This window comes from Mangrovicoccus algicola, assembly GCF_014903745.1.
Taxonomy (GTDB): Bacteria; Pseudomonadota; Alphaproteobacteria; order Rhodobacterales; family Rhodobacteraceae; genus Mangrovicoccus; species Mangrovicoccus algicola.
In genome coordinates, this window is sequence record NZ_JACVXA010000010.1 from 1 (window position 1) to 98,896 (window position 98,896).

96 protein-coding genes are annotated in these 98,896 nt (G+C 70.5%); 34 read left to right on the plus strand and 62 right to left on the minus strand.

What is annotated here, in order from left to right; all coding sequences use genetic code 11:
• The 6 genes from ICN82_RS04950 to ICN82_RS04975 form a co-directional block, all read left to right on the plus strand.
• Positions 1–754 (plus strand): hypothetical protein (locus ICN82_RS04950; protein WP_407943746.1); only part of this gene is annotated, 754 nt, incomplete at its 5' end.
• A gap of 208 nt (positions 755–962) precedes the next feature.
• Entirely contained in the window at positions 963–1,673 is a 711-nt protein-coding gene (locus tag ICN82_RS04955; protein ID WP_193180317.1) for a hypothetical protein, read from the plus strand.
• Positions 1,670–2,944 (plus strand): TolC family protein, encoded by a 1,275-nt coding sequence (locus ICN82_RS04960; protein ID WP_193180320.1) that lies wholly within the window; start codon positions 1,670–1,672, stop codon positions 2,942–2,944. Before ICN82_RS04955 ends, ICN82_RS04960 begins: the two co-directional genes overlap by 4 nt.
• Positions 2,945–2,975: 31 nt before the next feature.
• Positions 2,976–5,114 carry a type I secretion system permease/ATPase gene (locus ICN82_RS04965; protein ID WP_193180322.1) on the plus strand — a complete coding sequence of 713 codons (2,139 nt, stop codon included), beginning with the start codon at positions 2,976–2,978 and terminating at the stop codon, positions 5,112–5,114.
• Between the two features lies 1 nt (position 5,115).
• Positions 5,116–6,288, plus strand: coding sequence for an HlyD family efflux transporter periplasmic adaptor subunit (locus tag ICN82_RS04970; RefSeq protein ID WP_193180323.1), 1,173 nt, complete (start codon positions 5,116–5,118; stop codon positions 6,286–6,288).
• Between the two features lie 23 nt (positions 6,289–6,311).
• Positions 6,312–7,625 carry a BamA/TamA family outer membrane protein gene (locus tag ICN82_RS04975; protein ID WP_226898293.1) on the plus strand — a complete coding sequence of 438 codons (1,314 nt, stop codon included), beginning with the start codon at positions 6,312–6,314 and terminating at the stop codon, positions 7,623–7,625.
• Positions 7,626–7,634: 9 nt separating this feature from the next.
• On the opposite strand, the gene ICN82_RS04980 is transcribed toward ICN82_RS04975, so the two are convergent.
• The 4 genes from ICN82_RS04980 to ICN82_RS04995 are packed head-to-tail and all read right to left on the minus strand — an operon-like array spanning position 7,635 to position 11,614.
• A complete protein-coding gene (locus ICN82_RS04980; RefSeq protein WP_193180325.1) occupies positions 7,635–8,369 on the minus strand; it encodes an SDR family NAD(P)-dependent oxidoreductase in 735 nt (244 codons plus the stop codon).
• Entirely contained in the window at positions 8,362–9,519 is a 1,158-nt protein-coding gene (locus ICN82_RS04985) for an SAM-dependent methyltransferase (RefSeq protein ID WP_193180327.1), read from the minus strand. Before ICN82_RS04985 ends, ICN82_RS04980 begins: the two co-directional genes overlap by 8 nt.
• A gap of 11 nt (positions 9,520–9,530) precedes the next feature.
• The gene (locus tag ICN82_RS04990) at positions 9,531–10,307 is read right to left on the minus strand and encodes a DUF1365 domain-containing protein (RefSeq protein WP_193180329.1); all 777 of its coding nucleotides are present in this window, start codon (positions 10,305–10,307) and stop codon (positions 9,531–9,533) included.
• A complete protein-coding gene (locus tag ICN82_RS04995; protein ID WP_330998963.1) occupies positions 10,304–11,614 on the minus strand; it encodes an NAD(P)/FAD-dependent oxidoreductase in 1,311 nt (436 codons plus the stop codon). Before ICN82_RS04995 ends, ICN82_RS04990 begins: the two co-directional genes overlap by 4 nt.
• Positions 11,615–11,709: 95 nt before the next feature.
• On the opposite strand from ICN82_RS04995, the gene ICN82_RS05000 reads away from it, so the two are divergent.
• The 4 genes from ICN82_RS05000 to ICN82_RS05015 all read left to right on the plus strand — a co-directional run bounded on the left by ICN82_RS05000 (position 11,710) and on the right by ICN82_RS05015 (position 14,891).
• Positions 11,710–12,261, plus strand: a complete 552-nt coding sequence (locus tag ICN82_RS05000; RefSeq protein WP_193180331.1) for a sigma-70 family RNA polymerase sigma factor — start codon at positions 11,710–11,712, stop codon at positions 12,259–12,261.
• Positions 12,258–12,950, plus strand: a complete 693-nt coding sequence (locus tag ICN82_RS05005) for an anti-sigma factor (protein ID WP_193180333.1) — start codon at positions 12,258–12,260, stop codon at positions 12,948–12,950. Before ICN82_RS05000 ends, ICN82_RS05005 begins: the two co-directional genes overlap by 4 nt.
• A 91-nt stretch (positions 12,951–13,041) precedes the next feature.
• A complete protein-coding gene (locus ICN82_RS05010) occupies positions 13,042–14,268 on the plus strand; it encodes a glutathionylspermidine synthase family protein (protein ID WP_193180335.1) in 1,227 nt (408 codons plus the stop codon).
• An 11-nt stretch (positions 14,269–14,279) separates the two neighbouring features.
• On the plus strand, positions 14,280–14,891 hold the full coding sequence (locus tag ICN82_RS05015; RefSeq protein ID WP_226898294.1) for a DUF1190 domain-containing protein: 612 nt from the start codon (positions 14,280–14,282) through the stop codon (positions 14,889–14,891).
• Positions 14,892–14,910: 19 nt separating this feature from the next.
• Here the strand turns inward: ICN82_RS05015 and ICN82_RS05020 are convergent, their stop codons facing one another.
• On the minus strand, positions 14,911–15,915 hold the full coding sequence (locus tag ICN82_RS05020; protein WP_193180337.1) for an AraC family transcriptional regulator: 1,005 nt from the start codon (positions 15,913–15,915) through the stop codon (positions 14,911–14,913).
• Between the two features lie 564 nt (positions 15,916–16,479).
• Between ICN82_RS05020 and ICN82_RS05025 the strand changes: the two genes are divergently transcribed.
• The 3 genes from ICN82_RS05025 (at position 16,480) to ICN82_RS05035 (ending at position 20,642) form a co-directional block, all read left to right on the plus strand.
• Positions 16,480–17,385, plus strand: coding sequence for a Hint domain-containing protein (locus ICN82_RS05025; RefSeq protein WP_226898295.1), 906 nt, complete (start codon positions 16,480–16,482; stop codon positions 17,383–17,385).
• Positions 17,386–17,601: 216 nt separating this feature from the next.
• Positions 17,602–18,870, plus strand: a complete 1,269-nt coding sequence (locus tag ICN82_RS05030; RefSeq protein ID WP_193180341.1) for a tetratricopeptide repeat protein — start codon at positions 17,602–17,604, stop codon at positions 18,868–18,870.
• Positions 18,855–20,642: a glycosyltransferase family 32 protein gene (locus tag ICN82_RS05035; protein WP_193180343.1), complete on the plus strand. Its 1,788-nt coding sequence runs from the start codon at positions 18,855–18,857 to the stop codon at positions 20,640–20,642. Before ICN82_RS05030 ends, ICN82_RS05035 begins: the two co-directional genes overlap by 16 nt.
• A 49-nt stretch (positions 20,643–20,691) precedes the next feature.
• On the opposite strand, the gene ICN82_RS05040 is transcribed toward ICN82_RS05035, so the two are convergent.
• The 15 genes from ICN82_RS05040 to ICN82_RS05110 all read right to left on the minus strand — a co-directional run bounded on the left by ICN82_RS05040 (position 20,692) and on the right by ICN82_RS05110 (position 35,416).
• Positions 20,692–21,642 (minus strand): Hint domain-containing protein, encoded by a 951-nt coding sequence (locus tag ICN82_RS05040; RefSeq protein ID WP_226898296.1) that lies wholly within the window; start codon positions 21,640–21,642, stop codon positions 20,692–20,694.
• A 554-nt stretch (positions 21,643–22,196) separates the two neighbouring features.
• A complete protein-coding gene (locus tag ICN82_RS05045) occupies positions 22,197–22,847 on the minus strand; it encodes a hypothetical protein (protein ID WP_193180345.1) in 651 nt (216 codons plus the stop codon).
• Between the two features lie 9 nt (positions 22,848–22,856).
• Entirely contained in the window at positions 22,857–23,441 is a 585-nt protein-coding gene (locus ICN82_RS05050) for a hypothetical protein (RefSeq protein ID WP_193180347.1), read from the minus strand.
• A 52-nt stretch (positions 23,442–23,493) separates the two neighbouring features.
• Positions 23,494–24,834, minus strand: a complete 1,341-nt coding sequence (locus ICN82_RS05055) for an amidase (protein WP_193180349.1) — start codon at positions 24,832–24,834, stop codon at positions 23,494–23,496.
• Positions 24,834–26,147, minus strand: a complete 1,314-nt coding sequence (locus ICN82_RS05060) for a TRAP transporter large permease (RefSeq protein ID WP_193180350.1) — start codon at positions 26,145–26,147, stop codon at positions 24,834–24,836. Before ICN82_RS05060 ends, ICN82_RS05055 begins: the two co-directional genes overlap by 1 nt.
• Before the next feature lie 10 nt (positions 26,148–26,157).
• Complete coding sequence (locus ICN82_RS05065; RefSeq protein WP_193180352.1) at positions 26,158–26,712, minus strand: TRAP transporter small permease subunit; 555 nt, start codon at positions 26,710–26,712, stop codon at positions 26,158–26,160.
• Between the two features lie 51 nt (positions 26,713–26,763).
• The gene (locus ICN82_RS05070) at positions 26,764–27,786 is read right to left on the minus strand and encodes a TRAP transporter substrate-binding protein (RefSeq protein WP_193180354.1); all 1,023 of its coding nucleotides are present in this window, start codon (positions 27,784–27,786) and stop codon (positions 26,764–26,766) included.
• A gap of 50 nt (positions 27,787–27,836) precedes the next feature.
• On the minus strand, positions 27,837–28,553 hold the full coding sequence (locus tag ICN82_RS05075; RefSeq protein ID WP_226898300.1) for an aspartate racemase/maleate isomerase family protein: 717 nt from the start codon (positions 28,551–28,553) through the stop codon (positions 27,837–27,839).
• A 32-nt stretch (positions 28,554–28,585) separates the two neighbouring features.
• The gene (hydA, locus tag ICN82_RS05080) at positions 28,586–29,980 is read right to left on the minus strand and encodes a dihydropyrimidinase (protein ID WP_193180358.1); all 1,395 of its coding nucleotides are present in this window, start codon (positions 29,978–29,980) and stop codon (positions 28,586–28,588) included.
• Entirely contained in the window at positions 29,980–30,723 is a 744-nt protein-coding gene (locus tag ICN82_RS05085) for an aspartate/glutamate racemase family protein (RefSeq protein WP_193180360.1), read from the minus strand. Before ICN82_RS05085 ends, hydA begins: the two co-directional genes overlap by 1 nt.
• A 35-nt stretch (positions 30,724–30,758) precedes the next feature.
• Positions 30,759–31,646, minus strand: coding sequence for a polysaccharide deacetylase family protein (locus ICN82_RS05090; RefSeq protein ID WP_193180368.1), 888 nt, complete (start codon positions 31,644–31,646; stop codon positions 30,759–30,761).
• A 5-nt stretch (positions 31,647–31,651) separates the two neighbouring features.
• A complete protein-coding gene (locus ICN82_RS05095) occupies positions 31,652–32,452 on the minus strand; it encodes an ABC transporter permease (protein ID WP_193180370.1) in 801 nt (266 codons plus the stop codon).
• On the minus strand, positions 32,449–33,279 hold the full coding sequence (locus ICN82_RS05100) for an ABC transporter permease (RefSeq protein WP_193180372.1): 831 nt from the start codon (positions 33,277–33,279) through the stop codon (positions 32,449–32,451). The genes ICN82_RS05095 and ICN82_RS05100 overlap by 4 nt, the downstream gene beginning before the upstream one ends.
• The gene (locus ICN82_RS05105; RefSeq protein WP_193180374.1) at positions 33,276–34,349 is read right to left on the minus strand and encodes an ABC transporter ATP-binding protein; all 1,074 of its coding nucleotides are present in this window, start codon (positions 34,347–34,349) and stop codon (positions 33,276–33,278) included. Before ICN82_RS05105 ends, ICN82_RS05100 begins: the two co-directional genes overlap by 4 nt.
• Before the next feature lie 11 nt (positions 34,350–34,360).
• Complete coding sequence (locus tag ICN82_RS05110) at positions 34,361–35,416, minus strand: extracellular solute-binding protein (protein ID WP_193180375.1); 1,056 nt, start codon at positions 35,414–35,416, stop codon at positions 34,361–34,363.
• 193 nt (positions 35,417–35,609) lie between these two features.
• Between ICN82_RS05110 and ICN82_RS05115 the strand changes: the two genes are divergently transcribed.
• Complete coding sequence (locus tag ICN82_RS05115; RefSeq protein ID WP_193180382.1) at positions 35,610–36,923, plus strand: amidohydrolase family protein; 1,314 nt, start codon at positions 35,610–35,612, stop codon at positions 36,921–36,923.
• On the opposite strand, the gene ICN82_RS21600 is transcribed toward ICN82_RS05115, so the two are convergent.
• Positions 36,914–37,609 (minus strand): GntR family transcriptional regulator, encoded by a 696-nt coding sequence (locus ICN82_RS21600; protein ID WP_193180385.1) that lies wholly within the window; start codon positions 37,607–37,609, stop codon positions 36,914–36,916. The genes ICN82_RS05115 and ICN82_RS21600 overlap by 10 nt on opposite strands.
• Before the next feature lie 101 nt (positions 37,610–37,710).
• Between ICN82_RS21600 and ICN82_RS05125 the strand changes: the two genes are divergently transcribed.
• The 4 genes from ICN82_RS05125 to ICN82_RS05140 all read left to right on the plus strand — a co-directional run bounded on the left by ICN82_RS05125 (position 37,711) and on the right by ICN82_RS05140 (position 41,851).
• Complete coding sequence (locus ICN82_RS05125) at positions 37,711–38,445, plus strand: aspartate/glutamate racemase family protein (RefSeq protein ID WP_193180387.1); 735 nt, start codon at positions 37,711–37,713, stop codon at positions 38,443–38,445.
• A gap of 89 nt (positions 38,446–38,534) precedes the next feature.
• Complete coding sequence (locus tag ICN82_RS05130) at positions 38,535–39,599, plus strand: Gfo/Idh/MocA family protein (RefSeq protein WP_193180389.1); 1,065 nt, start codon at positions 38,535–38,537, stop codon at positions 39,597–39,599.
• Complete coding sequence (locus tag ICN82_RS05135) at positions 39,596–40,627, plus strand: Gfo/Idh/MocA family protein (RefSeq protein ID WP_193180391.1); 1,032 nt, start codon at positions 39,596–39,598, stop codon at positions 40,625–40,627. Before ICN82_RS05130 ends, ICN82_RS05135 begins: the two co-directional genes overlap by 4 nt.
• A gap of 66 nt (positions 40,628–40,693) precedes the next feature.
• Complete coding sequence (locus ICN82_RS05140) at positions 40,694–41,851, plus strand: HPP family protein (protein WP_193180393.1); 1,158 nt, start codon at positions 40,694–40,696, stop codon at positions 41,849–41,851.
• An 18-nt stretch (positions 41,852–41,869) separates the two neighbouring features.
• On the opposite strand, the gene ICN82_RS05145 is transcribed toward ICN82_RS05140, so the two are convergent.
• The 5 genes from ICN82_RS05145 to ICN82_RS05165 form a co-directional block, all read right to left on the minus strand.
• Positions 41,870–43,222: a PepSY-associated TM helix domain-containing protein gene (locus tag ICN82_RS05145; RefSeq protein ID WP_193180395.1), complete on the minus strand. Its 1,353-nt coding sequence runs from the start codon at positions 43,220–43,222 to the stop codon at positions 41,870–41,872.
• 77 nt (positions 43,223–43,299) lie between these two features.
• The gene (locus tag ICN82_RS05150; protein WP_193180397.1) at positions 43,300–43,887 is read right to left on the minus strand and encodes an SCO family protein; all 588 of its coding nucleotides are present in this window, start codon (positions 43,885–43,887) and stop codon (positions 43,300–43,302) included.
• An 8-nt stretch (positions 43,888–43,895) separates the two neighbouring features.
• A complete protein-coding gene (locus tag ICN82_RS05155) occupies positions 43,896–44,855 on the minus strand; it encodes a DUF1775 domain-containing protein (protein ID WP_193180399.1) in 960 nt (319 codons plus the stop codon).
• 73 nt (positions 44,856–44,928) lie between these two features.
• The gene (locus ICN82_RS05160; RefSeq protein ID WP_193180401.1) at positions 44,929–45,300 is read right to left on the minus strand and encodes a hypothetical protein; all 372 of its coding nucleotides are present in this window, start codon (positions 45,298–45,300) and stop codon (positions 44,929–44,931) included.
• Between the two features lie 73 nt (positions 45,301–45,373).
• Positions 45,374–45,970: a TetR/AcrR family transcriptional regulator gene (locus tag ICN82_RS05165; RefSeq protein ID WP_193180403.1), complete on the minus strand. Its 597-nt coding sequence runs from the start codon at positions 45,968–45,970 to the stop codon at positions 45,374–45,376.
• A gap of 138 nt (positions 45,971–46,108) precedes the next feature.
• Here ICN82_RS05165 and ICN82_RS05170 point away from each other — a divergent pair, with 138 nt between their 5' ends.
• Positions 46,109–46,672 carry a carboxymuconolactone decarboxylase family protein gene (locus ICN82_RS05170; protein ID WP_193180405.1) on the plus strand — a complete coding sequence of 188 codons (564 nt, stop codon included), beginning with the start codon at positions 46,109–46,111 and terminating at the stop codon, positions 46,670–46,672.
• 115 nt (positions 46,673–46,787) lie between these two features.
• Here the strand turns inward: ICN82_RS05170 and ICN82_RS05175 are convergent, their stop codons facing one another.
• The 9 genes from ICN82_RS05175 to ICN82_RS05215 all read right to left on the minus strand — a co-directional run bounded on the left by ICN82_RS05175 (position 46,788) and on the right by ICN82_RS05215 (position 54,934).
• Entirely contained in the window at positions 46,788–47,000 is a 213-nt protein-coding gene (locus ICN82_RS05175; protein WP_193180407.1) for a DUF1127 domain-containing protein, read from the minus strand.
• Positions 47,001–47,218: 218 nt separating this feature from the next.
• A complete protein-coding gene (locus tag ICN82_RS05180) occupies positions 47,219–47,992 on the minus strand; it encodes a cyclase family protein (protein ID WP_193180409.1) in 774 nt (257 codons plus the stop codon).
• Positions 47,989–48,960: a fumarylacetoacetate hydrolase family protein gene (locus ICN82_RS05185; protein WP_193180412.1), complete on the minus strand. Its 972-nt coding sequence runs from the start codon at positions 48,958–48,960 to the stop codon at positions 47,989–47,991. Before ICN82_RS05185 ends, ICN82_RS05180 begins: the two co-directional genes overlap by 4 nt.
• Before the next feature lie 2 nt (positions 48,961–48,962).
• The gene (locus ICN82_RS05190) at positions 48,963–50,159 is read right to left on the minus strand and encodes an alpha/beta hydrolase family protein (protein WP_193180414.1); all 1,197 of its coding nucleotides are present in this window, start codon (positions 50,157–50,159) and stop codon (positions 48,963–48,965) included.
• Positions 50,160–50,273: 114 nt separating this feature from the next.
• On the minus strand, positions 50,274–51,221 hold the full coding sequence (locus ICN82_RS05195; RefSeq protein ID WP_193180416.1) for an MBL fold metallo-hydrolase: 948 nt from the start codon (positions 51,219–51,221) through the stop codon (positions 50,274–50,276).
• Positions 51,222–51,282: 61 nt separating this feature from the next.
• Positions 51,283–52,443 (minus strand): MFS transporter, encoded by a 1,161-nt coding sequence (locus ICN82_RS05200; protein WP_193180418.1) that lies wholly within the window; start codon positions 52,441–52,443, stop codon positions 51,283–51,285.
• Between the two features lie 49 nt (positions 52,444–52,492).
• Entirely contained in the window at positions 52,493–53,623 is a 1,131-nt protein-coding gene (locus tag ICN82_RS05205) for an FAD-dependent oxidoreductase (protein ID WP_193180419.1), read from the minus strand.
• A gap of 1 nt (position 53,624) precedes the next feature.
• Complete coding sequence (locus ICN82_RS05210) at positions 53,625–53,999, minus strand: Rieske (2Fe-2S) protein (RefSeq protein ID WP_330998964.1); 375 nt, start codon at positions 53,997–53,999, stop codon at positions 53,625–53,627.
• Positions 53,996–54,934 (minus strand): VOC family protein, encoded by a 939-nt coding sequence (locus ICN82_RS05215; protein ID WP_193180420.1) that lies wholly within the window; start codon positions 54,932–54,934, stop codon positions 53,996–53,998. Before ICN82_RS05215 ends, ICN82_RS05210 begins: the two co-directional genes overlap by 4 nt.
• Positions 54,935–55,073: 139 nt before the next feature.
• Here ICN82_RS05215 and ICN82_RS05220 point away from each other — a divergent pair, with 139 nt between their 5' ends.
• The 3 genes from ICN82_RS05220 to ICN82_RS05230 all read left to right on the plus strand — a co-directional run bounded on the left by ICN82_RS05220 (position 55,074) and on the right by ICN82_RS05230 (position 58,528).
• Positions 55,074–56,000, plus strand: coding sequence for a LysR substrate-binding domain-containing protein (locus ICN82_RS05220; RefSeq protein ID WP_193180421.1), 927 nt, complete (start codon positions 55,074–55,076; stop codon positions 55,998–56,000).
• A 355-nt stretch (positions 56,001–56,355) separates the two neighbouring features.
• On the plus strand, positions 56,356–57,489 hold the full coding sequence (locus tag ICN82_RS05225) for a hypothetical protein (protein ID WP_193180422.1): 1,134 nt from the start codon (positions 56,356–56,358) through the stop codon (positions 57,487–57,489).
• Positions 57,490–57,580: 91 nt separating this feature from the next.
• On the plus strand, positions 57,581–58,528 hold the full coding sequence (locus ICN82_RS05230; RefSeq protein WP_193180423.1) for a D-2-hydroxyacid dehydrogenase family protein: 948 nt from the start codon (positions 57,581–57,583) through the stop codon (positions 58,526–58,528).
• 3 nt (positions 58,529–58,531) lie between these two features.
• Here the strand turns inward: ICN82_RS05230 and ICN82_RS05235 are convergent, their stop codons facing one another.
• From ICN82_RS05235 to ICN82_RS05280, 10 genes are all read right to left on the minus strand, one after another.
• A complete protein-coding gene (locus ICN82_RS05235) occupies positions 58,532–59,035 on the minus strand; it encodes a MarR family winged helix-turn-helix transcriptional regulator (protein WP_193180426.1) in 504 nt (167 codons plus the stop codon).
• A gap of 15 nt (positions 59,036–59,050) precedes the next feature.
• Positions 59,051–60,223, minus strand: coding sequence for an NAD(P)/FAD-dependent oxidoreductase (locus ICN82_RS05240; protein WP_193180428.1), 1,173 nt, complete (start codon positions 60,221–60,223; stop codon positions 59,051–59,053).
• A complete protein-coding gene (locus ICN82_RS05245; RefSeq protein ID WP_193180430.1) occupies positions 60,223–60,543 on the minus strand; it encodes a 2Fe-2S iron-sulfur cluster-binding protein in 321 nt (106 codons plus the stop codon). Before ICN82_RS05245 ends, ICN82_RS05240 begins: the two co-directional genes overlap by 1 nt.
• An 11-nt stretch (positions 60,544–60,554) precedes the next feature.
• The gene (locus tag ICN82_RS05250) at positions 60,555–61,790 is read right to left on the minus strand and encodes a cytochrome P450 (protein ID WP_193180432.1); all 1,236 of its coding nucleotides are present in this window, start codon (positions 61,788–61,790) and stop codon (positions 60,555–60,557) included.
• On the minus strand, positions 61,774–62,523 hold the full coding sequence (locus ICN82_RS05255) for an ABC transporter ATP-binding protein (protein ID WP_193180434.1): 750 nt from the start codon (positions 62,521–62,523) through the stop codon (positions 61,774–61,776). The genes ICN82_RS05250 and ICN82_RS05255 overlap by 17 nt, the downstream gene beginning before the upstream one ends.
• Positions 62,516–63,265, minus strand: coding sequence for an ABC transporter ATP-binding protein (locus ICN82_RS05260; RefSeq protein ID WP_193180436.1), 750 nt, complete (start codon positions 63,263–63,265; stop codon positions 62,516–62,518). Before ICN82_RS05260 ends, ICN82_RS05255 begins: the two co-directional genes overlap by 8 nt.
• Positions 63,258–64,190 (minus strand): branched-chain amino acid ABC transporter permease, encoded by a 933-nt coding sequence (locus ICN82_RS05265; RefSeq protein ID WP_193180438.1) that lies wholly within the window; start codon positions 64,188–64,190, stop codon positions 63,258–63,260. Before ICN82_RS05265 ends, ICN82_RS05260 begins: the two co-directional genes overlap by 8 nt.
• A complete protein-coding gene (locus tag ICN82_RS05270) occupies positions 64,187–65,050 on the minus strand; it encodes a branched-chain amino acid ABC transporter permease (protein ID WP_193180440.1) in 864 nt (287 codons plus the stop codon). The genes ICN82_RS05265 and ICN82_RS05270 overlap by 4 nt, the downstream gene beginning before the upstream one ends.
• Before the next feature lie 48 nt (positions 65,051–65,098).
• Positions 65,099–66,268 carry an ABC transporter substrate-binding protein gene (locus tag ICN82_RS05275; RefSeq protein ID WP_193180442.1) on the minus strand — a complete coding sequence of 390 codons (1,170 nt, stop codon included), beginning with the start codon at positions 66,266–66,268 and terminating at the stop codon, positions 65,099–65,101.
• Between the two features lie 175 nt (positions 66,269–66,443).
• Positions 66,444–67,031 carry an exopolysaccharide biosynthesis protein gene (locus ICN82_RS05280; RefSeq protein ID WP_193180445.1) on the minus strand — a complete coding sequence of 196 codons (588 nt, stop codon included), beginning with the start codon at positions 67,029–67,031 and terminating at the stop codon, positions 66,444–66,446.
• Between the two features lie 387 nt (positions 67,032–67,418).
• On the opposite strand from ICN82_RS05280, the gene ICN82_RS05285 reads away from it, so the two are divergent.
• A complete protein-coding gene (locus ICN82_RS05285) occupies positions 67,419–67,919 on the plus strand; it encodes an MgtC/SapB family protein (RefSeq protein WP_226898297.1) in 501 nt (166 codons plus the stop codon).
• 8 nt (positions 67,920–67,927) lie between these two features.
• Here the strand turns inward: ICN82_RS05285 and ICN82_RS05290 are convergent, their stop codons facing one another.
• The 9 genes from ICN82_RS05290 to ICN82_RS05330 form a co-directional block, all read right to left on the minus strand.
• On the minus strand, positions 67,928–69,580 hold the full coding sequence (locus ICN82_RS05290) for an alpha-glucosidase family protein (protein ID WP_193180447.1): 1,653 nt from the start codon (positions 69,578–69,580) through the stop codon (positions 67,928–67,930).
• Between the two features lie 32 nt (positions 69,581–69,612).
• Complete coding sequence (locus ICN82_RS05295) at positions 69,613–71,295, minus strand: alpha-amylase family glycosyl hydrolase (RefSeq protein WP_193180449.1); 1,683 nt, start codon at positions 71,293–71,295, stop codon at positions 69,613–69,615.
• 60 nt (positions 71,296–71,355) lie between these two features.
• Positions 71,356–72,213 (minus strand): SDR family oxidoreductase, encoded by an 858-nt coding sequence (locus ICN82_RS05300; protein ID WP_193180451.1) that lies wholly within the window; start codon positions 72,211–72,213, stop codon positions 71,356–71,358.
• Positions 72,214–72,268: 55 nt separating this feature from the next.
• A complete protein-coding gene (locus ICN82_RS05305; protein WP_193180453.1) occupies positions 72,269–73,294 on the minus strand; it encodes a c-type cytochrome in 1,026 nt (341 codons plus the stop codon).
• On the minus strand, positions 73,291–73,866 hold the full coding sequence (locus ICN82_RS05310) for a cytochrome c oxidase assembly protein (RefSeq protein WP_407943747.1): 576 nt from the start codon (positions 73,864–73,866) through the stop codon (positions 73,291–73,293). Before ICN82_RS05310 ends, ICN82_RS05305 begins: the two co-directional genes overlap by 4 nt.
• On the minus strand, positions 73,860–74,273 hold the full coding sequence (locus ICN82_RS05315; protein WP_193180455.1) for a hypothetical protein: 414 nt from the start codon (positions 74,271–74,273) through the stop codon (positions 73,860–73,862). Before ICN82_RS05315 ends, ICN82_RS05310 begins: the two co-directional genes overlap by 7 nt.
• Positions 74,273–76,852, minus strand: coding sequence for a cytochrome c oxidase subunit I (gene ctaD, locus ICN82_RS05320; RefSeq protein WP_193180457.1), 2,580 nt, complete (start codon positions 76,850–76,852; stop codon positions 74,273–74,275). The genes ICN82_RS05315 and ctaD overlap by 1 nt, the downstream gene beginning before the upstream one ends.
• Positions 76,849–77,829, minus strand: a complete 981-nt coding sequence (locus ICN82_RS05325) for a cytochrome c oxidase subunit II (RefSeq protein ID WP_193180459.1) — start codon at positions 77,827–77,829, stop codon at positions 76,849–76,851. Before ICN82_RS05325 ends, ctaD begins: the two co-directional genes overlap by 4 nt.
• A 166-nt stretch (positions 77,830–77,995) precedes the next feature.
• Positions 77,996–78,319 carry a hypothetical protein gene (locus ICN82_RS05330; protein WP_226898298.1) on the minus strand — a complete coding sequence of 108 codons (324 nt, stop codon included), beginning with the start codon at positions 78,317–78,319 and terminating at the stop codon, positions 77,996–77,998.
• 530 nt (positions 78,320–78,849) lie between these two features.
• Between ICN82_RS05330 and ICN82_RS05335 the strand changes: the two genes are divergently transcribed.
• Positions 78,850–79,104, plus strand: coding sequence for a hypothetical protein (locus ICN82_RS05335; RefSeq protein ID WP_193180461.1), 255 nt, complete (start codon positions 78,850–78,852; stop codon positions 79,102–79,104).
• A 9-nt stretch (positions 79,105–79,113) separates the two neighbouring features.
• On the opposite strand, the gene ICN82_RS05340 is transcribed toward ICN82_RS05335, so the two are convergent.
• Positions 79,114–79,686: a hypothetical protein gene (locus ICN82_RS05340; protein WP_193180463.1), complete on the minus strand. Its 573-nt coding sequence runs from the start codon at positions 79,684–79,686 to the stop codon at positions 79,114–79,116.
• A 298-nt stretch (positions 79,687–79,984) separates the two neighbouring features.
• Complete coding sequence (locus tag ICN82_RS05345; RefSeq protein ID WP_193180465.1) at positions 79,985–80,491, minus strand: Lrp/AsnC family transcriptional regulator; 507 nt, start codon at positions 80,489–80,491, stop codon at positions 79,985–79,987.
• Between the two features lie 261 nt (positions 80,492–80,752).
• Here ICN82_RS05345 and ICN82_RS05350 point away from each other — a divergent pair, with 261 nt between their 5' ends.
• From ICN82_RS05350 to ICN82_RS05390, 9 genes are all read left to right on the plus strand, one after another.
• Complete coding sequence (locus ICN82_RS05350; protein ID WP_193180467.1) at positions 80,753–81,787, plus strand: ABC transporter substrate-binding protein; 1,035 nt, start codon at positions 80,753–80,755, stop codon at positions 81,785–81,787.
• A 33-nt stretch (positions 81,788–81,820) separates the two neighbouring features.
• Complete coding sequence (locus ICN82_RS05355; RefSeq protein WP_193180469.1) at positions 81,821–82,879, plus strand: ABC transporter ATP-binding protein; 1,059 nt, start codon at positions 81,821–81,823, stop codon at positions 82,877–82,879.
• Entirely contained in the window at positions 82,876–83,745 is an 870-nt protein-coding gene (locus ICN82_RS05360; RefSeq protein ID WP_193180471.1) for an ABC transporter permease, read from the plus strand. Before ICN82_RS05355 ends, ICN82_RS05360 begins: the two co-directional genes overlap by 4 nt.
• Positions 83,742–84,557: an ABC transporter permease gene (locus tag ICN82_RS05365; RefSeq protein ID WP_193180473.1), complete on the plus strand. Its 816-nt coding sequence runs from the start codon at positions 83,742–83,744 to the stop codon at positions 84,555–84,557. The genes ICN82_RS05360 and ICN82_RS05365 overlap by 4 nt, the downstream gene beginning before the upstream one ends.
• A gap of 22 nt (positions 84,558–84,579) precedes the next feature.
• On the plus strand, positions 84,580–85,512 hold the full coding sequence (locus tag ICN82_RS05370) for a 2-hydroxyacid dehydrogenase (RefSeq protein ID WP_193180475.1): 933 nt from the start codon (positions 84,580–84,582) through the stop codon (positions 85,510–85,512).
• Positions 85,513–85,544: 32 nt separating this feature from the next.
• Positions 85,545–86,174: a cupin domain-containing protein gene (locus ICN82_RS05375; protein ID WP_193180477.1), complete on the plus strand. Its 630-nt coding sequence runs from the start codon at positions 85,545–85,547 to the stop codon at positions 86,172–86,174.
• An 89-nt stretch (positions 86,175–86,263) separates the two neighbouring features.
• On the plus strand, positions 86,264–86,983 hold the full coding sequence (locus ICN82_RS05380; RefSeq protein ID WP_193180479.1) for a FadR/GntR family transcriptional regulator: 720 nt from the start codon (positions 86,264–86,266) through the stop codon (positions 86,981–86,983).
• A gap of 123 nt (positions 86,984–87,106) precedes the next feature.
• Positions 87,107–88,504 carry a multicopper oxidase family protein gene (locus tag ICN82_RS05385; protein WP_193180481.1) on the plus strand — a complete coding sequence of 466 codons (1,398 nt, stop codon included), beginning with the start codon at positions 87,107–87,109 and terminating at the stop codon, positions 88,502–88,504.
• Between the two features lie 86 nt (positions 88,505–88,590).
• The gene (locus ICN82_RS05390) at positions 88,591–91,443 is read left to right on the plus strand and encodes a DUF3427 domain-containing protein (RefSeq protein WP_193180483.1); all 2,853 of its coding nucleotides are present in this window, start codon (positions 88,591–88,593) and stop codon (positions 91,441–91,443) included.
• A gap of 37 nt (positions 91,444–91,480) precedes the next feature.
• Here ICN82_RS05390 and ICN82_RS05395 read toward each other — a convergent pair whose 3' ends face one another.
• From ICN82_RS05395 to ICN82_RS05420, 6 genes are all read right to left on the minus strand, one after another.
• Positions 91,481–93,676 carry a xanthine dehydrogenase family protein molybdopterin-binding subunit gene (locus ICN82_RS05395; RefSeq protein ID WP_193180485.1) on the minus strand — a complete coding sequence of 732 codons (2,196 nt, stop codon included), beginning with the start codon at positions 93,674–93,676 and terminating at the stop codon, positions 91,481–91,483.
• Positions 93,673–94,695 (minus strand): FAD binding domain-containing protein, encoded by a 1,023-nt coding sequence (locus ICN82_RS05400; RefSeq protein WP_193180487.1) that lies wholly within the window; start codon positions 94,693–94,695, stop codon positions 93,673–93,675. The genes ICN82_RS05395 and ICN82_RS05400 overlap by 4 nt, the downstream gene beginning before the upstream one ends.
• Entirely contained in the window at positions 94,692–95,198 is a 507-nt protein-coding gene (locus ICN82_RS05405) for a 2Fe-2S iron-sulfur cluster-binding protein (protein WP_193180488.1), read from the minus strand. Before ICN82_RS05405 ends, ICN82_RS05400 begins: the two co-directional genes overlap by 4 nt.
• A 184-nt stretch (positions 95,199–95,382) precedes the next feature.
• Positions 95,383–96,579 carry a 3-oxoadipyl-CoA thiolase gene (gene pcaF, locus ICN82_RS05410; protein WP_193180489.1) on the minus strand — a complete coding sequence of 399 codons (1,197 nt, stop codon included), beginning with the start codon at positions 96,577–96,579 and terminating at the stop codon, positions 95,383–95,385.
• A complete protein-coding gene (locus ICN82_RS05415) occupies positions 96,576–97,265 on the minus strand; it encodes a 3-oxoacid CoA-transferase subunit B (protein WP_193180490.1) in 690 nt (229 codons plus the stop codon). The genes pcaF and ICN82_RS05415 overlap by 4 nt, the downstream gene beginning before the upstream one ends.
• Positions 97,262–97,969, minus strand: a complete 708-nt coding sequence (locus ICN82_RS05420) for a 3-oxoacid CoA-transferase subunit A (protein WP_193180491.1) — start codon at positions 97,967–97,969, stop codon at positions 97,262–97,264. The genes ICN82_RS05415 and ICN82_RS05420 overlap by 4 nt, the downstream gene beginning before the upstream one ends.
• A gap of 122 nt (positions 97,970–98,091) precedes the next feature.
• On the opposite strand from ICN82_RS05420, the gene ICN82_RS05425 reads away from it, so the two are divergent.
• The gene (locus tag ICN82_RS05425) at positions 98,092–98,847 is read left to right on the plus strand and encodes an IclR family transcriptional regulator domain-containing protein (protein ID WP_193180492.1); all 756 of its coding nucleotides are present in this window, start codon (positions 98,092–98,094) and stop codon (positions 98,845–98,847) included.
• Positions 98,848–98,896 lie beyond the last annotated feature (49 nt).

Below are 98,896 nucleotides of genomic sequence, written 5' to 3' on the forward strand. Positions count from 1 at the left end.
CGTGACGGAGGGGCTTGCCGAGCTGGCCGGGACGGCGGATCGGCTGCTCGGCGCGGAAGGCCCGCTTGCCGGGATCGCCGCGCATCTCGAAGGGCAGGATGCGCCGGCCGGGATGGTCGCGGCGGTCGATCTCGGTGAGGTGCCGGGCACTCTTTCCGGGGCGAAGGAATGGGAGACGGGCGGCGAGCGCGCAGAGGTCCTCTCCGCGCTGGCCGCAGACGCGGCGGCGCCACTGTCGGCCCCTGCCGAACCCGACGCGCCGGAGGCGTCCGCCCCGGCCGAGGCGGATGACGGCTTTCTCTCGGGGTTTCTGGCGGAAGGCGCCGCGGCCCCGGACAACGTTCTGGAGGGATTGCTGGGCGAGGCCGACCCGTTCGGACTGGACCCCGCGCCGCAGGAGGGAACCGGGTCTGGCGCCGGGTCGCTCTTCGCGGATCTGCTGGATGGCGGCGGGCTGAGCGGCGCGCTGGTCGAGGCGGAGCTGGTTGACGGAACCGGCGCGATGACCGCCGCGCCGGACCCCGAAACCGATGCGCTGCTCAACCAGATCCTGGATGGCGGAACGGGCGATGCGATCGGCACCGGGGACGCGTTCGATGCGCTTCTGGCGGATCCGCTGCCGGACGAGGCCGGAGGCGGCATCTTCGCCGCGACAGGGGATGGACCGGACGCGGCCAACCTCCTCGACCGGAGCCTGCCGGACGCGCCCGGCTTGCTGGATGACCTGGATGATCCGGCCGTCGACGAGACCTGATGCGGCCCTTGGCATGGCGGCTGCGGCCTCCCTTCCCCCGGACACATTTAAACATTCGGTAATTGAACCATTGACTTCAATTGCTTGTTATCTATCATTTTGAGACGGAGGAGTTCCCGAAAGCAGCTTGCAGTCGCGGAGGACGACGGCCCATCGGGCCGGGCGTGCGGGCGGGGTCTGCCTCCATCGGAGGAGGAGGACTGTCGCGATGCCCGTCGCGGTGCTTGCCCGTGCAGGAGACGATCAGCCGCTGATGCGTCATGTGACGCCGCGACTGGTGATGGAACGGCCCGGTGATGTCATGCTGCCGCCGGACGGCCCGGCGATCCGCTCCGCAGACAAGCAGGGGGCCGACCTGGAGCTGACCTTCGACACCGGCGAGACGATGCAGATCGTGGATTTCTTCGTCATCGGCCCCGAGGGGGATTTCAGCACGCTGCAGGATGCGGAGGGAACGGCCCGCGTGACGGGGCTGATGGTGCCGGAACCCGAGATCCCGGGCGCGATCCGCCTGCCGGAGGCGCGCTCCGGAGGCGATGCCGATGATGCCATGCCGCCGCAAGAGGATATCTGGAGCGACCCCCGGATGCTGACGGGCGCGGGACTGGCGACCGGCATCGGCACGGGGCTCTTCGAGTTCGGCCCGCCCGAAACCGGCGAGGGGGAAGGCGGCCGGGAGGACGGCCGCGACGGCGCGCAGGAGGCGCTGGCGCGGGATGTCGAGGCGCTGACCCGCGCGCAGTCTGCGCCGCTCGTTCCGGCAGAGGACAGCGCCGAGGATCCCGCCATGGCACCGGCCGGACCGCGCGCCCCGGCGCAGGCGCCGCAGGGCGGGGCCCCCGCGCCCCCGCCCGAGCTTGCCCTGATGATGACCGAGACGCCCGACCTCGTCTCCCCCGAGGCGGAAGACCAGCCATGACCCGTTCCCTCTCTGCCCCGCGCCGCCGCCTCCCCGCAGTTCTGGGACTGCTGGCGCTCTGTGCCGCGATGGCGGCCGGGCCGGCCGCGGCGCAGATGAGCCTGCGCGAGGCGGTGGGACGCGCGGTGGAACGCGATCCCGGCGTCACCGCCGATCGCCAGCGCGTCGCGCAGCGCAGCGTCGAGATCGAGGCCGCGCGCGACGGCTATTACCCCAGCCTCAGCCTGGCGGGCGATACCAACACGACCGATGTCAACGGCCCCAACGTGACGCTGACCCTGTCGCAGATCCTCTTCGACTGGGGCGCGATCCGCAGCCGGATCGACGCCGCCTCGCAGGAACGGGTCCGCGCCGTGTCGGATCTGAAGATGACGGTGGAGGATCTGACGCTGCTGGTGGCCGGGTTCTACCTGGATTTCGAGACCGCGGAGGCCAAGATCGCGCGCACCCGCGACTATACCGCCTTCGCCGAGCGGATCGCCGGGCATGCCGAGAACCGCGCCCGGGCCGGGGCGGGCGATGCGGGCGAAGTGGCCCGCGCAAGGCTGGAAATCGCGCGGGCCGGGAACCGGCTGGCCGAACTCGAGGCAGAGCGCCGGATGGCCCTTGCGCAGATCGACTATCTCGCGGGCGGCGCCCCGTCCTCGGTCGCGCCGCCGCCCGCGCTGGGATTCGCGGCCCGCTATGGCAACCCGGCAAAGCTGGCCTCGGCGGTGAAGCTGGCCCCGGATTACATCGCGGCCCGCGCGGAGGCCGACGGGGCCCGCGCCGGAGTGGAGACCGCCCGTGCCGCGCGCCTGCCCGCGATCCGGCTGCAGGCCCAGGGGCGGCAGGACCTGGACGGGGGGCGCAGCCGCGTCGCCATCGGGCTCAATGCGGGGGTCGACCTGGATGGCGGCAGCCTGGCGGGGCGCCGGATCCAGGCAGCGACGCTGGAATTGCAGGCGGCGCAGTCGGGGCTTGCGGCGGCCGAGCGCGACCTGACCAATGCCGCGCGCAACGCGCTGGACCGTCTGGCCGTGCTGCGCGGCAGCGAGACCTCCGGCGCGCGGCAGCTGGAGCAGGCCGAACAGGTTCTGGAGACCTATGAACAGCAATTCGTGGCCGGCCAGCGCGAGCTGATCGACCTGCTGACTACCGGCCGCGATCTCTATGATACCCGGATCGAGCTGATCGACACCCGGGCCGAAAGCAGACGCACCGAATACGAGGCGGCACGCGACCTCGGTGTGCTGGGCACCCTGATCGTGGCATCGGGACAGGCCCTGTAAGACGTGCCTGCGCGCAACGCGGGAGAGGCCGATGGAGACGGATGCAAGCGAGAGCGACCCGCTGGTTCTGGGGCTGATCGAGCTGTGCCGGGCCCATGGCGTCCCGGCCTCGGCCAGCCGCCTGACCGACGGGCTGCCGCGCGAGGCCGGCGCGCCCCTGCCGGCGGAGATGGCCTCCCCCGCGCTGAGGCGGGTCAACATGAGCTGCCGCATCACCCGCGCGCCGCTGGCGGATCTGCCGCGCGAGAGCCTGCCGGTGCTGCTGTTCCTGCGCGACGGCCGCACCGCGATCCTGGAGGAACTGTCCGGAACGCAGGCGCGGCTGATCCTGCCCGAGGCGGCGGGCGGACGGATCCGGCGCCCCCTGGCCGAGCTGGCCGAGGACCATGATGGCCGCGTGCTGGTCTCGAAACCGGTCGATATCGTCTCGGACCGGCTGGACGGGCCCGCGCCCGCGCGGCGCCACTGGATCCTCGGACCGGTGCTGGCGAACTGGCCGATCTATCGCGACGTGGTCGCGGCGTCGTTCATGGCCAATCTTCTGGCGGTGGCGACGGCGCTGTTCTCGATGCAGGTCTATGACCGCGTGGTGCCCAACAAGGCGTATGACACGCTGTGGATCCTGGCCAGCGGGGTGGGCATCGCCATCGTGCTGGAACTGGCGCTGCGGATCATGCGGGCGTCCCTGGTCGATGTTTCGGGGCGCGACCTGGACCTGCGCCTGTCGGCCCAGCTGTTCGAGCGCGTGGCCAACATGCGCCTGGCCCACCAGCCCGGCTCGACCGGCGCCTTTGCCAGCCAGGTCCGCGATTTCGGCACGGTGCGCGAATTCTTCACCTCGGGCACCGTCACGGCGATCTGCGACCTGCCCTTCGTGCTGATCTTCGTGGGCGTCATCTGGTTCATCGGCGGCCCCATCGCCCTGGTGGTCCTGGCGGGCGTGGTGCTGACGCTGCTGCCGGGGGTCGTGATGCAGGCGCGGCTGGCGCGCGCCTCGCGCGAGAATACCCGCGAGGCGGCGGCGCTGAACGGGCTGCTGCTGGAGACGATCTCCAACCTGGAGACGGTCAAGGCCGCCCGCGCCGAGGGGCGGCTCCAGCGCGCCCATGCCCAGCTCAGCGCCGCGATGGCGACAACCGCGGTCCGCACCCGCAACATCACCACGCTGATGACCCAGTCGGTCGCTTCGGTTCAGAAATTCGCCTATGCCGGGGTCGTGGTGACCGGGGTCTACCTGATCGGCGCGGGAGAGCTGACCGTCGGCAGCCTGATCGCCTGCACGCTGCTGTCCAGCCGGACGATGTCGCCGATGGGACAGGTCGCCGGCCTGCTGGCACGCTGGCAGCATGTGCGTGCCGCGATGGAGGGTCTGGACGGGATCATGGCGCTGCCGGTGGAACGGCCGCAGGACCGCCAGTATGTCCGTGCCGCCGAAATGCGGGGCGGCTACCGGCTGGAACATGTCACCTATCGGCACGACCCGCAGGCGCCGCCGGTGCTGTCCGTCACTGCGCTGTCCATCGCGCCCGCAGAGAGGGTCGCGCTGCTGGGCGGCAACGGGGCGGGCAAGTCGACGCTGCTGCGGCTGCTGGCGGGGCTGACCGATCCGGGATCGGGCAGCCTGCTGGTGGACGACCTGGCCCTGGGACAGATCGACCCGATCGACCGGCGCCGCCAGATCGGCTATCTGCCGCAGAGCGTCGCCCTGTTCCAGGGCACGCTGCGCGACAACCTTCTGCTGGATCACGGGCTGCATGACGATGCCGAGATCCTCGCCGCGCTGGATGCGGTGGGCCTGGGCCGCTATGTGCGCCGCCATGTGCGCGGGCTGGACCTGGCGATCCACGGCAACGGCAATGTCTCGGGCGGGCAGCGCCAGGCGATCGGTCTGGCGCGGCTGCTGCTGCAGGATCCGCGCATCGTGCTGCTGGACGAGCCGACCGCCGCCTTCGACCATATCACCGAGGCGCAGGTCATCGCCCATCTCAAGACCTGGCTGGAGGGGCGCACGGCGGTGATTTCCACGCATAAGCGCGAGTTGCTGGCGCTGACCGGGCGGGCGGTGGTGCTGAAGGACGGACAGGTCGTGCGGGATGGCGACTTGGCCCGGATCCTCAGCGATGCCCGGGCACGGACCGCCGAACAGCGCCCCGTCCATGTGGTGACCTGACATGTCGCTCGGCGAGGTCCTCGATACCGGCCATGTCGACGGCAGCTATCGCCGCCGGGCCCTGGGGCGCGCGCGCTGGACGATCCGGCTGATCTTCGCCACCGTCGCCATCGCGATCGGCTGGGCGGCGGTCGCGCAGATCGACGAGGTGACGCGCGGCGACGGGCGCGTCATCCCGGTCCGGCGCATGCAGACGATCCAGAGCCTGGAGGGCGGCATCCTGTCGGAGCTGATGGTGCAGGAGGGCGAGGTCGTCGCCGCAGGGCAGAGCCTGGCCCGGCTGGATCCGACGCGGTCGCGATCGGCCTTCCTGGCGGCGCAGGGCGAGATCGCGACCCTGACCGCCGAGGTGGCGCGGCTGGAGGCGGAGGTGCTGGAGCAGCCGGTGCTGGATTTCGGGGCGGATCCCAGCGCGACGGAGGCTACCGAGCTGCGCCTGTTCACCGCGCGGCGCACCAAGCTGGAGGCCTCCCTGGCGGCGCTGGAATCCGAGAAGGACGCCATCGCCCAGCAGATCGCCATCACCGCCCCCCTGGCCGAAGGCGGCTCGGTCAGCCGCATCGACGTGCTGGAACTGCGCCAGAAACTGGCCGCCCTGGACGGCAAGATCGGCGAGACGCGCAATGCCTATGTGCAGGACGCCTATCGCGACCTGGCCGAGCGCCGCGCCAGGCTGGCGACCCTGGAGCAGGAGCTGGTGCAGAAGCAGGACGAGTTCGAGCGAACCGAGATCCGCTCGCCCGTGGCGGGACGGGTCAACGATATCGACATCACCACGCTGGGCGGCGTCGTGCAGCCCGGCGAGCAGATCATGGAGATCACCCCCATCGACGACCAGCTGATGATCGAGACGCGGATCCTGCCGCGCGACGTGGCCTTCATCGCCCCCGAGATGCCCGCCAGCGTGAAGATCACCGCCTATGACTTCTCCACCTATGGCGACCTGCGCGGCACGGTGGTGCAGATTTCCGAGGACACAGTGGAGGAGGAAACCCCCCAGGGCCCGCAGGATTTCTACCAGGTCATGGTGCGCACCGAGGCAAGCTATCTGGAACGCTTCGGCCAGCAATACGCGATCCGTCCCGGCATGATCGCCCAGGTCGACATCGAAAGCGGCAAGCGCTCGGTGCTGAGCTACCTGACCCGGCCGCTGCTGCGCGCGCGGCTGCGCTGAACAAGACAGATGGTGTCCCCTCCTTGAAACTTCCCTTCCCGAACGCCCCGTCCGCGACCGCCGCCATGGCGCTGCTGCTGTCCGGCCTGCTATCCGCCCCGGCCGCGGCGCGGGTCTATGACCGCGTCGAGGTGCGCGGCGCCCAGTTCGTGCCCGAGCGCGATATCCGCCTGACCTGCGGGGCCGCGGCCGGGATCGACTATTTCGATGCGGAGCTGCGCGCCATCGAGGAATGCCTGATGTCCACCGGGGTTTTCGACGCCGTGCGGCTGTTCTCCGAGGCGGACACGCTGGTGATCGAGGTGGAGGAAACCGACCTGCGCCCGGGCCGGGTGGAGGGGTCCGTCATGTATGACAGCCAGGACGAGGTGACGCTGGGGTTCTCCTTCGAACGCTACAACCTGTTTCCCGGCACGTTCGGCGCCTTCCATGTCGATATCGCCCGGCAGGCGCGGCGGCTGGATGCCGGGCTGTATCGCAGCGACGCCTTCGGCGAGACCCTGGATGCCGGGCTGGACCTGGCGGGCTACCGCACGGAATACGACGATCTGGCCTATCACGGCGAGAGCCTGCGCGGCGCGCCCTTACTGGCCTGGACCCCCTCGGAGGATCTGCGCATCGAGGCCGGGGCGGGGTGGCGGCGCCACCGCATGAGCGGGGTGGAGACGGATGCCAGCGCGCTGCTGCGGCAGGAGGCGGGGACGGTCTCGGCGCCCTATCTGCGGCTGGGGCTGGATTACGCGCCGCGCGGCGATGCCGACGAGGCGGGGGACGACGGGCGCCCCGCGCCGGCCGTGGTGCTGGGCCTCGACCAGTACCTGTGGAACCTGGGCCATGACGCGGCCCTGTCGGAGACGCGGCTGCGGGCGGATGCGCAGATGGCCCTGGGCGGGGCGATGCGGCTCCTGGCGGGGCTGGGGGCCGGACGGGTCCAGGGTCTGACCGGCCGGGCCACCCGCGCCGTCGACCGGTTCCATCCCGGCGCCGACACGTTCCGCGGCTTCGCCCCGCGCGGGATCGGTCCGCGCGACCGGGGCGATGCGCTGGGGGCCAACAGCTATGTCATCGCCTCGCTGGAGCTGCAGCGCGAGATCGCCGAGATCCGCCGCCACGATCTGCGCGCGGGGGTGTTCACCGATATCGGCTCGGCCTGGGATCTCGACGACACGCTGGGCGGGCGGATCGACGATGCCGCGCATCTGCGCGCGACGCTGGGCCTGTCGCTGGCCATGGACCTGGACGGCACGCCCGCCTCGCTGTATCTCGCGCGGCCGGTGCTGGACGAGCCGGGCGATCGCGGCCAGGTCTTCGGGCTGAGCGTCAGCCTGGCCTTCTGAGCGCCGGGATCAGCGCAGCAGCCGCCGCGCCAGCCGCAGCGACAGCGCGTAGGGCATCGCCCGCAGCAGTTTCAGCGGCAGCGTCAGCCGGCGCGGGAAATGGATCTCGAAACCGCGCCGGTCCAGCCCCGCCGCGATGCGCGCCGCCGCCGCCTCGGGCGTCATCAGCCCCGGCATCTCGAAATCGTTCTTCTGCGTCAGGCGGGTATCGACGAAGCCCGGGCAGATCAGCCGGACATCCGCGCGCCCGTGCAGCTCCGTGCGCAGGGTCTCGGCCAGGTTGATCACCCCGGCCTTGGTCGCCGAATAGACCTGGCCCTGCGGCAGGCCCAGATAGCCCGCCACCGAGCCGGTCAGCGCCAGCTGCCCGCCCGGGCGCAGCAGGGGAACCGCGGTCTGCGCGAAGACCAGGCTGCCCGCCAGGTTGGTCGCCACGATCCGCGCCGCGCGCGCCGCGTCCAACTCCATCGCCCGGCCGGGATCGTAGAGCGCCGCCAGCGTCACCGCCCGGTCCAGCGGGCCTCCCGCGGCGATGCGTCCTGCGGCGTCGGCCATCGCGGCGGGATCCGCGGTATCGGCCGCGACCAGCTCGGCGCCGCCGATCTCCGCGGCCAGGCTCTCCAGCCGGTCGGACGAGCGCGCCGACAGCACCAGGCGCGCGCCGCGTCCCGCCCAGACCCGTGCCAGGGCCGCCCCGATCCCGTCGGAGGCGCCCATGATCCAGATGCGTTCGGCCTCAGGCATGGGCCAGCCGGTACTGGTAGACATCGCAGCGCCCGGTCTCGAAGGCGGCGAGGCAGGCGGCCAGGTAGAACCGCCAGACCCGGATGAACCCCTCGTCGAAGCCCTGCGCGCGGATGTCGGAGAGGCGCGTCTCGAAGGCGGTCAGCCAGTCCTTCAGCGTGCGCGCGTAATCGGGTCCGAAGGCAAAGCTGTCCTCGATCCGCATCCCGCCCTTCGCGGCCTCCTCGGCAAAGCGCGCGGGGCTGGGCAGCATGCCGCCGGGAAAGATGAAGCTGCGGATCATGTCGCCGCCCCTGCGGTAGCGCGCGAAATAGCGGTCGCCGACGGTGATCGTCTGGACCATCGCGCGGCCCTTGCGGGCCAGGACCTCGGAGAGCTTGCCGAAATAGACCGGCCAGAACCTCTCGCCCACCGCCTCGAACATCTCGATCGACACGACATGGTCATAGCGGCCCCTTTCGTCGCGATAGTCCTGAAGCGCGATCTCGGCGCCGCCGCCCAGCCGCGTGCGGGCGAAGGCGGCCTGTTCGCGCGACAGGGTCAGGCCCCTGGGGGCGAAATCGCCGCGTTCCAGCGCACGTTCGGCGAAGCCGCCCCAGCCGCAGCCGATCTCCAGCAACCGCCCCGAGCGCGCCTCCAGCCCGTCGAGGATGCGGTCGTACTTGCGGTGCTGGGCGGCCCTCAGGTCGTCGCCGGGACCGTAGAGCGCGGCGGAATAGGTCATCGTCTCGTCCAGCCACAGCCGGTAGAAGGCGTTGCCCAGGTCGTAATGCGCCGCGATGTTGCGCCGCGACCCGGCGCGGGTGTTGCGGTTCAGCAGGTAGAGCGCGCGCAGCGCCAGCGCCTGCAGCGGATGGCCGTAGATCAAACCCTCCAGCGCCTCCTCGTTGGCCAGCCCGAAACGCAGCAGTTCCGTCAGGTCGGGCGTGTCGACCCAGCCGTCGCGATAGGCCTCGGTCAGCCCGATATCCCCCCGGGCCGCCATCGCCGGGACGGCGCGCCAGTCGCGGATGGCGATCGCCGCCGCCGGGCCGGGCAGGGGGCCTGCGAAATCGCGGACCCGCCCGTCGGGCGCCGTCACCTGCAGGCTTCCGCAGCGGACCTTGTCGAGCAGCCTGAACAGCCGCGTCTCGATCTGTCTTTCCAGCATCACGATCCCTTCTATGATCGGTCTTCCGCGCCCGACAGCCTGCAGGGCAGCTGGGCGGGTTTGGAATGGAAGGGCAGGCCGCGCAGGTAGATCCGCGCCGCCTGCCAGTGGATCAGCGCCATGATCCGCTGCGCCTGCAGCGGATGGGCCATCGCGGCGCGGCGCAGCCGGGCGGCGCTCAGCGGGGCCGCCTGCCCGGTCAGGGAAGTGCCCAGCCGGATCTCGCCCGAGGGTCCGGTCCAGTCGATCCAGGCCCCGAACCGCCCCGGCCCGGCATCGAAGCGGAACACGTAATGGCCCGTGCGCGGCAGGAAGGGCGAGACATGGAACAGCTTTTCGCCGCGGATCCGGCAGGATGGGGTGACGGGGGCCAGGTCGGGATGGCGGATCAGGTAGAAATGATGTTCGCCGAAGGTATTGGACACCTCGGCCAGCACCGCGCGCAGATGGCCGCCCTGCCGCGCCAGCCAGAAACTGACCGGGTTGAACCCGTAGCCCGATGTGCGCGGCGTGGTGACAAGGGCGACCTCGGCCGCCTCCAGCCCCAAGGGCGCCAGCCGGGCGCGGATGAACCCCTGCAGATCCGTGCCGTCGCGCGCCCCGTGATCGCGCCTGCGGATCCGCCACAGGCCGGGACGGTCGGGGCGCAGCGGCAGCATGCCCGCCTCGAACGCCGCAAGGGGCAGCGCGAGATAGGCCGCGCGGTAGCGGAAGCTGCGGGCCGCATCGCCGGACCGCGCATGCCAGACCCGCCCGCCGATCAGCGCGCCCTGCCACAGGTCGCTCATGCCGGGATGCTTTCGCGCAGCGCCTCGCGGGGCAGGCGCGGCTCGTCGGGCCAGGGATCGGCGCTCAGCGGCCAGTCGACCCCCAGCGCCTGCGCCACCCGCAGCGCGGACAGCAGCCCGTCCTCGTGGAAGCCATAGCGCGTCCAGGCCCCGGCATGATAGACGCCGCCGCGCCCCTGGATGGCGCGCAGCCGCCATTGCGCGGCGATGGCGGCGGCGTCGAATTGCGGATGGGCCAGCATCGCCTCGTCATGGATTTGGCGCGGCTCGCGCTCGGGGTTGAGCGTGACGATCATGCTGCGCGGCGTCGCGAGCGGCTGCAGCCGGTTCATCCAGTAGCTCAGGCTCAGCGGGCGGTCATCGGCGGCGGCGGGCCGGTCGGTGACGTAGTTCCAGCTGGACCGGATGCGCCGCCGCCGCGGCAGGAAGCTTTCGTCGGAATGCAGCACCATGCGGTTGGGGGCCGTGCGCATCGTTCGCAATATGGCCGTCTCCTCCGCATCGGGCGCGTCCAGCAGTGCCAGGGTCTGCGGCGCATGGGTGGCGAAGATGACCCGGTCGAATCGCTCGCGCCCGCGCGGCGACAGGATCTCGATGCCCCGGGGCGTGCGCCCCACCCGGCGCACCGGGCAGTCCAGCCGCAGATCCGCGGGGGTGGCCGCCAGAAGCGCCCGCACATAGGCCGCCGCGCCGCCCCGCACCGTCAGCCATTGCGGCTGGCCATTGACCGAGAGAAGCCCGTGATTGTCGAAGAAGCGCAGGAAGGCGGCGGCGGGAAATTCCGCCATTCCCGCGGTCGGCGTCGACCAGATCGCCCCCGAGATCGGCAGCAGGAACCGGTCGCGGAATTCCGGACCCAGCCCCAGCTCGGCGATCAGCTCGCCGATGCTGCCGGAGGCCCCGGCATGACGCGGCGCCAGCCGGAAGAAGCGCAGGATGTCGCGGATCATCCGCCAGTGGGAAAGATCGGCCAGCCGCGCGGGCTGGGCCAGCATGTCCATGGGCCGAGTCGTGCCGTATTCCAGCGCTCCGCCGCCGAAACTGGCGGCGAAGCTCATGTCGCTGGGCGCCAGGTCCACGCCCAGATGCTCCAGCAGCGGCACGAACAGGGGATAGGTGCGGCGGTTGCAGACGATGAACCCGGTATCGACCGCGACACCCTCGACCGTGGCGGTGCGGGCATGGCCGCCGGGGCGGGGCTCGGCCTCGAAGATCGTCACCTCGTGATGCGGGGCCAGGAGCCAGGCGGCCCCCAGCCCGGAAATGCCGCTGCCGATGATGGCGATCTTCGCTCTTCCGGTTGTCACGTCGGCCCCGCTCTGCAATGGTCATTCCCGAAGCAGACGCCCCGGCCCTGCGGAAAGTTGCAGGCGGGGGCAAAAAAACGGCGGCGCACGGGCGGATGGCAGGTCAGGACAGCGAGCTTTCGGAACTGATCGCGCGGGTCGTGCTGCGCGACAGGCAGGCCTTTCTCGATCTGTACTCCGCCAGCGCGCCGAAACTTTTCGCGATCACGCTGCGTCTTCTGAAGGACCGCGCCGAGGCGGAGGATGTCCTGCAGGAGGTATTCGTGAAGATCTGGAACAATGCCGACCGCTACCTGCCCGACGTGGCAAGCCCCGCCGCCTGGCTGAACGCGGTGGCGCGCAATGCCGCGATCGACCGGCTGCGGGCGCGCAGGCCCGCGGCGCGCTCCGAGGGGCTGGATGCCGCGGAACGCCTTGCCGATCCCGGTCCGGGGCCCGAGGCGGAGGCGATCCTGCGTTCCGAGGGACGGCGGATCGAGACTTGCATGGAGGAGCTGCCGAGCGACCGGGCCGAGGCCGTGCGCCGCGCCTATGTCGAAGGCGAGAGCTATCTGGAACTGGCCGAACGCTATGCGGTGCCGCTGAACACCATGCGCAGCTGGCTGCGCCGCAGCCTGATCCAGCTGCGCGCCTGTCTGTCCGCATGACCGGCCCCGGCGATCCCCCCACCGACGAGGATGTCGCGCTGGCCGGCGAATACGTGCTGGGCGCGCTGGCGCTGGAAGACCGCCAGGCGGCGGCGCTGCGCATCGCCCGCGACCCGGGCTTCGCGCTGGAAGTGGCCCGCTGGGAGGCGCGGCTGGATCCGCTGGCCGAAGAGGTCCGCCCGGTGACCCCGCCCGCAAGGCTGCGGCGCCGGATCGAGGCAAGGGTCTTCGGCGCGCCGCGGCAGGCGCGGCCCTGGTCCTGGCTGGTCGGGGCAGGCGGGCTGGCCGCGGCGAGCCTGGCCGCGACCCTGTGGCTGGGCCAGCCGCAGCCGCCTGCGCCGGGGCAGGGCGGCGAAGGCCTGTGGATTTCCGACATGGTCTCGCCGGACGGCACGGTGCGCCTTGCCGCGCTCTATGACGCCGATAGCGGCGAGATGCGCGTCTCGGTCGGCGGGGCGGCCCCGGCGACGGGACGCGATTTCGAACTGTGGCTGATCCAGGGCGAGGCGGCGCCGATCTCGCTGGGGGTGATGCCGCATCAGGGGCAGGCGGCGATGCCGATCCCCGAGGATCTGCGCCCGCTGGTGGCGGAGGCGACGCTGGCGATCACCGACGAACCCGAGGGCGGATCGCCCGGCGGGGTGGCCACGGGACCGGTCGTCGCCGCCGCGCCGCTGCGCCGCATCTGAGCGCGGTGGCGCGCGGCGCTGCCGCAGGCCATGGCATTGCCCGCCGCGATCGCCTACATCCCGCACAGAACAGCGAAAGGGCCCCTGCGGCATGGAGAGGATCGATCTGGCGGAACGCCCCGGATGGCGCGACCTGGCGCGCGAGCAGGGGTTTTCCTTTTCCGAGATGCATGGCGAACCCTATTGGGACGAAAGCTCGGCCTACCGCTTCACGCTGGAGGAGATCGAGACCGGCATCGAGGACCCCGCGACCGAGCTGCACGGCATGTGCCGCGAGGCGGTGGCGAAGGTGCTGGACAGCGAGGAGCTGATGACGCGGCTGGGCATCGCGCCCGCGCGGATGGACCTTCTGCGCGACAGCTGGCAGCTGGGCCAGCCGGAGCTTTACGGCCGGATGGATTTCGCCCATGACGGGCAGGGTCCGGCGAAGCTGCTGGAATACAATGCCGACACCCCCACCTCGCTTTACGAAAGCGCGGCCTTCCAGTGGCAGTGGCTGGAGGACCAGGTTGCCGCGGGCGTGCTGCCCGAGGGGGCCGACCAGTTCAACGGCCTGCACGAGGCGCTGGTGGCGCGGTTCGGCGCGCTTTTCCCGCCGGGAACGAACCTGCATTTCACCGCCGCCACCGACAATGCCGAGGATTATGCCACCGTCGAGGCAATGGGCTATGCCGCGCGCGAGGCGGGGCTGGGGGCGCATTACGTCGATCTGGGCCAGGTCGGGGTCAGCGCGGAGGGCGGTTTCGTCGATGACGAGGACCGGCTGATGCGGGTGCTGTTCAAGCTCTACCCCTGGGAGGACCTGCTGCAGGACGAGTTCGCCGGGCATATCGCCGCCTCGGGCTGCCTGTTCCTGGAACCGCCCTGGAAGGCGATCCTGTCGAACAAGGGCATCCTGCCGGTCCTGTGGGAGATGTTCGAGGGCCATCCCAACCTGCTCCCGGCCTTCTTCGAGGCGGATGTCGCCGAGGCGCTGGCGGGACGCGGAGGCCCCGCGGCCGGGGCGGCGGCGCGGTTCGAGCGCGCCGAGACGGCGCTGCGCCGCGGCCATGTGAGCAAGCCCATCTTCTCGCGCGAAGGCGCGGGGGTCATCATCCGCGAGGCCGGCGAGATCGTCGAGGCGGCGGAAAACGGCGAATACGACGCGCATCCGCGCATCGTGCAGGCCTATCATCCGCTGCCGCAATTCGGCGGCGTCCGCCCGGTCCTGGGCGCCTGGATCGTCGGAGAGGCCTGTGTCGGGCTCGGCCTGCGCGAGGACCGGTCGCGCATCACCCAGGACCTCTCGCGGTTCAAGCCGCATTACATCGAGGATTGAGGAGCAGATCGATGAGCGCACAGACCAGCATGCCGCCGCGGCGGCGCAAGCGTTCGGCACGGGTGGCGGTGATGGTCCTCGGGGCCGGGGCCTTCGCGCTGGCGGGCTGCCGCGAGGAGCAGGTGGAGGCGCAGGCCTTTCCCGATCTGGCCGCCTGCGAGGCGGCGGCGGGCAGCGACCCGGCGCTGACCATCGAGGCCTGCCGGACAAGCTTCGAGGAAGCGCAGGCGCTGAATGTCGAGAGCGCCCCGCGCTATGACAGCCTGGAGGTCTGCGAGGAGCTGCACGGAGACGGCGCCTGCGGCAGCGAGGCCCAGGCCACGCAGGGCGGATCGGGCAGCATCTGGATGCCGCTGCTGGCGGGCTACCTGATCGGCAACATGATGGGCGGCCGGTCCGGATATGCCGGGGCGCAGCCGCTCTACCGCACCAATGACGGCAAGTTCACCAATGCCGCGGGCAGCAGCACCTTCTCCAGCAACCGCGGGGCGGCGCGGATGGATGCGTCGCAATTCGTCCGGCCCTCGCCGACGGTAAACAAGCCGCCGATGAGCCGCGCCTCGGCGCTGTCGCGCGGCGGGTTCGGGGCCACCGGGTCCAGCCGCGCCGCCTTCGGGGGGTGATCCCCCGGGGCCGGGACGCTCAGCCCCCGGCCAGGGCCCGCCGCAGCGTGACCGAGGGCGTCTCGCCGTAGACGCCGCGGTAGAATCCCGAGAACCGCCCGAGATGGTAGAAGCCGTGATCCATCGCGATGCGGGTCACGCTGGTCTCGGGGGCGGGGCTGACCAGCGCCTCGCGGGCGAAGGCCAGGCGGCGCCGCGCCAGATAGGCATGGGCGGACATGCCGGTGCGGCGCTTGACGATGGTCTCGATCGTGCGCAGTGCCAGCCCGGTCCCCTCGCACAGCTCCTGCAGCCCGATCGGGTCGTTGCGCGCCTCGTCGATCTGCCGCTCGATCCGGGCCATGGACAGCGTCTGCAGCCGCGTGGCCAGGTGATCGCTTTTCACGTCGCTGCCGGCAACCGTGTCGACGATGGCGGCGATCAGGCTGCGCCGCAGCACGGCCAGGTCGCGCATTTCCAGCGCGGGTTGCCGGATCACCCGGCCCAGCCTTCCGATCTCCAGGCGCAGCCGCTGCAGCCGCGGGGCCTCCACCGCCCGCAACCGGCCCGGCATCTGCAGAAGCCGGTCATGTTCCTCCCCTGTCAGCGCCGCGCTGGCGCGCCGCAGCAGGTCAGAGACCAGCACGATCGCCGCCAGTTCCGTCTCGCCATAGGTTCGCAGATGCGGCGTGTCGCCCGGCAGGCGCGTGACGACGGTGCATCCGCTCATCTCGCGGCCGTCAAGCACGGCGCGCGGCGCGGGATCCATCGGCAGCAGCAGGATGATGGAGCGCGCCGAGCCGGTGAATTCCGCCCGCATGCTGACCGGCGGCCCGGTGCGGATTCGCCGCGACACCAGCCCCGCGGAAAGCGCGCCCAGCTCCATGCTGGCGCGAAAGGGGGCATTGTCCATCGGCAGGATCCCGAATCGCCCGCCGGGAATCGCCGAGGAAAAGGCGCCCGGATCGGAGAATTCGAGGAAGGACGACCGCATGGCGGCTGGTGCGGCCGTCCCGGCAGGCGGCAGATCGTGTTGCGAAATCATGACTGGCGGAGCCCCCCTCTACCGGCACTTGTCCCTCTGACATTCAGCTTTTTCGGGAAAAATTAACACGCTCCCGTGATTCATAATAACGATATGTGAACCGCCTGCCGGGGGGCGGTGCGGATCAGGACCGGGCGATGCGGCCCGTCCGGCCAGCCGCGCACGAGGACAGGCCTTTCCGGCGGATTTCCGGAAGTGAATAAAATCGTCACGTCAATAATCATTTCGCGACATTAAGTTTTTTGTCGATTTTTTGCGTTTTCAGAAAATCATGCGCATTCTGGATAGTCTGGTTTCCGAACTCGTGGATTATTGGTTTCATCAAGGAGCGAACGAGGAAATGAACCTGAACTGAAATGCAAATGATACCGGTGGCGAAGATCATCGAATTGCTTTCAGCTGCAGCATTCATTTCCTGGAAAACGGAAGGACTGTTTTCGGAAAGAAAACCAAAATTATCCCGGATAAAACCGAAACGAAAGCTGTCATCTTTTCCAGGAGAAAGGAGCAGTCGGCCGGGATGTTCTTCCGCTCATCATGGTATCAACCTCGGGAATCAGTAAAATGGCAACGCTTACCTACACCTACCTCTACACTTGGGACATCGACTCCGACCAGCTGGTCGCGGTTGCTTCGGCTTCGGGCGGCTACACCATCGAGCAGACGGTCGATGGAAACGGCGACGGCACGGACATGATCAGCACCGGCGAATTCCTGACGGTGAATGGCGATGCCGGTGACAATGAATATGTCGGCCGCGCCCTTTATCAGGATGGCGGCGGCACAATCTCCGCCGATGGGGTTGTCTTTACTTCCGCCGGCGTTCAGTATTACGCGTCGAACGAGGAAATCGCAATCAATGGCGGGGCCAATACCGCACCGGTCATTGCGACCGTCGACCTGGTCGTTTGTTTCGCTGCGGGCACGCTGATCGCCACTCCGGATGGGGAAACGAAAGTCGAATCCCTTGAAATCGGCGACCTCGTGATGACGCCCGAAGGCAAGTCCGTTCCCGTGAAATGGGTCGGCCGCAAGACGGTGATGAAGTTCTTCCAGGGCGAGCGTGCCCGGCCGGTCCGCGTCTCCGCCGGGGCCCTCGGCGACGGTGTGCCGCACCGCGACCTGGTTCTCACGGCCGATCACGCGCTGATCATCGACGGGCTGGCGATCAATGCCGGGGCCCTGGTCAACGGCACCACGATCAGTTTCGACCCGCTGCAGAGCCTGCCCGAGCGCGTGACCTATTTCCACGTGGAAACCGACGCGCACGACATCATCCTGGCCAATGGCGCCGCCGCCGAGACCTATGTCGACTATATCGGCCGCCAGGCCTTCGACAATGCGGGCGAATATCTCTCGCTTTACGGCGAGGAGCGCGACATTCCGGAAATGGCCCTGCCGCGCGTCTCCACCGCGCGCCTGGTGCCGCCCGCCATCCGGGCGCGGATCCAAGGCAAGCTTTCGGCCTGATCCGCCACGGCACGCGCCGCCGCGGGGAGGTCTCCCGAGGGATCCTGCCGCGGCGGCGCCCTTTCGCAACATGACACGATCCTCCCGCCCGCAAGGGCCGGGGGGATCGCGTCATGTGCATCGCCGCAAATGACGCGGCGGCGTGGTACATTTTGCCCAGTGACCCGTCCCCGGGGTGGCTTTAGGATCGTGCCGTAAGCACGAGTGGAGAGTGACATGTCGCAAGGGTCGGGCGCAGACGCGCCGACGGCGGGCGCAGGGACCCGGACCAGGCTGCGCGCGCATCTGGCGAAGCTTCGGGCGCTGCTGCTGATGCCGGAGGAACAGCACGTCCCCGGCCGCAACGGGCTGCGTTTCGCCGTGGCGGAGGGGCTGCGCGAGATCGGGGCCCCGCGGCAGGCGGAGGCGCTGTATGCGGCCATCCTGCACGAAGAGCCCGACAATGCCCGCGCCCAGGCCTTCCGTGCCGCCTGCGCCGTCGATGCGGGCCGGGTCGGGATCCTGAAGGCCGACAGCCTGGAACAGTCGCTGGACCGGCTGGCGGATCTCTTCGGCGTCACCCGCCAGGACCAGGCCTATATCCGCCAGAAGGCGGCGACGCTGACGCGGATGGGGTTCCCCGCCGAGGCACAGGCGCTGCTGCGCGGCCTGGCCCGGACCTTCAGCGGCCCCCGCCCCGAGATGCGCGGCCTGTCCCAGCAGATGGTGGCGATGGGCGAGACCGGCGCGGCCGCGATCCTGCTGGACCGGATGCTGGAACCCGATCCCGACGATACGACCGTCCTGGCCTGGCGGGCGGAACTGGCGCTGCAGGAGGCCGATCCGGCGCTGGCGCTGAGCCTGTGCGCGCGCGGGCTGGCCCGCAATGACGGCCATGAGGACCTGCGCCGGGTCCGCGCCGAGGCACTGGCGCGACAGGGTCATGCGGACCGCGCGGCAGAGGAGCTGGCGGCGCTGGTCGCCCAGTCTCCCGCCAACCCGCGCGCCCGGCTGTCGCTGGCCGACACGCTGGTTGCGGCGGGACGGCTGGCCGAGGCAGAGGCCGCCTGCCACGCGGTCCTGGCCGCCATGCCCGCGCAGCCGCGCGCCCTCATGATCCTGATCGGCGTGGCCCAGGCGGAAGGCGATATCGACGAGGCGCTGCTGCGCTGCCGCGCGGCGCTGGAGCAATGCCCCGGAGATCCGCGCTTCCTGTCGCGCCTGGCCCAGATCTGCGCCCAGGCGGGCCGCGAGGGAGAGGGGCTGGCCATTCTCGAACCGCTGCGGCGCGAGGCGCCGCCGGGATCGCCGCTGCACCGCATGACGGCCGAGGCGCTGAGCGCCGCCGGACGGGTGGAGGAGGCCGAGGCGATCTATCGCCAGATGCTGGCGCAGGACCCGGCCGACCTGGCCGCCCTGACCGGGCTGGCGACCCTGGCCGAGCAGCGCGGCGCCTTCGATGCCGCCCTTGCCCATCTCGAAGAGGCGCTATGGACTCCGGCCTGATGACGATCTCCGATCCCGCTGCCGCGACCGCTGCGCCGTCCCGGGCGGGGCGGCGGTTCCGTGGCGCCGAGAACCCGCTGCTGCTGCTGAAATACTGCGACCTCTGCCTGCAGATGGGCCGCCTCGCCGAAGCCCGCCACGCCCTGGACAGCCTGGGCGGGGCGCCGCCGGCGGGCTGGCCGCCCCAGTTCCTGGTCGGGTTGATGCGCACCGCCGAGAAGGCGGGCATGTTCCGCCTGGCCGCCGCGGTGCTGCGCGCCGCGCTGGCCCAGGACCGGGTGCCGCCGCTGCTGGCCTCCCATGCGCTGGGGATCGCCCAGTCCAGCGGCCAGTCCGCCCTGGCCGAACGGCTTGTGCCGGCGCTGGCCCCGCGGCTGCCCGATCATGTCCGCTCGGTCTTCCGCGACCAGGGCAACCTGCTGCTGGCGGGTCCCTTCGCGGCGCTGGAGCGGCTGCGGGCCGCACCGATGGCCGGGCGCACGCCGGCCCAGGCGGCCGTGGTGGCGCAGGTGCTGATCGAGGCGGGCGAACGTCGGCTGGCGCTGCGCTATCTGCGGGCCTGCCGCCATCGCTGGCCTGCCGCCTTCGCGATCCTGCGCATGGAGGTCGTGGCGCTGATCCGCTTCGGCCGTGCGGGCGAGGCGCTGTCGCGGCTGGAGGGGCTGCCCGCGGGCCGGCTGAGCGAGGCGATGCGCTTTTCCATCTTGCTGGCGCTGGCCCGGCATGAGCAGGCCCAGGCGCTGCTGAAACGCGCGGCGGCGGGCCAGCTGGCCGCCCCCTCGGTCCATGAGGAGATGCGGCTGGCGGTTGCGCGCGGCGACCTGGAGCGGGCCGAGGAACTGGCACCGCTGGTGGCGGCGCGGACCGGGCGCGGGGCGACGGCGATGAACAAGTTCCGCGTCTCCCATGCAGGGGCGTGGATGAACGAGATGCAGCTGCTGCGGCAGGTTGCGGGGGGGCTGCCGCTGGTGCCGGGCGAGGGACCGACGCCCTATGGCGACCTGCATCACGTCTTTTACCTGCCCGCGCGGCTGATGACGGAACGCTGGCAGGCGGCGGGCCGGGGGATGCCGGCGGGTGCGGCCGCGGCGCAGGCGATCCCGCGGCGCGTCGTGCAGTACTGGGACAGCGACCGCCCGCCCGCGATGCTGCAGCAGGTCATGCAGAGCTGGCAGCGGCCGGGATACGACTACCGGCTGTTCAGCCGCCGTTCGGCACGCGAATGGCTGCGGTCCGAGATGGGCGAGGACCACCTGCGCGCCTTCGGCCTGGCCGGAAGCCCGACGGAAGAGGCCGATTTCCTGCGGCTCTGCCTGCTGCTGAAGGATGGCGGGATCTATGCCGATGCCGACGACCTGCTGGTGGCCGCACCCGAGACGCTGCGGCGTCTGGGCGGGGGGGCGATCCTGTTCCGCGAGGCGGACGGGGCGGTGGCCAACAACCTGATCATCGCGCGGCCGGGCCATCCACTGCTGCGCCATGCCGTCACGATGGCCTGCGAGGCGATGCTGCGGCGCGACAACGACTCGCCCTGGTCCAAGACCGGGCCGGGCCTGCTGACCCGGGCAGCGGCCGTCTATCTGGGCGAGACGCCGGAGGCGGAGGCGCGGGCCGATCTGGTGATCCTGCCCGATCAGGCACTGATGCGGCGCGTGCAGACGCATATGCGGCTGCCCTACAAATCCACGCCCGAATACTGGAATGCCGCGGACGGACGCGCTCCGCAGGAGCTGATGAGCGTGCTGCGGGAACTGGCGGATCGCGGCGCCTGAGCCGCGACCCGCGACGTGGCAGGGGAGCGGCGCCCCCCTGCCGCCGGGATCAGGCCGCGACGGCCGGCAGGCCGAGGCGGGCGCGGATTTCGGCCGGAACCTGGCGCTGGGACGAGATGCGGATGCGGGTCATCTCGGGGATGTCGCGATCCGTGCCGTGCCGCGCCACGTACTCGTCGTAATTGTCGAAGGGACGGCGGCCCAGATAATCGACGAAGGTCTCCGCCGCGGAGCCATTGGCCAGGATCATGTCATGCGCTTCGGTCTCGACATGATAGTAGGTGACGCTTTGCGGCAGCTCGGAGGCAGGCACGCGCGCGATGGTCGTGCCATTGACCAGCGCCCCGGCATTGATGGCCATGCCGTCGATCAGCAGCGCATGGTCCCCGGTCAGCACGAGGTCGCGGGTCGGCAGGCCCTCGCCGAGCGCGCCTTCGCTGACCCGCACCGGCGAGAACCGGTCGGCCGGGGTGAAGATCTTGTGCAGGGTCTGGCGTCCGACCCAGAGGACCGGCACGGCGCGGCCTTCGGCGGTCACCACCAGATCGCCCGGCGCCAGGGTTTCCACCGCGCGCTCGCCCTCCGGCGTCGCGATCATCGTGCCCGCGGCAAAGCATTCCTGCAGCGGGTCGGTGGTGACGTCCGCATCCGAGAAATCCTGCGGATAGGAGGCTTCCTCGGCGGTGGCCGTGGAGACCATGTAGAAGGTGTTGTTCCCCGAGGTGTTCTGCAGGATCAGGTAATCCGTGCCGTCGACGGTGATATAGCCCTTGTACTGGCCGGAAATACCGCTCGCGCTGCTGACATTCTCGTTGGCTTCGAAGAACTCGTTGTCGGTGGCGCCGCCGCCCTGGGTTTCCAGCGAACCGGAGGTGGTCACGGGGCTGTCGTCGATGGCGGACCCCTGCTCGCCGGAGACATCGCCCTCGATCAGCGAATAGGTCCCGTCTCCGTTCTGCGTGTAGAGCGCGGCGGAATTGAAGTCATAAGATGCGGGCATCGTCGGTATCCTTGACGGTTCCCTCCCGGCACGACGGGCACGGGTCGGGGGTGACTGATTATCTGACCGGGTCCGTCCCCCGGGCGCCGCAGCCGACGCAACCGGTGTTCTCCCGCCCTCCGGGAATATTTCTCCAGAATGACTGTATTTACGAATCTTTTATTTTGATTGCCGAAGGTTTCCGAAGGTCAAGGATGTGCCAAGGGCCTGTCATGCTGGCGCGGATGACGAGCTCTGCGGCAATATGACACCCCACCCCGGCACTCCGGAATGCCGTCCGAGCGCCCGGCGACACGGCATTCATCGAGCCGGGAAATCGGGATGACGCACCGCTGGGCAACGCCGCAAAGGCTGCGCCCGGGCCCGGGCGCAAGCGGGCTTTGCGGGGCAGGCGATCAGGAAAGGCGCGGCAGGGCCCGCGGTCCGGCTGGAGAGATGCGGGCACCGATCCGGCCGGATGCGGCCGCGCCGCGGTGCATTGATACACACCATATTTCAGTGCTTTACATGTCAACTTTCATGTAGATCGGATCGGGTTCTGCCCGGCATGCGCCTCAGATCAGGGCGTAGCCGATGCGCGCCGCCGCGGTGGAGAGCGACGGGAAAAGCGCATCATCCTCCAGCGCGCGGTTGAAGGCGGGATCCGGGCCCAACGCGTCCGCGGCACGTTCGTACAGCGCCACGACCGGGGCATTGCCCGCCATGGAGGAACCGTAGATCAGCCCATCGATCCGCGGGAAGGCGCGGTAGATCGCCCGGCTCCAGCCGCGGGCGCGGGCCTTCGGGCCGGTGGCGATCGCCATGGAGGCCCCGGCCCGGGTCGGCCACAGCCCGGTCAGGTCCAGAAGCTGCAGCTCGCGCGCAGGCGCGAAGACCGCGAACCACGGCGCGCGGTCGCGGCGCCGGATCAGCCGCGTCGCCTGGAACACCTCGGCCGCACAGACGGCCAGCGCCCCCGGCGCGGCGGCCCCGGCGGCATAGAGGATGCCGCGCGGCTGCACGCATCCCTCTCCGTCCGGCCCGCCCAGATGGTGATCGAAGCGCGACCCGCCCGGGCCCCAGTGACGGAAGGCGTTCCAGTCGGCCGGGTGATCGCCGCCGCGGAAATAGATGCGCCCCATCGCGGCCCCGGCAGGCCAGCGATGCAGATCGGCGCCGAGCGCGGCCAGCGTCTGCGCTGCGGGCGGATCAGGCAGCTTGGCCATCGCCGGGGGTCAGATCTGCGCGAACAGCGCCGCGACAGCGGCGGGATCGCCGCCCAGGATCAACCAGTCGCGCGGCGTCATCGCACCGCCGCTGCCGGTTTCCAGGTCGGGCTGCGGGGTGATGAGGAATCGCGCGGCAGCCAGCGGATCGGCGGCGCCGGGGCGGGCCTTCAGAACCCGGGCCAGCCCGGGCAGTTCGCGCCCCGCCTCGAATTGCAGCGCGGGAAGACGCCAGGCATCGCGGCCCGAAACCGCGCGCAGACCCAGCAGCGATCCCTCGATCAGGCGCTGGCGGATGCGGCTGTCGCGCACGCCGCAAAGCCGCGCCGCCTCCGCCACGCCCAGCGACTCCTCCAGCAGCGCCATGCGCAACGCGGCCGCCTGCAGGCCCGGACCCTCGTCGGCCGCCGCCGGGAAAGCCCCCACCGAGGCAAGCGCGGCCTGTTCGGCCCCGCTGAGGCGGGCGGGGCGGGGCGGGCGCACGGCATCCAGCGCCTCGTCGAGCGCCGAAAGAAAGGCCCCGGACCCGGCGCGGAACCCGTGCTGGCGCAAGGTGGCGTCCAGATGGTCTTGCGGGGCGGGGATCGGGGGCATGGCGGGCTCCTTCGGCTAACGCATATATATTGCGCACATCGGCGTTAGTCAATCACCCTGCCAGCAGACCGGGCGCGCGGAAGGGGGCCGCGACCTGCTCGGCCAGCGCCATCAGCCGCGCCTCCGCCCCCGCGGGGCCGACCAGCTGCAGGCCGACCGGCAGGCCCGTCTGCCCCGGCGCGGGGAAGGCCACGCCCGGCAGGCCCGCGGCATTGACCCAGCCGGTATAGACCGCATGGCCGCGCGGTCCGACCTCCTGGCCGTCGATCACCGGCGGGAAGGCCTCGGCGGCGGGCCAGGGCTGGGCGGCCGAGGCCGGGGTCAGGATCGCGTCATAGCCCCACAGCCCGCGCGCCGCCTCGCGCAGCGCGAAGACATGGCCGAGGATCTCGCAGAGCTGGATGGCCGGGGCGGCGGCACCGCGCGCGGCCATCTCCCGGTATTTCGGCGCGGCGGCCTTCCCGACGGCCGGGTCCTGCGCGAAGTAATGGGCCAGCCCGATCTCGCCGATCCGGCCCCACAGCGCGTTGAGCGGGGCAAGATCATGGGGCATCCCGCCCTCCACGACCTCGTGCCCGGCCCGGCGCAGCGCCTCGGTTGCGGCCTCGAACCCGGCGATGATCTGCGGATCGCAGGGCGCCTCCGGCATGCGGGCAACGGCGAGGATCCGCGCCCGGCCCGGCGCGGCGGCCGCGGCGCGGCGCCCCGACAGGACCGCATCCAGCAGCCGCAGGTCGCGCAGCGACCGCGCGATGGGTCCCGCCACCTCGAAATCCAGCAGCACCTGGGCCAGCCCGCCGCCGCGCGGCACATGCCCGATCCCGGGCTTCAGGCCGCACAGCCCCGTATAGCCCGCGGGCCGCCGGATCGAGCCGCCGCCATCGGTGCCCAGCCCGGCAAAGGCCATGCCCGCCGCCACCGCCGCGACGACCCCGCCCGAGGAGCCGCCCGGCGTGAGGGCAGGGTCATGGGGGTTGCGCGTCACGCCGAAGGTCAGGTTGTCGGTATAGCCCTCGACCGCGAATTCCGGCGTGTTGCCCTTGCCGGTGAAGATCGCCCCCGCCCGGCGCAGCGCCGCCACCGGCACCTCGTCCTGATCCGGGAGGCGCCGCGCCAGTTCGGCATTGCCCCAGGAGGCGGGCAGCCCGGCACTGACCAGGTTGTCCTTGACGATCACCGGCAGCCCGTCGAGCGGGCCCATGGGCGTGCCGGCCTTCCAGCGCGCGGCCGAGGCCTCCGCCTCCGCCATCGCCGTGGCGGAGCGGGCAGAATGGGCGTTCAGGAGCGGATCCAGCGCCTCGATCCGCGCCAGGGTCTCCTCCATCGCCCCGACGGGGTCGCGCCGCCCGGCGGCGAAATCGGCAAGAAGGTCGGTTGCATCGGGACAGCTCATCAATACAGGCTCCGCGGCAGCCAGAGCGCGAGGCCCGGCCAGAAGATCAGGAGGGCGGTGAAGGCAAGCATCAGCACCGCATAGGGAATGGCCCCTTTGACCACGTCCGAGAAGGGACCGCCATCGCTGCGCACCCCCTGCACGACATAGAGGTTCATCCCCACCGGCGGGGTGATCATGCCCAGCTCGCTCATCAGCACGACGAAGATGCCGAACCAGACCGGGTCGATCCCCGCGGCGGTGACGATCGGCACGACGACCGGGATGGTCAGCACCTGCATGGACAGCACGTCCATGAACATGCCGAGGATCAGGTAGAACACCATCAGGGCGAATAGCAGCGCGACCGGGGTCAGCCCCAGCCCCGCCACCCAGGCCGAGACCGTGCCGGTGATGCCGCCCAGGGCCAGCGTCACGTTCAGCGTGAAGGCCGCGCAGATGATCAGCAGGATCATGCCCGTGGTCTTCGCCGTCTGGCGGAAGCAGGTATCGAGGAAGGCGAAGCTCAGCCGCCCCTCGCGCCAGACGAAGAGCAGCGCGACGATCACCGCCAGCGCCGCGCTTTCGGTGGGCGTGGCGATGCCCAGGTAGATGGAGCCCATGACGATGGCGAAGACGGTGGCGGCGGGGATCAGGTGCAAAAGCCCGCGCAGCTTGGCCTCAAGCGGCACCTCCGCCTCGGGGCGGGCGGCATCGGACAGGCCGCGGCGGCGCAGCCACAGGCTTTCGCCGGTCACGAAGACCATGAACAGGGCCGTCAGCAGAAGCCCGGGGATCACCCCTGCCACGAAGAGCTGCCCGACCGAGACCGAGGCCAGCGAGCCATAGACCAGCAGGTTGACCGAGGGCGGGATCAGGATGCCCAGCGTGCCGCCCGCCGCCAGAGATCCCAGCGACCGGTCGGGCCGGTAGCCGCGTTCCCCCAGCGCCGGCAGCGCCACGGTGCCGACGGTCGCGGCGGTGGCCACGGAGGATCCGGAGGTGGCGGCGAACAGCGCGCAGGAGCCGATATTGGTGTGCAGAAGCCCGCCGGGCAGCCGTCCCAGCCACAGCGACAGCGCGCCGTACATCCGGTCGGCCATGCCCGAGCGCAGCAGCAGTTCGCCCAGCAGGATGAACAGCGGGATCGCGGTCAGCACGCTCTCGTTGGAGACGCCCCACAGCACCGGCCCCATGCTGCCCAGCAGGACCGGCCCGTAGAGGATCATGCCCCCCGCGACGCCGAGCGCCACCATCACCACCGCCACGGGCAGCCCGATCAGCAGCAGCCCCATCATCACGGTGAAGCCCAGAAGGATGTCGATGATCGTCATGAAAGGGTCCTCAGCGGGCGTGGAGCTGGTCGAGTTCCTCGCTCAGCTCCTCCTCGGCGGATTTGGGATTGAACTCGGCGGCGACCTGCCGGATGCGGCCCCGCGCCACCAGCATCAGCGCGCGCAGCGACAGCCACAGCGCGGCGACGGCAAACAGCGCCAGCGCCCCGTACCAGGCCGCCTGCGGCCAGATCAGCGGCGTCCGCCAGGGCGTGGCGGCGGTGGATTTGTAGGCGATCGTGTCGGCGATGACGCCCCAGCCGACATAGAGGAAGAACAGGCCCAGAAGCCCGAGGCTGAGCACCGAGGCAAGGTCGATCCAGGCCTGCACGGACAGCGCAAAGCGGCGGTGCAGCACGTCGATGCGCACATGCGCCCGGTCGATCAGCGCGACGGTGAAGGCGGCGGCGGCGCCGAAGGCCAGGATGTAGCCGCCCAGCTCGTCCGCCCCCTGAAGCGAGGTGTTGAAGGCCTTGCGCAGCACCGTTTCCAGCGCGACGAAGCCCGACAGGAACAGAAGCGCGGCCCCGAAAAGCCGGCTGATCCAGGTGGCGAGGCGGTCCATGGCGTCATCCTTGCATGGGGACCCGCGCCCGCAGGGGGCGCGGGCCGGGGATCAGAACTGGTAATGCATGCCCACGGTCTCCATCCAGGAGGCCGAGCAGTCCGGGCTGACCGCGTCGCAGGTCTCTTGCCAGGCGGGGAAGGACACGTCGGTCACGGCCGTGCCGATCAGGTCGATATCCGCCTGCGACGGCTCCACCAGGGTCAGGTCGTATTTCGTGCCGGTCTCGCAGGTCTCGCCGCCGGTATTGCAGCTGACCGCATCGACGAAGAGTTCCTCGGAATAGGTCCAGATCCGGTCGGTCAGGCGGTCGAAGGCGGCCTGCAGCTTCTCCTGCTCCTCCGGCGAAAGCTTGTTCCAGGTGTCCAGGTTAATGCCGTAGCCGTTCATCGCCAGCTGGAAGGCGATGGGCATCATGTAGGAGGTCACTTCCGGCCAGCCCGCCGAGTTGGCCGAGGACGGGCCGGTCACGGCGCAGTCGACGACGCCGCGGGCCAGGGACTGCTGCACCTCGGCGAAGCCGAGCGGCACCGGCGTGCCGCCGACCAGCGAGATGAAATTGGCCAGGTTCTGGTCATAGACGCGCACCTTCAGCCCCTTGAGATCCGCCAGCGAGGCGATCTCGGGTTCGCAGAACAGCACCTGCGGGCCGAAGGGCCAGACGCCCAGCAGCTTGGTGTTGAACTTCTCCTGCAGCCGGGCATCGACCTGGGGGGCGAATTCCTCCACCGTGCGCTTGCCGGTCGCGTAATCGGGGTTCAGCCCCACGAGGTCCAGGCCGAGGATCGCGGGTTCGTCGCGGCTGACCTGGCTGAGACGCAGCGAGACGATGTCGAACAGCCCGCCCTTGAGGATGCGCAGCTGCTCGGTATCCTTGATCCCGGTGACATCGACCGGCTGGTAATCGGCGGTCAGGTCTAGCCCGGTCTCCTCGGCGAAATTCTCGAAGAAGGGCTGCTCCACGGTCTTCTGGATCAGCCCCGTCGCGACGGGCTGGCCCATCACGCGCAGGCTTTCGGCGCAGGCGGGGAAGGCGGCGGCGGCCAGCGCCGCGGCGGTGAGGATGTGCTTCATGGGGTCTCTTTCCTGTTGGTGCGTGTTTGCCGGGCCGTGCCGCCCGTTGGTCAGTCGATTTCGGAGAACAGCCGGAACACCGATCCCCAGCCCTCGACGCGGGCGGGGTCGCAGCCCATTTCGCGCAGGCAATGTGCCGCGGTGACCGAGATGGAATCCAGCACCGGGATGCCCGTTTCCTGCTCGATCCCCTCGGCCACCGGGGCGCCGCGGAAATTGGTGCAGACGACGGCGATGGCGTCCGGCTTCGCCCCGGCCACCTCTCGGATCATGCCCGCGACCTGCGCGGGCGGGTAGGTGGCGAAGGAATAGTTGCCCTTGTCCTCCAGCCGCGCCTCGGCCACCACCTCGATCTCCTGCGCGGCGTAATTCGCCTGGATCAAGCTCTGGATCTCGCCCAGATAGGGCGTGACGAGGCCCAGCCGCCGGACGCCCAGCCCGCGGAAGGCGCGGTCGAAGGCCAGCATGGTGGAGGTGGCCGGGATGCCGGTGCGCGCCTCGATCGCGGCACACAGCGCGCGGTCCTTCTCCAGCCCCAGCCAGGAGGCCGAGGTGCCGTTCCAGCAGATCAGCCGCGGCCGGCATTCGGCCAGCCTTTCGGCCGCCTCGAGGATCGGGCCTTCGGTGAACTGGGTCTGCGAGGCCTCGGACATGGAGATCTCGACCACGCGGAACCGGCCGAAATGCGCGGTCGCCGCCTCGCCGAAGGGCGAGAACATGGCCGAGGTATAGGGCTCCAGCACGGTATTGGACGAGGGCGTCAGCATGCCGACGCGCGCGCCGTCGATCAGGGAATGGGTCACAGCAGCGTCTCCGGGGCAGTTCGTTCAACATGTTGGCCGGTGGGGGATCCGCAGGGGGTTCCGTCCAGCATCACGGTCGCGCCGCGCAGGATGGTGCGCACCGGCCAGCCGGTGATCTCGAACCCTTCCCACGGCGTGTAGTCGGATCCGTGATGCAGGTCCTGCTGCCGGATCGGGCGGGTCAGGGCCGGGTCCCACAGGGTGATGTCGGCATCCTTGCCGACCATGATCGCGCCCTTGTCGGCCAGCCCGTAAAGCCGGGCATGGTTCGTCGAGGTGATCGCGGCAAAGCGTTCCAGCGAGATGCGGCCCTTGGAGACCCCTTCGGAGAAGAGGATCGGCAGCCGCGTCTCCACCCCCGGGATGCCGTTGGGGATATTGCGGAAACTGTCGCGGGCGCCGGGGGCGTCCTTGCCCGCGCGATCGGCAAAGCGGAACGGGCAATGGTCCGAGGAAAACAGCTCGAAGCCGCCCTGTTCGATCCCCGCCCAGATCCCGTCCCAGTCCTCGCGGCCCCGCGGCGGCGGCGAGCAGACGTATTTCGCCCCCTCGAACCCGGCGCGGTCCAGGTCATCGGCCGTCAGGGTCACGTATTGCGGGCAGGTCTCGGCGAAGACCTTCGCGCCGCGCGCCCGCCCGCGCCGGATCTCGTCGAGGCTCTCGGCATTGGAGACATGCACGATGGTCAGGGGCACATCGGCGATCTCGGCCAGGGTGATGGCGCGGTGGGTGGCCTCGCGCTCCACCGGGACGGGACGGGTGCGGGCATGCCAGACCGGGTCGCCATGGCCCTCGCGATCGGCCTTGTCGCGCAGGAACTCGATGGCATCCTCGTTCTCGGCATGGACCATGACCAGCGCGCCCTGCGCCTTCGCCACGCTCATCACCTCGAGGATCTCGCGATCCGACAGCGCCAGCCCCTGATAGGTCATGAAGACCTTGAAGCTGGTATGCCCGGCGGCGATCAGCGCGGGCAGGTCCTGGCCCAGCGTGACCGGGTCGGTATCCTTGACGATCAGGTGGAAGGAGACGTCGCACAGGCAGGCTCCGGCCGCCTTCTCGTGATAGGCGGCGACCGCGGCGCGCAGCGTCTGGCCCTCCTCGGGCAGGCAGAAGGGCAGGACCGTGGTATTGCCCCCCGCCACGGCGGCGCGGGTGGCGGAGGCGAAATCATCGGCCATCTCGATCCCCGGCCCCGAGGGCTGGGAGATATGGACATGGCTGTCGATCCCGCCGGGCATGGCGATCAGCCCGGCCGCCTGGATCACCTCGGCCGCCTCCGGGCGATCCTCGCCCAGCCAGGTGATGCGCCCGTCGCGGATGCCGATATTGCAGGTCGTGGTTCCCGCCGGGGTGACGACGCGCGCCCCCGCGATCAGCGTGTCCAGCATCAGCGCACCTCCATCGCGATGGCCCGCGCCAGGGCCGGGGCGAGGCCGATGGCGGATTTTCCCGCGGGCTTGCAGGCGCGCCCGGCGAACCGGCCGCCCAGCCCGGCCAGGGTCATGGCCTGCGCCGTCGCGGCGGCGATCGGGTCGATCACCGGGGCCTGGACCTCGGCGGCGATCTCGGGGGCCAGCCCGGCCAGCGGCGCGCCGCCCAGGATCACCACGTCGGCGCCCTGCTCCGTGACCGCGCGATTGGCCAGCGCCACGAGGTCGTCGCGCAGGTCGCTGCGCACGCGGGCCACGTCGACCTCGCGCGCGGCAGGGGTGCAGACCCCGGTGAACCGCCCGCCCAGCCCGGTGGCCGCGACGCAATCGGCATACCAGCGCGTCATCAGCGGCGAGAAGGTGACGATGGAGAACCGTTCGCCCATCATCGCCGCGGACATCACCGCCGCCTCGGCCATGCCGACCACCGGCAGGTCGAACAGCTCGCGCGCCCCCATCAGGCCGGGATCGCCGAAGGCGGCGATCACCACCGCGTCGATCCCGTCGAGATTCTCGGCGATCATCTCCAGCGCGATGCCGCCGGCGATCTGCGCCTCGGCCCGCGAGGCGATATAGGGGAAGCCGCGCGTCGCGGTCAGCGGAACGATCTCGGCACGGTCCCCGACCGTGGCGCGGGCGATGGCGGCCATCCGCTCGGTCATGGCGACGGTCATGTTGGGGTTCACGAGCAGCAGGCGCATCGGTCTGTCTTTCGGGTCAGGGACTTGGAAATGGGTCACGGGGCGGCCCCGTGGTGACGGGCCCAGTGGCGGGCGATCTCGCGGCGGGGCGCGGTCCAGACATCGCCGCAGGCGGCGAGACGGGCCAGGACCGCCTCCAGCCCGGCGATGCGGCCGGGACGGCCGATCAGGCGCAGATGCAGCCCCACGGACATCATCCGCGCGGCACTCGCGCCCTCGGCGCGCAGCCGCTCCAGCGCGCCGGTGACGTAATCCGAGAAATCCCGCGCCTGCACGAAGCCGCCGCCGGGGGAAAACCGCATGTCGTTGGTGTCGAAGGCATAGGGCAGGATCACGTGGCCGCCCTCCATCCGCGGGATGTCGTCGTCATAGGCATCGCTGTCATAGAGGAAGTCGCAGCGCGCCTTCAGGATCGCGCGGGTCTGCACCGAGGCCGAGGACCGGGTGTGCCAGCCCACCGGGGCCGTGCCCGTGGCGGCGGCGATGGCGGCATGGGTGCGCTCGATCACCTGCGCCTCGGCTTCGGGGTCCATGCCCGCATGGCGTTCCCACAGCCAGCCATGGCAGCTGACCTCGTGGCCGCGCGCCACCGCGTCCTGCAGCAGCCAGGGCGCGCGTTCGGCCACGCGGCCGCAGGCGGAGAAGGTCGCGCGGATGCCGTATCGCTCGAAGAGCCCGGCGATGCGGGCATAGCCCTGCCGCGTGCCATAGGCGAAATGGCTCTCCATGCACAGGTCGGGGGCGCCGCGGACCTCTTCGCGGATCTCGTAGGTGTCCTCGTTGCGCGGATCGCCGTCGCCGACGGAGAGCTCCGCCCCTTCCTCGACATTGACCACGAAGGACAGGGCCAGTTTCGCGCCATCGGGCCAGCAGGGGGCGGGTTCCTGCCCGAAATAACCCCGGAAATCGCGTCGGTCATCCATGCGGCTCATCCCTGGATCATGCGGTTGAGACCGACGGTGCGCGCCCCGAAGGCCAGGACCAGGATGGCCAGCAGGATCAGCCCCGAGGACATGGCCGCCAGCGACGGGTCGGGCTGTTCCTCCAGGTATTGCAGCATCTTGATCGGCAGGGTCTTGTTGCGCGCGTCGGTCAGGAAGATGGAGATCGGGTAATTGTCCATCGAGGCGAGGAAGGCGAAGAGCCCGCCGGTCAGGTAGGCCGGGGCCAGGTTGGGGATCAGCACCTTCGCGATGGCCTTCGGATAGCTCAGCCCCAGCGTCCGCGCCGCGTCGATCAGCGAGAAGTCGAAGGCATTCATCGCCGCCAGCAGCGTGCGCATCACGAAGGGCAGGGTGATGACGACATGGCCCAGCAGCAGCGAGGCATAGGCGTCGCGCAGCCCCATCTCGCGGAAGAACTGCAGAAGCGCGACACCGACCACGAGGCCCGGCATCATCAGGGGCGAGACCGCGAAGGTGGCGATGGCCTCGCGCCCGGGGAAATTTCCCCGCGCCACGGCGATCGCGGCCAGCGTGCCCAGCACCAGCGACACGGCGGTGGAGACGGTGGCCAGGTTCAGCGACATCAGCACCGCGTCCCACAGCCCCTGCCGGGTCGCCGCCTCGGCATACCAGCGGAAGGACCAGGCCGGCGGCGGCAGCGTGTAGACCGGCGAGTCGGTGAAGCTGACCACGACGGTGATGACGATGGGCAGCATCAGGAAGACCATGCAGGCCAGCCCCATGATCCAGGAAAATCCCAGGGCGAAACGGTCGGCGCGGGTCATCGGCGGGCTCCCAGGCGCGCGGCCAGCCAGCCCGAGCCCAGCACCACCACGATGGCGATGGCCAGGAGGATGGCGGCAAGGGTGGATCCCAGCGCCTCGTTGCGCAGGAACAGGAAGGAGCGGGCGATCAGCATCGACAGGTTCTGCTGCCTTTCGCCGACGATCAGCGAGGGGATGACATACATCGACACCGCCATCGAGAAGACGAAGGCCGATCCGGCCACCACGCCCGGCAGGCTCAGCGGCAGCGTCACCCGGGTGAAGCGGAACCACGGGCTGGCGCCCAGGCTGGCGGCGGCCTCGGGCAGGCGGCTGTCGAGCTGGCGGATCACCGAATAGATCGGCAGCACCATGAAGGGCAGGAAGACATTGGCCGCCCCGACGATCAGCGCCGTCTCGGTGAACAGCATCCGCACCGGGCGCTCGGTCAGCCCGATCCCCATCAGCACGGAATTCAGCACGCCGTTGGCGCGGAACAGGATCGACCAGGCGAAGGCCTTGACCACCACGCCCAGCGACATCGGCAGCACCAGCGCGACGAGAAAGACGGTCAGCCAGATCCCCTTGGCCCGCGACATGGCGAAGGCGGTGGGATAGGCGATGACGAAGGCCAGGACCGTGGTCAGCGCGGCGACGCGCAGCGTGCGCATCAGCACGCGGATATTGTATTCATCGGCGAAGAAGGCGCGGTACTCGGCCAGGCTGAACCCCTCGGGCCCCTGCACCGATTTCGCCAGCAGCATCGCCAGCGGCAGCGCGTAGATCACCGCCAGGAAGCCGAGCGCGGGAACGGCCAGCAACCCGATCCGGTCGAGACGTCCGCTCATGCCGCCGCCTCGTGGATCAGCGTGTCGGCCACCGACCAGCCCAGGCGCAGCTCGTCGCCGCGGGTCATGCCGCCGCGGATCCCGGGCAATTCGCACATCACCCGGTCGCTGCCTGCGGCCTCGCCATGCAGGACCGTCTTGGCGCCCAGCACCATGACATCGCGCAGCCGCGCGGAAATCGTGTTCTCGCCCTCGCCGGGAGAGATCAGTTCCGGGCGCACGCCGATCTGGACGGGCGTGCCGGGGGCGAAGCCGCCGGGGGCGGTCAGCAGGCCGCAGCCGGTCTCGACGATGCTGCGCGCGCCGTCATCCTGGACCACGCGCCCGGACAGCCGGGTGGAAAGACCGACGAAATCCATCACGAAGGGCGTGGCGGGGCGGGCATAGAGCGTCGAGGGATCGGCGAATTGCTCGATCTTCCCGGCATTCATCACCGCGATCCGGTCGGAGACGCCCATCGCCTCCTCCTGGTCATGGGTGACGAAGATCGCGGTGATGCCGCGGTCGCGCAGCAGCGCCTTCAGCTCCACCTGCATGGTCTCGCGCAGCTTGCGGTCCAGCGCCGAGAAGGGTTCGTCCAGCAAAAGCAGGTCGGGCTGCACCACCAGCGCGCGGGCCACGGCGACGCGCTGCTGCTGGCCGCCCGACAGCGCCGAGACCGGCCGCCCGGCAAAGGCATCCATGCGCACCAGGCTCAGCGCCTCCTCCACCGGCTGCGCGCAGGCGGCTTTCGCCGTGCCGCGGGCGCGCAGCCCGAAGGCCACGTTCTCGGCCACGCTCAGATGCGGAAACAGCGCGTAGTTCTGGAACACGACCGAGATGTTGCGCCGATGCGCGGGCAGGCGCGTGATGTTGCGCCCGCCCAGGACCACGTCGCCCTCGTCGGCCTCCATCAGCCCGGCGATGATGCGCAGAAGCGTGGTCTTGCCGCAGCCCGAGGGCCCCAGAAGCGAGACCAGCTCGCCCCGGTCCATGCGGAAGTTCATTCCCGACATGACCCGCGTGCCGCGGAAGGACTTCGCCACGCCCCAGACATCGAGATAGTGGCGCCCTGGCGCCTGCGGGGTCATGCCGGTCATCGTCACAGCGCCATCAGCTTGTCGAACCGCTCGATCCATTCGCGCCGGTTCGCGGCGACGAAGGCCCAGTCCGGCGAATGGATCGCCACGCCCTCGGGCACGACCGCGCCGGCCTTGACGGTGGTGTTGGCCGGAACCGAGGAGGCGAAATCGGCGATGGCGGCCTGCATGTCGGGGCCCAGCATCTCGTTGACATAGGCCTGGGCCAGTTCCGGGTTCGGCCCGCCCTTGACCAGGCAGATGCCCGAGGGCATGGCGAAGATGCCTTCCTCGGGGGCGGACAGGTCGACCGGCACGCCCTCGGCCTTGCGCGGCAGCGTGTAGGAGGAGAAGTTGCCCGCCAGCATGGTGATCTCGCCCTGCTCCAGCAGGTTGAAGGCCTGGCTCATCGTCGAATAGACCGACAGCAGGTTGGGCTTGAGTTCCTCGAGCTTGGCGAAGGCGGCCTCCACCTCGTACTGCGCCTCGGCGAAGGGCTTGCCGGTGGCCAGCATCGCGGCGGCATAGAGCGTCCAGACGCCTTCGGTATTCTGCAGCGACGGGATGATGACCTGACCGGCATTCTCCGGCGCCCAGAGCGAGGCCCAGCTGGACACGCCGCCGGGGGCGAAATCGGTGTTGTAGGCGACCCCGGCCCAGGGCTGGACATAGTTGCACCACATCCCGTCCATGTGGACGGCATCCGGGCGCAGATCGGCCATGTTCGGCACCGCATCCGCCGTGATCGGGCTCAGCAGATCCGCCTCGACCGCCTGGATCATCACCGGGTCGTCCATCTGCACGACCGACAGGTAGGGGCGGTCCTTGTTGGAGGCCATCTTCTCCAGGTTGACGGAGGATTTCGTGCCCTCGAACAGGATGTCCGCGCCGATCGCCGATTTCATGTGCGGCGCGACGATCTCTTCCATCCAGGCGGTGTGGCTGCCGGCGCATCCGATCACGATCTCGCTGGTCTGGGCGCGCAGGATCGCCGGGGCGGCCAGGGTGCCGAGGGTTGCGAAGGCCGAACTCCTGAGCAGCGTGCGGCGCGTCAGGCCGCGTGTTCCGTGGCGGGTCATTGATGGTGCTCCTTGCTGTCCCCCGGGGATCGGGGCCGGTTTGATCCAGAATGGAATGCCATTTGACAAAGACCGTCTTCGCGGGGCTTATTCCATGAAAACCGGCCAATTCCGACTGAATTTCTCAAAATGATGCAAAAAAAGGCAGGCCTGAAGATGGCATGCCATCATGGTAAGCGAGAGGAAACCCACAATGGGATGCCATTTGACGAACCTGTCCCTGCTCTGCCCCGAGACGGGGCTGGCGCGCGACTCGGATCTGCTGATCGGCGATGACGGCCGCATTGCCGCGCAGGGGCGCGGCCTGGCGACGCCTGCCGGTTTCACGCGGCTGGACGCGCGCGGGGCCCTGTGCCTGCCGGGGCTGGTGAACACGCATAACCATTCGCCCCTGATGGCGGTGCGCGGCATGGTGGAGGATCGCGGCTTCGCCCCCGCCTATATCCCCGGCGTGCCGCAGGGCCACTGGCTGTCGCAGGAAGAGACCCTTGCGCTGGCGCGGCTGGGCGTGATGGAGATGCTGACCGCGGGGGCCACGACGATCGTCGATTACTATCGCTGCCCCGAGGCGCTGGCACTTGCGGCGGAGGAATTCGGGCTGCGCGCCATGGTCGGCGGCCGCGTGATGGACATGGACAGCGCCGCGCTGGCGCGCGGGGAATTCGTCGAGGACCGGGCCCTGGGCGAGGCGACGCTGGGCGCGGCGCTGGAGGTCATGGAGCGCTGGGACGGGAAGGGGCGGATCTCGGCGATCCTCGCGCCGCATGCGCCCGACAGCTGTTCGCGCCGCATCTTCGCCGAGATGCGCGACCTGGCGCAGGCCGGGGGACGGCAGATCCACACCCATCTGAGCCAGTCGCCGATGGAGGTGGCGCAGATCCGGGCACGCGAGGGCATGACGCCGACCGAGTTCCTGGACGATCTGGGGTTGCTGTGCCCGGACCTGATCGCCGCGCATTGCATCTTCATGTCCGAGGACGACATCGCCCGTTTCGGCGCGGCGGGGTCGGTCGTGGCCCATGCGCCGATCGGCAATGCCTCCTTCGGGGCGGCCGCGCCGATCCGCGCGCTGCAGGAGGCCGGTGCCGCGATCACGCTGTGCACCGATACCAAGTCGGCCGACATGTTCGAGGCGATGCGCATGGCCCTGGCGGCGGCGCGCTGGCGGGCGGGGCCGCTGCAATTCGAATTCGACGCGCGCGAGGTCTTCGGCTGGGCCACGACCGCCGGGGCAGCGGCGCTGAAGGGCCACGCGGCAACCGGGCGGCTGCGTCCGGGCGACCCGGCCGACCTGATCCTGCTGGACCCGGAGGCGGCCAACCTGCGCCCGGTGATCGACGGGTTCGGGATCGTCGCCCATTCCGGCAGCGCGGCCAATGTCACCGACGTGATGGTGGCGGGCGAATGGCTGGTGCGCGACCGCCGCCCGACCCGCGTCGATCCCGCCGAGGTCGTCGCCACCGCCCAGGCGGTCTGCGAGGGATTGTGGCGGCGGGCTCAGCCGTGAAGGGCCGGATCCAGAAGCGCCGCGACGCTTTCCCCGGTATGCGCCAGGTGACGGCGCCAGACGGCCTCGGCCGCCCCGGCGTCGCGCGCGCGCAGCGCCTCCATGAGGATGCAGTGCTCCTCCACCGCCTGGCGCAGCCGCGCCGGGTCCATGATCGCCAGATAGCGCCCGCGCCGCGCCCGCGCGATCAGCCGCCGGTGGGTCGCCTGGATCACCGGATTGCCCGCGCGTTCCACGATCAGGTCGTGGATCGCCGAATTCGTGTCGAAATAATCGGTATGGTTGCCGATCTTGTGAAAGACCAGCATCCGGTCATGCAGCTCTTCCAGCTCCTCCATCTCCGCCGCCCCGGCCGCCCGGGCCAGCCGCCCCGCAGACAGGCTCTCCAGCGCGGCGATCACCTCGAAGAGGTCCAGCGCTTCCTGGGCGCCATAGGCCGTGACCACCGCGCCCTTGTTGCGCGAAATCTCGATCAGCCCGTCATTGCGCAGCAGCTTCAGCGCCTCGCGCACGGGCGTGCGCGACAGGTTCAGCTCGGCCGAGATCTTGCGTTCCACCAGCCGTCCGCCCGGGGCGATCTCGCCCTTGACGATGCGGTCGCGCAGCACGTCGGCCACCCATTCGGCAATGGCCGTCGGCGTGGCGGCGGCGGGAAGGTCGGGATCGGTGGGATCGGGAAGGGTCACGGGGCGTTGCCATCATCGCTGCGATATGGGATGCCATTCTGCCCGGCCCCGCCGCCCTTGGCAATCGCGGAAACGGCCGCCCCATTCCCCGGAGCCCGCCCATGAGCCTGCGTCTTCTCGCCATCAATCCGAACACCTCCGCGACCGTCACCGAAACCGTCCTGGCGGCCGCGCGCGCCGCCGCGCCGCCGGGCGTGACCATCGAGGGCGTGACCGGGCGGTTCGGGGCGCGCATCGTCACGACCGAGGCCGAGCATGTCATCGCCGCGCATTCGGCGCTGGATCTCGCGGCGCATCACGCGGCGGGCTATGACGGGGTCCTTCTGGCGATTTCCTTCGACAGCGGCCTGGCGGCGCTGCGCGCCTCGCTGCCCGTGCCGGTGGCGGGGCTGACCGGCTCGGCCTGCGCGGCGGCGCTGGCGGGCGGCGCGAAACGGCCCGGCGCGGTGATCCTGGGGGAGACCACGCGCGCCATGTATCACGCGCTTTTCGCCGGATACGGCGCCGCGCTGGCGGCGGTCGAGGTGGTGGAGCTGGACAGCGTCGACGCCTATATGGATCCCGCCGCGCGCAGCGATGCGGTGGCGGCGGCGGTGACGCGGCTGGCAGAGGCGGGGGCCGATGCGGCGGTGCTGTGCGGGGCGGCGGTGATGGGCATGGCCGCGCGGCTGGCCCCGGCGGCGGCGATCCCGCTTCATGACGGCACGGCGGCGGTGACCGCCTGCCTGCAGGACATCGCCGCCGGGACGCCGCCTGCGCCGCGACAGGCCGGGCTGGGCGAGATCACCGGCCTGCCCGCCCCTCTGGCGGCGCTGATCCGCGGCCGCCCGGACTGATCCGCCGCGGGGCCGGGGGCGCTGACTTGTCCCCTTGCCCCGGCCGCCGCGAGGCGCAGAGTGGCCGGGAACCAGCGGGAGGACAGGCGATGGGGCAGGACAGGCAGGACGGGGCACCGCGCGCGGTGCTGATCGGGGCGGGCATGGTGGCGGCCACGCATCTGCGCGCCTGCCGCGCGGCGGCCGGGACGGTCGCGCTTCACGGGATCATGGCGCGCCGCCCCGAGGCCGCACGGGCCCTTGCGGCGGAGGAGGGGATCGCGCGGGATGAGCTGCACTTCTATGCCACGGCCGAAGAGGTCGCCGCCGATCCGCAGGTGGATTTCGCCATCATCGTCACGCCCCCCGATGCGCGCGCCGCGCTGATCGCGCCCCTGGCGGCGGCGGGCAAGCACGTGCTTCTGGAAAAGCCCGTGGCGCGCGACCTGGCCGAGGCCGCGGAAGTGGTCGCGATCTGCGAGGCGGCCGGGGTGACGCTGGGCCTGGTGTTCCAGCACCGGATGCGCGCGGCCTCGCGCCGGGCCGCCGCGCTGGTCGCCTCGGGCGGGCTGGGCGCGCTGGGACTGGCCGAGATCCGCGTGCCCTGGTGGCGGGGACAGGACTATTACGACGAACCCGGCCGCGGCACCCATGCCCGCGACGGCGGCGGCGTGCTGATCACCCAGGCGATCCATGCGATGGACCTGGCGCTGAGCCTCACCGGCCCCGTCACGCGCGTGCAGGCCATGACCGCGACGACGCGGCTGCACCGGATGGAGGCGGAGGATTTCGCCGCCGCCGGGCTGGGCTTCGCCTCGGGGGCGGTGGGGTCGCTCTATGCCGCCACCGCCGCCTTTCCCGGCGGCGAGGACTCGATCGCGCTGCATTTCGAGAAGGCCAGCCTGACCCTGTCGGCCGGGCATCTGGCGGTGCGCTGGCGCGACGGGCGCATCGAGGAGGCAGGCAGCGGGACAGGCTCGGGCGGGACCGCCGATCCGATGGGCTTCGGCCATGAATTGCACCAGGCGGTGATCGAGGATTTCGCCGCCGCGATCCGCGATGGCCGCCCCCCCGCCGCCACCGGGCAGGCCGCGCTGGAGGTGCATCGGCTGATCGAGGCGACCACCGTCTCGGCCCGCGACGGGCGGATCTGGCTGGCGGAGGATGCGGCATGAGCGGGACATTGAAATTCGCGGCGCTGGGGCTGGATCACGGCCATATCCTGGGCATGGCCGAGGGCATGGCGGCGGCCGGGGCGGAATTCGCGGGCTATTGGGGCACGGGCAGCCCGCCGCCGCTGGAGAAGCTGCGCGCGCGCTTCCCCGATGTGCCGCAATGCGAGGACATGGCGCAGATCCTCGGGGATCCGTCCATCGGTCTGGTGCTGATCGCCGCCATCCCCGACGAGCGCGCCGCGCTTGCCATCGCCGCGATGGAGGCGGGCAAGGACGTGATGGTCGACAAGCCCGGCTGCACCAGCGCGGCGCAGCTGGCCGCGCTGCGCGACTGCGTCGCGCGCACCGGACGGATCTGGTCGGTGAATTTCTCAGAACGCTTCCGCGTGCCCTCGGCCACGCGCGCGGGCGAGCTGATCCGCGCGGGCGCCATCGGCGAGGTGGTCAATACCGTCGGTCTGGGGCCGCACCGGCTGGAGGCGCCGCGCCGCGCGCCCTGGTTCTTCGAGCGCGCCCGCTATGGCGGCATCCTGACCGACATCGCCTCGCACCAGATCGACCAGTTCCTGCATTTCACCGGGGCCGAGACGGCCGAGATATCGATGGCCACGGTCGCCAACCGCGCGCATCCCGAATATCCCGGCTTGCAGGATTTCGGCGAACTGGCGCTGCGCAGCCCGCGCGCCACCGGCTATGTGCGGGTCGACTGGTTCACGCCCGGGGCGCTGCCGGTCTGGGGCGACGGGCGGGTGACGATCCTGGGGACCGAAGGCTATATCGAGCTGCGCAAGTACCTGGATCCCGGCCACGGGCCGCAGACCGACACGCTGATCCTGGTCAATGGCACCCGGATGGAGCGGATCGACTGCCGCGATGCCGGGCTGCCCTATTTCGCCGCGCTGGCCGCCGATATCCGCGACCGGACCCAGACCGCGATGGCCCAGTCCCATGCCTTCGAGGTGATGCGCCTGGCACTGGAGGCGCAGGCGCTGGCCGAAGGCGGCACGGTCTGGGCACAACCGGACTGACCGCCGGGGCGCTTGCATCCGCGGCGCGTCGGTGAAAAATCAGGCGGTCTGCGAAAGGAGCCCGCCATGCCCCCGTTTCTGCGCGCCCTCGGCCCCGCCGTGCCGCAGGCCCGTCCCGCCGAGGCGCTGCGCGCCGGAACCGGGGCGCTGGCCGGGCTGGCCGTGGCGGGTCTTGCGGGACAGGCGCTGGCGCCGGTGGCCGGACCGGGGATCGGCCTGTCGCTGATCGCGCCTTTCGGGGCCAGTTCGGTCCTGCTTTTCGCCGCGCCCAGCAGTCCCCTGGCCCAGCCCTGGCCCGCCGTCATGGGCAATACCCTGGCGGCGCTGGTGGGGGTCGCGGTCTGCCTGCTGGCGGGCGATCCGGTCCTGCGCGTGGCGCTGGCCGTGGGGCTGGCCATCGCCGTCATGCTGCTGTGCCGCGCGGTGCATCCCCCGGCCGGCGCCGTGGCGATGACCGCCGCGCTCGATCCCGGGATGGTCGAGCGTCTGGGCTTCGGCTTCGCGCTGGCGCCGGTGGCAACCGGCACCGTGCTGCTGGTGGGGCTGGCGATGATCCATGCGCGGCTGACCGGGCGGCACTATCCGATGCGCGGCCTCGCCCCCGCGGCCGGGGCGCCGGGACCCGCACCGGCGGGCAGCGCCGGGCTGAGCGGGGCCGAGCTGGAGTCGATCCTCACCCGCTACCGCCAGTCGCTGAATCTGGGCACCGGGGATCTGGCACGGCTGATCGGGGCGGCCGAATTGCAGACGGCGGCGCATCGCGGCGGGGTGGCTTCGGTCGCGGACATCATGTCGCGCGACCTGGTCACGGTGTCGCCGGACACGCCGCTGGCCGAGGTGGTCGCCCTGTTCCGCCGCCACCGCTTCGCCTCGCTGCCGGTGACCGGGCCGGGCGGGCGGTTCTTCGGGGTGATCTTCCAGATCCACCTGATCGAGCGGGCGCAGGAGGATGCGTTCCGCGGCGGGCGCGGCTTTGCCGCTGCCATGCGCCGCCTGACCGACCGCCGCCGGTCCCTCGCGGCGGCCGATGTCATGAGCGTCGCGGGCCCGCGCGCGGTGGCCGCCACGCCGGTCGCGGCGCTGCTGCCGATGATGGCCGATGCCGCGGTGGATGCCGTGCCGGTGCTGGAGCGCGGCCGCCTGATCGGCATCGCCACGCGCAGCGACATCATCCGGGCGCTGGCCCGGCAGAGCCTCGCCGCAGGCGCCGCGCCCCGGGACTGAGCGCGCCGCCCGCGCGGATCAGGCCGGGTGCCGGCGGCGCGCGCCAAGCGCCAGCGCGATCTCCACCGCGGCAATGACCAGCATGGAGAGCCCCACCAGCGGCAGGAGGACCCCCGCCACCAGCGCGATGACCAGCAGGCCCCGCGGCAGGCGCAGGTCGGCGGGCAGGGCGGGCGCCCCGATCCCGCCCGCGGGGCGGCGCAGCCACCACATCCGGGCCGCGGCGATGGCCATCGCGATCATGCCGAGGCAGGCCAGCAGCAGCACGACCTGGTTCGCCCGCCCCCATTCCTGGCCCATATGGATGCTGATGCCGCGTTCGGCCATGCGCCCGAACCAGCCCAGATCGGCCAGCCCGGCATCATAAAGCACCTCGCCCGAATACTGGTCGAGATGGATCACCCGCTCGCCGTCGATATCCTCGGGATAGGCAGAGGCGGTGAAGACCCCCGCAGGCCCCGAGGGCATGGCCAGCGCATAGCCCGGATGGATGCCGCGGGCCTCGACGATCTCGACGATCCGGTCGATCCCGGCAGGCACGCCCTCATGGCTGCGCGATTGCGGGACCGGCTGGCGCTCGGCGATCCAGGGGGCCTTGTCGGCCACATCCGCCAGGGTCTGGTCCGAGACCGGATAGGCCGACCAGTAGCCGTCGGGCATCCCCAGTCCCAGCCGGTAGCTGAGATCGTAGAACTGCTTGCCGAAGACGCCCGACCAGGGCAGGCCGGTCACCGCCAGGAAGACGATGAAGCCGCCCAGATAGAGCCCGCCCACCGCATGCAGGTCGCGCCAGAAGCCCCGGCCCTTGCGGCGGCGCAGCGTCAGCACGCCGACATTGCGCCCGCGCGGCCACCAAAGGTAGATCCCGGTCCCCACCAGCAGGATCATCCAGCCCGCGGCCAGTTCGACCAGCCGGTTGCCGAACCAGCCGACATATTCCAGGCTGTGCAGCTTGCGCACGACATGCATCGCCGGAGACCCGGCAAAGCCGGCATCCCACAGGCTGCCCAGCACCGTGGCATCGTAGGGGTCGACATAGACGGTATCGGTCACGCCCTCGGCATCGCGGATGCGGATCCGGGCCGAGCGGTCGGGGGCGGCGGCGGGCAGATAGGCGCGCAGCGTGCCGGGATGCGCCTCCAGCGCCGCGGCGGACAGCGCCGAGGCGGGCAGCGGCGCCGCCGCCTGCGGCGCGACGAAATGCAGGTGCCGGTAGGCGGCGTCGTTGATCTCGTCCTTGAACAGGTAGATCGCGCCGGTCACCGCCAGCAGGATCAGGAAGGGCAGGACCAGGAGCCCCGCGACGAAATGCCAGCGCCAGACGGCGCGGTAGAGCCCGGTGCGCAGCGCGCCCGGAGGGGAAACGGACATGGGAAGCCTCGTGATGTCTGGAACGGGCGGACCGCCCCGCCGGGGGAGGTCCGCCGGATCTGGCCGGGCGCGCGCGCCTAGCTGCTATACAGCTCGCGGATCGCCGAAAGCGCGCGCTCGTCCTCGGCCTGATAGGGGATCACCCCCGACAGGCGGCCCTTCGCGTCGAAGAGCAGCACCGAGGCGGAATGGTCCATCGTGTAGCCGCCATCCTCCAGCGGCACCTTGGCCGCGTAGATACGGAAGGCCCGGATCGCCTCCGCCACCTCATCGGGGCTGCCCGAGACGCCGGTGACGCCCGGCACCCAGGAGACATAGTCGCCCAGCACCTCCAGCGTGTCCCGTTCCGGATCGACGGTGACGAAGAAGACCCGCAGGTCGCGGCCTTCCTCCGACAGCACCGATTTCCAGCCATCGACCTCGCCCAGCGTGGTCGGGCAGACCTCGGGGCAATGGGTGAAGCCGAAGAAGACGGCCGAGGGCGCGCCGCGCAGCGTGTCCTCGGTGAAGCTCTCGCCCGATGTCGTGGCAAGCTCGTAGTCGCCGCGGCCCAGTTCGGCGATCGGGTCGCCTTCGAGCTGCGGGAGGATGACGGCGGCGGCGATCGCCGCCGCCACCGCCGCGATCGCGCCGGTGATCGCCCATGTCCTGATGCGTGGTGTCATGGCGGGCCTCAATGCGCGTGCATGTGCGAATGGTCATGGGCCTCCGCCGCGCCATCGGCGTCGCGCGCCAGCACCGGCAGATCGAAAGTGACCTCGCCCGCCTGCTCGAAGGTCAGGGTCAGGGACACGGTGTCGCCTTCGGCCAGCGGCCCGGTCAGCTCCATGAACATGATGTGATTGCCGCCCGGTGCCAGCGTGGCGGTGCCGCCCGCCGGGATCTCCAGCCCGTTCTGCAATTCGCGCATCACCATCACGTCGTCCTTCATGGACATCTCGTGCAGCTCGGTGCGCCCCGCCACCGGGGCGGCGGCCGCGACCAGCCGGTCCGGCGCGCTTCCGTGATTGGCGATGCTCAGGAATCCGCCCGCCACCGGCTGGTTGGGCAGGGTGGCGCGGGCAAAGCCGCCCTCGATGGCCAGGTCGCCCAGCTCGGCCGCGCCTGCAGGCAGGCCATGCCCGCCGTCCTCGCCGGCCACCAGCATCAGCGCCGGGGCGGGGTTGGGCACGTCATGCGATCCGCTGGTATCGGTCCAGTCGGCCGTGGCATCGCCGCAGCCCTGCACCGCCGGGAAATGGATCGCCCCGGGCTGCGCATCGGGCCCGACCGTGCCGCGGATGGTGAATTCGTCATAGAAGGCATCCGGCAGGTCGCCGCCCGACCAGATCACCGCGCGCACGCCTTCGGTCATCTCCTGGCCGTGGCTGACGAAGGGGGTCGCATAGGCGCCGGTCTCGGTCCGCAGGTCCCAGCCGGGCTTAGGCATCGGCTTGACGTTGTAGACCCCTTCGGGGATCTCCAGCCGGACGGTATCGGTCGCCGCGCCGTCGCAGCCATGGGGGACGCGCAGGGTGATCTTGGTGGTCGCGCCGATGACGGCCTGCTTCTGCTCCAGCGTGGCATGGGCCTGGGCAAGGGCCGGGATCGACAGAAGGGCCGCGATGGCGACGGAAAGGGTGCGTTTGGACATGGGGGTCTCCGTGACTGTCCCTTGGCGCGCGGGCGCGCCGGTTGCGGCCGAAGGCCGCCGGTGAAACCTGGGATCAGGCGGAGCGCGGCGGGCCGCGCACGGGGATATGCGGCAGGGCCTGCTGCGGCCCGGCCACCAGGTCGCGGGCATCGTCGGGCCGGTAGGGCAGGGACAGGATCCGCACCCGGTCGGGCGCGCTCAGCCGTCCCGGTTCGGGCAGCTTGTGACAGAAGGGACAGCCACCGCCATGATGCGCCTCATGGGCGCCATGCGCCCCGTCCGGTCCGCACAGGTCGCCCGGCTGGGCGCCGATCAGGGCCAGGGCGAAGGCCTCGGCCGCCCTCTGCCTTTCGGGCAGCAGATGCGTGGCCGAGATCGCGCCGGCGACAATCAGCACCAGCGCGAGCAGGAGGCCGAAGCCGGGAAGGGACCGCAGTCGCGTCATGGCGCGCACAATGCCGTGAGACGGCGGCAAAGGGAAGCCCTGCCGGCGCGTCCAGACCGCGCGATCCTCCGATTCAGGCCGGGACCAGCGCGCCCAGCTCTGCGGCGAGATCGTCGCACAGGCGCTGCATCGCCTCCGGCGCCAGACCCCGCTGCGCCTGGATCTTCAGCCCGAAGACATAGGTCTGCATCCGCCGGGCCAGCCGCGCCGGATCGCTGCCCCGGGGCAGCTCGCCCATCTCGCCCGCCCGCGCGAAAGCCTCGGCGAGGATCTGCTCCACCCCGTCCAGATGCGTCAGCACCAGGTCGCGCAGCGCTCCCTCCTGCGGATGGTCCAGCAGCGCCTTGACCAGCATGCAGGCGCTGGAGGGCCGCTGCGTGCCGCAGGACTGCCCCGCGATGGCGCGCAGATGCGCCTGCAGCGCGGCCAGAGGCGCGGGCGCGGCAAGCGCCAGATCGCGCAGCTCCGCCTGCATCCGTCCCGCATAGAGATCCAGCGCGGCACGATACAGCCCCTCCTTGCTGCGGAAGGCGGCATAGATGGAGCCCGGGCGCATGTTCAGCGCCGCCTCCAGATCCTTCAGGGAGGTCGCGTGATAGCCGCGGACCCAGAACAGGGCCATCGCGGCATCCAGCGCGGCAGCGCGGTCATGGGTCACGGGTCTCGGCATCCCTTCATCATAGCGCCTGAGGGGGCCGGACAGAAGGGGGCACGCGTTCTTGAGCGATCACTCATCCTTTACTTGAGCAATCACTCCATAACTGTCAGGCAGACGTCCATGACCCGCAACCTGCACAGGAGATGCAAGATGACCAGGTTCGAACGATTCGACGAAACCACCGCGCCCGAAGCCGCGGCACCGCTGATCGAGAAATCGAAGGCCGCCTTCGGCCGGCTGCCGGGGCTGCATGCGGTCATGGCCGGGGCGCCCGCCCTGCTGGAAGGCTACCAGGAACTGCACCGCCTCTTCGCCGAGGAAACCGCCTTCGATGCGGAGGAGAAGACCGTCGTGTGGCAGACGATCAACGTCTATCACCAGTGCCATTACTGCGTCCCCGCCCATACCGGCATCGCCAAGGCGATGGGGGTCGATGACGGCATCTCGGAGGCGCTGCGCGAGGAGACGCCGCTGCCCACTGACCGTCTTGAGGCGCTGCGCAGCTTCACCCTGGCGATGGCCGACAGCCGCGGACGGCCCGGCGACGCGGCGCTCGATGCCTTCTTCGCGGCAGGTTTCGACCAGCGGCACGTGCTGGAAATCGTGCTGGCCCTCGCGCAGAAGGTGATGAGCAACTACACCAACCACCTCGCCGAGACGCCGGTCGATCCGGGGATGCAGAAATTCGCCTGGACCCCGAAATCCGCACGCTGATCCGACGGTTCGCGGGCGGGCACGGCCCCCGGATACGACAAGGGGCGCCCTGGCAGGGGCGCCCCGGTCACGACAGCGGGTGCATGGCGGCCGCAGGCTGCGGCGGCCGCGGAATTCAGCCGCGGGCGGCCTTGGCGGCGACGGCGGCGATCTCGCGGCGGGCGATGCCCAGATCGGCCAGTTCGCGGTCGCTCAGCATCTCCAGCTCGGCGCAGGCGACGCGGAAGCTCTGGTAGCGGCGCAGGCCTTCGGCGACACCGGCGAAGAAGGTCTGGATGCGGCCGCCGAAAAGCGGGGCGGCGGGACGGGTGATGGCGAAATCGGTCATGGATCTGCTCCGTGTCTCTGGGCGGGGGCCGGGGGAGGCGGCCGGTCCGCTGTTGTTCCTGTTAGCGGTAAACTACGCGTTTTCTGCGCTGCGACAACGCATAGCTCGGCAATGCCGCCATGCAGAAACTGCATCCGCCCCCCACCGCGCGGCGGCCCGAAGGCCCCGTCCCGCCCCGGGCCCGACCCGGGGCCTCCCGCGCCCGGACGCCCCCGCGCTCAGCCGTCCAGCAGCGCGACGGGACGGCACCAGCCGGCCGAGCCGCGGGCGATCTTGACCGGCAGGCAGATCACCTCGAACCCGGTGGCAGGCAGCCGGTCCAGGTTGGCCAGCTTCTCCATGTGGCAATAGACGGTCTCGGCCCCGGCCTTGTGGCCCTCCCAGAACAGCCCCCAGTCGCCGGTCGCCTTCGCCTTCTCGGCAACCGCCTTCAGCGGCGCATCCCAGCTCCAGGCATCGGTGCCGCAGACCCGCATGCCCCGCTCCGCCAGCCACAGCGTCGCCTCGCGCCCGATGCCGCAACCCGCCGCGACATAGCCCGGCTGGCCGTAGAGCGCGCCCGCCCGGGTGTTGACCAGCACGATCTCGCCGGGGCGCAGATCATGGCCGATGCGCCCGAATTCCGCCGCCATCTCGGCGGCGGTGACCACATGGCCGTCGGGCAGATGGCGGAAATCCAGCCTCACCCCCGGCCCGATGCACCATTCCAGCGGCACCTCGTCGATGGTGATCGCGCGCTTCCCGCCATCCATCGTCGGGTGGTAATGCCAGGGCGCGTCCAGATGCGTGCCGTTATGGGTGGTCAGCCGCAACAGTTCCACCGCCGCGCCCGCGCCGTCCAGCTGATGCGCCACGGGGATGCCGAACATCTCCTCGTATTGCGCGGCGCCCTCGGCATGGCCGAGATAAGTGATCTCGGGCCCCATGCCCGGCGGATCGGCGGGGATATCCGCGTCCAGCGTGACAGACAGGTCGATGATGCGACGGCTCATGCGCGGCCTCCCTTCACCACTTTCTGGTCGATGGCGCCGAACAGGGGGGCGCCGTCGCGGGCGGTCGCCTCCATCCGCACCCGGTCGCCGAAGCGCATCCAGGGCGTGACCGGCGCGCCGGTTTCCAGCATCTCGATGGCGCGGCGTTCCGCCAGGCAGGAGGAGCCGACCTCGTCCCAATCCGCGTTCGACACCGTGCCCGAGCCCAGCACCGTCCCGGCGACGAGGTCCCGGCTCTGCGCGGCATGGGCAAGGAGCTCGGCAAAGCTGTATGCCATCTCGCGCCCCTCCGCATGGCCGAAGGGGCGGCCGTTCAGCGTGACGCGCAGGGGCAGGTCGACGCGATTGTCCCGCCACGCCGCCCCGAGTTCATCCGGGGTCAGCGCGACGGGAGCCACGGAACAGGCCGGTTTCGCCTGCACCCAGCCGAAGCCGGTCTTCATCTCGACGGGCGCCACGACGCGCAGCGACCAGTCATTGATCTGCACGACCAGCCGGATCCGCGCGGCGGCCTCGCCGGCGGGGCTGCCCATCGGCACGCTGTCGGCGATGACGCCGAATTCGCCCTCGAAATCGATCCCGTCCGCCTCGGAGGGCAGGGGCACATCGGCCGCCCCGCCCAGGAACCGGTCGGACAGGCCCTGGTACATCAGCGGCCGGCCCTTCGGGTTCGGGTCGAGGCCGAAGACCTTCTGCATCAGCGCGCCGTGGCTGTCATAGGCCGAGCCGTCCAGCCATTGCCAGGCGCGCGGCAGCGGCGCGCATGCGGCGGCGGCATCGAAGGGCATGCCGCCGCCCATGTTCAGCGCGGCCTGTTCCGCCTCCAGCGCGGGGGCGACGGCGTCCCAGTCCTCCATCAGCAGGCGCAGCGAGGCCACCGCCCGCGCCGGGCTGCAGCGGGTGTTGTCGCGGGAGACGAGGTGCAGCCGTCCGTCCGGGCTGCCATCGGGAAGGGTGGCGAAACGCATGGTCAGGCGGTCTCCGTGACCGTGGCGGCGACGCCCTCGGGCGCGGTGCGGCCGCCCAGCGTGTCGGCGAACCAGTCGGCGATGAAGTTGCGCCCGTAGGTCATGTTGTCGGCGCCGACATGTTCCACCCCGCCTTCGCGATCGGTGAAGATCTTCAGCTCGCGCCGCGGCGCATTGACCAGCTGGTCATAGGCCGCATGGGCGTAATCCAGCCCGATCTGGCGGTCCTTCTCGCCATGGGTGACGAGGAAGGGCACGCGGATCTTCTCCATCTGCCCGTCGAGGCAGAATCCCGCGGATTTCTCCAGGAACTCGTCCATGTCCTTCGCGCCGAAGACCCACATGACGTGGTTCCAGTAATGCGGCACCGGGTTCTCGCCCTCGCGGCGCAGGCGCTTCTGCTGCACCTCGGCCCAGTTGTGGTTCGCGCCCCAGACCGCGCCCGCGGCATAGCGGGGATCGTTGGCGCAGACGCGCGGCGCGTAATAGCCGCCCAGCGAGATGCCGGTGATGCCGATCCGCGCGGCATCGACATCCTCGCGCGCGGCCAGCCAGTCATAGACCGGGCTGCCCCAGGCCTCGCTGTCGAAATGCGCGTGCAGATCCTGGAGCCGCAGGCTCTCGCCGGTGCCGGGCTGGTCGACGCAGAGCGTGGCAATGCCGCGTTTCGCCAGCGCATGGGGCAGGTAGGACCAGTAAAGCAGCTCCTTGCAGCTATCGAGCCCGTTCAGGTAGACCACCGCCGGGGCCGGTCCCTCGACCCCTTCGGCAGGGGTGTAGAGCACAGGGATCACCTTGTCGCCATAGGGGATCTCCAGGCGGCGGACGGTTTCGCCGGAGAATTGCGTCCCCTTGCCGAAACAGGCCAGCCCCTTGCGATAGGTCACCATCCGTTCGGGATCGCCCTGGCCCTGCATCCGCTCGGCCATGATGTAGTAAAGCGCCGCGCGCTTCAGCTTGTCCCCGGCGGAAAACAGGCGGCCCGCCGCCTCCTCTTCGGCGGCCAGCCCGGCCAGCCGGTCGGCCACGCGCACCCATTCGGTCATGAAATCGCGGGTGCCCGCATCCTCGCCGCCCTCGGCCTTCTTCAGCAGAGGCTGGCACATGTCCATGATCTCGCCGATCTCCGCGCCGGAGGCCAGCGCGATGGAGACCGTCAGGTTCCAGACATAGTTGGGGAAATAGTCGAACATCGCCATGGCGGGCTCCTCGGGTCGTCTTGCGGTCGGGACGGGGGTACTGCGCCCCGTTGCGTTCGGAAAATGGATAGGGGTGATCCCGGCCATTCAGCGCATGAATGCCCGGGGCGTCTGTCAGTAATCCTGCAGGTCTTCGGCGATGGCGACCGGTCCGGGGAAATGCGCGCGGATCGCGGATTGCCATCCGGCGATGTTCTCGGGCGTGATCTGCGCGCCGGCCACCAGATGGGTCGCGACGACCGCCCCCGCATCGGCGGCGGCGGCCATGCGGCCGATCTCGTCGGGACTGACGTGATGCGCCGAAAGATGCGCCTCGATCTCGCCTGTCAGATGCTCCGGCGCGGTACGGCGGACCGTCTCCATGACCGAGGGCAGGTCGATCAGTTCGCTGACCAGGAGGTCGGTGCCGCGGGCCAGTTCGATCACCGCATCGGACCAGCCGGTATCGCCGGTATAGGTGATCGACCGGTCCGGCGTGTCGAAGCGGAAGGAGAGCGACTCGTATTTCCGGTCCATCTCGCTGCCATGGGCAAAGCTGTAATGGCTGTTCTTCGCCGCGGTGACGCGGGTTGCGCCCAGATCGAAACTGTCGCCGCCGCGGATCTCGGTGACCGTGACAAGTTCCTCGGGCGTCATCACGGTGGCGCCCTCGAGACCGTAGGAGGCCTCCATCGCCGGCCCCATGCCGGTCAGCATGCCCTCGACCAGCGCCCTGGTGCCGGGCGGGCCGTAGATCGCCACGGGCTTCTCGGGGTTGGTCTGGAAGCGCAGGCCGAGCACGCCGAGCAGCCCGGCGACATGGTCGAAATGCAGGTGGCTGATCAGCACCTCGTCGATATCGCCCATGCGGACGCGCTTGGCCGCCAGCCGCACCGACAGCCCGTCCCCGGCATCGACGACGATATGCCGTCCGTCGACGCTCAGCAGGTTGGCCGGCTGGGAGCGGTCGGGCCGCACCACCGGCCCGCCGCCCGATCCCAGCACGGTGAAGGTGGTCTCCGCCGCGGCGGGCAGGGCGGCGAGCAGCGCGGCCGCCAGCAGGGCGGTGCGGGTGATGGTCATGGGGGTCCTCCTCGGGGTCGTGGCGCCGGGGCCTCCTGGCGGGCCCCGGCGGGATGTCGTGTCAGGCGGCGGGGCGGGTGCCCCGGGCGAAGGCGGCGATGGAACAGGCGGCGACCGCGCAGGCGGTCAGGCCGAGCGCATGGATCGAGGCGCCTTCCATCAGCAGGCCGCCCGCGACCGGCCCCAGCGCCGAGCCGGTCATCAGCATGGCGGGCGTGGCCGCGGCAGCGCGCCCGGTTGGATCAAGCCGCGACAAGAGGCCGAAGGCGAAGGTGTGAGTGAAGATCTGCACCGCGACGAAGACGGCGGCGACCGGCGCCCAGAGCGTGAAGACGGTGGCGAAGGTCAGCCCCAGCGCCAGCGCCGCCTGCACCGCGGGACCCGCCAGGACGACGCGGCGGGCGGAGAGGCGGGTCTCCAGCAGCGCGGCCAGGGGGGCGGGCAGGAGGAAATTGACCAGCCCCAGCGCGATCAGCGTGCCCAGGATCGCCTGGGCGGCGAAGCCGCGGGCATGGCCGATCACCTCGACGAAGGAGAAGACCATCGCCTGGTTGAAGGTCATCAGGCTGACCCCCGCCACCACCGCCAGCACGCCGGGGGCGAAGCGGCCATGGGCCGCGGCGGCGGTCTCCCGCGCGGGCGTCCCGGGAAAGGCGGCGATCATGGCCAGCGCGGCGACGGCCATGATCGCGCCGAAGGCGAGGAACAGGACCGGCCCGCCATGCACCACCATGAGCTGCGGCACGACGCCCATGTAGATGACGCCGAACAGCCCCAGCCCGATCCCCGCAAAGGCGAACAGCCGATGCGGGTTCGCCGCGCGGCCCATCGTGCCATGCACGATGCTCAGCGCCAGCCCGGTGCTGAGCCCGCCCAGCAGATGCAGCGCCGCCAGCGCGGCAAAGCCGTCCTGCTGCGCGGCGGCAAGGAAGGCGGCGGCCGCCCCGGCATAGCCCGCGACCGCCAGGGGCCTGCGCGGCAGGCGGTTGAAATTCCGCGCCGTGACGACCGAGGCAGCGACCGCGCCCAGAAGGAACAGCGTGGCCAGCCCGCCCGCCTCCTTGGGCCCGAAACCGTAGCGGGCGATCAGCGCCCCCACCCAGACCGGCAGCGCCACGAGATCGACAAGCCCCGCGCAATGGCCGATCACCAGCGCCGCCGCTCCGGCGCGCCGCATCGTTCCGGCGGCAGGGGCCGCCGGGGAAATTCCGGTATCTGTCATGTCTCTCTCCCTCGGGCCGGCCCCTCCGCCAGCCTGCTTTTGCGGCCGGTCAGACCGGCTCGGTCAGGGCCGCCATCGAGCGGCCCATGATCGCGTTATGTTCCGCCTGGTCGCCGCCGGTGATCTCGATCTCCGACAGGCGGCCGGAATTCTCCACCACCATCGCGCAGCGGTCCCAGCGGCGCGCCTGATGCGCGGCGAAGGCCTCGGCGACGGTGGGTTTGCCCAGCAGTTCCCCGGCCAGGACGATGCCGTCCTCCATGCCGATGCAGGCGCCTGCGCCCAGATGCGGGGTGGTGGCATGGACCGCGTCGCCGATCAGCATGACCCGCCCGGCATTCCAGGGCTGCGGCAGCAGGAGCCGCTCCAGCGGCCGGTAGATCAGCTTGCTCTGCACGCTCAGCCCCTGCTTCACCCGCGTCAGGATCGGCGAGGGGAACTGCTCCAGCAGCGCCGTCATCCGCGGCAGCAGCTCCGCCTCGTCAACCCAGTCATTGGCGGGCCGGTCCTCGGTGACGAACATGTAGGCGCGCCCGGCCGAGACCGGGTTGATCCCGACCTTGATCCCCTTGCCCAGCCACATGTTCAGCGTCTCGATCCCCTCGGGCGTGGGCAGCTCCGCCCGCCAGACCGCCTGTCCGACATAGGCGGGCCGCGGCGCATCGGGCATCATCACCTGGCGGGTCTTCGAATAGAGCCCGTCGGCCCCGATCACCGCGTCATAGCGGGCGGCGCTGCCGTCGGTGAAGGTGACGTCCACCCCGTCGGCATCCTGCGCGATGGCCTCGAAGCTCAGCCCCAGCCGGACATTCACGCCGGCCCCGCGCGTCGCGCGGGCGAGGATCGCGGCCAGCGCCGGGCGCATGATCGCGGCATTGCCGGGCAGGCCCGTGCCGGGCATCGGCGGGGTGGGAATGGTGACGATCACCTGGTCATTATGCGGCAGCCGCACCACCAGCCCGTCCGTGGCCGAGCCCTCGGCGCGGAACTCGTCGAGGATGCCCAGCTGCGCGAAGGCGCGAAGGGTCGCGCCATGCAGGCTGATCCCCGCGCCGTAGCTGCGCCAACCGGCGTCGATTTCGACCAGATCGGTCTCCACCCCGCCCCGCGCCAGCATGATCGCCGCGGACATGCCCGAGAAGCCGCCCCCGATCACCAGAACCTTGCGTGCCGCTGCCATGTCAGTCCTCCCTTCCGGCGCGCCCGGCCACCTGCGCGGGCACGCTCAATCCCCCGTCCTCCTCCTCCCGGAGCGGCACGCGGGTCAGTTTCCGTCCCAGACAGGGGCCCGACAGGCAGGCCCCGGTCTCGATGTCGAAGAGCGCGCCATGGGCGTGGCAGGCGATGTGCTGCCCGGTCCCGTCCAGATAGGCATCCTCGCGCCATGCCATCGGCGTGCCGCCGGCGTAATGCGGGCAGGCATCCATATAGGCATGCAGCGTTCCGGCCCGGCGTACCACGATGACCTTGCGGCGCGCGCCCGGCAGGGGCAGGAAGCCCCGCGCCTGGCCCTCCGCGATGTCGTCGCGATGGCAGAGCCTGAGCCGCCCGCTCACTTGCCTTCCGGCCCGCCCATGGGCGCCCATTTCTCGCGCCATTGCAGCAGGAACATCTGGCTGGCCTCGGGACCGTTGGGCGCCTCGCGGGCGACCCAGCTGTCATCATGCTTGTCCATGTCGGCATCGTATTCGAAATGCACGCCGAGCGGGCTGTTGAAATACCAGAACCAGTTCGATCCGAAACGGTGCCGTCCCGGCCCCCAGAAGGTCTGGTAGCCCTTGCGGGTGAAGCGGTCGCCCGCCACCATCAGTTCCGTCGGCCCGCCCATGTGGAAGGCCAGGTGTTCGCAGCCCTGCATGTAGGCGGGGGTGCGGATGAAGAAATTCGTATGGTGGTCGTCATTGCCGCCCGGGCGCAGGAACGGCCCGGCGCCCTGCAGGATGTCGGTGATCACGAACCCCAGCCGTCCCACGAAGAAATCGACCGCCTTGTCGATATCCGGCACGAACAGAACGACATGGCTCAGCGTGCGGGGCAGGGCGGGCATGTCGTCGGTCACGCCCAGTTCGTTCGGACCGCGCTGCGCGGGCGCGCCGGGGGCGTTGATCTTCTCCGCGGGCATGTCCAGCGCCCGCCGGATCGTGACCTGGAAACGCAGGGAGAAGCCGAGGTCGTCCTCGAATTCCAGCCCGCCATCGGCCAGCCGGGTGACGCGACGGTCCCGCGACATCTCGGCCTCGATCTGGTCGAGGACGGTGGCATCGGCGACGCCATAGACCTGCTGGCGCAGCATGTTCCTGGTCGGCAGAGCAGGCGGCAGCTTGGGGTCGTCGCGGTGGCGGATGATCACGCCGGTCCCGTCAAGCGCCTCGAAACACCAGCCGGTGGCGTCGATCTGCACGGGCGTCAGCCCGAAATCCTCAAGATACTGTTTCGACCCCTCAAGGTCCTCCACCCCGAAAACCAGGTGGTCCGGTCCGACGATGTTCACCGGCAATCTCCTCCGTCCCGCAGCGCACCCGTCGATCCGGGCGGCGACTCCGCTTGCCAATCGTTTAGCGATGAACGATGTATTCAGGAAATTTCTTTGGTGAATGATGTGCATTCACCGTGTGAATGAAAGGCCTGCGATGCGCTTCAACCGCCTGGACATGAACCTGCTTGCCGCGCTGGATATCCTGCTCAAGACCCGCAGCGTGACGCAGGCGGCAGAGGAGATGTTCATCACCCAATCCGCCATGTCGAATGCCCTGGGGCGGCTGCGGACCTATTTCGACGACCCGCTTCTGGTGCAGGTGGGGCGCGGGATGGAACTGTCGCCGCTGGCAGAGACGCTGCAGGCGCCGGTGCGCGAGATCATGCTGCGGGTGGAAAGCGCGACGCGCATCCGGCCGCAATTCGACCCCGCCACGGACGAGCGCGAATTCAGCGTCGTGCTGTCGGATTACACCCTGGCGCTGATCGGCGCGGCCCTGTCGCGCCGCGTGGCCGAGGAGGCGCCGGGCATCACGCTGAACCTGCGCCCGCAGCACGCCCAGCCTGCGCAGCTGCTGGATCGCGGCGAGGCGGATCTGCTCATCGTGCCCGATTTCCTGGGCGCCCCGGACCAGGAAAGCTGCCCGGTCTTCGAGGACAGCCTGGTGGTTCTGGTGGCGCAGGACGGCCCGCATGCGGCGCAGGACATGACGCTGGCCCGCTTCGCCGCCGCGCCGCAGGTGCTGATGGAACCCACGACCGGGCAGGAGAGCTTCTCGGCCGTGGCGATGCGCGGGGCCGGGATCGTGCCGCGCAAGGTGCTGTCGCTGTTCCTGTTCTCGGCCATTCCCGACCTGATCCGCGGCACCGACCGCGTGGCGCTGATCCAAAGGCGGCTGGCCGAGAAGGCGGTGCCGCAGGGCGGATTGCTGATCCGGCCCGCCCCCTTCGAGGCGCCCCCCCTGCGCCAGAGCATCCGCTGGCAGGCCCATCGCGGCAATGACCCGGGGCTGAGATGGCTGCGGGACCTGATCCTGGACTGCGCGGCGCGGGACGCCGGGGCAGACGCCCCGCGCGCCTGAGGCATTGATCCGGTGAATGCCTGGCGACGATACAATCAATTTTTCTTCGCCCTCTGCGCCCGGCTAGGCTCCGGTCCGAGCAGGAGGAACGCGCAGCCCGGAGGAGGGCGCGGCGCATCGGAGGATACCCCACAACCCCACTGATCCGGCCCGCAGCCGGGCGCGGCAGGCGTCGAAACGCGCCCGCGCGCCGCGGCGGCGGATCCCGGTCCCACACCTGATCCGCGCCCCGGCCGACCGGCCGAAGGCGCCGATACCCTGCCGGTTCCCCCGCGGTCCCTCGAGACCCGGGCCGGGACCGGTCCGTCCGGCGCGGGAGGCGCCCGGACCCGATCTGCATCACGGGAGGAGCACCATGCCCAGTCACACACCCCTCGGCCCGACGGCCATTCTCGTCCTCGGCCTTGCCGCCACCGCCGCGACCGCGCAGGAGGGCGGGCCGCCGCCGGGCGCGGCCGGGCCGCCGCTGTCGGTGCAGGTCCTGTCCGGCATGGGCCGCGCAGGGCTGCTGGGACTGATGTCCTCGAACGAACGCTACGGCGCAGTGCAGTCGCGCGTGGCGGGCGGCCGGTCCATGGCCGCCGTGGCCGCGCAGCCCTTCGCGCCGCAGGACGGCTACGAGGATGCGGTCAGCGAGGTGCTGACACCGCTCAGCGCCATCGTGCGGCTGAACCGCGGCCCCAGCAGCACGGCCTCCTTCCTGCGCTTCTCCTCCGAGAACCGCTGGAGCGACATGGACCGCAGCGAAAACGACGGCTACGCGGTCGAGAGCGACAGCGAGGCGCATGGCGTCACGGCCAGCTATCTCTTCGCGCCGGATCCAACGCTGCTGATGGGGATCGGGATCATGGCCGATGCCAATGAGGTGGATCTGGAAACCAATGACGGCTCGATCGACATCGAGTGGCGGGGCCTGCGCGCCGACCTGCTGAAGCTGGTCAGCCCGAACTGGGGCGTGGCCCTGCGCGCAGCCTGGTTCGAGGAAACGACCGAAACGAAGATCCCGCTGCCCTTCACCACGCTGGAGACGAAACAGGATTCGACGCGCCTCTACCTGCAGGCGGATGCGCTGGGGAGCTTCTCGGCGGAGGATCTCGGCTGGCTCCCCCGCGGCTGGGCCTTGCGCCCCAATATCGGGGCCGCCTGGCAGAAGACCTGGTTCGAGGAGACCGAGAATTCGCTGGGCGCCGAAGTGACCGGGCCGCTGGGCAAGTCCTCGGACGAATACGGCTCGGTCTATGCCAAGGCCGCGCTGGAGACCCCGGCGATCGGCGTCGTGCATCCCTATTTCGGCCTCGGCATCGATCATGAATTCGCCAACAGCTACTCGGAGCTGACGGAGGAGAGCGACTACCTCAACAGCTTCGCCGGCGCCGCGATCCAGCTGTCGCCCGCGGCCCTCATCAACGTGAATTACGCCCGCTATGACGGGTTCGAGGGCAATCGCCGGAAAGAGGCCTTCGTCATCGCCTTCGGCATGGCGTTCTGAGCTGCTTGCAGGCCCGGCAGGGCCTGCTACACCTTGGTCCGTGCCGCGGCGGCATCGGCGCGCGCGGGGCGGGGGCATCACGGAGACGACCATGCGGATCGCGGTTCTGGACGACTATGCCGGGGTGGCAAGGGGGCTTGCCGACTGGGACCGGCTGGGCGGCGAGATCACCTTCCACCGCGCACCGCTGGCGGATCCGGCCCGCGACCTGGCCGGAGCGGAAATCGTCTGCCTGATGCGCGAACGCACGCCCTTCCCGGCGGAGCTGATCGCGGCCCTGCCCGCGCTGAGGCTGATCGTCACGACCGGGCCGCGCAACCTCTCCATCGACCTCGACGCCGCCAGGGCGCGGGGGATCGAGGTCTGCGGCACGCGCTCGCGCAAGACCACCACCTCCGAGCTGACCCTGGCGCTGCTGCTGGCACTGTCGCGGCGGATCCTGCCCGAGGCGGCGGCGCTGGCGGCGGGCGGCTGGCAGGGCCTGCCCGGGCGCGACCTGGCCGGGCTGCGGCTGGGTCTGGTGGGGCTGGGCAATATCGGGACGCAGATGGCCGGGCTGGGCCGCGCGCTCGGGATGCAGGTCGCCGCCTGGTCGCCGAACCTGACGGCGCAGCGGGCAGAGGCGCAGCAGGTCGCCCGCGCCGCCTCCCTGTCCGACCTGGCGGCGGGCTCGGACGTGCTGAGCACCCACATGGTCCTGTCGGAACGGACCGCCGGGCTGATCGGCGCGGAGACCTTCGCGGCCCTGCCCGAGGGCGCGATCTTCCTCAACACCTCGCGCGCCGGGCTGGTGGATCGCGACGCGCTGCTGGCCGGGCTGCGCGCCGGCCGCCCTGCCATGGCCGGAATCGACGTGTTCGAGTCCGAGCCCCTCGCGGCAGGGGACCCCTGGCGGCAGGCCGTGGCGGAATTCGGTCCGCGCCTGCTGCTGACCCCGCATCTGGGCTATGTCACCGAAGCGACCTGGCGGCTGTTCTACGAGGATACGGTCGCGGCCATCGCCGCCTGGCAGGCCGGCGCGCCGATCCGGCGGCTCTAGCCCTCAGTCCTGCGGGTCGAGATTGGCCAGCATCCTGCGCAGCACGGCCAGGAACACGCCGAACTCCTCCGGTCCGACGCCGTCGACCATCCGCGCCTCGTGCCCGAGCGCGGCTTCCAGCACCGCCGCGTGCGTTTCCGTGCCCTTGGCGGACAGGCGCCAGCGGCGCTTGCGCGGATCGCTCTCGTCCGCCTCGAACTCCAGATGGCCCTTGCCGTCGAGATCGGCCAGCGCGCGGCTGGCGGCGGCCTTGTCCATGCGGATCACCTGGCAGATGCGGGCGGCGGTGATGCCCGGCTCGATCGCCAGCATCGCCATCACCCGCCATTCCACCATGCCGATGCCGAACCGCTTGCGGTAATCGGCAGAGCTCAGCCGCTGCCACGCCCCGCCGAGGGCGTTGACGAGGAAGGGCGCATAGGTGTCGAGATCGAGGATCTCGGTGCCGTCCCGGCGTTTCGTCGGGGCGGGCAGGCGGCTGCGGTCGAAGGGCGGTGTCTCGGGCAAGGCAGGTCCGTGAGGTCAGAGCACCGCAAGGTCATACGCGGCTGCCGCCAGCCTTTCCAGATCAGCCTCGCCGCCTGCGGCAAGAAGCTTGCGCGCCTTCATGTGGCGTTTCGGGTCGCTGACGCTCTCCACCGCGGACAGCCGGTCCCCGTCGAAGCGCAGCACCGTGCCGTCGGGCGTCTGGACGCTGCGATCCGCAGGCAGCGCGAGCCCGGCGATCTGCAGCCTGGCCTCCGCCTGGTCCGACCAGAACCAGGGCAGGGCGTCGTAAGGGGCCGCGGTGCCGTGGACGATCCGCCTGGCGATGGCGCGGGCATGATCGGTCGCGGCCTGCACGCTCTCCAGCCGGATGCGGATGCCCCGCCGCGGATCGGGAAAGGAGGCGCAATCGCCGAGCGCCGAGATCTGCGGGTCCGAGGTCCGGAGCGTCGCGTCCGCGGCAATGCCGTTCTCCAGCGCCAGCCCGGCCTCGCCGGCGAGGCCCGTATCCGGGCGCACCCCGGCAGCCAGCAGCACCAGATCGGCCGGGAGCCGCGTGCCGCAGGCCAGGTCGACGCCGCCGCCATCGACCGCCGCCGCGGGGCTGCCGAAATAAAGCTCCGTGCCCAGCCCCTCATGCAGCCTGCGGAAGCGGTCCGAGATCTCGGGCGAGACGGCCCGCGCCATCAGCCGGTCCGCGGCCTCGGCCACGGCAACCTGATGGCCCTGCGCGCGGGCCACGGCAGCGAATTCCAGCCCGATGAAGCCGCCGCCGATCACCGCGATCCGCCTCGGCCGGTCCATCAGGCCGCGCAGGCGCTCCGCATCGGCGAGGCTGCGCAGCTCATGCGCGCGCTCCAGCCCCGGCACCGGCGGACGGAAGGTGATCGCGCCGGTGGCCAGGATCAGATGGTCATAGGCGATGGCCTCCCCCCCGGCATGGACACGCGCCGCGGCGCGGTCGATCCCTTCGGCCCGGAGACCGGGCCTGAGCGTGATCGCCTTCTTTTCGAAGAAACCTTCAGGGCGGAAGGCCAGCGCCGCGGCATCGCCGGTCTTCAGATAGGCCTTGGACAGCGGCGGGCGCTGGTAGGGCAGGCCGGGCTCGGCTCCGATCAATAGGATCTCGCCCGCGAAGCCCTCGTCGCGCAGCGACATGGCAGACTGGAACCCGCCATGGCCCGCGCCGATGATGACGACGCGCGCCATCAGACCTGTGCCTCGGGCAGGCGGATCACGAGCCCGTCCATCGCCTCGGTCAATCTGATCTGGCAGGACAGCCGCGAGGTCTGCGTGACTTCCGATGCGGCGCAGTCGAGCATGTCGTCCTCGCCATCCATCCGCGCGCCGGTCGCCGCCGTCCAGTCCGGATCGACATGGCAATGGCAGGTCGCGCACATCATCGAGCCGCCGCATTCGCCGAGAATGCCCCCGACATCATGGGCCAGCGCCGTGGACATCACCGTGTCGCCGGGGCGGGCCTCGACCACGGTTTCGGTGCCGTCATGGGCAATGAAGGTCAGTTTCATCCGGGGTCTCCTCAGGAAGGGATCAGCCGCAGGGGCAGGCGGTCGAGCGCATGGATCGCGTTGTTCGGGCGCCAGATGGCGGGACCGGCGGGCTCGATGCGGGCGACGCGGGGGGCCAGCGCGCCCAGCACCGCCTCCAGCTCGCCGCGGGCGATGTTCTGGCCGACGCAGCCATGGATCCCCGCGCCGAAGGCCAGATGGCCCACGGGCCTGCGGTCGATGCGGAACGCCTCCGGATCGCCCCAGCGGTCCGGGTCCATGTTGGCGGCGCCGAGCGCGCAGAGGATCTTCGCGCCCTCCGGGACGGGGAAACCGGCGATTTCCGTGTCGCAACCGGCGGTGCGGGCGAAGGTATGGACCGGCGAGGTGAAGCGCAGCACCTCCTCGAAGGCGGGACGGGCCAGCGACGGATCGGCGCGGAGCTTCTCCCATTCGGCGGGGAATTGCGAGAAGCACCAGAGCGCCGAGCCGATGCCGGTCACGGTCGTGTCGACCCCCGCCGACAGGAAGGACCGCACCAGCATGGCGGCCTCCTCATGGGTGATCTCGCCCGCATCCGCCGCCGCGTAGACCAGCGCGCCGAGCCCGTCGCCCGTCAGCCGGTCGCGCGCGCAGGCGGCGGTGATCCAGGCCGCGACCTCGGGGGCGCGCGCCATGGCCGCGCGGCGCAGGGCATTGTCGGGTCCGACCGCGTTGAAGACGATCGCGCCGTAATCGACCAGGTGGCGGGGGTTGGCGTCGGTCATGCCGACGGCGCGCGGAAAGACGGTGGTCGGGAAGGCCTCGGCCAGCTCGGTCACCGCCTCGATCCCGCCCTTCGCCGCCAGCGGCGCGACGATCTCCCCGGCGGCCGCGCGGAACATGTCCATCATGCCCTTGACCACCTTGGGCGAGAGCGCGCGGCTCATGACCTTGCGGGTCTTCGTGTGCTCCGGCGGATCGGCCTCGAGGATGATCGACGGCGCCCGCCAGGGCGTCTCCAGCTTGAAGTCGTTGAGGCCGACGCCGCGCGAGGAGACGAAGCGGTCATGGTCCGAGAACACCTCCTTCGTCACCTCGTGGCGGCCGACCATGAAGGCGCCGTAGCGGGGGATCCAGACCAGCTCGCCGCGGTCCCGCAGGGCCTTCCAGAACGGATAGGGATCGTGCAGGACCGCCTCGTCATAGGGATCGACATCCCAGACGGGGATCGCGGGATGGGGGTCGAGGACGCGGTGGCCCTCGATCAGCTCAAGCGTGGCTTGCATGTCGGGTTCCTTTTTCCGGGGCGTCTGCCGTCATCGCGACGCCGATATGGCGGTCGATGAGGTCGCTGCGCTGCGCCAGTTCCGCGGCCGGTCCGTCATGGACGATCCGGCCATTTGCCATCAGCACCGCGCGACCGGCAAAGGCGAGCGCGGCGGCGGCATGCTGTTCGACGAGGATGACGGAGCGGGTGCCATCCTTCGCCAGGTCCTCGAAGGCCTGCATCAGCATCTCGCGGATCACCGGGGCCAGGCCTTCGAGCGGCTCGTCGAGCAGGATCACCTTGGGCGAGGTCATCAGCGTGCGGGCGATGGCCAGCATCTGCTGCTCGCCGCCCGAAAGCTGGGTGCCGCCGTTCTTCCGCCGCTCCTTCAGCCGCGGAAAGAGCATATAGGCCTCCTCGATCCGCGCATCGCCATGCTGGGCGGCGCGCAGGTTCTCCTCCACCGTCAGCGACGGGAAGATGTCGCGCGTCTGCGGCACCAGACCCAGCCCCAGATGGTTGCGCCGCCAGGGCGGCAGCCGGTCGATGGGCCGTCCCTCTAGCCGGATGTGGCCCCCATGCAGCCGGGCCAGCCCCATGACCGTGTTCAGCAGCGTCGTCTTGCCCGCGCCGTTGCGGCCGATCACGGCCAGCTTGCCGCCCTTCTCCAGGCGCAGGGACATGCCGCGCAGCACATGGCCGGGCCCGTAGCCGGCCGAGACGTTGTCGAGTTCCAGCACCGGCTCAGCCATGCGCGCCTCCGAGGTAGAGTTCGCGGACCTGCGGGTCCGACGCGATCTGCGCCGGCGTGCCCTCGGTCAGGATGCGCCCCGCCACCAGCACGACGATCGAGCGGGCGACGCGGAACACCAGTTCCATGTCATGCTCGATGATCAGCACGGCCAGATCGGCAGGCAGCGCCTCGATCGCGTCGGTGATCAGGTGCGTCTCGCTGCCCGGCACCCCGGCGGCGGGCTCGTCCAGGATCAACACGCGGGGTTTCAGGGCCAGCGTCATCGCCAGCTCCACCAGCCTCTGCTGGCCATAGGCAAGCCGCTCCACGACGCGGTCGGCCAGCGGCTCCAGCGCCAGCTGGTCCATCAGCGCCGCGATCTCGGCCTCCACCTCCGGGTCGCCATCAGCCCGGCAGAACAGCCGGAATCCGCGCCTTTCGCGTTCCAGGACCGCCAGCCGCAGGTTTTCGCGCACCGTCAGCCCGGTGAAAAGCGTGGTGATCTGGAAGGTCTTGGCGATGCCGAGCCGCACGCGCGCGGTCTCGTCCATGTCCGAGATATCCGCCCCGTCGAAGCGGATCGAGCCGGAGGAGGGCGCATGGATGCCCGTCACGAGATTGGCGAAGGTGGATTTCCCGGCGCCGTTGGGCCCGATCAGCGCCTTGCGCGCGCCGGGGGGCAGGTCGAAATCCAGCCCGTCGCTGACCACCAGCCCGCCGAAACGCTTGGACAGGCCTCGGACCACGAGTCCCTCAGTCATGGCGGCCTCCTTTCAGCGCGCCGGGCAAGGACAGCAGCCCCCCGGGCAGGACGAAGACGACGACCATCACCAACGCGCCGATGGCGAAGAGCCAGTTGAAGGGATCGGCCGCGGCCGCGTAGTGATGGGCGAACATGAACAGCACCGTGCCCAGGAGCGCGCCCCAGAGCCGCCCGGTGCCGCCGAGGATCAGCATGACCAGCGCCTCCGCCGAGAGGGTGAAGGAGAAGGTCTCGAGGCTGACCAGTCCCGCGACCTGGGCCGAGAGCGCCCCGGCGATCCCGGCGATGGCCCCGCCCAGCGTGTAGGCGGCGACGCGGCGGGGATAGACCGGCGCGCCGATGGCGGCCATGCGCGCGGGGCTTGACTGCAGCCCCCTGAGCGACAGGCCGAAGGGCGAGCGCGCGACGAGGGCAAGCAGGCCCAGGACGCAGGCGCCGACCGCCGCGGCGTAGCAGAACCCGGTCTGGCCGATGAAGTCGAATTCCCACAGGCCGAGGACCGGGCCGAAGGCCACGCGCAGCCCGTCCGCCCCGCCGGTCAGGTCGCGGGCGCGGTTGGCGGTCTCGGCCAGAAGCGCCGCGACGGCGATGGTCAGCATGATCAGCGTGAGTCCGGAGGCGCGCATGAGGACCAGGCCGGAAAGCAGCGCCACCACCGCCCCGGCGGCGGCCCCGACGGCCAGCCCGGCGACCGGCTCGGCCCAGGCATGGGCGGCAAACAGCGCGGCGGCATAGGCCCCGGCGCCGTACATCGCCGCCTGTCCCAGCGTGGCGATCCCGGCAAAGCCCAGCACCAGGTCGATGGAAAGCACGAAGATGCCCATGACGAGGATGCGCGTGGCGAAGGCCAGGTTGTAGGGCATCAGCAGGTACATCGCCGCCGTGCCCGCGAGAAGAAGGATGAAGGGAAGCGCGCGTTTCATGCGATCCTCCCCATGAGGCCCTGGGGCCGCAGCGCCAGCACCAGGATGACGATGCCGTAGAAGGCGAAGGTCGCCATGTCCGGCACCAGATAGCGCGCGGCGGTCTCGGTGATCCCCAGCCCGAGCGCGGCGGCGAAGGAGCCGGTGACCGAGCCCATGCCGCCGACCGCGACCACCATCAGGAACAGCACCATGTAGCGCAGCGGGTAATAGGCATCGACCGGCAGGAGTTCCGCCCCGAGCACGCCGCCGAGCGCGGCCAGCGCGGCGCCAAGGCCGAATGTGGCCATGTAGATGCGGTCGGTGACGATGCCATGGGCCGAGGCGATGGCGCGGTTGTCCACCGCCGCGCGCAGCCGGATGCCAAAGCGGGTCCGGTCAAGCAGCAGCCACAGGCCGAGGATGACGCCGAGCCCGCAGAGGATCACCGCGATCCGGTGCGCGGGCAGGGTGCGGAAGCCCAGATCGACGGTCCGCGACAGCGTCTCGGGCAGCGGCACCGGCAGAAGGGCCGAACCCTGCCAGCGGTTAACGGCGGCGATCACGATGAAGGTCAGGCCGATCGTGGCCAGCACCTGCTGCAATTCGCCGAAGCCGTAGATGCGGCGATAGACCAGCCGCTCCAGCGGCAGGGCCAATGCGACGGTGCCGAGGATGGCGCAGGCCAGCGCGGGCCAGAAACCGAGGCCCAGATCGGCCCCCGCCCAATGGGCCAGCGCGCCGCCCATCAGGGCAAAGCCGCCATGGGCGAGGTTGACGACGCGCATCAGCCCCATCGTCACCGACAGCCCGACCGCGACGAGGAACAGGATCATGCCATAGGCGATGCCGTCCAGGGCGATGTTCAATAGCAATGTCATGGAATCACATCCGACCGGCGGAACGGGCTGGCGCCCGCCCCGTCCCGGTCAGTCCTTCCAGCCGAGATCGCCGACCGTGGCGATGATTCCGGTCTCGGCATTCTCCAGCAGTCCCGTCTGCGGGTTGCGGGTCACTTCGCGGATATAGACGTTCTGGACCAGCGTGCGGCTCTCGGGATCCATCCTCACCGGGCCGCGGGGGCTTTCCCATTCCGCGCCCAGAGCCGCCTCGATGGCCGCCCTGCCATCGGCCCCGGCCGCCTCCACCATGCGATAGATCAGATCCGCCCCGTCCCAGGCCCCGACCGAGGCCCAGTTCACCGGCGCCGCATCGTCGCCCAGCCCCTCCACGGCCGCCAGGAAGGCACGGTTGGCATCGCTGTCATGCGCGGCGGAGTAGTGATAGGCGGTGTGCAGCCCCAGCGCGCCGTCGCCGAGCGCCTGCAGGTTGCTCTCCTCGGTCTCGGCCGTCCCGAGGAAGGTGATCCCGGCCTCCTTCAGCCCGTTCTCGGCATAGGCTTTCGCATAGGCGAAGGTCGGCGGACCGCCGGGAAGGAAGACGAAGACCGCCTCGGGGCCGGTGGCACGGACGCTTTGCAGGAAGGGCGCGAAGTCGGTGGTGGAGAGCGGCATCCGGATCGTGTCCGTCACCGCGCCGCCCCTTGCCGTGAACGCCTCGGAAAAGGCGGTCTCGGCGTCGATGCCGGGGCCGTAATCGGCGACCGTGGTGACGACGCTGCGGATGCCCTGCGCGTATGCCCAGTCGGCCAGCGGCGCCGAGACCTGGGGCAGGGTATAGCTGGTGCGCAGGAAGAACGGGCTCTCGGCATTGATGGCCGAGGTCGCGGCATTGAATATCACCACCGGGGTTTCCGACTGGGTGGCCAGCTGCGCCACCGACAGCGCGTTCGGCGTGAACACATAGCCCGCCAGGACATCGACCCGGTCGCGGATCACCAGTTCCTGCGACAGGGACCGCGCCAGGTCGGGGTTCACGCCGCCGGAATCCTTGTAGACGAAGCTGATCTCGTGATCCCCGGCGCGCGTGCCATGCGTTGCCTGCCAGGCCTCGATCGCCTGGCGGAACTGGGTCCCGTAAAGCGCGAAGGGCCCCGAGAAGGGCGCGACGACGCCCACCCTGATCTCATCGGCCGTGGCCTGGCCCGCGGCCAGTCCAAGCGTGACCGCGGCAAGCGCCGCGAGCGGTTTGCGTGACATGTGAGTCCTCCCAGACTGATCCGCCTTCTCCCGGGCGATGCGTTGATAAGTCAACTTTCAGCCACCCTATCCGATTGCGTTGATGTATCAACTAATACTTTCGGAGGATATGCGCGGCGGGCGGCGGGGGAGGCCGGTGCAGGAGCATCCGGATGGACGGAGAAGGCGGACCGGCTCAGCGCAGCAGCAGCAGAGCCCCCGGCAGGGCGGCCAGGCACAGCAGCGAGACAAGCGTCAGCGCCCCGTCCCGGGTCAGCAGGCTGGCCGCGAAAAGCGCGATGACCGCCGAGGCGATGGAGCCCGAGGTGGGGATGATCTCCAGGAAGGGCATGACCAGCGTCAGCGCCATGATCAGGCCCATCGGAAGCCACAGCCAGGGACGGTGCAGCAGCCAGGTGAAACGCGGGCGCAGGAACTTCTCGACGAAGGCCACGGGCTTGCGCAGCCAGCGGATCCCCTTGCGCAGCGTCGCGCTGCTGAGCCTGCGGCGGGTGACGAATTGCGGCAGCCAGACGCTGTCGCGGCCGACCATCATCTGCGCCACCAGGATGAAGACCAGGAGCGCCACCGCCGCCGTCATGCCGGGAATGGCGCTGGCCGGAGAGGTGGAGACCAGCGAGAAGGCCAGCATCAGCGCGGCGAAGGACGACCGTCCCAGGGCCTCGACCAGGTCCTCCACCTGCACGCTCTCCTGTTCCGTCCCGATGGTGTTCTCCAGCTCGTCCAGCACCTCGCTGAGCGCCCGCGTTCCCTTGTCCGGCATGTCGTGTCCCTTCCAGCGGCGCACGGCGGGTCCCGGCAATCCCCTCCGCAATGCCGCCGGGCGGGACGGGGTGGCTGCCGGGCCGTCGCGCGGTGACAGAATCCGTCCGGACAACCGGCGCGCCCCTGCGGCGGTTCCTGATATGCCGGGGCAATGGGCCGTTTTCCTGTCCCGTCCCCCTGCCGCCGCGCCAGCCGCGCGGCAGGACAGGCAGCGGCGGCGCCCCGGCAGCGCATGCCCGGAATTCCCGCCCCGCGCCGAACCGTGGGCCGAGGGACATGGCGGAACACCGCAACGCCCGGGCCGTTCTCCCCGCGGGGCGGCGCGGGCAGGACGGCCGGAATGCGCCGCGCCACGGCATCGCGGCAGATCACGAAAGGCAGGGACATGACATTCGAACAGGCATGGCAGGCCATGGCCGCGGAACTGACAGGGGCGCCGCTGATGCCCTGGCCGGTGCTGGTGCTGCGCCTCATGGGGGCGGTCGTGCTGTGCGGGGCGGTCGGGTATGAACGCGAAGCCCATGGACGCGCGGCGGGGCTGCGCACGCATATCCTGGTAGGGCTCGCCGCGGCGGTCTACACGCTGATCATGCAGGATCTCGTCGGGCGGGCGGATCAGTACCCGGACATCGCGCGCACCGACCCGATCCGCATCATCGAGGCGGTGACGGGTGGCGTCGCCTTCCTGGCCGCCGGGATGATCGTGTTCAGCGGCGACAAGGTGCGCGGCCTGACGACGGGGGCCGGGCTGTGGCTGTCGGCCGCGATCGGATTGGCGGTGGGAATGGGGCTGTGGCCGCTGGCCCTGCTGTCGACCCTGCTGGCGCTGGCCGTGCTCGGCATGCTGCGGCTGATCAAGCCCGACGGCCCGGATGAGGACGGGTGAGCGCCCCTTCACCCCCGGTCCGGTTCTTCCCGCGACAGGAAGGCCGTGCCGTAGGGGTCCAGGTCGATGCCGCCCGCCCGGTCCGGCGCGCTGCACGACCCCGCAAGCCCCGGCACCTCCACCGGCCGCCCGCGGCTCTGCGGGGGCAGATCCATGCGCGTGGGCACCGCCGAGAAGTTGAACAGGCAGGTCAGGGTCCGCCCGCCGGAACTGCGCTCGAAGGCCAGCACATTGGCCGGAGCGTCGAGAAAGCGCAGCGATCCCCGGCGCAGCGGATCCTGGTCCCGGCGCCAGACCAGAAGGCTGCGCAGCTGCGACAGGACCGAGGCAGGGTCGGCCTCCTGCCGGTCGGCGGCGCGCTCCAGATGCGCGGCGGGGACCGGCAGCCAGGGACGCACGGCCGAGAAGCCCCCATGCGCGGCCTCCGCCTGCCACGGCATCGGCGTGCGCGTGCCGTCGCGCCCCTTGTAGATCGGCCAGAACTCGCGGCCATAGGGATCCACGATATCCTCATAGGCCAGCTCCGCCTCGGGCAGTCCCAGCTCGCTGCCCTGGTAGAGGCACAGCGCCCCGCGCAGGCAGGACAGGGCCGCGAGGATGACGGAGACCTTCCCCGGCTCTTCCTCGGCCCCCAGCCGCGTGACGGCGCGCTTGAAATCATGGTTGTCCACTGCCCAGCAGGGCCAGCCGCTGTCATCGTCATGGCCCAGTTCCGCGGCCAGGTCGCGGATGAGGCGCGGGGTGATCTCCTCGGCGCCCAGAAGCCAGTAGCCATAGGCCAGGTGCAGCCGGTCGATGGCCGTGTATTCGCGATGAATGTTCACGGCGTCGGATTCATGCAGCTCGCCCAGAAGCACCCGGTCGCCATAGCCGTCGCACAGCTGCCGCAGCCGCTGCAGGAAGGCCACGGTCTCGGGCTGCTGGATGTCGTGCAGATGCAGCTGCTTGGAATAGGGATTGAAGGCGAAGACCTCGCCCGGCGGCGGATCGGGATTGACCGGGTTGTCGCGCAGCTCCGGATCATGGGCGTAGAAGGTGCAGACATCCAGACGGAACCCGTCCACGCCCAGATCCAGCCAGAAGCGGCAGACCTCCAGCACCGCCTCCTGCACCTGGGGATTGTGGAAGTTCAGGTCGGGCTGTTCGCGCAGGAAATTGTGCAGGTAAAACTGGCCCCGGCGCGGCTCCCACTGCCAAGAGGAGCCGCCGAAGACCGAGATCCAGTTGTTGGGCGGCGACCCGTCGGGCTTGCCGTCATCCCAGACATACCAGTCCGCGCGGGGATTGTCCCGGCTGGCGCGGCTTTCGAGAAACCAGGGATGCTCGGAGGAGGTATGCGACAGGACCTGGTCGGTGATGACCCTCAGCCCCCGCTCATGCGCCGCCGCGATCAGCGCCTTGAGGCTGTCCATCGTCCCGAAAAGCGGATCGACCGCGCGGTAATCCGAGACGTCATAGCCGAAATCGCGCATCGGCGACTTGACGAAGGGCGAGATCCAGATCGCGTCCGCGCCCAGCCGCGCGACATGGTCCAGCCTTTCGCGGATGCCGTCCAGGTCGCCGATGCCGTTGCCGGTCGTGTCCTGGAAGCTGCGCGGATAGATCTGGTAGATCACCGCGCCCTTCCACCAGTCGGGCGACTGTGCCTGCATGTCGGTCATGTCATCCTTTCTGCCGGTCGCGTGCCGGTCCGTCAGGGAGATGTCCTTGCCTCGAAGAGAGTGTAGCCGAAGGCGGGGAATTCCACCCCGTGAGGCGTCACGCCCGCGCGCAGCCCCGGCGCATCCAGCTGCCGCGGGGCACCGGGCCATTCCAGGAACGCCTGATCCTCGCTGAAATTGACCGCCGCGCACCATTCCCGCCCGTTCAGGCTGCGCGTCCATGCGATGACCGGGGCACGGTCGCGCGCGTCGATCCGGATGTCGCCCCGGCGCAGGATCTCCTGCCGCCCGCGCCAGCCATTGAAGGCGCGGAAAAAGGACAGGACCGAGGCGGGGTCGGCCTCCTGCGTGGCGACATCGAGCCCGCGATGTTCCCGCGCGGGCGGCAGCCAGGTGCGGTCGGCCTCGCTGAACCCCGCCTGCGGCCCGCCATCCCAGGGAAAGGGCGTGCGCGCGCCGTCGCGGCCCTCGAAGACCGGCCAGAAGGCCTTGGCCCAGGGATCCAGGATATCCTCGTAGGCCAGCTCGGGATGCGGCAGGCCCAGTTCGTCGCCCTGGTAGATCACCGCCCCGCCGCGCAGCGTCAGCTGCAGGAACAGCAGCATCCGCGCCGCCGCGCCGCGGTTCTCGGGGCGGGCGAAGCCGGTCAGGTTCGACACGGCCCGGCGGCTGTCGTGATTGGTGAAGGCGTTCAGCATCCAGCCGCCGGTGCAGGCCGCGCGCCCGCGCAGCGTGCGGTGCAGCACATCGACATCGGGGCGGCAGTTGATCAGGTCGAAATCGTAGACCGCATGCAGCCCCTCCGCGGAACCGACGAAATCCTCGGCCACATGCTCGGTCACGACATCGGCCAATTCGCCGATCAGGACGGCGCCGCGCTCCTCGGCAAGGCGGCGCAGCCGCCGCAGGACGGTGCGGGTGCCGGGGGCGTTGCGATCGAAGACATGAAGCTGGTCGCCGAAGGGATTGCCGGGGCCGCCGCCGATCAGGAGCGGCGGGTCGGCCCGGCCGCGCGGGGGGTTGTCGCGCAGGTCGGGGTCGTGGCCCAGGCATTGCACCGCATCCAGCCGGAACCCGTCCGCCCCGGCGCCGATCCAGTAATCCAGCTGTTCGGCCATCTGCTCCAGCACGTCGGGATTGGCCAGGTTCAGGGCGGGCTGCTCCTTCAGGAAGGGATGGTAATAGTACTGCCCCCGCCGCGGCTCCCAGCTCCAGGCCGAGCCGCCGAAGGAAGACAGCCAGTTGTTGGGCGGCCCGCCATCCGGCGCCTTGTCGGCCCAGACATACCAGTCGGCCTTCGGGCCGCGGGCGCGGCTGTCGACAAACCAGGGATGTTCTTCCGAGGTATGGGCCGGCACGAAATCCAGGAGCAGCCTGAGGCCCCGGCGATGGCAGGCATCGCGCAGCTCGAGGAAATCCTCCATCGTCCCGGCGCTGGGATCGATCAGACGGTAATCGGCCGCGTCATAGCCGAAATCGGCCATCGGGCTTTTGTAGAACGGCGAGAGCCACAGCGCATCCACCCCCAGCGAGGCGATGTAGTCCAGTTTCGCGATCACCCCGCGCAGGTCGCCGACGCCGTCGCCGTCGCTGTCGCGGAAGCTGCGCAGATAGACCTCGTAGATCACCGCGCCCTTCCACCAGTCCTGCGCCCTTCGCGCGGGGCGCGATCCCGTCCCGGCTATGGCTGTGCCGGTGCGATCCTCTCCGTCCATGATCCTTCCCCTGTCCGGCTCCTGGCTCTGCGGTCGGCCCCTCCGCCGGGCCGGCCCGCGTCACGCGCCGACGACATATCCGCCATTGGGATGAAGCGTCTGCCCGGTGAAATAGCTGCCATCCGAGGAGGCCAGGAACAGGTAGGAGGTGGCGACCTCCCAGGGCTGCGCCGCGCGGCCCAGCCTCGTGTGGCTGCCGAAATCCTCGACCGATCCGGCGGGCATGGAGGCCGGGATGAAGGGCGTCCAGACCGGCCCGGGCGCGACCGCGTTCACGCGGATGCCCTTTTCGGCAAGGTTCATCGCCATCGACCGCGCCAGCGCCAGAGAGGCCCCGCGCGAGGTGGAATAGGCGATGAGGGAATCGTTGCCCTTGAAGGCATTGACCGAGGTCGTGTTGATGATCGCGGCCCCCTCCTTCAGATGCGGCAGCGCCGCCTGGGTACAGTAGATGTAGGACATCACCCCCGCATCCAGCACCCGCCGCAGCCGCTCTTCGTCGAGATTGGCGAAATCCTCGTCGATGAACTGCTGCGCGGCATTGTTGACCAGGATATCCAGCGCGCCGAAATGCGACACGGTCCGCTCCACCGCCGCGCGGGCATGGTCGCGGTTGCCCAGATCGCCGCGGATCAGCAGCGCGCTGGACCCTTCCTCTTCCTCGACGATGCGGCGCGTCTCCTCGGCATCGCGGTCCTCGTCGAGATAGGCGATCGCCACGCGCGCGCCCTCGCGGGCGAAAAGCACGGCAACGGCGCGGCCGATGCCGCTGTCGCCGCCGGTGATCAGCGCGACCTTGCCCGACAGCTTGCCCACGCCGGGATGGCGCGGCGTGTAATCCGGGGCCGGCTCCATCCGGTATTCGTCCCCGGGCATCCGGGCCTGGCTCTGCGGCGGGATTTCGACATGCTCTGTCATGATGACCTCCTTGCGCTTGCCTGACCCAACGGCCAGATCCGCCGCCTGTTCCGCCTCAGCCGTCGGGGGCCGCGGGAAGGGCCGCATACCAGGCGGCGATCGCGTCGATATCGGCATCTTCCAGCGCATGCGCCGCCTTCTTCATCAGCGCCTCCTGCGGCGTCGAGGCGGCGCGCAGCCCGTCGCGCCACAGCCGCAGCTGGGTGGCGGTATAGGCGGCGTGCTGCCCGGCGAGTTCGGGGAAAAGCGGATTGCGCGGTTCCGGCCAGGGGCCGTGGCAGGCGCGGCAGGCCTCGGTCCCCGGCGGGCCCGGCGGGGCAGGGGCGGGCGCGGCACCGGGATCGCGGGACGCGAAATGGGCGGCCAGCCCCGGCAGCAGGGCGGGCTCCACCGCGCGCGCGGCGTGATGCATGATCCCGCTGTCGCGCCGCCCCTGGCGATAGGCCTCCAGCGCCGCCTCGAGATAGGGGGCGCCCTGGATGTCCAGCCGCGGGACATGCGGGTTGCCGCCGCCGCGCCCGTCGGCGCCGTGGCAGGTCGCGCAATAGGCCAGCCCCGCGGGCCGGTCCGCGACGCGCGGCAGAAGGCCATCGTAATCCTGCGCGGTCATGCCGGGCACCTGCGCGAGAAAGGCAACCACCGCCCAGACATCGTCGTCCCGCGCGCGGCTGGGCCAATGCGGCATGCCGCTCATCTTCACGCCATTGTCGATGATCCAGTGCAGATGATGCGGCTGCCATTTCGCCGCCGCCTCGGTGATATGCGGCGGGACGGGGTTCATCGCGCGGACCGTCGCGCTCTGGGCCTCGCCCGGGGCGGCATGGCAGAAGCGGCAGGCGCTGTCGTAATGCCCGGCGCCCAGGCGGATCATGCCGGGATCCTCCAGCGTGGCGGGCACCGCCGCAGGGTCGGGGGCGCGCAGGCGGACATTCTGCTCGAAGGTCGTGTGCAGCGCCCAGTGCACGGGGGGCAGGTGGTCGATGCGGGCGGAGACGTTGAACAGGCCCAGCCCGATCGTCGCCGCCCCCGCCACCGCGCCCAGGACGGCCAGCGCCGCCAGCGTCAGGATCACCTGTCTCATGCCGTCTCCCCCTCCGCGCCCAGCCGCCGCGCCACCAGCCACAGCCCGGCCGCCAGGTAGACGGGCGTGCCGATCGCCAGCATCAGCATCCCGCCCATCCGCTGGTCGGCCAGCGGATCGGCGCCATAGCAGATCGCGGCATAAAGCGGCCGCCCCGCCAAGATCAGCAGCGCCCCCAGCAGGGTCATGTGCATCGAGGTCAGCAGCATCGCCCCCGCCCCGGCCAGGTCCTGCCCCGGCCGCAGCGCCGTCGCCCAGACCAGCAGCCCCGCGCCGAGGAAGGCGGCCTGTTCCGCCCAGAACCAGCCGGGCGAGATCCGCGCCGCAAGGTGCAGCGCCGGCAGGTGCCAGACCCAGACCACCGCGAATTCCGCCAGCGCCGCCGCCAGCGGGGGGACCGGAAGGCGGGCCAGGACCGGCAGGGACAACACCGCCAGCGGCGCGATCACCGCCACCAGCCCCATATGGCGGATCATGTGCCCGGCAAATCCCGGCACGATCCCGGCCGCCCAGACCAGCGCGGGCACTCCCGCCGCAAGCAGGGCCGGGGGCAGGGCGCGGCGCATCAGCATGTGCCCGTCAGCCAAACCGGCAGCGCCACGTAGACCGTTCCGATGAAGGAGACCACCGACAGCAGGAAGGCGGCATGACCGAGGAATTCGTGCCGGTCCTCGCTGCGCGGGCGGTGATGGATGTGATCGTAATCTTCCAGGAAATCCCATTGCCGCCAGGACCGCAGCGCCGTGGCCAGGATCGCCGCCAGCGCCAGCCCGGTCAGCGCGCCGATGATCCATTGCAGCCCCCCCACGCCGAGGAGGTCGGGAAACTTCACGCAGGCCAGGGACGTGATCGCGTAGCTGGCCGCGAAATGCACCGCCCAGACCGTGGGCGAGACGACGAGCAGCCACAGCGAGGAGGATTCCTCGGCAATCGTCTTCTCCTCCTCGTCGGGGCGCAGGCGGTCCGCGGGTCCGGTCATCACATCAGCCTCGGGATCGGGCCGAGCACCGCGGCGCTGACAAGCGCGGTGATCAGCAGGAAGTGCCAGTAGAGCGTGCAATTCCACAGATCGGCATCATGCGCGGGGGTCAGCTTGCCGCGCAGGCTGCCCGCCAGGCAGTAAAGCGGCATCACCAGCCCCGGCACGCTGTGCACGACCGTCCAGACCGCGAAGGCCCAGAGCATCGCCGGGTAGACATGGCTTGCGGGGTCCAGCCCCGGCAGCCAGACCGCCCCCGCCATGGCAAGCGCCCCCGCCAGCGCCAGGACCGGCGCCGCCGCCCGCGCCAGCCGCGCCCGCCCCACGCGCCCGCCGCGGTTCCAGCCCCGCGCCAGGCGCATCGCGGCCCAGCCGCCGCCATAGCAGGCCGCCGCGAGGCCGCACAGCACCGGCTGGCCATGCCCGGCTCCCGGCAGCGGAAAGTCATCGCCGGCCGTCCAGTAGAAGAAGAAGCCGAAGACCAGCGAGGCGAAGGCCGTCATGTCCCCCAGCATGGTGATGAACATGCCCCACCAGCCGACCGAAGCGGGCCCGGTGGCATAGAGCGGCAGGCTCAGGCCAAGCCCGACAGGCTTGCGCGCCGCCTCGGGCGGGCGGGCCGTGTCGCGCCACAGCCACCACAGGATGGCCGCCATCGCCCCGGCGCCGCAGGCCAGGGCGGGCCAGTAGAGCTTGAACACCGGAAGGATGAACAGCCCGCCGGTGAAGCCCGCCGCCGCCAGCGTGATCCAGGTGGGACCGGTGACGCGCTGCACCAGGATCGGCCGCGCATCCAGCACCGTGGTGATCAGCGTCTCGCGCAGGCCCTCCGGGGCATCGCCCAGATAGCAGCCCCCCGCATCCATCCGCTCCAGCAGGCCCTCCTGCTGCCACAGCGGATAGCGCGAGGTGATGTAGGGGATCGACCGCACGCCCCAGCCCGGATCCTCGGGCACGTCATGGGTCCATTCCAGCGTGCCGCCGCCCCAGGGATTGCGCGGCGCCGCCGCGTCGCGCCCCTTGGGCCGGATCACGTCCCACAGGAACACCGCGAAGCCCGCCGCCATGACGAAGGCGCCGGCCGTCGACAGCATGTTCAGCCAGCCCCAGTTCAGCGCATCCAGATCGGGATAGGTGTAGACCCGCCGCGGCATCCCCTGCAGCCCGGTCAGATGCATGGGCAGGAAGCACAGGTTGAACCCCGTGAAGACCAGCCAGAAGGCCCATTTGCCCAGCCGGGGCGACATCATCTTCTTGCGGATGAAGGGATAGAAATAGATCACCCCCGCCATCACCGGGAAGACCATGCCGCCGAACAGCGTGTAATGCAGGTGGGCGACGATGAAATACGTGTCATGGACCTGCCGGTCGAAGGGCACCAGCGCGACCATGATCCCGGTCAGCCCGCCGCAGGTGAAGATCGCCAGCGCCCCGGCGATGTAGAGCATCGGCACCGACATGCGCACCCGCCCCGCCATCAGCGTGGCCAGGAAGGCGAAAAGCTGCACGCCGGTGGGGATCACGACCGCCTCGGAGGCGGCGGAGAAGAACCCCAGCGAGATCGCGGGCAGCCCGGTGGTGAACATGTGATGCACCCACAGCCCGAAGCTGAGGAACCCCACCGCCACGGCCGAGAGCACGATCCACGAATAGCCCACGATCGGCCGCCCGGCAGCGGTGGGGACGATCATCGCGGCGATGGCAATGGAGGGCAGGAAGATGATGTAGACCTCCGGATGGCCGAAGATCCAGAACAGGTGCTGCCACAGCATCGGGTCGCCGCCGCGCTCGGGGTCGAAGAACGGCCAGTCGAAGGACCGCTCCAGCTCGAACAGGAAATCGCCTGCGATCAGGGGCGGGAAGGCGAAGAGGATCATCGCGCCCACGACCAGCACGTACCAGGCATAAAGCGGCATCAGGTTGATGCGCATCCCCGGCGGCCGGCATTTCAGCACGCCCACGATCAGCTCCACCGCCGCGGCGATCGAGGAGACCTCGATGAAGGACAGGCCCAGCAGCCAGATATCCGCGCCGATGCCTTCGGATTGCGTGGCCAGGGGCGGGTACATGAACCACCCCGAATCCGGCGCCGCCCCGAAGAAGACCGAGCCGAAGACGAAGGTGCCGCCGATGGCGAAGCACCAGAACCCGTAGGCCGAAAGCCGCGGGAAGGGCATGTCGCGCGCGCCGAGGAAGGCCGGCAGCAGAAGGATGGCGATCGCCTCGAACATCGGCACGGCGAAGAGGAACATCATCGCCGAGCCGTGCATCGTGAAGAACTGGTTGAAGCGGTCCGCCGAGAGGAAGTCGTTGCCGGGCACGGCCAGCTGCACCCGCATCAGCAGCGCCAGCACCCCCGCCGCCAGCATGAAGCCGAAGCACAGCATCGCGTACCACTGGCCGACCTCGGAATTGTTGACGGCCGACCAGTAGCGCAGCCCCCTGGGCTGGGCCCAGACCGCGCGCAGCCGCGCGCCGCTCTCGCGGGACCATTGCGGATCGACCGGGGCGTTCAGCATTTCCGGACCGGGCGGATAGGGGCCCTGGGGGGCGAGGATATGGGTGGTGTCCGCGCTCATCGCAGCCCCTTCAGGTAATGTGCCAGGTCGCCCAGCTCGGCCCCGCTCAGATGGCCGTATCCGGGCATCAGCGCGCCGGGCTTCGCGCTTTCGGGATCGGCGATCCATTCCGCCAGCGCGGCCTCCGTCATCGGCAGGGTCGCGGAGGCCAGGGTGGTGCGGCTTCCCAGATGAGTCAGGTCGGGGCCCGCGCCTGCGGTCGCCGCGGTTCCGCGGATCGCATGGCAGCCACCGCAGCCCTCGGCGAAGAACACCGCGCGGCCCCGCGCGGCCCGTGCATCGGCGGGAGGCAGGGCAGGGGCCGCCTGGGCGGTCAGCCACGCCTGGAAATCGGCGGGCTCCATCACCACGGCCTCGAAGGCCATCAGCGCATGCGACAGGCCGCAGAATTCGGCGCATTGCCCGCGATAGGTTCCGGGGATCTGCGGCAGAAGCGACATGCGCGTCTCGCGGCCGGGGAACATGTCCAGCTTGCCGCCGAGGGCCGGGATCCAGAAGGAGTGGATCACCCGCGCCGATCCCAGCGTCACATCCGTGCGCTGTCCGGCGGGCAGGCGGATCTCGTTGGCGGACACGATCGGGGCATCCGCGCCCTCGGGCCAGTATTCGACGCGCCACCACCATTCCTCGCCGGTGACATGGACGCGCAGCCCGTCCCCGGGGCGCATGTGCATCGGAATTTTCTGCAGCGTGACCCCGAGCAGCACCGCCAGCACCACCGTGGGCAGCAGCACGCCGCCGCCGATGATCAGCATCTCCGCCAGCCGGCGCGACAAAGGTACGGGATTGAGCCGCGTCAGGTAGAGGAACAGCCCGTTCATCAGCAGCCACAGCAGGACCGCGCCGCCCAGCAGCCACCAGAACAGCCCCGCCACCAGCGCGGCATCCTCTCCGGCGGGGTGGATCACGGATTGGCGCGCCGCCGCGGCGGGACCGGATAGCAGCATGGCCCAGAGCACGCCCGCGGCACGCCTCATGCGGGCAGACCTCCGGATCCGGGGTGATGCAGCGGCGGGGGCAGGGTCATGCGATGCCTCGGGCGTGGCCAATCTGCATGACAACGGTGCCGGACCACGGCAGTTCCCGGCACCGCGAAATTTTTCCGGCGCCGCGGCGCTCGCGCCCCGCGCACCGGCGGGCCGGTCAGTAATTCGCCGGCGGATCGCTTGCCGGGAAGGACTCGTCCAGCGCCTCGTCGACCTCGTCCCAGGCCTTGGGCGGATCGGTCATCTGCCCAGGCCCCGCATCGCGGACCTGCGCCTCCGCGTGTTGCGGTTCCGGCCCGTGATCCGGCCTGTCGCCAGCGCCTTCCGGCGTTGCGGCCGCATCGCCGTCAGTCTCCTCCGCCCCGGCCGGGGAGAGGGCCGAAAGCAGGCGCAGCGCCGCCAGCGAAAGCACGGCACAGGCCGCCTGGCCGATCAGTCCGGGCAGCGCGGCGGCGCGGGCGGTATCGTCCTCGGCGCTCATTTCGCTGCTCCTTTCGGGCGCGGCGCCCCGGTCAGGATGCGGATGGACAAGCTGCGTGTCGACTGGACCAATTGCGCCATGGTTCCCTCCTGGCTGTGCTATGCGGTGCCGTCCGGGGCGCCCGGCCCGTCCCTCCGCCTCCGGTCTGCGCGGCCCCGGACGGATCGGGGGCCGGTCAGACGGATCGCGGGGCCGCGACTTGCCGGTGCGCCGTCAGGAGGGAAACCGGCGCGGCGGAGGAAGGTTCCCGCCCGGTCGGGCAGATCCACCGGACCGGCGGCATCCCGCACCCTAAGACCGCCTCCGCGGGCTTTCCTTCCCTTCCTCCTAACGACCCGGCCCCGGGCCCGGCGCATGCAGCGCCGCAGCGGCGTCGCGACGGGCGGCTATTTCGCAGAGCTCCGGGAACATTGGCCCGGGCGCCGTGTTGGCTTCGCGGTTGGCCGCCGCAGGCGACCGCGCCGCCGGATCGGCGGCAGATGGCGGCGGCGAGGCAAGCCACGGGCCGGGCGCCCGCGAAGGAGGACGACATGACACCACCTGACACCAATCCGCAGAAACAGGCCAAGCGGCACAGGATCGTGCTGATCGGCATGGCCCTGGTCGCGCTGTTCGGGGTCATCCTCATCCTCACCTGGGTCGGGGAAGAGGCCGCGACCGCACCGGAGGACCAGCCCCCTCCCGCCGCCAGCCAGCCGCAATCGGACGAGCTGGACGATGGCGATGTCGATGTCCCGCCGCAGGAACCGGAAGCCCCGGCCGAACCGGAGGTGGTCCCGGAATAAGCCGCCCGCTCAGCAATGGCCGAGAAGCCGGGCGGGATAGCTGCAGTTGCGCATCCCGCCCAGGCCCAGATCCATCCGCAGCCGCTCCAGCCGCTCGGGATCGGGACCTTCCAGCGCGATGCTGACTTCAGGGCGCGTCCCACTTTCCATGGTGATCTCGACCAGCTCGATCCCGTCCCCCTCCGGCGCCTCGAACTGGCGGCGGTCCTTCCTTAGCGCGATCGCGCGGAAGCCGCGCGCGGCGAAGGCTGCGGTGACGGCGCCGGCATCCAGGGTCGCATCGCCAGCCAGATCCGCAAGGCAGGGTCCGGCAGCCGGTATGGCTTGCAGGATTTCCCTGCGTGAGGCGGGGAGGCGGATCTTTCCCGCCGGTTTCCACAATTCCAGCACCCCGCACAGGCTCTCGCGGACCTTCAGGTCCAGCGTGTCGCCATCCCGCAGCTTGAAGGCGGTCTGCCCGGACCCGGCAAGAAGGTAAGTGTCCCTGCGCCGGTCGCGTTGTCTTAGTGGAAACCGCGCGGCGATGCGCCGGTCCAGTTCCTCCCCGCTGTCGCGGAAGATCCTGAATTCGAACCTGTTCATCTTCGCCTCTCTGCACCGCCCGTTCGATGGGGATCCAACTTTCCCCGTCACGCCATGTTCCCCGTCCCGCCGGATGAGGCGCAGCGCGCAGTCCGGCCAGACGGTCGGACCCGGAGCTGAAATGCGCAGCAACCGGCGGGAGTCGACTCCATTGCTGTCATAACGCAGACTATCGAAACCATCCTGCATGGCCTCTGCGCCGGACTGCCGGGTGCGGGAACGGCCGCCTCGGCGCGCCGCGCCACCATTGCCGACACGCCTGTTGCGGCCGGAACGCCACGCACCCCGCCAGCACCGCTCAGCCCAGCAGGCGGTCGATGCCGATCTCCCGGCGCTTCACCTGCTTGGTCACGACATAGGTGTAGTAGCGTTCGACATTCAGCCCGCGCGACAGAAGATCGTCGATCAGCCCCTGGTAATCGCTGATGCGCCGCGCCACGCAGGTCAGCGAATAATCGATCCCGCCGCCAAGCCCGTAGCATTCGGCGATCATGTCATTTGCCGCGACATAGGCCTCGAACCGCGTGAAGTCCTCCTGCCGGTGCGATCCCAGCACCACATGCGTCTGGAAGATCTGCAGATCCTCCATCAGGTCGAGATCCAGCCGGGCATGGTAGGACCGGATGATCCCGGATTGCTCGAGGCGCCGCATGCGTTCGAAACAGGCGCTGTTGGACAGGTGGACCCGCGCCGCCAGATCGGACTTGCTGATCCGCCCCTCGTCCTGGAGCACCTGCAGGATGCGGATATCCGTCCCGTCCAGTTCGGTCTGCCCGAAGGACAGCCTGCGCGTCTGCGCCCTCATCCGGTCTCTCCCGTTCCCGCCGATACAGGCCGCCGCGCCTGCCGAATGGGCAGGCTGCGAATGGTCGGCGAAATCTTTCCGGCAATCCCGCCCGGCACCGAAGGAAATTCGGCGAGGGACGGCATCTTCCGCAAAAACGCCACATGTCATCATTTCATATTACAGGAAGTCGCCCGCAAGCCGGCGATCGCAAAACAACCGCTCTTCGTGCCGGGTCCCTTCCCGCCCCGCAGGAATAGCAGAAACAACAGGGACATACATATGAAATCCATTGCCGCACTCATGGCAAGCGCCGGTCTGGCCAGCCTCTCCGCCCTCCCCGCCTTGGCCGAGACGATTTACATCGCCGGCAATGGCGGCTCGCAGGAGGCGCTGCTGAAATCCGAGATCTTCCCCGCCTTCACCGAGGCCACCGGCACCGAGATCGTCTATTCCGCCGGCAATTCCGCCGCCGTCCTGGCCCGGCTGCTGGCGCAGCAGGACAACCAGCAGACCGACATCGCGATGATGAATACCGGCCCGATGAGCCAGGCGATCGAGCTGGGCCTGTGCCGCGACCTCGACATCTCCGAACACGAGGCGAACATCCATGATTTCGCGAAATTCGACAGCGGCAAGGCGGTCGGCTTCGGCGTCGTCGGGCTGGGCATCGCCTACAACACCGAGGCCTTCGAGGAAAACGGCTGGCCGGTCCCGACCTCCTGGACGGCGCTGGAGGACGACACCTTCAAGGGCAAGATGGTCTTCCAGCCGCTCAACAACACCAACGGTCTTCTGGCCCTGATCAAGATCGCCGAGATCAAGGGCGGCGGCGTGGACAACATGGATCCGGGCTTCGAGGCGATGGAGGCCTCGATCGCGGAGAATGTGCTGAGCTTCGAGCCTTCCTCGGCGCGGCTGGCGGAAATGTACCAGAACGGCGAGGTCGACATCTCCGTCTGGTCCTCCACCCAGGTCAAGGTCCTGGCCGAGAAGGGATTTCCCATCACCCTGTCCTATCCCGAGGAAGGCGCGATGATCATCTCCAACGATGTCTGCGCGGTCACCACCGAGGCGATGAAGCCCGAGGCGGTGGAGTTCATCAACTTCCTGATCTCGCCGGAAATCCAAGAGGTGCTGTCGCGCAATCTCGGCTTCGGCCCGACCAACAAGCTGGCCGAGCTGACCGAGGCGGAGGCCGAGGGCGTGCCCTATGGTCCGGAGGCCGTGGACAAGCTGCAGAATGTCGACTGGGACGTGGTCAACCGCGAGCGCGAGGCCTGGGACCGCCGCTGGGTGCGCGAGATCGAACGGTGAGGCGGCGCGGCAGTTGCGGAACGGGACACTGACATGACAGGCGAAGACAACGCCGCAGCCGCCCTGCTGTCGATCAGCGGGCTGACCAAGCGCTACGGCAGCACCACCGTCGTGGACGGGCTCGCGCTCGATGTCGCGGAGGGGGAGTTCGTCTCCCTCCTCGGCCCCTCGGGCTGCGGCAAGACCACGACGCTGCAGATGATCGGCGGCTTCGTGCGCCCCGATGGCGGCCGGATCCGGCTGGGCGGGCGCGACCTGATCGCCACGCCGACCAGCAAGCGGGGGCTGGGCATGGTGTTCCAGAGCTATGCCCTCTTCCCGCACATGACCGCCGCGGCGAACGTGGCCTACGGGCTGGAGGTGCGCCGGACCCCGCGCGGCGAGATCGCCGGGCGGGTGGCGCGGGCGCTCGACCTGGTGGGGCTCTCGGCCTATGGCGACCGCTACCCGCGGCGGATGTCGGGCGGACAGCAGCAGCGCGTCGCGCTGGCCCGTGCGCTGGTGATCGAGCCGCGGGTCCTGCTGCTGGACGAGCCGCTGTCCAATCTCGATGCCAATCTGCGCGAGGAGATGCAGACCGAGCTGCGCCGCATCCAGCACCGCACGGGCACGACCACCGTGCTCGTCACCCATGACCAGTCCGAGGCGATGGCCCTGTCGGACCGGATCGTGGTGATGCGCGGCGGCCGGATCGAGCAGGCCGACACGCCCGAAAGGGTCTATGGCCGCCCCGGCAACCGCTTCGTGGCGCAGTTCCTGGGCAAGACGAACCTCTTTGCCGCCCGCATTGCCGATGGCCGCGTCTCGCTGGGCGACACGGGCTGGCAGGCTCCGGCAGGGGCGCCTGACGGGCCGGTCACGCTGGCCGTGCGCCCCGAGAAGGTGCGCCTGTCGCAGACCGGCCTGCCCGGGCGCGTGGGCGAGCGCACCTTCCAGGGCGGGCGCTGGCTGGTGGAGATGGATACCGCGCACGGGCTGGTCCTGATGGAGACCCCGAATTACGGCCCGCCGCCCCCGCGCGAGGGCGAGACGGTGCGGATCGGCTGGCAGGACGGCGACCTGCACCTGCTGTTCGAGGGGGCTCCGGCATGACCCGTTTCCTGCGCCGCCTCGATCCGGCGCCGCTGCTGCTGTCGCTGCCCGCGGGGCTGATCCTGGGGCTCTTCCTGCTTCTGCCGCTCCTGGCGACCGCGCTGCTCTCCTTCCGCAGCTACAGCCTCTATACCGGGATCGAGCCGGTGCTGGAGCTGGGCAACTACCTGGAAATCTTCGGCGACGGCTATTTCCTGGAAATCTTCCTGCGCACCGCGCGCATCGCCGCGCTGGCCACGCTGCTGACCATCCTGATCGGCGCGCCCGAGGCGATCATCCTGATGCGGATGCGCGCCCCCTGGCGGGGGCTGTTCCTGCTGGTGGCGCTGGGACCGCTGCTGATCTCGGTGGTGTCGCGCACGCTGGGCTGGGCGCTGCTGCTGGGCTCCACCGGGGTGGTCAATACCGCGCTGATGGCGGCCGGGCTGATCGCCGAGCCGATCCGGTTCATGTACACCGAATGGGGCGTCACCGTGGCGCTGGCCCATGTGCTGCTGCCCTTCATGATCATCTCGGTGATGACCGTGCTGCAGCGGCTGGACCCGCAGGTGGAAAATGCCTCCCACGCGCTGGGGGCGGGCGGCGTCACGACCTTCCGCCGGGTGATCCTTCCGCAGCTCCTGCCGGGGATCTTCGCGGGCTCCATCATCGTCTTCGCCATGGCCGCCTCGGCCTTCGCGACGCCGCAGATCATCGGCGGGCGGCGGCTGAAGGTGGTGGCGACGCTGATCTACGACGAATACCTGTTCTCGCTGAACTGGCCCCTGGGCGCCGCGCTTGCGCTGCTGCTCTTCGCGATCGTCATCGTGGTGGCGGTGGGCTTCAACCGGCTGGCCGAGTCGCGCTTTGCAAGGATGTACGGATGAGCCGCCGCAACGGGCCCTGGGCCCTGATCTTCCACACGCTCTTCGTGGTGTTCATGCTTGCCCCGATCCTTGTGGTCTGCGTGATCGCCTTCACCCCCGAGGGCTATCTCTCCATGCCCACGGACGGGCTGTCGCTGCGCTGGTTCCGGGCGCTGTGGAACAATCCCGACTTCGTCTCCAGCTTCCGCGTGTCGCTGGCGCTGGGGGCAGCCTCGGCCAGCGCGGCGGCGGCGGTCTCGATCCCGGCCGCCATCGCGATCACCCGCTGCGACTTTCCCGGCCGGGGCGCCTTCCTCGCGCTGTGCATGTCGCCGCTGATGGTGCCCTCGATCGTGCTGGGCGTGGCGTTCCTGCGGTTCTTCTCGCAGATCGGGCTCAGCGGGACGCTGGTCGGACTGACCCTCAGCCATGTGATCCTGATCGTGCCCTATGTGCTGCGCACCATCATGAACTCGCTGGGCTCGCTCGATGCCGCGCTGAACAATGCCTCCGCCTCGCTGGGCGCGGCGCGCTGGCACACCTTCCGCCGGATCACGCTGCCGCTGATCCTGCCCGGCGTGGCCAGCGGCTGGATCCTGGCCTTCATCACCAGCTTCGACGAGGTGACCATGACCATCTTCCTCGCCGCCCCCGAAACCACCACCCTGCCCGTGCGGCTGATGCTCTATATCGAGGATTCCATCGACCCGCTGGTCGCCGCGGTCTCCACGGTGCTGATCGTCATGGCGCTGGCCGTGATGATCCTCATCGACCGGCTCTTCGGGCTGGACCGCATCCTCACCGGCGCGCCCGACCGCGACGGCAAGCCCTGACCCAGAAGGAACGGAACACCCTATGAAACTGCTCGTGAAATCCGGCGGAGAAGACGTCTTCGGCATCTGGAAAGACCACTTCGCCGATCTCGCCCCCGGCCTGGAGACCCATTTCTGGAGCGACCCCGCCGTCGCCCCGGAGGAGGTCGATGCCGTCATGGCCTGGGAACCGTCCGCCGGCTGGCTGGCCTCGCTGCCCAACCTGAGGCTGGTGATCTCCTCCGGCGCCGGGGTCGACCACATCACCCGCGATCCGGACTGGCCGCGCCACCTGCCGCTGGTGCGCATGGGCGGGATGGAACAGCGCATGTCCGAATACGTCGCCTGGGCGGCGCTGAGCCTGCTGCGCGGCACCCGCGACTTCGCGCTCGGACAGGCGGCGCGGGAGTGGCGCTACAAGGAGGTGCCGTTCAGCGCCGCCGACCGCACCGTCGGCGTCATGGGTCTGGGCAATCTCGGCCTCGCCGCCGCCCGCACGCTGCAGGGGCTGGGCTTCGACGTGCGCGGCTGGGCCCGCAGCGCCAAGCAGATCGACGGGCTGAAGACCTTCGCGGGCCGGAAAGAGCTGGGCGCCTTCCTCGGCGGGACCGACATCCTGCTGGACCTGCTCCCGGCAACGGCGGCGACCGAGAACATGCTGGACGCGGCCTTCCTCGCGCAGCTGCCGGAGGGCGCGCAATTCATCAATGCCGGGCGCGGCAAGCACCTGGTGGAGGCCGACCTTCTGGCCGCGCTGGACAGCGGCGCGATGGCCGGCGCGGTTCTGGACGTGTTCCAGACCGAACCCCTGCCCGCCGACAGCCCGCTCTGGTCGCATCCGGCAGTGACGGTCACGCCCCATATCGCCTCCACCCCCGGCAAGCGGGAGAAGGCGGCCTATGTGGCGGATGTCCTGCGCCGTTTCGCCGAGGGCGCGCCCCTGCCCAATGTCTACGACCCCGAAAAGGGCTACTGAGCCAGACCTCCATCCGAAGAAGAGAAGATCCCATGCCCATTTCTCCCGGCATATACGCGCTGCACCGCGCCGCCGCCCCGCCGCCCGCTCCCGCGCTCCTGGAGGACGAGGCCACCGGCCTGCGCCTCGCCACCGGACCCGCCGCCGGGTCCGGCGCCGCCGTGACGATCGTGCTCTCCGGCACGCTCCGCCATCCGCATCTGGGCAGCTTCGGGCCCGGCGAGGCGCTCGTCGGCGATGGCACGGCCGCCCTGCAAGGAGACGCGGTCTGCCTCGGCATTTCCTGCGCCCCCGCCGCCGCCCCGCCCGCGCCGCTGGCCCTGCGGCGCAGGGCGCATCCCGTGCTGCCGCCCTGCGACCCGACCCCGGCGGATCTGCTGATCTCCGGCCGGCCCGAACAGACCGACCTGACGCTGTTCCGCGATGCGACCGGCCGCTTCGGCGCGGGGTTCTGGACCAGCACCGCCTATCACCGCCGCAGCATCGCCTTTCCCAAATTCGAGGTCATGCACCTGACCGGCGGGTGGATCGAACTGGCCGAGGAGACAGGCGCCACCCACCGCTTCGATGCGGGCGACACCTTCCTGATCGCGAAGGGAACCCGCTGCGACTGGAAGACCGGCGGCATGGAGAAGCTGTTCTGCAGCTACGTTCCGAACTGACCGGGCCGAACTGACCGGGCCGGGCGGGACGAAGGGTTGTGCCCCCCGTCCCGCCCCGACATTCTGGGGCGGCCAGCCGGAGGACCGCCATGACGGAAAGTTTCGTGCCCAAGCCCGCCCGCAGGACCAGGCTCGCCGATACCGTCTACGGGCGGATCCTCGACGACATCCTGGGCGGCACCTTCGCCGAGGGAGACAAGCTGCCCTCCGAACAGGAACTCTGCGCGGCTTTCGGGGTCTCCCGGCCGGTCGCGCGCGAGGCGATGACGCGGCTTCAGGCGGATGGGCTCGTCCGCACGCATCAGGGGGTGGGCAGCTTCGTCAACCGCCGCCCCTCCGCGCGGCTGGGCGAATTCGCCAGCAGCGCCGAGATCTCGGACTACCTGCGCTCGCTGGAAGCGCGCATCCTGCTGGAGACCGAGGCCGCGCGCCTGGCCGCGCTGCGGCGCAGCCCGGCGCAGCTCGAGGCCATCCGCCGCAGCCACGCGACGCTGAAGGACTGCGCCGCGCGCGGGGCGCATGGCTGGGCGGAGGACATGGCCTTCCATGACGCGATCCTGGAGGCGGCGGGCAACGAGTATTTTCCGCTGCTGATGCAGACCATCCGCAATTCCGTGGTTCCCGCCATGGCGGTGGGGCTGGACCTGGGGCGCGAACGCGCGCCGGACCAGCGCCGCCGGGTGATCGAGGAACATGGCTCCATCCTCGGCGCGATCATGGCCCAGGACGCCGATGGCGCGGCGGCCTACATGCGCTATCACCTGCTGCAGGCCCGCGCCGGGCTGACCGACATGAACCACCTCGCCTGACCCCGCGCCGCAGGCGTGCAAGCCGGGGATTGCGCCCCGCGACCCTCCCGTGCCAGAAGGCGTCCGACGCCCGGTTCCGCCAGATTTCTTCCAGCCGCCGACACCCGACAGGAAGGATCGATCATGCCCTCACGCCGCAGGACCCTGGCCTCCATGGCCGCGCTCGGCCTCGGGCTGCCGGCCCTGGCCGCGGCGCCCTCGCCGCGCCCCGAACTGCCGCGCCCCGCCGAGTTCGACTTCTCCCGCCCGCTCACCGCCACCCGCGCGCGGCTGCCCTTCGCCGGCGGCCAGAGCGGCGGCTACGGCTATGACGGGCTGTGCCCCGGCCCGCTGATCCGGGTCCGCAGCGGCGCGGAATTCCGCATCCGGGTCGCCAATGCGCTGCGCGAGGAGACGACCTTCCACTGGCACGGGCTGGTGGCGCCCACGGCCGCCGACGGCCAGCCGCAGGCCCCGGTCCTGCCCGGCACCGAGCAGGAAATCTGCTTTCCGATCCGGCAGCGCGCCGCGCTGAGCTGGTATCATCCCCACCCCCATGGCGCGACCGCGCGGCAGGCCTGGAACGGGCTGGGCGGGCTGTTCGTCATCAACGACGCCGAAGAGGACGCGCTGGATCTTCCCGCGGGCGACGACGAGCTGTTCCTGGTGCTGCGCGACGCGCAGATCGGCGGTCCGGGGCGGCTGCTCTATCCGTTCGACCCGGACGGCACCGAGGGCCGGGTGCCGCTGGTCAACGGGGTGATCAACCCCCGCACGGAGCTGCCCGCCCGGCAGGTGCGGCTGCGGATCCTCAACGCCGCCAATGCCCGCGTCTTCCGGCTCTCGGCCGGGGCGCCGCTGACGGTGATCGGCAATGACGGGGGACTGCTGCCCGCCCCGGTCCCGGTGAACGAGGTGCAGATCGGACCGGCGGAACGGCTGGACCTGATCCTCGACCTGCGCGGCGCCCCGCCCGGGGGCAGCATCGGCCTGCGGGATGCGGATTTCGAGGAGCCGCTTGTGGATATCGCGATCCGCGCAGGCGCGCCGGACCGATGGGAGATCCCGGCCCGCCTGTCCCGGATCGAGCCGCTGGTCCATGACGGGACCGGGCCGGACCGGGTCTTCCGCTTCGAGGGCGACAGCAGCATCAACGGCCAGGGCTTCGATCCGCGCCGCATCGATTTCGCCATCCCCTTCGGCAAGGTGGAGCGCTGGCGCTTCTACTCGGCCCAGGGGGCGCCGCATCCGATCCATGTTCACGGCGCGCATTTCCAGGTCATCGCGCGCGAGGGCGGCCGCGGCCGGGTCGAACCCTGGGAAACCGGCTGGAAGGACACGGTGCTGAAATGGGCCCCCGAACAGGTCGACGTGCTGATCCGCTTCGACGCCTATGAGGGGCGGTACCTGCTGCATTGCCACAAGCTGGAACACGAGGATGGCGGCATGATGCTGAACTTCGTGACCGGCCGCGACCCCCAGGCCGCGCTGGAGCGCGCGCGCATCGAGGCGCTCTACGGGCCGATCTGCACCACGCCCTAGCCCGCCCGCCCCGCACCGGCCGGGTGGTCCTGGACAGGCGCGCGGCAACCTGGTCAACAGGTCGGAGGTATCTCCGGAGGGCCCCGATGACGACCGATTGTCCGCTCTGCCATGCGCCCGGCGCGCTGATCGCGGCCGCGCGCCACGTGCCCGACTGGACCAGCCTGACCGCCGCCGAGCAATTCGCCCTGCTCGCGCGGATCGGCGAGGCGCTGTCCGCAGGCGCATGCGGGGTGGCGGCCTCTTCCGAGCACGGGCATTTCCACCTGCGCCCGCTGGAGGCGGCGCCGCCGCCCGCGCGGCTGACCACGGGGGGCGCCGACCCGCTCCTGCCGCTGCTGACGCGCGACATCGACGCGGCGGCCCGGGTCGATCTGGCAGTCGCCTTCGCCATGCGATCGGGCGTGGCGCTGCTTCGGCCCTGGTTCGAGGACCTGCTGGCGCGCGGCGGGCGCCTGCGCGTCGTGGTCGGCGACTACATGGACGTCACCGAACCGGCCGCGCTGCGGCTGCTGCTGGATCTGGACGGTGCCGAACTGCACCTGCACGAGACCGGTACGGGCAGCTTCCATCCCAAGGCCTGGCTGTTCCGCGCGGCCGACCGCAGCGGCGCGGCGCTGGTGGGCAGCTCGAACCTGTCGCAGACCGCCCTGACCACCGGGGTCGAATGGAACCTGCATTCCGAGGGCGCCGCCGACCAGGTGGAGGCGGCCTTCGAGGCGCTGCTGGCGGATCCGCGCACCCATCCGCTGTGCGAGGCGCGCATCGCCGCCTATGCCGGGCGCCGCTGCGCCGCGCCGCTTTCGGCCGCCGCGCGGCAGATCATGGACAGCGAGCCCCCGGCCCCCCCGCCCGGGCCGCACGCGATCCAGCAGGCCGCCCTTGCCGCGCTTGCGGCCGCGCGGCGGGACGGCGCCCTGCGGGGCCTCGTCGTCATGGCCACCGGGCTGGGCAAGACCTGGCTGGCCGCCTTCGACAGCGCCCCCTTCGCGCGGGTCCTGTTCGTCGCCCATCGCGACGAGATCCTGACCCAGGCCATGGCCGCGTTCCGGCGCATCCGCCCCGAGGCGCGCTTCGGCCGGTTCGACGGGCGCGAAAAGGACGAGGGGGCCGAGATCCTCTTTGCCTCGATCGCCACGATCGGCCGGGCCGGGCATCTGCGCCGCTTCGCCCCGGACGCCTTCGACTACATCGTCGTGGACGAATTCCACCATGCCGCCGCCGCCAGCTACCGCAAGCTGCTGGAGCATTTCACGCCGCGCTTCCTGCTGGGGCTGACCGCGACGCCGGACCGCTCGGACGGCGCCGACCTGGCGGCGCTGTGCGATGACCGCGAACTGTTCCGCTGCGACCTGTTCCAGGGGATCGAGGCGGGGCTGCTGTCGCCGTTCCGGTATCTCGGCGTGCCCGACAATGTCGATTACGCGCAGATACCCTGGCGGTCCTCGCAATTCGATCCCGAGGCGCTCGAGGCCGCGCTGGCCACCGAGGCGCGCGCCCTGAACGCGCTGGAGCAGTTCCGCCTTCATGCCGCAGGCCCCGCCATCGGCTTCTGCTGCTCCACGCGCCATGCCGATTTCATGGCGGCCTTCTTCCGCGACCGGGGGCTGCGGGCGGTCGCGGTGCATTCCGGCCCCGGCGCGGCGCCGCGGGCAAGCTCGCTGCAGCAGCTGGGCCGCGGCGAGATCGACATCCTCTTTGCCGTGGACATGTTCAACGAGGGGGTCGACGTGCCGGAAATCGGCACGGTGATGATGCTGCGCCCGACCGAAAGCGTCATCCTGTGGCTGCAGCAGCTGGGTCGCGGGCTGCGCCGGGTGGAGGGCAAGCTCCTGCGGGTCATCGACTATATCGGCAATCACCGGATCTTCCTGACGAAGCTGCGCGCACTGCTGCAGGCCGGGCCGGGCGACGGGTCGCTGGCCATGCGCCTGGAGGCCGCGCTGGCCGGCGCGGCGGGGCTGCCGGCGGGCTGTTCCGTCACCTACGATCTGGAAGTGGTCGCGATGCTGCGCGACATGCTGCGTCCGAAATCGGGGGCGGCGGATCTGGAGGCGCAGTATCGCGATTTCCGGCTGCGCCATGGCGAGCGCCCGCGCGCGGCGGAACTCGCGCGGATGGGTTTCGACCCGTCCCGGACCGGGCACGGGACCTGGTTCGACTTCGTGCGGGACATGGGGGACCTGCCCGATCCGCGGGTGCTGGACAGCCATGGCGCCCTGCTGCGGCAGCTGGAGCGCGCGGCCGATCTGGGCATGGCCGATCTGCGGGCGCTCTCGGCGATGGTCGCCGGGGGCATCGCGCGGGGCGAGGGGCTGCGGCCCTGGGCGACCTCGCCGCTTTTCGTGGAGGCCGCAGGCGGGCTGCGCCTGCGCCGACCGGATCCCGGCGGCATGCTGCCCGCCATGGTGGAAGAGCTTTGCGCATGGCGGGAGGCGCAACCGGCGCAGGCGCGGGAGGCCGCCGCGCCCCCTGCCGCCTGGCAGGCCGGTCCGGCCCTCTGGCGCGAATACATGCGCGAGGAGATCCCGCCGCTCTTCGGCGCCGTCTTCAGCCCCGGAAACTGGAATTCCGGCATCGTCCGGCTGGACCGGCAGCTCATCCTGCTGACCACGCTGGCCAAGGCCAACATGACGGCAGGCGGCCATTACGATGACGGGTTCATCTCGCCGATGCGCATGCGCTGGCAGAGCCAGACGCGCACCCGGCGCGACAGCCGGACCGGGCGGATGCTGAATGGAAGCGACCCGGAAAGCCGCATCCACCTTTTCGTGCGCAACGGCAAGCTGCGCGGAACGCGGGCCGCGCCCTTTCTCTATTGCGGCGTCCCGGTCTTCGAGGACTGGCAGGGCGAGACCCCCATCACCGTAACCTGGCGCCTCCCCGAGGCGGTGCCGGAGCATCTGCGCGCGAGCCTGGGGATCGCGCCGCCCGGTTAGGCGGGATCCGCGCCGCGACGGGCGCGGATCCCGGGCCTCATCCCGCCGCGGCCTCCATCGCGGCGATCACCCGGTCCGGCGTGGCCGGCATGTCGCGGACCCGCGCGCCGCTGGCATGGCGCAGCGCATTCAGCACCGCCGCCCCCGCGCCGGAAATCCCCAGTTCGCCGATGCCCTTGGTCTGGATCGGGTTGGCCATGTCGTCGCGTTCCTCGAGGAACACGACCTGCATGTCGCCCGGCACATCGGCATGGGCGGGGACATGATAATTGGCCAGGTCGCGTGTCACCACATGTCCCGTGCGCGGGTCATGGACCATCTCTTCGGTCAGCGCCGAACCGATGCCCCAGATCATCCCGCCAAGCGCCTGCGACCGCGCCGTCTTCTCGTTGAGGATGCGCCCCATCGCCATGACCCCCAGCATCCGCCGCACGCGGACCTCGCCGGTATAGGCATGGACCGCCACCTCGGCGAAATGGGCGCCGAACCCCGAGGAGAAATGGCTTTCCGACGTCTCGCCCGCCTCGATCGAGGCTTCCTCCACGATCTGCCCGCCGACCAGTTCCGACAGGGGCATCTCGCGGTTGCCCCCGCGCGCGATGCCGTCCTGCAATGTCAGCTCCGACATGTCGCATCCCATCCGCGCCGCCAGGGTCTCGCGGATCGCCTTGGCGGCCAGGAAGGTCGCGGAGCCTGCGGAATTGGCGCCGAAGGAGCCGCCCGATCCGGAGGCGCCCGGGAAGCTCGTATCGCCCAGCCGGACCTCCACCTTGTCGATGGGCAGGCCCAGCATCTCGGCGGCGATCTGGCCGAGGATGGCATAGCTGCCCGTGCCGATATCGGTCATGTCGGTTTCGACCACGGCGCCGCTGCCATCCAGCCGCACCCGCGCTGCCGAGGGGACCAGCATGTTGGAGCGCGCCGCCGAGGCCATGCCCATGCCCAGCATCCAGTCGCCCTCCCGCCGGCTGCCCGGCGCGCCGCGCCCGGCCCAGCCGAAACGCTCCGCCCCCTCGCGCAGGCAATCGGCCAGACGCCGCGCGCTGAAGGGCTGGCCGGTGACCGGGTTCTTCTCGGGCAGGTTGCGCAGCCGCAGCTCTACCGGGCAGATCCCCAGCATTTCGGCCAGCTCGTCCATCGCCTGTTCCAGCGCCAGCATCCCGACCGCCTCGCCGGGCGCGCGGACCGACCCGGCGGGGGTGCGGCTGACCCGCGCCAGCGTCTGGGCAAAGCTCAGCCCGTCGGCGCCGTAGAGGAACTGCGAGGCCTGGCTGACCGGCTCGGCGAAGCCCTCGCCCTCGATGTTGGACACCCGGTCATCATGGGACAGGGCGCGCAGCCGGCCATCCCGGTCCGCCCCCAGGCGCAGGCGCTGGAGGGTCTCGGTCCGGCGCAGCACCGCATCGAAGACGGTCTGGCGCGCCATCACCACCCGCACCGGGCGCCCCAGCGCCCGCGCCGCCAGCGCCGCGGCCACCGCCTCCGGGCCGATGCCCAGCTTGGACCCGAACCCGCCGCCGATATAGGGCGACAGGATGCGCACGTTCCCGGCCGGGATGCCCAGCGAGTCGGCCAGCTCCTGCCTGTTGAAGCGCAGCATCTGCAGCGCCCCGCGCAACGTGACCCGGTCGCCGTCCCATTCGGCCAGAGCGGCATGGGGCTCCATCGCGGCGGCCGCGTGGGGCGCGGTGGTATAGCTGCGATCCAGAGTCACCTCGGACGCGGCGAACCCCGCCTCGAAATCGCCCGCCGTCACCGGGTCCTGGCGCTCCAGCCTGTCGCTGGCCGCGGGATCGGTCACTACCGGGCCGGTTTCCTCGTAGGTGACGGCGAGGCGCTGCGCCGCGTCGCGGGCCGCCTCGAAGCTTTCGGCCACCACCAGCGCAATGGGCTGGCCGTGATAATGCACCTCGTCCCCCGGCTGGACCGGGGCGGCCCCGGCCATGCCCTGGGCGGGATTGCGCAGGAAACGCGGGCCATGGAACACGCCCAGCATCCCCGCGATCCCGCTGACCGAGGCCGCGTCGATCCCGGCGATCCGGCCCGCGGCCACCGTCGCGCGCACCAGCACGCCATGGGCCGCCCCCGGGGGCAGTCCGTCGGCGGCATAGCGCGCCCGGCCGGTGACCTTCAGCTTGCCCTCGGGGCGGTCCAGCGGCGCGCCGACGACGCCCTGCCCGGTTTCGTCCAGCAGCCGCGGCTGCGCTTCGTCCATTCGGAATGTCTTGGTCATGCCGGGATCCTCGCGGTTTCGACGCCCGGTGCCGGGTCGGTCATGCCGGTGGCCTCGCGCAGCGCCGCCACCAGGCTGCGCCGCAGGAGCGGCAGCTTGAATTCGGTGTCGGGATGGCAGTCGGCCTGTTCGAGCAGACGGTCCGCCGCCCGGGCGAAAAGCGCATCGCCGGGCACGCCGCCGATCAGCGTCTCCTGCGCATGCGGGTCCATCCAGGGCCGCGGCGCGACACCGCCGAAGGCCAGGCTCGCCTCGGCGATCCGCCCTTCTTCCAGGCGGACCACCGCCGCGACGGAGACCAGCGCGAAGGCATAGGAGGCGCGGTCGCGGACCTTGCGATAGACCTGCCGCGTCTGCGGCTGCGGCGCGGGCAGATGGACGGCGGCGATGATCTCGCCCGCCTCCAGCACGGTCTCGCGGTCGGGCCGGTCGCCCGGCAGGCGGTGCAGCTCTGTCACCGGCACCTGCCGCGTGGCGCCCGAGGCCGAGAGGATCTCCACCTGCGCGCCAAGCGCGGCCAGCGCCACCGCCATGTCCGAGGGATGCGCCGCGCGGCAATGCTCGGAGGTGCCGAAAATCGCCAGCATCCGCCCCGCCCCTTCAGCCGCCGCGCAGCCCTGCCCGGGGCTGCGCTTGTTGCACGCCATCGCGGTGTCGTAGAAATACGGGCAGCGCGTCCGCTGAAGCAGGTTGCCGCCGGTCGTTGCCTTGTTGCGGATCTGCGCGGAGGCCCCGGCCAGGATCGCGCGGGACAGCAGGGGCCAGCCCTCGCGGATGCGGCCATCCGCCGCCAGTTCGGCATTGGTCACCAGCGCCCCGATGCGCAGCCCCTCCCCCGCGGGGCTGATGCCGCGCAGGGCGTCCAGCCGCGTGATGTCCACCAGCCGCGACGGGGTCATCACCTGGATCTTCATCAGATCCAGCAGGTTCGTCCCCCCGGCAATGACGCTGGTGCCCTCTTCCAGCTGCGCGGCCGCGGCGGCCGGGCTGTCGGCCCGGACATAGTCGAACGCCCTCATCGCTTCGCCTCCGCCGCCATGGCAATGGCCTCGCGGATCAGCGGATAGGCCGAGCACCGGCACAGGTTGCCGCTCATCCGCTCGGCGATCTCGGCATCCTCCAGCGGCATCTCGCCCTCGAGGCTGGCCGAGACATGGGACGGATCGCCCGCCGCCAGCTCTTCCAGCATCGCCGTGGCCGAGACGATCTGGCCCGGGGTGCAGAAACCGCACTGGAACCCGTCGCGCGAGACGAAGGCCTTCTGCAGCGCGCTGAGCGCCTCGGGGCTGCCCAGCCCCTCGATCGTCGTGACCTCGTCGCCGTCATGCATGGCGGCGAGGCAGAGGCAGGAATTGACCCGCCGCCCATTGACCAGCACCGTGCAGGCGCCGCACTGGCCGTGGTCGCATCCCTTCTTGGTGCCGGTCAGGTCCAGCTGGTCTCTCAGGGTGTCGAGAAGCGTGGCGCGCGTGTCGTGCTCGACCTCGCGGGCGTCGCCATTGACTGTCAATCTTGTCCGCATCTGGCTCTCTTCCTCGAAGCTGGCGTCGGAACGGGCGAGGGCATCGCCCGGACCCCAACCCCCGGCGGCAGGCCCGGGTTCCCGTGCGCCGCGGAAAGAGCCGGAAAGGACCGCCCCCGCATGCGAAACCCGCCGCATCGGGGATGCGGCGGGTCGGATGGCGCCGGTTGGCGGGCGGGTGCGCTCAGACCGCCTCCAGCGCCACCGCGATCCCCTGGCCGACGCCGATGCACATGGTCGAGAGCGACCTCTCGCCCGGCTTCAGATCCAGCATCGCCGTGCCGGTGATCCGCGCCCCCGACATGCCCAGCGGATGGCCCAGGGCAATCGCGCCGCCATTGGGGTTCACCCGCGGATCGTCATCGGCAATGCCCAGGTCGCGCAGCGTGGCCAGCCCCTGGCTGGCGAAGGCCTCGTTCAGCTCGATCACCGCGAAATCCTGCTGCCGCAGCCCCAGCCGCGCCATCAGCTTCTTCGAGGCCGGCGCCGGGCCGAAACCCATGATCCGCGGCGCCACGCCGGCCGTCGCCCCGCCCAGCACCCGCGCGACGGGCGTCAGCCCATGCGCCTTCACCGCCGCCTCCGAGGCGAGGATCAGCGCCGCCGCGCCGTCATTCACCCCCGAGGCATTGCCCGCGGTGATCGTGCCGCCCGGCCGGACGAAGCCCTTGAGCCGCGCCAGCGCTTCGGCGGTGGTCGCGGGGCGCAGATGCTCGTCCGCCGCGACAATCACGGGATCGCCCTTGCGCTGCGGGATCTCGACCGGCGTGATCTCCCGCGCCAGCCGCCCGCTCGCCTGTGCCGCCGCCGCCTTCTGCTGCGAGGCCAGGGCGAAGGCATCCTGATCCTCGCGCGCGATAGCGAAATCATCGGCCACGTTCTCGGCGGTCTCTGGCATGGAATCGACGCCGTATTGCGCCTTCATCAGCGGGTTGACGAACCGCCAGCCGATGGTGGTGTCGTGGATCTCCGCCGCGCGGCTATAGGCGCTTTCGGCCTTGGGCATGACGAAGGGCGCGCGCGACATGCTCTCGACGCCCCCGGCAATCGCCAGGTCGATCTCGCCCGCCCGGATGGCGCGGGCGGCGGTGATGACCGCATCCATGCCCGAGCCGCAGAGCCGGTTCATCGTCGTGCCGGGCACCGTCTCGGGCAGCCCCGCCAAAAGCGCCGACATGCGCGCGACATTGCGGTTGTCCTCGCCCGCCTGGTTGGCGCAGCCATAGATCACCTCGTCCACTGCCGCCCAATCCAGCTCATGCCGCGCCATCAGCGCCTTCAGCGGCACCGCGCCCAGATCGTCGGCGCGCACCGGGGCCAGCCCGCCGCCGAACCGTCCGATCGGCGTGCGGATGTAGTCGCAGATATAGACCTCGCTCATGCCAGCTCCTCCGGGGCGATCAGCTCGCCCACCGCGCCGTCGAGATGCAGCCTGGCGCCGGTGACGGCCTGAAGCTCGTCGAGCGAGATGGCGGGGATCTTCTCGCGCAGCACGAAATGCCCGTCCTCGATATCGACGACCGCCAGCGAGGTATAGACCCGCGTGACGCAGCCGACGCCGGTCAGCGGCAGGGTGCAGGCCTCCACCAGTTTCGGGCCGCCCGTCTTGGTCACGTGATCGGTCAGCACCGCGACGCGTTTCGCGCCATGGACCAGGTCCATCGCGCCGCCCACCGCCGGGACGCCGCCCTTGCCGGTCGACCAGTTGGCCAGATCGCCCGATTGCGCGACCTCGTAAGCGCCGAGGATCGCGACATCCAGATGCCCGCCGCGCACCATTGCAAAGCTGTCGGCATGGTGGAAAAACGCGGTGCCGGGCTTGATCGTGATCGCCTTCTTGCCCGCGTTGATGCAGTCCCAGTCCTCCTCGCCCTTCTCCGGGGCCTTGCCGAAATCAAGGACGCCGTTCTCGGTGTGGAAGATCGCCTGCCGCCCCTCGGGCTGGAACCGCGCCACCATCTCGGGAAAGCCGATGCCGAGATTGACATAGGCGCCATCCTCGATGTCCTGCGCCGCGCGCCAGGCAATCTGGGCATTCGACAGCTTGATGTCCTGGATATCGCTCATGGGTAGACGGCCTCCGCCCGGTTCAGCATTTCTTCCTGCGCCGCATCCGCGACTTCGACGACATGGCTGACGAAGATGCCCGGCGTGACCACCTGTTCGGGATCGATGCCGCCCAGTTCGACGATCCGCGTCGCCTGCACGATGGTCGTCTCCGCCGCCATGGCCATCAGCGGATTGAAGTTCCGCGCCGCCATCCGGTAGGTCAGGTTGCCATGGCTGTCGGCCAGCTCCGCCTTGATCAGCGCGAAATCCGCCTTCAGCCAGCGTTCGCGCACATAGCTGCGGCCGTCGAATTCCTCCACCGGCTTGCCCTCGGCCAGGTCGGTGCCGAAGCCCGTGGGCGTGTAGAAGGCCGGGATCCCCGCCCCGCCCGCGCGGATGCGCTCGGCCAGCGTGCCCTGGGGCACCAGCTCCAGCTGGATCTTCCCGGCCAGGTAGGCCTCGGTGAAGACCTGCGGATCGGCGCTGCGCGGGAAGGAGCAGATCAGCTTGTCGACCCGGCCCTGCTCGATCAGCGCGGCAAGCCCCACATGGCCGTTTCCGGCATTGTTGTTGACCACGGTCAGCCCCCTGGCGCCGTGATCGATCAGCGCGTGGATCAGCTCCACCGGGGCGCCCGACCCGCCGAAGCCGCCGATCATCACGGTCGCCCCGTCGGGAATGCGGGACACCGCCTCGGCGAGCGTGCTCAGCCTCTTGTCCATGTCATGTCCTCCGTCTCTGCGCCTGCGCGCGATGCCCGGCAGCTAGGCGCGCAGGCGGGTCCGGGGCCAGAGCAATTGTGCGCATATCGACATTTGTTCTGATCGTCGCTAGGAAAGTTCGCATGACGACCAGGACCGATCACATTGCCTCCTTCGCCAAGGGTCTGCGCGTGCTGGAATGCTTCGGCGCCGATCACCCGCGCCTGTCGGTGACGGAGGTCGCCCGCGCCACCGGGCTGGACCGGGCGACGGCGCGGCGCTGCCTGCTGACCCTGCAGGCCGAGGGCTATGCCGATCATGACGGCAAGTTCTTCACCCTCACCCCGCGGGCGCTGCGCCTGGGGATGTCGGCCCTCGCCTCGCTGCCCCTGCCGCAGATCGTGCAGCCCTGGCTGGACCAGCTGGCCGAGCAGATCGGCCAGAGCTGCTCCGTCGCCATCCTCGATGGCGGCGAGATCGTCTATGTCGCCCGCGCCGCGCAGCGCAGGGTGATGTCGATCGGGCTGATGCCGGGATCGCGCCTGCCGGCGCATTGCACCTCGCTCGGCCTCGTCCTGCTGGCCGCCCTCCCGGACCCCGAGGCCCGCGCCATCGTCGAGGCGGCCGACCTGACGCCGCGCACGCCCTTCAGCCTGACCGAACCCGGCGCGGTCATGGAGCGGATCGCCCGGGCCCGGCAAGAGGGCTACGCGATCATCGACCAGGAGGTGGAGACGGGGCTGCGCTCCATCGCGGTTCCGGTGACGACCGCCCGCGGCAAGGTCGTGGCGGCGCTCAATACCGGCATGGCCGCCACCCAGGAGGAGGCGCAATCCCTGGCCGGACGCTATCTGCCCGCCCTTCAGCGGGTGCAGGCCGGGCTGCGCCGCGTGCTCTAGCCCGGGCCTCCCCGCCGCGGCCCGGCGCGGGGTCGCCGCGGGCCCGACC

Excerpts from the sequence above, each read along its gene's own strand:
- pcaF (WP_193180489.1), bottom strand. The coding sequence starts at position 96,579 with ATGAGCGAGGTCTATATCTGCGACTACATCCGCACGCCGATCGGACGG.
- ICN82_RS05255 (WP_193180434.1), bottom strand. The coding sequence starts at position 62,523 with ATGGCTGAGCCGGTGCTGGAACTCGACAACGTCTCGGCCGGCTACGGG.
- ICN82_RS05420 (WP_193180491.1), bottom strand. The coding sequence starts at position 97,969 with ATGGACAAGAGGCTGAGCACGCTCGCCGAGGCGGTGTCCCGCATTCCC.
- ICN82_RS05110 (WP_193180375.1), bottom strand. The coding sequence starts at position 35,416 with ATGACCCGCCACGGAACACGCGGCCTGACGCGCCGCACGCTGCTCAGG.
- ICN82_RS05365 (WP_193180473.1), top strand. The coding sequence starts at position 83,742 with ATGAGCCGCCGCAACGGGCCCTGGGCCCTGATCTTCCACACGCTCTTC.
- ICN82_RS04980 (WP_193180325.1), bottom strand. The coding sequence starts at position 8,369 with ATGCCTGAGGCCGAACGCATCTGGATCATGGGCGCCTCCGACGGGATC.
- ICN82_RS05330 (WP_226898298.1), bottom strand. The coding sequence starts at position 78,319 with ATGAGCGCCGAGGACGATACCGCCCGCGCCGCCGCGCTGCCCGGACTG.
- ICN82_RS04990 (WP_193180329.1), bottom strand. The coding sequence starts at position 10,307 with ATGAGCGACCTGTGGCAGGGCGCGCTGATCGGCGGGCGGGTCTGGCAT.
- ICN82_RS04985 (WP_193180327.1), bottom strand. The coding sequence starts at position 9,519 with ATGCTGGAAAGACAGATCGAGACGCGGCTGTTCAGGCTGCTCGACAAG.
- ICN82_RS04960 (WP_193180320.1), top strand. The coding sequence starts at position 1,670 with ATGACCCGTTCCCTCTCTGCCCCGCGCCGCCGCCTCCCCGCAGTTCTG.
- ICN82_RS05115 (WP_193180382.1), top strand. The coding sequence starts at position 35,610 with ATGGGATGCCATTTGACGAACCTGTCCCTGCTCTGCCCCGAGACGGGG.
- ICN82_RS05355 (WP_193180469.1), top strand. The coding sequence starts at position 81,821 with ATGACAGGCGAAGACAACGCCGCAGCCGCCCTGCTGTCGATCAGCGGG.
- ICN82_RS05060 (WP_193180350.1), bottom strand. The coding sequence starts at position 26,147 with ATGACGATCATCGACATCCTTCTGGGCTTCACCGTGATGATGGGGCTG.
- ICN82_RS05075 (WP_226898300.1), bottom strand. The coding sequence starts at position 28,553 with ATGCTGACGCCCTCGTCCAATACCGTGCTGGAGCCCTATACCTCGGCC.
- ICN82_RS05015 (WP_226898294.1), top strand. The coding sequence starts at position 14,280 with ATGAGCGCACAGACCAGCATGCCGCCGCGGCGGCGCAAGCGTTCGGCA.
- ICN82_RS05375 (WP_193180477.1), top strand. The coding sequence starts at position 85,545 with ATGCCCATTTCTCCCGGCATATACGCGCTGCACCGCGCCGCCGCCCCG.
- ICN82_RS05000 (WP_193180331.1), top strand. The coding sequence starts at position 11,710 with ATGGCAGGTCAGGACAGCGAGCTTTCGGAACTGATCGCGCGGGTCGTG.
- ICN82_RS05225 (WP_193180422.1), top strand. The coding sequence starts at position 56,356 with ATGCCCAGTCACACACCCCTCGGCCCGACGGCCATTCTCGTCCTCGGC.
- ICN82_RS05055 (WP_193180349.1), bottom strand. The coding sequence starts at position 24,834 with ATGAGCTGTCCCGATGCAACCGACCTTCTTGCCGATTTCGCCGCCGGG.
- ICN82_RS05180 (WP_193180409.1), bottom strand. The coding sequence starts at position 47,992 with ATGAGCCGTCGCATCATCGACCTGTCTGTCACGCTGGACGCGGATATC.
- ICN82_RS05395 (WP_193180485.1), bottom strand. The coding sequence starts at position 93,676 with ATGACCAAGACATTCCGAATGGACGAAGCGCAGCCGCGGCTGCTGGAC.
- ICN82_RS05425 (WP_193180492.1), top strand. The coding sequence starts at position 98,092 with ATGACGACCAGGACCGATCACATTGCCTCCTTCGCCAAGGGTCTGCGC.
- ICN82_RS05035 (WP_193180343.1), top strand. The coding sequence starts at position 18,855 with ATGGACTCCGGCCTGATGACGATCTCCGATCCCGCTGCCGCGACCGCT.
- ICN82_RS05290 (WP_193180447.1), bottom strand. The coding sequence starts at position 69,580 with ATGACCGACATGCAGGCACAGTCGCCCGACTGGTGGAAGGGCGCGGTG.
- ICN82_RS05360 (WP_193180471.1), top strand. The coding sequence starts at position 82,876 with ATGACCCGTTTCCTGCGCCGCCTCGATCCGGCGCCGCTGCTGCTGTCG.
- ICN82_RS05250 (WP_193180432.1), bottom strand. The coding sequence starts at position 61,790 with ATGCAAGCCACGCTTGAGCTGATCGAGGGCCACCGCGTCCTCGACCCC.
- ICN82_RS05195 (WP_193180416.1), bottom strand. The coding sequence starts at position 51,221 with ATGACCATCACCCGCACCGCCCTGCTGGCGGCCGCGCTGCTCGCCGCC.
- ICN82_RS05040 (WP_226898296.1), bottom strand. The coding sequence starts at position 21,642 with ATGCCCGCATCTTATGACTTCAATTCCGCCGCGCTCTACACGCAGAAC.
- ICN82_RS05285 (WP_226898297.1), top strand. The coding sequence starts at position 67,419 with ATGACATTCGAACAGGCATGGCAGGCCATGGCCGCGGAACTGACAGGG.
- ICN82_RS05305 (WP_193180453.1), bottom strand. The coding sequence starts at position 73,294 with ATGAGACAGGTGATCCTGACGCTGGCGGCGCTGGCCGTCCTGGGCGCG.
- ICN82_RS05315 (WP_193180455.1), bottom strand. The coding sequence starts at position 74,273 with ATGACCGGACCCGCGGACCGCCTGCGCCCCGACGAGGAGGAGAAGACG.
- ICN82_RS05390 (WP_193180483.1), top strand. The coding sequence starts at position 88,591 with ATGACGACCGATTGTCCGCTCTGCCATGCGCCCGGCGCGCTGATCGCG.
- ICN82_RS05260 (WP_193180436.1), bottom strand. The coding sequence starts at position 63,265 with ATGACTGAGGGACTCGTGGTCCGAGGCCTGTCCAAGCGTTTCGGCGGG.
- ICN82_RS05415 (WP_193180490.1), bottom strand. The coding sequence starts at position 97,265 with ATGAGCGATATCCAGGACATCAAGCTGTCGAATGCCCAGATTGCCTGG.
- ICN82_RS05010 (WP_193180335.1), top strand. The coding sequence starts at position 13,042 with ATGGAGAGGATCGATCTGGCGGAACGCCCCGGATGGCGCGACCTGGCG.
- ICN82_RS05345 (WP_193180465.1), bottom strand. The coding sequence starts at position 80,491 with ATGAGGGCGCAGACGCGCAGGCTGTCCTTCGGGCAGACCGAACTGGAC.
- ICN82_RS05070 (WP_193180354.1), bottom strand. The coding sequence starts at position 27,786 with ATGAAGCACATCCTCACCGCCGCGGCGCTGGCCGCCGCCGCCTTCCCC.
- ICN82_RS04955 (WP_193180317.1), top strand. The coding sequence starts at position 963 with ATGCCCGTCGCGGTGCTTGCCCGTGCAGGAGACGATCAGCCGCTGATG.
- ICN82_RS05005 (WP_193180333.1), top strand. The coding sequence starts at position 12,258 with ATGACCGGCCCCGGCGATCCCCCCACCGACGAGGATGTCGCGCTGGCC.
- ICN82_RS05185 (WP_193180412.1), bottom strand. The coding sequence starts at position 48,960 with ATGCGTTTCGCCACCCTTCCCGATGGCAGCCCGGACGGACGGCTGCAC.
- ICN82_RS05095 (WP_193180370.1), bottom strand. The coding sequence starts at position 32,452 with ATGACCCGCGCCGACCGTTTCGCCCTGGGATTTTCCTGGATCATGGGG.
- ICN82_RS05325 (WP_193180459.1), bottom strand. The coding sequence starts at position 77,829 with ATGAGGCGTGCCGCGGGCGTGCTCTGGGCCATGCTGCTATCCGGTCCC.
- ICN82_RS05085 (WP_193180360.1), bottom strand. The coding sequence starts at position 30,723 with ATGCGCCTGCTGCTCGTGAACCCCAACATGACCGTCGCCATGACCGAG.
- ICN82_RS05230 (WP_193180423.1), top strand. The coding sequence starts at position 57,581 with ATGCGGATCGCGGTTCTGGACGACTATGCCGGGGTGGCAAGGGGGCTT.
- ICN82_RS05385 (WP_193180481.1), top strand. The coding sequence starts at position 87,107 with ATGCCCTCACGCCGCAGGACCCTGGCCTCCATGGCCGCGCTCGGCCTC.
- ICN82_RS05125 (WP_193180387.1), top strand. The coding sequence starts at position 37,711 with ATGAGCCTGCGTCTTCTCGCCATCAATCCGAACACCTCCGCGACCGTC.
- ICN82_RS05335 (WP_193180461.1), top strand. The coding sequence starts at position 78,850 with ATGACACCACCTGACACCAATCCGCAGAAACAGGCCAAGCGGCACAGG.
- ICN82_RS05350 (WP_193180467.1), top strand. The coding sequence starts at position 80,753 with ATGAAATCCATTGCCGCACTCATGGCAAGCGCCGGTCTGGCCAGCCTC.
- ICN82_RS05050 (WP_193180347.1), bottom strand. The coding sequence starts at position 23,441 with ATGCCCCCGATCCCCGCCCCGCAAGACCATCTGGACGCCACCTTGCGC.
- ICN82_RS05130 (WP_193180389.1), top strand. The coding sequence starts at position 38,535 with ATGGGGCAGGACAGGCAGGACGGGGCACCGCGCGCGGTGCTGATCGGG.
- ICN82_RS05145 (WP_193180395.1), bottom strand. The coding sequence starts at position 43,222 with ATGTCCGTTTCCCCTCCGGGCGCGCTGCGCACCGGGCTCTACCGCGCC.
- ICN82_RS05175 (WP_193180407.1), bottom strand. The coding sequence starts at position 47,000 with ATGACCGATTTCGCCATCACCCGTCCCGCCGCCCCGCTTTTCGGCGGC.
- ICN82_RS05135 (WP_193180391.1), top strand. The coding sequence starts at position 39,596 with ATGAGCGGGACATTGAAATTCGCGGCGCTGGGGCTGGATCACGGCCAT.
- ICN82_RS05265 (WP_193180438.1), bottom strand. The coding sequence starts at position 64,190 with ATGAAACGCGCGCTTCCCTTCATCCTTCTTCTCGCGGGCACGGCGGCG.
- ICN82_RS05300 (WP_193180451.1), bottom strand. The coding sequence starts at position 72,213 with ATGACAGAGCATGTCGAAATCCCGCCGCAGAGCCAGGCCCGGATGCCC.
- ICN82_RS05105 (WP_193180374.1), bottom strand. The coding sequence starts at position 34,349 with ATGACCCCGCAGGCGCCAGGGCGCCACTATCTCGATGTCTGGGGCGTG.
- ICN82_RS05380 (WP_193180479.1), top strand. The coding sequence starts at position 86,264 with ATGACGGAAAGTTTCGTGCCCAAGCCCGCCCGCAGGACCAGGCTCGCC.
- ICN82_RS05370 (WP_193180475.1), top strand. The coding sequence starts at position 84,580 with ATGAAACTGCTCGTGAAATCCGGCGGAGAAGACGTCTTCGGCATCTGG.
- ICN82_RS05220 (WP_193180421.1), top strand. The coding sequence starts at position 55,074 with ATGCGCTTCAACCGCCTGGACATGAACCTGCTTGCCGCGCTGGATATC.
- ICN82_RS05090 (WP_193180368.1), bottom strand. The coding sequence starts at position 31,646 with ATGGATGACCGACGCGATTTCCGGGGTTATTTCGGGCAGGAACCCGCC.
- ICN82_RS05245 (WP_193180430.1), bottom strand. The coding sequence starts at position 60,543 with ATGAAACTGACCTTCATTGCCCATGACGGCACCGAAACCGTGGTCGAG.
- ICN82_RS04965 (WP_193180322.1), top strand. The coding sequence starts at position 2,976 with ATGGAGACGGATGCAAGCGAGAGCGACCCGCTGGTTCTGGGGCTGATC.
- ICN82_RS05295 (WP_193180449.1), bottom strand. The coding sequence starts at position 71,295 with ATGGACGGAGAGGATCGCACCGGCACAGCCATAGCCGGGACGGGATCG.
- ICN82_RS05065 (WP_193180352.1), bottom strand. The coding sequence starts at position 26,712 with ATGGACCGCCTCGCCACCTGGATCAGCCGGCTTTTCGGGGCCGCGCTT.
- ICN82_RS05270 (WP_193180440.1), bottom strand. The coding sequence starts at position 65,050 with ATGACATTGCTATTGAACATCGCCCTGGACGGCATCGCCTATGGCATG.
- ICN82_RS05280 (WP_193180445.1), bottom strand. The coding sequence starts at position 67,031 with ATGCCGGACAAGGGAACGCGGGCGCTCAGCGAGGTGCTGGACGAGCTG.
- ICN82_RS05155 (WP_193180399.1), bottom strand. The coding sequence starts at position 44,855 with ATGTCCAAACGCACCCTTTCCGTCGCCATCGCGGCCCTTCTGTCGATC.
- ICN82_RS05275 (WP_193180442.1), bottom strand. The coding sequence starts at position 66,268 with ATGTCACGCAAACCGCTCGCGGCGCTTGCCGCGGTCACGCTTGGACTG.
- ICN82_RS05160 (WP_193180401.1), bottom strand. The coding sequence starts at position 45,300 with ATGACGCGACTGCGGTCCCTTCCCGGCTTCGGCCTCCTGCTCGCGCTG.
- ICN82_RS05205 (WP_193180419.1), bottom strand. The coding sequence starts at position 53,623 with ATGGCAGCGGCACGCAAGGTTCTGGTGATCGGGGGCGGCTTCTCGGGC.
- ICN82_RS05100 (WP_193180372.1), bottom strand. The coding sequence starts at position 33,279 with ATGAGCGGACGTCTCGACCGGATCGGGTTGCTGGCCGTTCCCGCGCTC.
- ICN82_RS05150 (WP_193180397.1), bottom strand. The coding sequence starts at position 43,887 with ATGACACCACGCATCAGGACATGGGCGATCACCGGCGCGATCGCGGCG.
- ICN82_RS05020 (WP_193180337.1), bottom strand. The coding sequence starts at position 15,915 with ATGATTTCGCAACACGATCTGCCGCCTGCCGGGACGGCCGCACCAGCC.
- ICN82_RS05200 (WP_193180418.1), bottom strand. The coding sequence starts at position 52,443 with ATGACAGATACCGGAATTTCCCCGGCGGCCCCTGCCGCCGGAACGATG.
- ICN82_RS04970 (WP_193180323.1), top strand. The coding sequence starts at position 5,116 with ATGTCGCTCGGCGAGGTCCTCGATACCGGCCATGTCGACGGCAGCTAT.
- ctaD (WP_193180457.1), bottom strand. The coding sequence starts at position 76,852 with ATGAGCGCGGACACCACCCATATCCTCGCCCCCCAGGGCCCCTATCCG.
- ICN82_RS05405 (WP_193180488.1), bottom strand. The coding sequence starts at position 95,198 with ATGCGGACAAGATTGACAGTCAATGGCGACGCCCGCGAGGTCGAGCAC.
- ICN82_RS05340 (WP_193180463.1), bottom strand. The coding sequence starts at position 79,686 with ATGAACAGGTTCGAATTCAGGATCTTCCGCGACAGCGGGGAGGAACTG.
- ICN82_RS05165 (WP_193180403.1), bottom strand. The coding sequence starts at position 45,970 with ATGCCGAGACCCGTGACCCATGACCGCGCTGCCGCGCTGGATGCCGCG.
- ICN82_RS05025 (WP_226898295.1), top strand. The coding sequence starts at position 16,480 with ATGGCAACGCTTACCTACACCTACCTCTACACTTGGGACATCGACTCC.
- hydA (WP_193180358.1), bottom strand. The coding sequence starts at position 29,980 with ATGCTGGACACGCTGATCGCGGGGGCGCGCGTCGTCACCCCGGCGGGA.
- ICN82_RS05030 (WP_193180341.1), top strand. The coding sequence starts at position 17,602 with ATGTCGCAAGGGTCGGGCGCAGACGCGCCGACGGCGGGCGCAGGGACC.
- ICN82_RS05190 (WP_193180414.1), bottom strand. The coding sequence starts at position 50,159 with ATGGCGATGTTCGACTATTTCCCCAACTATGTCTGGAACCTGACGGTC.
- ICN82_RS05310 (WP_407943747.1), bottom strand. The coding sequence starts at position 73,866 with ATGCTGATGCGCCGCGCCCTGCCCCCGGCCCTGCTTGCGGCGGGAGTG.
- ICN82_RS05170 (WP_193180405.1), top strand. The coding sequence starts at position 46,109 with ATGACCAGGTTCGAACGATTCGACGAAACCACCGCGCCCGAAGCCGCG.
- ICN82_RS05400 (WP_193180487.1), bottom strand. The coding sequence starts at position 94,695 with ATGAGGGCGTTCGACTATGTCCGGGCCGACAGCCCGGCCGCCGCGGCC.
- ICN82_RS05240 (WP_193180428.1), bottom strand. The coding sequence starts at position 60,223 with ATGGCGCGCGTCGTCATCATCGGCGCGGGCCATGGCGGGTTCCAGTCT.
- ICN82_RS05140 (WP_193180393.1), top strand. The coding sequence starts at position 40,694 with ATGCCCCCGTTTCTGCGCGCCCTCGGCCCCGCCGTGCCGCAGGCCCGT.
- ICN82_RS05045 (WP_193180345.1), bottom strand. The coding sequence starts at position 22,847 with ATGGCCAAGCTGCCTGATCCGCCCGCAGCGCAGACGCTGGCCGCGCTC.